Genomic DNA, 115,343 nt, shown 5'->3' with positions numbered 1-115,343 from the left:
AGTTGCAGCGCTTGCTTGCCCAGGAGCTACTGTTGTGAAAGTAAGAATGATAGCTAAAGCGAAAAATACAACAGAGCTGAGCGATTTGCTCAAAAACTTCTTCATGCTTCTTTTCTCTCCCTTTTCTGTTAAATTTTGTTGCAAGAAAAGCATACCATGAGAAACTTTGTGGAAGAATAGGAAGATTGTAACTTTCTGTTTGATTTTGGAGAACTATAAAAGTTCTTGTCGAAAAATGGAGGGGTTCAGATTACTTATTTTTGTCAATCCTTCAAGATACGTTTCGTCTGATGAATGGAGCTTTCATAGGTGAATTGTCTTGTTTTTACTCGAAATAAAAAGCCTTCTACATATAGAATGTAAAAGGCTTTTACCTAATTTTATGATTGCACGTTTAATTTTCTTTTTAATGTAAATCCTGTACCCATGAAAATCATGGCGAATACAATGCTTAGACATATACCCAGTATGTTTTTTTCTGCAAGAGTTACCCCAATAAACGCCATACTGACAACTGCAAGTAATGCACATAATAATAGAAGCCATTTGATTTGTTTCATAATGTCCCCATCCCTTTTTTTAGAGTTAATATAAGTTTACAGAAAAACGATCGGCATTTAAAGGGGATTGTGATATAATATGAAAGTTATCTAATTATTTTAGGAGATGAAAATGTGAAACTTCGAAAAGACCTTCGCAACATCGCAATTATTGCCCACGTTGACCATGGTAAAACGACGCTTGTTGACCAATTGCTCCATCAAGCTGGTACTTTCCGTGCGAATGAAAATATCGCTGAGAGAGCCATGGATTCAAATGATTTAGAGCGAGAGCGCGGTATTACGATTTTAGCTAAAAATACTGCGATAAATTATAAAGATACACGCATTAATATTTTAGATACACCAGGACACGCCGATTTCGGTGGTGAAGTTGAGCGTATCATGAAAATGGTAGATGGTGTACTCCTTGTTGTGGATGCTTATGAAGGCTGTATGCCTCAAACACGCTTTGTGCTGAAAAAAGCACTTGAGCAAAACTTAACACCAATCGTTGTCGTCAATAAAATTGACCGCGACTTTGCTCGTCCGGCTGAAGTAGTCGATGAAGTGATTGACTTGTTCATTGAATTGGATGCAACAGAAGAACAGCTTGAGTTCCCAGTTGTCTATGCATCAGCAATCAATGGTACAGCAAGTAACGATGCGAGCAAGCAAGATGAAAACATGGAATCTTTGTTTGAAGCTATTGTGAACCATATTCCTTGCCCGGTTGATAACCATGAAGAGCCGCTTCAATTCCAAGTGGCGCTACTTGATTACAATGATTATGTTGGCAGAATTGGAATTGGCCGTGTATTCAGAGGAACAATGCAAGTAGGACAGCAGGTAGCCTTGATGAAAGTCGACGGCACTGTGAAACAATTCCGTGTAACAAAGATCTTTGGTTTCCAAGGGTTAAAACGAGTGGAAATCAACGAAGCGAAAGCGGGAGATCTTGTCGCTGTATCTGGAATGGAAGACATCAACGTAGGTGAAACGGTTTGTCCGGTAGAACACCAAGAGGCACTTCCAATCCTTCGTATTGATGAGCCGACACTTCAAATGACGTTTGTTGTAAACAACAGCCCATTTGCAGGACGTGAAGGAAAATACGTGACATCACGTAAAATCGAAGAGCGTTTAGAGCAGCAGCTTCAAACAGACGTCAGTCTTCGTGTGGATCCAACTGATTCACCTGATGCTTGGGTTGTTTCTGGACGCGGAGAGCTTCACTTATCCATTCTCATTGAGAATATGAGACGTGAAGGATTTGAATTACAAGTATCGAAGCCAGAAGTTATTGTAAAAGAAGTTGATGGTGTTCGATGTGAGCCTGTTGAGCGCGTTCAAATTGATGTACCAGAAGAGCATACTGGCTCTGTTATGGAATCAATGGGTGCAAGAAAAGGTGAAATGATTGACATGATCAACAATGGTAACGGTCAAGTTCGCCTGATCTTTACAGTGCCATCACGTGGTTTAATTGGATATACAACTGAATTTCTTTCATTAACTCGTGGTTTTGGTATTTTGAACCATACGTTTGACAGCTACCAGCCAATGCAGTCTGGTCAAGTCGGCGGACGCCGTCAAGGTGTACTTGTTTCAATGGAAACAGGTAAAGCGACTGCTTACGGAATCCAAGGTGTTGAAGAGCGCGGTGTGATCTTCGTTGAGCCAGGTACTGAAGTATACCAAGGCATGATTGTTGGGGAGCATAACCGTGAGAACGACCTTGTTGTAAACGTAAGCCGTATGAAACAACAAACAAACGTACGTTCAGCGACGAAAGATCAAACGGTTAGCATGAAAAAACCTCGTATTATGTCACTTGAGGAATCTCTTGAGTACTTGAATGAAGACGAATACTGTGAGGTTACACCTGAATCCATTCGTCTTAGAAAGAAAATTTTAGACAAAAACGAACGTGAGAAAGCAGCGAAGAAGAAAAAGCTAGCAGGATTATCTTAATTCCATGAAGAATTAAAAAGATAGAACCCTGAAAGATAAGGGGAGGGAATCTTTTTGAATGATCAGGAAGTAAGTGAAAATCTATCCTTTTTCGCGATGCTGTTTCGTGTCGATGAAAATCCGCAAACAGGGATGTGGCTCCTATATGGCACCATCCTTGTTTTAGCGATTATTGTTTTTAAGCTCGGCTTTGCAAGACGTTTACCGATTTTAAAAGCGCTCGTGATTTATTTGTTTTTGATTTTTGGCTGCACGTTTCTCACATTTCTAGGAATCTTCCTGCCAGTAGCGGAAGGCCTTGTTGTGGCAGCTGCCATTTTGATTATTTATAAAATACGGCTGCATCGTGCGAAAAAAGAAGGAACAGTCAATACGTAAAAAAAGACCTGAACATGTGTCAGGTCTTTTTTTATGTCTTTTGTTCTTTCTTTCCTTTTTTCTTCTTTTTCTCTTTTGTCGCAGGATCCTGATAAAGAGAGAATCTGCCGGTTTTGATGCGAGCTTCTGTCTTTATTTTAATGCGTTCTTGGCAGTCATCGCACATATATGTATGAATTGGCCGGTTTCTTAACCGTTTCGCAACGAGTGTATCATCATCAATGGTTTCAAGCTTTTCACATAATGAGCACTTCACTCTCATCATTTTCACCTCACTTTAATGCATTTATTATAGCATGTTTTCCAGCCACTTAAAATCAGCGTAGAAAAAGGCTTATATCACAGGAGATATAAGCCGTTCTCATTATTTCTTCTGATTCATATGATGATTTGATTGGTCGTTTTGATTTTTTTCTAACTGTTTTTGATCTTGTTCTTTGAGCTGATTATTCGGATCATTTGTCGGATCCTTTTCGTTACGGTCGATCTCATTTTTCGGCATCTCTGGCATCACGCGGCCGACAATAGCAGCTAGTTCATCCATAATACCGCTTACAGGACGGCCTGCTTGAATTTCTTTGCCCATTTCTTTTAAACGGCTGACTGTATCCGGATCAGCAACCACAACAGCATTTGCACCTTCCGGGTCATTTCTCAGCGCTTTTGCAACTGAATATTTAATGGTTTCTACTTTGCTTCTATCTAAATCATCTTTTACATCAATACCAACAACAGCATAGCGGCCGATGACGATTGCTGTTGCATCATTGACATCTGCTACGTGCTCTGTCACATTGACAAGATGCTGCGCAACATCTGTGGATGGGCGGGCTTGATTTGTCTTTTTCTTCGATGAGTCTGATACCCGTACTAAGTGTTGGCGTCCATCTTGCTTGTTCAGCGCCTCTGGCTTTTCCTGCTGCTGGCAAGCGCCTAACAGAATGATCGTTTGAATCATGAATAATGTTAAAAATAGTCGCATCTAAATTCCCTCCTTCACAAACTGCATGATTTATTTTATTGTTGAATTAACCTTCTAACTTTATTCATGAAAACATATATTTTAACAATCGTTTTGGGAAAGACAAGGATGAATGAAACCCCGATCAGGAGGCGAAGGACCTGAGTAAAATTTATGTATTAGACACAAATGTGTTATTACAGGATCCGAATTCAATCTTTTCATTTGAAGACAACGAGGTCGTCATTCCGGCCGTTGTGTTAGAAGAAGTAGACTCGAAAAAGAGATACATGGACGAGGTTGGGCAAAACGCTCGGCGCGTCTCACGTTTAATCGACGGTTTGAGATCGAAAGGGAAACTGCATGAAAAAATTACGCTAGAGTCAAAAGGAACGCTGCGCATCGAGCTGAATCATCGCTCTTTCCATGAACTTCAAGAAATTTTTATTGAAAAAACGAACGATAATCGGATTTTGGCTGTCGCGAAAAATTTGAGCTTAGAGGAAGAAACAAAGCCTCACGGCCGGCCAGTTATTTTGGTCAGTAAAGATGTTTTAGTCCGGGTAAAGGCAGATGCTATAGGCCTCCAAGCTGAAGACTTCTTAAGTGACCGTGTGCTGCAAAACGAAGACATTGATAACGGCTATCATGAGCTCTATATTCCGACGGAGCAATTAAATACATTTTATAAACAAAGCCAATTACCGATAAAAGAAGTCACGAGTGTACCATTAAACCCTCATCAGTTTGTCATTATGAAAGGGAATGAAGGCGGCTCTGCTTTAGGAATGCTTGATCAAAAAGCAGAGAATGTGAAACGGCTCATTTATGATCAAGAGCATGTTTGGGGAATTCGTCCGAAAAATGTTCAGCAGACGATGGCACTAGAGCTGCTATTGCGCCGTGATATTCCCCTCGTGACATTGATCGGAAAAGCGGGAACTGGTAAAACACTCCTTGCACTGGCTGCCGGATTAATGCAGACAGAGGATCTTGGCATGTTTAAAAAACTGATCGTCGCCCGTTCAATTGTTCCTGTCGGCAAGGACTTAGGCTACTTGCCAGGTGAAAAGGAAGAGAAACTCAGACCATGGATGCAGCCGATCTATGACAATCTAGAATTTTTATTTAATACAAAAAAACCTGGTGAACTTGATGCGATTTTGGCAGGAATTGGTTCGATTCAAGTGGAAGCTTTAACGTATATCCGCGGAAGAAGTATCCCTGATCAATTTATTATCATTGATGAGGCGCAGAATTTAACGAAACACGAGGTGAAAACATTATTAACGCGAGTCGGAGAGGGAAGTAAAATTGTGCTGATGGGGGACCCAGAGCAGATCGATCATCCTTATTTAGACAGCTTAAATAATGGGCTTACGTATGTCATTGAGCGGTTCAAAGGACAGCAAATATCTGGACATGTCAAGCTTGTCAAAGGAGAAAGGTCTGGGCTTGCACAGCTTGCAGCTGATTTGCTGTAGTCCAGACCCTCTGTCTTATGTAATGATGAGCTCTTTGACACCTTTTATCGGCTGAGTGAGGTTGGACTGATCCGCGAAATAAACGTGGATTGGTCCTTCTTCAGTCATAGGCTTCCCGTTTTGGCTGAAGTGTGCAATGCTTTCCATTGCCTGAGAAAGCGGAACAGCAATTGTCCCTGTTTCTGTGACAAATTCGCATGTATCTGCATGTTCAAGCGGTTCTGCATTTTTCAGCATATCACCCAGCTTCATTCCGAAGCTGCCTGTGACGAGTCTTTCCTTTTCGTACTTCTTCTCTGTTTTTAAAGTGGGTGGAAGTGTTTGTCCTTCTCTGATCACCCGCTCTTGGTCAAGCTCCTGATCCAGCTGACTTTCTTCATTTGCTGCACTTTTTTCAAAAAATGAATCCATTAAAAATTTGCGGTCATCAAAAATCCATACACTTGGATCAATGGTGATCTTGTACTTTACGTTCCCCTTAATTTGAATGATGCTCATGTTCAAGACAACCCCTTTCCACCATAAATTATAGAAGTTTTCGCCTGCTTTGTCACTTTCATAAACATGCATCTCCTTGTACACACTAATCTTACATGAAAGATAGGGAGGATATTGGGCATGGCATGTCGCGACAATGAAGAGCTTCAGCGATTTGTAGAAGAAGCAAAAAAAGTGGCCAAAGATGGCAAAGTAGCATCCTATATTCCCGCTCTCGCCAAAGCGGATCAGACAGATTTATCTGTGGCTGTGTATCATGTGAGTAATACTTGCCACTCGGCAGGAGATGTAGATAAACGCTTTACTCTGCAAAGTATTTCAAAAGTATTAGCCCTTGCGCTCGTACTCTCAGAAGAAGGGCCAAAAAAAGTTTTTCAATTTGTTGGACAAGAGCCTACAGGTGACCCGTTTAATTCAATGATTAAGCTGGAAACAGCAAGTCCGAATAAGCCGCTGAATCCAATGATTAATGCAGGAGCGCTTGCAGTCACAAGCTTAATAAGAGGCGCGACGCCGCAAGATCAGCTAAACCGCCTGCTTGGCTTTATTAGAGAGCTTGCAAATGATAAAAGCATTACATATTGCAAAGAAACAGCCGCATCCGAATTTGAGACATCAATGATTAACCGGGCTATGTGCTATTATATGAAGCAATATCATATTATTAGAGGGAACGTAGAAGAGGTTATGGACGTGTATACGAAACAATGTGCCATCATGATGAACAGCTTAGATTTGGCGAAAATTGCTTGTGTTTTTTCATTAGATGGCAGACATCCAGAGACGGGGCAGCAAATTCTTTCAAAAGATGTCGCTAGAATTTGTAAAACCTTTATGGTGACGTGCGGCATGTACAATGCAAGCGGTGAATTCGCCATTAATATCGGCATACCCGCTAAAAGCGGTGTTTCAGGCGGGATTATGGGAGCGGCTCCATATGATTTTGGGATCGGAATTTTTGGTCCTGCACTGGATGAAAAAGGGAATAGCATTGCTGGGATTAAGCTGCTTGAGCTCATGAGTGAAAAATATGAGATGAGTATCTTTTAATGATGAATGTCTTCTTTTTATTTTTACAAAGCGAACTGTACAAATCTGCTTGCAATTTTGGGCGTTTCGCTTTATGATAAATAGAAGAATTAGGTACTCGCCTGGGGAACGGAGGGATACTTTTGGCGTCAGAAATTTTAGTCGATCATCGGCAAAAAGCACTGGCTTTATTAAAATTGGATGCAGATAAAATTTTAAAATTGATCCAAGTGCAAATGGACAACTTAACGATGCCGCAATGTCCTCTTTATGAAGAGGTTTTAGATACTCAAATGTTCGGATTATCGAGAGAAATTGATTTCGCTGTCCGGCTTGGATTAGTTGATCAACATGAAGGTAAGAAACTACTCGATAAACTTGAGAGAGAGCTTTCCGCACTTCATGATGCGTTCACAAAAAAATAATGATTGAAAACTCAAACTTCCACAACTAAGTTTGAGTTTTTTTGTCCTCTATTTTCTTTTGATGGATTAACGGCAAACGGACTTGATTCTTTCATGAATGACGAACAATATAAAAGAGGTAAAACGGGATCAAACGGAGAAAATGTAGTAGAATAAGAACAGCTAAGAAGATATCAAGCAGTAGAAACAGACGTTAGGAAGAGGATTATATGTTAAAGAGAATGCTAAAATCGTATGACTACTCATTATTGTTCGCCATTATCTTAATCAGCGCATTCGGTTTGGTTATGGTGTATAGCTCAAGTATGATTACATCTGTTATCAGATACGATGCCGCGCCAGATAACTTTTTTAAGAAACAGCTCTTATTTATGATTGTTGGAGCAGCCATCTTGATCTTTACAGCATTAGTTCCATATCAGCTGTTTTCAAATAAGAAATTCCAGATTGGTATGCTGCTGCTTTCAGTTTTTTCCCTCATCTATGTGTATTTTGGCGGTCATATTGCAGGGAACGCAAGAAGCTGGATCAAATTAGGACCTTTTAGTCTTCAGCCAGCTGAATTTGTGAAGATTGTCGTCATCATCTATCTTGCTGCGGTGTATGCCAAAAAGCAGCATTATATTGATCATATTTTAAGAGGTGTTACGCCTCCGATCGTGATTGTCTCTATCCTGTGCGGATTTATCATTTTGCAGCCAGACTATGGGACAGCCTTTATCATTGGCATGATTGCCCTTGCGATGATTTTATGCTCAGGTTTTAGCGGCAAAACGCTAGCGAAGCTGCTCGCGCTATTTAGTGCAGTAATGGTCGTCGTGACCCCATTTATTATTCTTTTTTGGGATAAAATTTTCACGCAAAATCGTCTCGGACGTTTTGAGAGTTTCCAAGATCCATTTAAAGATGCAGGGGCTACTGGGCATCAATTGATTAATTCATATTATGCCATTGGATCAGGCGGCTTTTTTGGACTCGGTCTAGGAGAAAGCGTTCAAAAGTACGGATATCTGCCAGAACCGCACACAGACTTTATCATGGCAATTATCTCAGAAGAGCTTGGTTTTTTCGGCGTGTTTTTCGTTATCGCTCTTCTTGGTTTCATCGTCGTGAAAGGTTTTTATATTGCGAGAAAGTGTGAAGATCCGTTTGGAAGTTTGCTTGCAATAGGAATTTCCTCCATGATTGCGATCCAAACTTGTATCAATTTAGGCGGTGTTTCAGGTCTTATTCCAATCACTGGGGTGACACTTCCGTTTATCAGCTACGGGGGATCGTCCATCATTTTACTTAGCATCTGTATGGGCATGCTGCTGAATATCAGCATGTTTACTGAATATAAAGAGCGTTACAAAAAGAAAAAATCAATGAGCAAACCATCGGTTGAAAAAAATGGATTGCAGAAAACTTTGAATCTTTAGAAAACAAAAGTGTACAGTTTTCATTTCTTCCTTTATTATAGAGTACATATAAAATTTTAAGGGATATGGAGGAGTGAGAATGTCACAGAGAACAATTCAAAAGGTTCTAGTTGCAAACAGAGGGGAAATCGCTATCAGAGTCTTCAGGGCCTGTACGGAGCTCAACTTACGTACAGTGGCCATTTATTCCAAAGAAGACTCTGGCTCTTATCATCGCTATAAAGCAGATGAAGCATATCTAGTTGGAGAAGGAAAGAAACCGATTGATGCCTACCTTGATATCGAGGGGATCATCGAAATTGCAAAACGAAATGACGTGGATGCGATTCATCCAGGCTACGGATTTTTATCCGAAAACATTCATTTTGCAAGACGATGCGAAGAGGAAGGCATTCAATTTATCGGTCCAACTTCTCAGCATTTAGATATGTTTGGAGATAAAGTAAAGGCGAGAGAAGAAGCGAAAAAAGCTGGTATTCCAGTCATTCCAGGAAGTGACGGACCAGTTGATTCGGTCGAAGAAGTCGAAAAATTCGGTGAAGAATACGGTTACCCGTTTATTATTAAAGCTTCACTAGGCGGCGGCGGCCGGGGTATGCGGATTGTCAGATCAAAAGAAGAGCTGAAGGAAGCCTATGACCGTGCGAAGTCAGAGGCAAAAGCTGCTTTTGGAAATGATGAAGTATACGTTGAAAAGCTGATTGAGAATCCAAAACATATTGAAGTGCAGGTGATTGGTGACAATCACGGCAATATCATTCATTTATATGAGCGTGACTGCTCTGTTCAAAGGCGGCATCAAAAGGTCATTGAAGTGGCGCCAAGTGTGTCTCTAACAGATCAATTGCGTGAAGATATTTGCGAAGCAGCTGTCAAGCTGGCCCAGAATGTATCGTACATTAATGCTGGGACTGTAGAATTCCTTGTTGCAAATGGAGAGTTTTACTTTATTGAAGTTAATCCAAGGGTGCAGGTAGAACACACGATCACAGAAATGATCACAGGTGTCGATATCGTCCAAACCCAAATTCTTGTTGCAAAGGGGCATAACCTTCACAGCAAAGAAGTTGGTATTCCAAAGCAGGAAGATATCTTTACACACGGCTTTGCCATTCAATCAAGGGTCACAACAGAAGATCCGCTCAATGACTTTATGCCAGACACAGGAAAAATTATGGCCTACCGTTCAGGTGGGGGATTTGGTGTACGTCTTGATACAGGGAACAGTTTCCAAGGTGCGGTCATTACACCTTATTACGATTCACTATTGGTCAAGCTGTCCACATGGGCGCTCACATTTGATCAAGCGGCTGCTAAAATGGTCCGAAATTTACAAGAATTCAGGATTCGCGGGATTAAAACAAACATCCCATTTCTTGAAAACGTAGCTAAGCATGAGAAATTCTTAAAAGGAGAATACGATACATCGTTTATCGACTCAACGCCAGAGCTATTTAATTTCCCTAAGCAAAAAGACCGCGGAACGAAGATGTTAACTTATATTGGTAACGTTACCATTAATGGGTTCCCTGGTATTGCGGAGAAAAAGAAGCCTCATTTTGACAAGCCAGACGTACCGAAGCTTCCTCTCAATCAAGAGATCCCGTCTGGGACAAAACAATTGTTAGATACGCATGGACCTGAAGGACTTGCCAACTGGGTGAAAGAACAAAATAACGTCCTTTTAACTGATACAACCTTTAGAGATGCGCATCAGTCTTTGCTTGCGACACGCTTTAGAACTCATGATTTAAAGAAAGTTGCCCAGCCAACAGCAGGTTTATGGCCGGAGCTGTTTAGTATGGAAATGTGGGGCGGTGCTACATTTGATGTCGCGTACCGTTTCTTAAAAGAAGATCCGTGGGAACGATTGAAAGAGCTTCGTCAAGAAGTGCCAAACACACTGTTCCAAATGCTATTAAGATCATCAAACGCTGTCGGATATACAAACTATCCGGATAATGTGATCAAAGCATTTGTAAAAGAATCTGCCGAGGCAGGCATTGACGTGTTCCGTATTTTCGATAGCTTGAACTGGGTCAAAGGCATGACGCTTGCTATTGATTCTGTTAGGGAATCAGGCAAAGTGGCAGAGGCGGCCATTTGTTATACGGGGGACATCCTTGATCCGTCTCGTCCAAAATATGATCTTGGGTACTATGTATCTCTTGCGAAGGAGCTTGAATCTGCCGGAGCACATATTTTAGGTATTAAAGATATGGCGGGGTTATTAAAACCGCAGGCAGCCTATGAGCTAGTCTCTGCTTTAAAAGATGAGCTTACAATCCCTATCCATCTTCATACGCATGACACGAGTGGAAATGGACTGTTCACCTATGCAAGAGCGATTGATGCAGGTGTTGATATTGTGGATGTTGCCGTCAGCTCTATGGCAGGACTCACATCGCAGCCAAGTGCAAGCTCACTTTATTATGCTTTAGATGGACATGAAAGAAAGCCAGACATGAACGTCCAATCTGTCGAACGCCTTTCTCAATACTGGGATTCCGTCAGAAAATACTATCATGAATTCGAAAGCGGCATGAATTCGCCTCATACAGAAATTTATGAGCATGAAATGCCTGGCGGTCAATATAGTAACTTGCAGCAGCAGGCGAAAGGTGTCGGGCTTGGCGAACGCTGGAATGAAGTAAAGGAAATGTATAGACGTGTGAATGACATGTTTGGTGATATTGTAAAGGTAACACCATCCTCTAAAGTAGTTGGAGATATGGCACTTTATATGGTGCAAAATGATCTAACAGAAGAAGATGTCTATGAAAAAGGAGCAACACTAGACTTCCCGGATTCTGTTGTGGAATTATTTAAAGGCTATTTAGGCCAGCCGCATGGCGGATTCCCAGAAAAACTGCAAAAGCTGATTTTAAAAGGGGAAGAGCCTCTTACTGTCAGACCTGGTGAGAAGCTGAAGCCAGTGGACTTTGAAGACATTAAGAAGCAGTTCAAAGAATCTCATGACCTGACATTAACAGAGAAAGACGCAATTGCGTATGCCTTATATCCGAAAGTCTTTTCTGAATTTGTCCAAACAGCAGAAAGCTATGGTGACATCTCTGTTCTTGATACACCAACGTTCTTCTACGGGATGAGACTTGGAGAAGAGATTGAGGTAGAAATTGAAAAAGGAAAAACCCTTATTGTCAAACTCGTATCAATTGGCGAACCGAATCCAGATGCCACAAGAGTTCTTTACTTTGAGTTAAATGGCCAGCCGCGTGAAGTGGTGATTAAAGATGAAAGCATCAAATCCTCCGTTCAAGAAAAAATGAAGGCGGACCGCTCGAATCCAAATCACATCGCCGCGTCGATGCCAGGCACTGTCATTAAAGTACTCGTGGAAAAAGGGCAAAAAATTTCACAAGGCGAGCATTTGATGATCAATGAAGCCATGAAAATGGAAACGACTGTACAAGCCCCATTTTCTGCGGTCGTAGATGAAATACATGTGACGAATGGAGAACCGATTCAAACAGGTGATCTGCTCATTGTATTAAAGCCTGAATAAGAAGTGAGACACATCCACCGTGATGTGTCTTTTTCTTGAGCGCATTAAAATGTGCAGCAGCAAGTGAGAGTGATTACACTATAGAGTGAGGTGAAGAAGGTTGGACAAAATTGTTGTGATATGGTTTCGCCGGGATATGCGATTAGATGATCATATCGCCTTATCAAAAGCGATCACATATGCAAAAAAACACGAGTACAAATTATTTGCTCTTTATCATCTAGATCCATTCTTTACTGAAATGGACCTCGATTTAAACAACGAACATTTTTTCCAAAACGTGGCGCATTTCGTCAAGGAAGCAAGAGAATCTCAAATGTATGTTCACCTTCTCTATGGAGATGTCTTGCGTGCCTTTCAGCAAGTGATCGATCTGTATGACATCAAAGCTGTTTTTTTTAATGAAGATCAAGTGGGAATCGGACAAAGGCGTGACCATCACGTAACCGATTTTTTAGAAAAGAAGGGCATTCATGTGTCAAAATGGCAAGATACACACCTTCACGGGGCGCAAGATATTTTAAAAGCGGATGGCACTCATTATCAAGTGTTTACTCCATACTATCAATCATGGCGAAAGCAAGAGAAGCAGCCTGTGATAAAAGTTGACAAATCATTTCTCAGCAGCGCTCATACGATTTGTGATGAGTCACTTTCGCATGAAGGGAATGACAAACTACGCAGCATGATCAAGAAATGCTCAAGGAAATTTGATCAAATCGGCTCACACAAAGCGATGAACACGCTGCATGACTTTATCCAAAAAAGATTAACACGTTACCATGAAAAACGAGATATTCCATCTGTTTTTGGAACGAGCAAGCTGTCACGTTTCTTAAAAACAGGGACAATCTCAATCCGAACGATCTTCCATGCGGTTCAGGAGGAAGCGCTGTTTGAAGACGAGGGCAGAGAAACCTTTATCAAAGAGCTAGCATGGCGAGATTTTTACCATATGATTTATGCTCATTATCCAGAGATGAAAGAAAAAGAAATTAATTCGGCGTTTCAAGGGATGAAATGGAATGAAGATGAGACGCTGTTTAACGCATGGTGTAAAGGTGAAACAGGCTTTCCCCTCGTCGATGCAGGGATGCGGCAGTTAAATGAGGAAGGCTGGATGCATAACCGTTTAAGAATGGTCACCGCCTCATTTTTAACAAAGGACTATTTGATTGATTGGAGAAAGGGAGAAGCGTATTTTGCAAAAAAGCTTGTGGATTATGATGAGGCTTCGAATATCGGAGGATTTCAGTGGGCAGCTTCTGTTGGGACAGATGCCGTTCCATACTTCCGTATTTTTAACCCAACGACTCAGTCAAAGCGATTTGATCCGAGCGGGGAATATATTAGAAGATATGTACCAGAGCTTAAGCATGTCGATGAAAAATGGATTCATGAACCAAGTAAAATGCCGATCGATGAACAACTGAAATCGAGCTGTGTACTAGGGGATACATACCCGCTGCCAACAGTTGATCACGGGGAAAGACGCAAAAAAGCCATCTCGCTATTCGAAGAAGCAAAACAACAATAAAAAAATCCCCCTTTCGGCATGAAAGGGGGATGTAAATCTTATTTAAATGGCTCTTTGCTTTCATATTTAAACCGGGCAATAAGTAAGCAGAAGTAGCATAGTACCCCAAACAAACAAGAAATAAAGAATGAATGAGCCAACGCGTAACCAAGTGCAAGCTGAGAATAAACAGACATCACACCTGAAATGGCTTGAAGTGTAATCAGAATGGCTGAGATGATCCATCCATAATACAGCTGCTTCTGTTCTTTATAATGTTTCATGGCATGGAACATAGCGACAAATATCCAGACGAATAAAAGAAGTGCTGCTGCTCGGTGAGACATTTGAACCCACTGATTAAAATAAGTTGGAAGCGCACCGTCTTTTGAACAAAACGGGAAGACAGAGCAAGCAAGGCTTGACTTTGTATGTCTCACATAAGCACCCGTATAGACAACGATATACGTATATGTGATCAACCCATAAATATGGAACTGCATCTTTTTGCCGATATGAAGCGGCTTCACAAGCTTTGTTTCAGATCTGGTTGCTTCAAAGACAAGAAGGGCAAGCAGTAATACTGAAGCAAATGAAATGAGTGAAATACCGAAGTGCAGTGCCATCACAAGTGCGTTAGAACCAAATACGACGGCAAGAGCTCCTAAAAGCGCTTGAAGCACTAAGAATATAATGGACATGATGACCAAAAATTTGGTTTCACGGAATACTGGACTAATTTTTTTCCAGCATAAGACCGCTAGTGCCAGAACAAGAATGGTGGAAACCCCTGTTGACATGCGGTGACTCCATTCGATGATGGAAGCGGGGTTCATTTCAGGAAAGAAACGACCGTGGCAAAGGGGCCACTGTCTACCGCAGCCAAGACCCGAACCGGTTTTCGTAACAAGCGCACCGCCAATCAGTACGATCAGCATCACAAACGTTGTGATCACGCTCAATAGCCTTAAAGCAAATTTCATCAAATTATTTCACCTTCTCTAAAAAACTTCTGATGTAAATGAAAACCTCACATGCTCTCAAGTTTAAGCCAAATGCGTGTTCTGTTGCAATTCATAATGACCAAAGTTCACAAAAAAATGATATGTTAGTTCACAAAGTTTACAGATTTAGAGTGCTTGATCTTTCTTTGACAGTCTGATAGAAATAGAGGAGAGAATATTTCATTTTGCACCGCCTTCTGAAACACACATATATCCTAATAAATTCACGAAAAGTTCACAAATAACTTCAAGTTTGTCGTTTATTATTTAATAGGATGTTTTTTTACAGCTGTTTATCTTGTATGATAGAGTTGTAATGATTTTACGTGTCATTCGTTCGTTTGAAGGTTTGGGCAAGGGAGGTTATACACATTGGCAAATTCCAAAACAGCCGCGGAAGCAGCTATTCATGGACAAATAGAAGAAACAACAGCGTGGAAAGATTTTCTTGCTCTGATTAAAATGGGCATCGTCAATTCCAATTTCATTACGACATTTACTGGAATGTGGCTTGCTTTTTATTTTACAGGTATGAGTTTCCTTGGAAATCTTGATATTGTGCTGTTAACAATGATTGGTTCTTCTCTTATTATTGCCGGTTCATGCGCGATTAATAATGCGTTTGACCGTGATATTGATATATTAATGGAAAGAACAAAAACAAGGCCGACGGTTACAGGTAAAATTCAGCCGGGGCAAGCGTATGCATTTGGCATTCTGCTTGTTGTATTAGGACTCATTATGCTTCTGATGACAACCATTACATCAGCAGTGATTGGATTTATTGGAGTCTTTACTTATGCGGTTCTTTACACCATGTGGTCTAAACGCCATTACACCATCAATACAGTCATCGGAAGTGTATCTGGCGCGGTTCCGCCATTAATTGGCTGGACAGCTGTCACAGGTACAATCGACACAACGGCTTGGGTTTTGTTTATGATTATGTTCATTTGGCAAATCCCGCACTTCCTATCACTTGCGATTAAGAAAACAGAAGATTACCGTAAGGCGGGCATTCCAATGCTGCCAGTTGTTTACGGCTTTGAAGTCACAAAACGCCAAATCATCATTTGGACAGCATGTCTTCTTCCACTTCCATTTTTCTTAGGTGGATTAGGATGGCCGATTGTCGCACTTGGTACACTGCTTAATATTGGATGGCTTGTTATTGGCCTTATGGGCTTTAAAATGAAAGACGTCATGAAGTGGTCAACGCTCATGTTCGTTTATTCATTAAACTACTTAACCATCTTTTTCGTAGCGATGATTATTATTACACTATTCTAGAGTGAAATACACTTTGATCACATCAAAACAATGGCTATATCTTATAACACAACATTTTCTAACAACTATGAAAGCCGCCTGATATTCAGTTCTATTTAGGCGGCTTTCTGTTTATACATAGATGGTATTTTGAGTAAAAACATCATTTTTTTATGAAAAGAGGAAATGTAAGTGCTTTTATAAGAGGCGGGGGTTATAGATGGGTGAGAAGTGATTTTATAAATAAGAGGTAAAAAGCGAAAGGCAAAGGAGATCAAGCAAAAGGGGTTGGGACAAATTATGATAAGAAAATGGCGTGTTTATTCACTGTTTCTCTTACTGACGCTCGTTTTGGCGGGCTGTGGTGAACCATACTTATCAACACTCAAGCCAGTTGGGGAAGTAGCAGATAAACAGTTTTTCCTAACGGTACTGAGTACACTTATTATGGTTCTTGTCGTCATTGTTGTATCGATCATTTTCTTTTACGTCATCATTAAATTCAAACGTTCTAAAGTGGGAGAAGATACGATTCCAAAGCAAGTGGAAGGAAACCGCAACTTGGAAATCACGTGGACAGCGATTCCGATTCTTCTACTCATTATTCTCGTTGTACCTGTTGTGGCATACACGCTTGAACTAGGGGATACAAGCGCTATGGATAAGAAAAAACGAGATCCTGAAAAGACACTTGTTGTGAATGTAAGGGCCAGCTTATATTGGTGGGAATTTGAATACCCTGATTATGGGATTGTCACAAGTCAGGAATTGATCGTACCAACAGATCAAAAGGTGTACTTTAAGCTAAAAGCATCCGATGTCAAACACTCATTCTGGGTTCCATCGGCTGGCGGTAAAATTGATACAAACACAGATAATGAGAACAAATTTTATTTAATCTTTGACTCGAAACGAACGAAAGATGCAGGGGAATATTTCTACGGGAAATGTGCGGAGCTTTGCGGACCGTCACATGCTTTAATGGACTTTAAAGTTAAAACGCTTTCTCAAGATGAGTTCTTAGGATGGACGAAAAAAATGGCTGATTACAAGAAGCCTGAATCCACAAAAGATCTCGCTTTAGAGGGTGAAAAGCTATTTAAAGAGAAAAACTGTTTAAGCTGTCACGCAGTAGAGCCTGGTGACGAACGGCCGGAAGCAGCAAGGACAGCACCAAACCTTGCGACCTTCGGAGAACGGACGAAAGTAGCTGGAATCAAAGACATGAACAAAGAAAATGTGAAAGCATGGCTGAAAGATCCAGAAAGCTTTAAACCAGGTAATAAGATGACAGGAACGTACCCTAAATTAAATGACTCAGAAGCAGATGCACTTTACGAGTATTTAAAAGGTCTTAAAGTCGAGTAACAACTAGAAGCAGATATGCAAGAGGGTATGTGATCGATGTGAAGTTTTTGTTAAGAGCTCCCGAATATGTCTCTACAACCGAGAAGTCGTCATCTGTCAGACATAGTCTGTTTAAAGGATCGTGAAGAAAGACATCTATATGAAAAGGGGCAAATGGGAGATAAGAGGGGGATTTCATGGTGAGTACAATAGCTAAAAAGCGGGGGTTTGGCGCTGTCTTATGGGATTACTTGACAACGGTTGACCACAAAAAAATTGCCATATTATATTTAGTGGCAGGGGGATTTTTCTTTTTGGTTGGCGGAATCGAAGCGATGTTTATCCGTATTCAGCTAGCCATCCCTGAAAGTGATTTTGTCAGTGCAGGGGTTTACAATGAAATCATGACGATGCATGGAACGACAATGATTTTCCTTGCAGCTATGCCGCTTTTATTTGCATTAATGAATGCGGTTGTACCAATTCAAATTGGTGCACGTGACGTAGCATTTCCGTTTGTGAATTCACTTGGTTTTTGGTTATTCTTTTTCGGAGGAATTTTCTTAAACCTTGGATGGTTTATGGGCGGAGCACCTGATGCAGGCTGGACTGCATACGCTTCGCTCACGTTGAATTCTGAAGGGCATGGAATGGATTTCTATATTTTAGGTTTGCAGATAGCGGGTATTGGTACGCTGATTGCCGGGATTAACTTTCTTGCAACGATTATTAATATGAGAGCGCCTGGTATGACGTATATGAGAATGCCGCTCTTTACTTGGACGACATTTGTCGCCTCCGCACTTATTTTATTCGCATTCCCGCCGCTGACAGCAGGGCTTGCGATGCTGATGCTTGATAGAATGTTTGACACGAGCTTTTTCAATCCAGAGCTTGGAGGAAATACAATCATCTGGGAGCATTTGTTCTGGATTTTCGGACACCCAGAAGTATATATCTTGATCCTGCCTGCATTCGGAATCTTCTCTGAGATCATTCCTGTGTTTGCAAGAAAAAGACTGTTTGGCTACTCGTCCATGGTGTTCGCTACTGTATTGATTGGTTTCCTTGGATTCATGGTGTGGGCGCATCACATGTTCACAACAGGGCTTGGACCTATCGCTAATGCGATCTTTGCCGTAGCGACCATGGCAATTGCGGTGCCAACAGGAATTAAAGTATTCAACTGGTTGCTCACGATATGGGGCGGTAATGTGAAGTTTACAACGCCGATGCTTTATTCTGTTGCCTTTATTCCGTCGTTCTTACTTGGCGGGGTAACCGGAGTCATGCTTGCGGCAGCTGCAGCGGATTATCAGTTCCATGATACGTATTTTGTTGTGGCGCATTTCCATTACGTCATTATCGGCGGGGTTGTATTCGGTATTTTAGCAGGTGTGCATTACTGGTGGCCGAAGATGTTTGGAAAGATACTGAATGAGAAACTTGGAAAAATTGGCTTTGTGCTGTTTTTCATCGGTTTCCACTTAACTTTCTTTATCCAGCATTTTCTCGGTCTATGGGGCATGCCGCGCCGAGTCTTTACGTTCCTGCCAGGTCAGGGTCTCGAGCTTGGGAACTTGATCAGTACGATTGGGGCACTGTTTATGTTTGTAGCTGTTGTGATCATGCTGATTAATATCATCTGGACAACAGCAAAAGGGGAGCGTGTATCGAGCGATCCTTGGGGAGATGGAAGAACACTTGAATGGGCAGTGTCTTCGCCTCCGCCAGAATACAACTTTAAACAGCTTCCGCTTGTGAGAGGACTAGATCCATTATGGATTGAAAAAATGGATGGTAAAAAAGGAATGACAGCATCTGAACCGCTCGATGATATTCACATGCCGAATAATTCCATTTTGCCTGTCATTATCTCATTCGGTCTATTTGTGTCAGCGTTTGGTTTCATGTATCGTCAAGAGCACGACTGGGGGCTTCCAGTGATCTTCATTGGTCTTGGTATTACGTTTGCGACCATGCTCGTTAGGTCTCTGAAAGATGATCATGGATACCATATTCACAAAGAAGATTTGACCGACGACGATGATAAAGGGGTGAAAGCATAATGGAACCACAAAAAATGACGGCGGAAACCTTTCCGGCTTCTCCTGAGAAAGCCACGTTAGAAGGGAAGAATAAGTTTGTCGGGTTCTGGCTGTTTCTTGGAGGAGAAACCGTTCTGTTTGCATCGCTTTTCGCCACGTATTTGGCGCTGAAAAACTCAAATGCAGGCGGAGCAAAAACAACTGATATGTTTGACCTCACACTTGTCTTTATTGCCACAATGCTTCTATTAACGAGCAGTTTAACGAGTGTGTATGCCATGTATCATATGAAAAACTTTGCCTTTAAAAAGATGCAGCTTTGGCTTGGTATCACGGTCCTTTTAGGTGCTGGATTTTTAGGGGTTGAGATTTATGAGTTTTATCACTACGTGCATGCGTATGAATTTACGATTACCAGCTCAGCTCTTGGTTCTTCCTTCTATACACTTGTAGGAACTCACGGAGCTCACGTCGCCTTCGGACTTTGCTGGATTACCGCTCTCATGATTCGAAATATGAGACGCGGACTCGATTTATACAATGCACCGAAATATTATGTGGCAAGTCTCTATTGGCACTTCATTGATGTTGTGTGGGTCTTCATCTTTACCGTTGTATATTTAATGGGAATGGTGGGATAAGAATGGGAAATAAAAACACAAATCAGTCCAAAGTCGACCTTGTATATCGTAAAAAGAAAAATGCCGAAGAAATGAAACATCAGCTCATTTCTTTCGGCTTGATGATTGGATTAACATTTGTTGCGTTTTTAACGATCGCCTCAGAAGACGTTGGAAATTGGTTCGCTGTACCATTTATTTTACTGCTTGCAGGCATTCAGGTGGCTTTTCAGCTTTATTATTTTATGCACATGAACCAAAAAGGGCATGAAACACCCGCCTTGTTTCTATACTCAGGTGTGTTTGTTGCGTTTATTACCGTATTAGCCTTTTTGACCATTATATGGTGGTAAACCCGCTTTGCCCTTGAAGGAGGCGCAGCAATGGAGAACTTAGAAATATTCGGATTTCGGGCATTATGGAGCCCTTATTATTTGACTTGTATTGTGATAGCAGCTGCTCTTTATCTGCTTCTTGTGACAAAGGGGAAGCACCGTGCGACGGTGAAAGAGAAAACGTTATTTCTGACGGGGCTTGTTCTGTTATATGCTGTGAAAGGGAGCCCAATTGATTTAATGGGGCATATTATGTTTAGTGCACATATGGCGCAAATGGCAGTGCTCTATTTAGTCATCCCGCCTCTCCTTATTACAGGATTGCCTGCAGCCATCTGGGAGCGGATCATTCAAACACCAGGTATTCAAGCTGTTTTCCGTTTGTTTTCCAAGCCTTTAATTGCACTGCTTGGGTTTAACGGCTTGTTTTCGCTGTATCACATTCCACTTGTGTTTGATTTTGTGAAAACAGATCCGTTTTACCATGCATTGATGACGGTTGTTATTTTTATCGCTGCCTTTTTCATGTGGTGGCCGCTTGTCCATAAAGTCCAAAGTCTGCCACAGATCACAGGCATTTTGAAGCTTGGATATATCATGGCAGACGGGATATTGATGACTCCGGCCTGTGCACTCATCATGTTTAGTGAGGCACCGATCTATGCAACCTATTCTGATGCGGGTGCATGGATACAAGCACTGCATTTATGTGTGCCAAGTGATATGCTTGCAGGCCTTGCTCTCACTGGTCCTGAAATGTTCCACACCTTGCCACTGCTAGAGGATCAGCAGCTAGGTGCCATTTTGATGAAAATTATTCAGGAGATTGTGTACGGCTCTATTCTTGCTGTTGTCTTCTTTGACTGGGCAAGAAAAGAAAGAGCAAAAGATGCCGTACCAGATGCGCTTATTCCGAAATATGAATAAAAAAGCACAGCCGACTGGCTGTGCTTTCATCTTAGAAAAAGGGCTAAAAGATCATTTTAGCCTTGTTTTATGCTTCAGCCGTCATGGCTTCTAGTTTTTCCTTCAGCTGTGCGAGTGTTTTTTTGCTTGATTGGATGAGAGACTTAGGGAATTCTTCGCCTTCGCCATATTCAACGCCATGTGGATAATAATGTTTTCCAAGTAATGGTGTTAGAAGCTGGATGTGTGCCTTTTTGGAACCGACATCTCCTTCAGTGGCGTAGCCGGAAATTCGTAAATAAAAGGTTCCCTCTACCATGCTGTACTTTCTGTCGTACGTCACACGCTCATAATCCCATTGATCGGCTCGTACAAATCCTTCACTTTCCATAATGAAATCTAATTTATTTAAGTCAGCTGATACCTCTTCAATCCCCGTACCTTCAAACTTCACCCAAAACCCCTCCTTATAAAATTTCCCTTTACTGACAATCATAGTATGAAAGCGTTAAACTTTCAACTGTGAAAGGTATGTTCTTTTATAAGCTGGTTACAGTAATAAAGAAAATAACGGATGGAGGAATCAACGTGAAAACGAAAAAAATCAAAGATATTATGACAAAAAAAGTAGTGACATGTCAGCAAGATGACAATACGTATGAAGCAGCAGTCAAAATGAGAGATGCTGACATCGGTGCCATTCCAGTAGTTGACGGAGAACAGCTCGTTGGAATAGTGACAGACCGTGACCTTGTGCTTAGAGGCATTGCAGAAAAAAAGCCAAATTCACAGGAAGTGGGCTCGCTGATGACAAAGGAAGTACTAACTGCTGAAGAAGATGCAACGCTTGAAGAAATTGTCCGGCTCATGTCAGAGCATCAGCTCCGCCGCATTCCCGTTGTGAAAAACGGTGCATTAACAGGGATTGTCGCTCTTGGAGATTTATCAGTCGAAGATTTATCAAATGATCGCGCGGGAGATGCACTGACAGAAATCTCTCAACAGGATCAAGATCATGGACAAGGATTTCTTCATTAAGAGGGGCATATTTTAAATTCGTGTTAAATAGGCTGTATTGTCGTTGATAAATGGAGCAAGTTTTGTTTAAATGACAGTAGAAGGTACTTTTTGTACCTTGCCAATTTAACGGAGGTGTTTATTTGAAAACTGTGCTCAAAACACTCCTCATCCTCCTGATTATATCTGGAACGTACGTTCTGTTTATTCAATATGGATCTTCACCAGAAAAAGAAAACAGCAATGAACCGAAGGTGTCTAATGAAGAAACATCTAGCGATAAGCCGATCAATATCCCAAAGAAGGGGCTCATGTCCTTTATGGGGAAATCTTCAAACGAAGTGCTTAAACAGCTGGGAGAACCAGATCGCATTGATCCTTCCGCATATGATTATGACTGGTGGATTTACAACCAATCGAAGAAGCACTATATTCAAGTAGGGGTAAAGGATAGTAAAGTGGTGACCTTGTTTGCAACAGGAGACGGACTGAATGTAGAACCATTTAAAATCGGTCAAGCCACAAGTGAAGTATTTAAGAAAACACAAATTGCACCTTACATTCATGTAGAGGATGAACAAAATTCATACCGCTTTGAATTCTCAGAAGATGATATGAATACAAGACCCACTGTGAAAGTGGGAGATGATGTGTATGTTCAGCTTTACATGGATAAGTTTGAAAGCACCCTTTCAAGTATCAGGGCCTTCAACGCAGATACATTTGTGAAACAAAAGCCGTATGAGGTCGTCTACCGAGGTCAATTGGTAGAACCTGAGCCAATATCGGGCGAAAAGTGGAAAGATATCGAAACATCCAGTCAAAAACAAATTTTTGATATGACCAATATTATCCGCCATAAGTACAACCTGCCGATCTTAAAGTGGGATGATGAAACCTCTGAAGTGGCCTTTATGCATAGTGAGGACATGAAAGAGAATCATTATTTCTCCCATGAATCTAAAAAATACGGTACGCTGAAAGACCGGTTAGAAAGAGGCGAGGTGGGCTTTCAGCTCGCAGGTGAAAACATTGCCTATAACTATGTCGATGGACCTGCAGCGGTAGAGGGCTGGCTCAATAGTGAAGGTCACAGGAAGGCGTTATTAAATAAAGATTACACGCATCTTGGCGTAGGAGTGAAAGAAAAATATTACACCCAGAATTTCATCAAGAAATCATCTTAAACGAAAGCAGCTGCATAAGTCGCAGCTGTTTTTTGATGTTTAAAAAGAGGCTCACCAAAATAGATGCTGGTGTATATAGTATAGTAGGCATTTGTATGGGGGGTGAGGATATGACAAACAAGCAAAAACAAACATCCATTGATGAATTTAAACAATTCGTCAGACGCCATCCGAAGTTAATTCAAGAAGTGCAAACGCAAGAAAAAAGCTGGCAAAGTGTCTACGAGAATTGGGTCATGTTTGGTGAGGAAGATGAGATGTGGTCACCTTACCGGCAATCGAAATCTGAAGACACTAAAGAAGAAAAAGCCTCTAAGCCAAGTGAAGCAGGAAAAGCAGATTTTATGTCTAAAATGGTTTCTGCTGTGAAAAAAATGGACGCTGATCAAATGAATGAACAGATTAACAAAATGAGCCAGTCTATTTCCTCTTTACAAAGCTTACTCGGCCAATTTTCATCCAATGGTTCAAAGAAAGGTTCATCTGGAGGCAGTCAGCACCCATTCTCCTTCAGGAAAGATTAAGTGAAAGGGGATGCTTCTGGTGCGAAAAGAAGTACAGGAATTTGTCATGGCCGAAGAGGATCGAATCAAATTCATAAGGCAGCGTCCTCTCTGGTACAGACAGCTGACGCGACATCCTGAAAATCTCTCGTCCTTTGAATTAGATAAAATGAACTTTTACGAAAAAACCATTCCTCATCGTGTAAGTCAGTTGAGCAATAGCGTCCAAATGGCTGAAATGATGATTCAAATGTTCCAAGCAATGCGCAATCAAAATGGAGCCGGTTGAGGCTTTTTTGAGTTGATTAAGATGTCTATTTCCTGAGCATCCTATAAAAGTAGATGAAAGGAGAATCAGATGATGAAATGGATGCTGTCAATAGGCGCATTGCTTTTTCTTGTTACCGGGTGTCAAAGTCAACATGGAGAAGAGCAAGTGATCAAGCAAGACCCAGCAGTACCAGTCATGCAGCAAACCAAAAGCGAAATGCAGCAGCAAGGCTTTTTGAAATACAAAGTGCAAGGATCGTCGGTCTATATAGAAAGTACACTTCAAGATTTTCATCTTCAGCCAGAGCGTCTAAAAAAGAACGAGAAGGCGGGATATTTCACAGTGTATGTAGACGGGAAACGTGCAGGGAATGAGTATACTGCGGCATTTGTGGTCAAGCACCTTTCAAAAGGAAAGCATAAAATGACCGTTGTGCTGAATTCTCGTCATCCAGAATATAAACAGAAAAGAGAAACATGGGATGTATTTGTCACGTAAAAGCATTTTCTGATCCATAGGTTTCGTGGTAAACTATGAATTGGAGGTGCAACATTTATGTATGCGACAATCGAATCTGTGGAGCTCCAAGAGGAAGCAAATCAATTGGCTGCCATGATTCTTCAGTCGGAGGAGGCTGAACATTACCGCAACTGCTTTAAGCGTCTCCAGCAAGACGAAGAAGCCCAACAAATTATTGCCCATTTTACAAAAGTAAAAGAGCAATATGAGGATGTGCAGCGGTTCGGCAAATACCATCCGGACTATAGAACGATCTCAAAGGAAATGCGTGAGGTCAAAAGAAAGCTAGATCTTCACGATACAGTGGTTGATTTCAAAAAAGCAGAAACAGCGATTCAATCCATCTTAGATGAGATTAGTATTGAAATCGGTCAAGCTGTATCAGCATATATTAAAGTTCCAACAGGGAACCCATATTTTGATGGTCTATCATCATGCGGCGGTGGCTGTGGATCAGGTGGCAGCTGCGGCTGTAAAGTATCTTGACGAGACTTGAATGTCTCGTCTTTTACATAATGAATGAAAAGAATTGAAAAGCGGCAGGTGAAAAGATGGAAACCAAACGTCAAGGGATGGTCGTCTGGCTGCATTCGTTAAAGCAGTCAAAAGCGCTAAGAAAATTCGGGAATGTTCACTATATTTCAAGGAAAATGAAATATGCGGTGATCTATTGTGATATGAATGATCTTGAGCGCCATATGGCTAAGCTCAGCTCGTTACCATTTGTGAAACGTGTTGAGCCTTCATATAAACCTTTTATTAAATTAGAGTACGAATCCAAATTGGACAAAGCAAAAGAGTATGATTATAAGGTGGGCTTTTAAAGACACAAAAAAATCCCCGCGGCATCACCCGCGGGGTCCTTCTATTCTTAATGATTCATTAAGGAGAAGGCAAAGGGAGAGGAGAAACCGGAGGAAGAACTTATGGGGAAACGTAAGTCTTCTCCGCGGTTGGCAACAGCACCACATCAGATGCTGTTATAAGTAGTATGACCCCGGATTTCTTGATCTATACATAGAAAATGAATGAAAATCCGCGCATTGTTCCTTGAGGAGTGATGTGGTAAGATAATGTTGAATTTTTTGTCATCAACAATGACCAATAGAAGCAAGCAGAAAAAGTGGTGGAAAAATGAGAGTCATCTCTGGAACGAGAAAAGGCCGCACACTTAAAGCGGTACCAGGTCAATCAACAAGACCGACGACAGATAAAGTAAAAGAATCGATATTTAATATGATCGGCCCGTATTTCGATGGTGGATGGGCTCTTGATTTATTTGCAGGAAGCGGTGGTTTAGGAATTGAAGCGCTTTCTAGAGGATTCGATCATTGCATATTTGTTGATCGAGATATGAAGGCGATTCAGACGATTAAAGGCAACCTGAATCAATTGTCGCTAATGGATCAAAGTGAAGTGTTTCGAAATGAAGCAAAGCGTGCACTCGCAGCTGTTGTGAAACGAGAGGAATCCTTTCAAGCCATCTTCCTTGATCCGCCCTATAAAGATCAACAGCTAAAAGCACTTCTTGAAATGATTGACGAGCACGCCTTGTTAACAGATGACGGCGTGATCGTGTGTGAGCACGATAAAGATGTGAAGCTGCCAGAAGAAGCAGGACAACTTCACATCACAAGACAGGAACTGTACGGATTGACTGGTATTACGATCTATAGAAAGCGGGGAAATTAATATGGGGAACATAGCCGTTTGTCCGGGCAGCTTCGATCCAGTCACATTGGGGCATTTGGATATCATCAAAAGAGGTGCAAAGATTTTTGATGAAGTGTATGTATGTGTATTAAATAATTCATCTAAAAAACCGTTATTTACTGTTGAAGAACGGTGTGAGCTTATTCGCCAAGCGACGAAGGAGCTGCCAAATATCAAAGTTGAATCCTTTCACGGCCTTCTCGTTGATTATGCGAAGCAAAAAGAAGCCAAAGTCATTTTACGCGGACTAAGGGCTGTGACGGACTTTGAGTATGAGATGCAAGGCACCTCAATGAACAAAGTGTTAGACGATGAAATTGAAACGTTTTTTATGATGACCAACAATCAATATTCCTTCTTAAGCTCCAGCATTGTCAAAGAAGTAGCGAAATATCATGGGGCAGTCAAAGATCTTGTACCAAAAGAGGTAGAGGCAGCGCTGAAGGAAAAATTTAATGGATGAGTGCACCCAGCACTCATCCATTTTTTAATTTCCGATAGTAGAGCGCGATATACACAATCAAGCTGCAAAGTGTGATCAAAGGACCAGCTGTCACAAGCTGATTCCAAAGCACGCTGCTGAACATGACGACCTGCTGGCCTGCATCAAAGGCACCCGCCGGGAGAGCGATGTCTGATCGAGAGACATAAAGAGGCTTGAATAATAAAAAGGCAAAAACAGCTGCATAAATCCCGTGAAGCAAACGGGCGAAGAAAAATGGTTTAAAGCGGATATCGGTTGCCGCTAGAATGCCCGCGACTTGGGCTTGAACAGAAAACCCGCTGAATCCTAAAATAAAGCTGACCACAATGGTTTTAGCGAGAAGGGTGACTTCCTGTGCCCCCGTCATCTGGCTTCCTAATGTGATTTCAAATAAACCGGCAATCATGGCAAGGTCTAATTCTGGCGGAAGATGCATCGTTTGCAGCATATATCCGAGCCCTATGGATAAAAGGTCTGTCACATGGACAACTGACAGCATTTTGCTAAACACAGAAAATAAGATAATAAAGCCGCCAATCATAAAGAGTGTTTGGACTGATGACATGACTGCATCACTTAAAATTTGGCCGAGCGGTCTTTTCTCTGCGAGTCTTGCTGTATGAAGAGCATTGAATGCCTCTTTAAACGGCGGGAATAAAAATTTCTTACGGCTTCTTAGATGCGCATCATGCCTCGCTTTATATCCCCGCATCGTCACACCAACAGCAAGGTTCCCTAAATAATGTGCGCTTGCCAATACAATGCCTAGAGCAGGGTGATGAAAAAAACCAACAGCCACCGCACCGAAAATAAACAATGGATTCGATGAATTTGTAAAGGAAACGAGACGCTCTGCTTCGATCCGCGTCAGCTGCCTTTCCTGCCTCAATCTTGTCGTTAATTTCGCACCGGAAGGAAACCCTGAAGCCATTCCCATTGCTAGGACAAATCCGCCTACACCTGGCACCCGGAAGATGGGGCGCATAAATGGCTCTAATAATACTCCGACAAATCTGACAATCCCAAAACTAATTAATAGCTCGGACAAAATAAAAAAAGGAAGCAATGATGGAAACACAACCTCCCACCACATTGCAAGTCCATTTTTCGACGCTTGCAAAGAGGCTTGTGGGTGTGTAATCACAGTGGCTGTTAAAAAAATAAAAAAAGCAGCGATGAACAGAGTGTTCCATTTTTTCATGGAGATTTCGCCCCTTGCCGTTATGATCTATTGGCGAGCTCGTGATAAGAAATTTGCCGAGCCTGTCTTCTATTACTATACGAGCAGTAGGGGCATGTTTAGACCTATAGATTCGTATATATGCATAGAAAGAGGAGGGTGGATTTTCATGAAGCGACCGATCATCGGGCTTGCACTAGGCTCCGGGGGTGCGAGGGGAATGGCGCATATCGGGGTTTTGTCTAGTCTTGAGAAGCAAGGGATACAGGTAGATATGATCGCAGGAAGCAGTATTGGCGCACTTGTTGGGAGCTTTTATGCGGCAGGACAAGACGTAGAAAAAATGAAAAAACTTGCACTTGTCTTCAGAAGAAAGTATTATGCTGACTATACACTGCCAAAAATCGGTCTTTTAAAAGGAAATCGAATTTTGCAGCTGATTCACACGTTTACATATGGGAAAACATTCGAAGAATTAAGAATGCCCCTTGCGGTGGTCGCCTGTGACCTCGAAACAGGGGAAAAGGTTGTGTTTAAAGAAGGATCTGTCTCACAAGCAGTTAGAGCAAGCATCAGCATTCCAGGCGTGTTTGTTCCTCACGAAATGGGCGGCAGACAGCTAGTGGATGGAGCGGTTGTTGATCGCATTCCTGTGTCTGTGTTAAAAGAAATGGGCGCAGACCTTATCATCGCCTCTGATGTATCAAGGGTGAAAAAAACAGAAAAGGCGACGAGATTATCGGATGTGATTATGCAAAGTTTGGACATCCTTCAAAATGAATTGGTCCGTCATCAAACCATTCATGCAGATCTCATGATTCGGCCGAGGCTTGAAACATTTAGCTCTAGTTCGTTCACACAGGTTCAGGAGATGATTGAAGCTGGGGAGCTCGCCGCAGACCAATTAACAGGTAAACTGAAAGATGTCATTGATAAATGGGAGTGTTAATCGAATGAAAAAATTGAATATTCGCTGGCTCAGCTTTTTTGTCGTTGTTCTTGTCTTATTTGGCTTAACTTTTGTCAAACTGCCGTATTACGTGACAAAGCCGGGTGATGCAACAGAGATTGCCCCTCACATTCAAGTGGACGGTGGATACGGTGAGAAGGGCAGCTTCTCTCTTATGACAATTAAAGTAGGTCCAGCCAATCCGTATACGTATTTGCTTGCGAAAATGAATAAATATGACGAAATCGTCCCAGAAGAAAATATTAAAGCGGACGGAGAGTCGGATGAAGATTATATGAAAAGACAGCTTCAGCTAATGAAAAGCTCTCAAGAAAATGCCATGATTGCAGCGTATACAAAAGCAGGTAAAAAAGTAGATTATACGTTTAATGGGGTATATGCGAGCTACGTCATGAAAGGCATGCCTGCTTACGGCAAAATTGAAGTGGGTGACCGGATTAAAAGCGTTGATGGCAAGACGTATGACTCAGCTGATAAAATGGTGTCGTATATCAGTCGTCAAAAAGCAGGTACATCTGTCCGTTTTGTCCTTGAACGAAACGGCAAGGATATCACGCAGCAAGTGAAGTTAAAACCTTTTAAAGAAGAGCCGAATCGAGTCGGGATTGGCGTATCATTATTTACAGATCGAAATGTGAAAGTCTCGCCTTCCATTAAGGTCGATATTGAAAATATCGGCGGCCCGTCGGCAGGTTTAATGATGTCACTTGAAATTTATAACCAGCTAACAAAGGAAGACGAAACTCATGGCTATGCGATTGCAGGGACCGGAACGATTGACGCAGATGGCACGGTCGGGCCAATTGGCGGCATTGATCAAAAGGTCGTTGCAGCAGATAAAGCAGGAAAAGATATCTTCTTTGCACCAAACGATAAAGGTGATCCAAACTCAGACTACAAAAATGCAGTGAAAACAGCGAAAGATATTAAAAGTGATATGAAAATCGTTCCTGTGGACACAATGCAGGACGCACTGAACTATTTAAACAAGTTAAAAGAGAAAGCATCTTAACTAAAAAAAGAGCAGCCTTCATCAAAGGCTGCTCTTTTTATCAAGATTGGAAGAGACCAGTCTCTTCATCATAGCGGATCGGTGAGGTTTTAAATTCTGCTTCTGTTAACTTTGTTTGCATTGGTTCGCTGATGGGAAGGCTGAAGACGCGGGAAGCACGAATGTCAAGATCAAGGGCAGGGTGTGAAAAGGAAGACAGCTTGCTGATGAGCGGTACGTCCAATTCTTTTTTGACAAGTGATAAGTATTGCTGTCCTTTCTTTGACATACCAAGTAAACGAATGTATGGCGTGTGTTTCTCGTTTAGCAGCTCATGCATCACAGTTTTCTTTACCCTCATTAAAAGGTGCGTATTCATCCGCTGCAGCCTTGTCCACGTATATCGTTTTGTTTTCAAAAGTGATAGATATTCCTCGTAGGAGGACGCATGCGTGATCGCCTTTTGCATGCGGTGTTCGATGCCTTCTTCAATTTCATAGATGCCTTCTAATTCTGCTGTATCCATTGTGTGAAACACATGTTTTAAGAAGCTGAAATAGTCTTCTTGTGTATGTAAAAGATCATAAGAAGAATAATAGTCATGTAATTGCTTAAGCGAAGCTTCCGGAAGATAAGAGGCGACAGTTTCAAATGACCCATTCTCTTTTAACGCTTTTCGGATGCTTGTTGCGCTTGCGATTTTCTGATGTTTAGGAAGCTCTTGATCATGATAACCTGATGCAATTCTTTGAGAGGTAAAGGGCTCTATGTGAGGAGATCTCTCTAAGATCGCTTTGACATAATGGAAGCCTAAAATGTTATTGGGCTTAGACAGATCCAGTAAGTGTTTAGGATCAATGATCTCTTGAAACGCAGCGGCAGAGGCAGCTGGATAACTAAGCCCTTCTTTGACCTTTGCTTTTGTGAAAAGATCAATTTCTTCTTTTTTCTCATGCCAAGCGTGAGCTGTTCGCTCAAATGCTTTGATATCTCCGTCCTCGCTTCCGAAAAAAAGGGAGCGGCATTTTAAAGCGTCTAAAATGGACACAGCGCCGTTTGCAAAGGTTTCTGCCTTTTGCACTGCATATATGTATGGAAGCTCACATACGATGTCTACACCGTTTTGTAATGCCATTTTAGTACGTGCCCATTTGGAGACGATGGCAGGCTCCCCGCGCTGGAGGAAGGAACCGCTCATGACGGCAATGGCTACATCTGAGGAGGTATGTGTTTTCGCCTGATGAACATGATAGGCATGTCCATAATGAAATGGATTGTACTCGACAACAACTCCTGTTGCTTTCAATAGATGTTCCGCCTTTCTTGCTATGGTTAAATGGTCTATGCTACAGTAGCATAAGGGAAAAATGAAACCCATTTTTTTCAGTGTAGGCATTCGGTGAACTGATGTCAAACAACGCTCTGACATCACAAAGGACTGTAAAGAAAAAATATTGACAAATAGCATGATGAAAGCTATAATCATGTTTGTTGCTCTTAGAGGTGATACAATTGAAATGGACAGTTTATCAGTTACATCAAAAAGCTAAAAACAGCTTCGATTTTCATGAGACGGTTGACTTAAATGAACTTACTAGCCTTCATTCAGATATACGTCGCATTTCACCAGTAGAGGTGAAAGGGACTGGAGTGATCGAATCAAAGCAAGTCGCATTTGATTTAACCATCACAGGTGAAATGACATTGCCTTGTTCAAGAACGCTTGTTGATGTAAATTATCCATTTGCGATTTCAACGAAAGAACTATTTGTACTTCATAAGACAGACGATATAGAAGATGAAGACGTATCTGTTGTAGAAGACGATATCATCGACTTAACGCCTATAGTCAAGGAAGAAATTCTTCTTGAAGTGCCGATGCAAATCTTTTGCGACCAAACAGACGTAAAAGGTGCTGCACCACAGGAAGGGAATGACTGGGCGGTCATTTCGGAAGATGCACATCAAAACCGAATTGATCCGCGTCTGGAAGGCTTGAAGAAGCTCTTAGAAGAAAATAATGAATCTTAACTCTTTAAGGAGGTGGGAATAATGGCTGTACCTTTTAGAAGAACTTCTAAAATGAAAAAAAGATTGCGTCGTACGCATTTCAAACTACAAGTACCTGGTATGGTAGCTTGCCCAGAATGCGGTGAAATGAAAATTTCTCATCGTGTCTGCAAATCTTGCGGAACATACAAAGGCAAAGACGTAAAAAGCAACTAATGCTTGATAAAAAAGCGTAAGGGAATCTTCCCTTGCGTTTTTTTATTTGTCTATTTTTTAGGTTTCTCTCCTGCAAATAGTCTATCTACTCTAGTAAGCGCATATGATGTGGTATTCAGATTCAGGGGGGATGATCAATTGACGATTACAAGGCAGGATGCATGGACACAAGATGAAGATTTACTTTTAGCAGAAGTCGTCTTAAGGCACATTCGAGATGGAGGAACGCAGCTTTCCGCATTTGAGGAAGTCGGGAAAGCATTGTCAAGAACAGCTGCAGCATGTGGATTCAGATGGAACTCATACGTCAGAAAACAATATCAGGCAGGCATTGAGCTGGCGAAAAAACAACGAAAAGAACTGCGTAAAAAGATTGGGATCCATTCCTCAGGTTTACCGCAAAATACGTTAACGATAGAAGAGAAGACATCTTCAGATCAGACTGAATTAACCTTGCGAGAAGTGATTCAGTTTTTAGAGCAGCTTGAAAAAGAACCTGCTGGCTCTGCTTATTTACGCGAAGAACTAGCGGATGCACAGCATCAACTGAAGTCGCTCACGGAAGAAAATGAACATTTGAAGCGGCAATTAAAAATGACAGAAGAAGATTACCGGGCACTCATTGGGATTGTTGAAAGAGTCAAACAGAATATCAACTTAAAAGAATATGCTAAATAAGAAAACGCCCCTCACAGAGAAAGGAGGGGCGTTTTGCCATCAGTATTAAGCGGATTCACCTGTATTCTTTTGAATATGGGCGGGCTCCCAGATGAGTGGATTTTCACCTTTGTCGCGTTCCATATCATATTTCACCGCTTCAAAGCCCATTTTATCCCAAAAACCGGCAGATTTGACGCGTGGATTGGTTCGGATAGGCAACCCGAAAGATTTGGCGAAATCAACAAGTGCCTCGCCGTACCCTTTACGCTGATACCCAGGAAGCACTTCCAGCTTCCATAGCTCTAAATAATCATGATTGTGGTCAAAATACGTTGTCGTCGAGCCGTCCACTTGATAAAGGCTCATACGTGCAACCAGCTTATCTCCAAAATAAATCCCGTAAAATGGAGAGTTGCTGTCATTTTCTATCATATTACTTTCAAGGTCTTCAAGCATGGATAGTTCTTGTATGCCATATTCCTTAAATTGTTTAAATTCCTCTAAAGTTTTGTAATTGATTAGAAGTCGCTTTACTTGTGTCATATGATCTTCCCCCTTACACACATAATGTTGACAGTGATGTCGTTGAAGGCGTTTTCATCCCATCCGCCTCAAAAAGTTTTTACACTTATTATTATAGTTTTTAAATTAAAAAAATTCAATCGCGGCGCGCCATCTGCTTTTTGCATCGCGGCATGAAACTGTTAAAATGGTTGATATGATGAAGTAAACAGAAAAAGGGAAGTGCGGCAGTTGAACATTGGAATCATTGGCGGCGGTGCGATTGGTCTGCTTTGTGCTAGTTATTTATCACAGCATCATGACATCACTGTTTTGACAAGAAGAAAAGAACAGGCAGAGGAGATTCGAACATCAGGAATTAAGCGAACGGTAAAAGGAGAGACATTCTGGTCGTCTGCTGAGGCACGGGCAGGGATTACAGGAGGATTTGATCTGCTGATTGTGACGGTGAAATATCATCATTTGCAAGAGGTGCTTGATGACCTATCGACATTACCTCGTCAGCGAATCTTATTTTTACAAAATGGCATGGCCCACTTATTAGATTTAGAAAACTGGAAAACGGCGCATACAATATATATAGGTGTCGTAGAGCACGGGGCGATGAAGGTATCAGATCATGCGGTAAACCATACAGGGATTGGTGTCATCAAGTGGGGGGCTTTTCATCCTGAGGATGCAGCTGATGTGAGAAATGCTTTTAATGAAACGCCGGCTCATTTTCAAATGATTTATACGGATGAATGGAAAAAAGTGCTGGAGGAAAAACTGCTAGTCAATGTATGCATTAACCCGCTCACGGCTTTATTGCATGTGAAAAATGGGGAATTGATCGCAAATCCTTCATATGAATACATGATGAAATGTGCATTTGAAGAAGCATTGTCCATTTTAGGTCTGGATGAAAAAGAGCAGCTCTGGTCACACGTCGTTTCAATTTGTAAGAAAACGGCCGCCAATCAATCGTCGATGCTTCAAGATATCGTCAAAGGCCGTGAAACCGAAAGAAAAGCCATCGTTGGCTATCTTTTAAAAAAGGCTCAAGCTCAAGAGATTCTGGCGCCACATCTTACTTTCTTCAATCGAAGCTTGGAAGTATTGGAAAAAAAGCAAACAAAATCTTTTGAGTGAGCTCATTTACATGCTATACTTTTTTCGGGAAACTAACTATTTATTGAAGAAAGGAAGTTCTAAACATGCAATTGACTGAACTTTCCATCCGAAGTCAGAATTTATTCATACGTGATTATATAGAAGAAAAAAAAGAGATGACTGCTTTTTTTGATTATGATATACATTCTGAGCACACATGGAAAAAGAGATACGACGATCTCATGGAAATGAGCTTCCCGCGCGAGGCTTTAGCAGATTATATGAGCGCATACCATGCAAAGTTTGAATCGGCAGCGATGCGTCAGAACATTGAAAAGATCCGTGACAAGCGGAGTGTCATGGTGGTTGGAGGGCAGCAGGCAGGCCTACTTTCAGGACCGCTTTATACCATACATAAAATCATATCCATTATTCAGTTCGCAAAAGAAAAAGAATCAGCGCTTGGCGTTCCTGTGATTCCAGTCTTTTGGGTAGCAGGTGAGGATCATGACGTAGATGAAATTAATTTTGTCTACACATCTGGCGACAAAGGTCCAGTCAAGCAAAAGCTGCCATTACATAACGTTAAAAAAACTGCTGCAAAAAGAACACCGCTACATCAAGAAAAAACAGAGAAATGGCTACGTGACGTGTTTTCAACGTATGAGGAATCTGCATATACAAATGACTTGCTTGATCAGCTTCTTCGATGTTTACGCAAATCACAAACGTTTACTGATTTCTTTGAATGGATTGTATGCGACCTTTTTGAAGAAGATGGACTTCTTCTATTTAATTCAGGAGACTTAGGCGTTAAACCACTTGAGCGTACGTTGTTCAAGCACATTGTCGAGACAAATGATGCGGTCACAGCTCGTTTGAATGAAACGCAGGCTGCCATGAAACGAGCGGGATATCAGCCGATCATTGAAGCTGGTGACAATCAGGCGAACCTGTTTTACGAATATGATGAGGAGCGTTTCCTTATTGAAAAAGAAAACGGCCAGTTTTCTATATCAGAAGTGGGGCTTACATGGACGAAAGAAGAGATTTTGCAGGAAATTGAGGAGCACCCAGAACGGTTCAGCAACAATGTGGTGACGCGCCCCTTAATGCAGGAAACCCTTCTTCCGACACTTGCTTTTATGGCAGGACACGGTGAAGTCAACTATTGGGGGGAGCTGAAAGGAATCTTTGAGCATTTTAAATTGAAGATGGCACCTGTTCTTCCAAGACTGCACGTGACCATTCTTGAAAGGCACATCGATAAGAAGCTGCCGGCTAGAGAACTTTCTGTAGAAGAAGTGCTCACAATCGGAGTAAAAGAAAAGAAAGAGGCTCACTTTGAGCAAAGCCTTCCAGACAGCTTTGTTCAAGCCGTTGATCATGCGAAACGTGAATTAGCGAAAGTTCACGGTGTATTGAGGCAAGAAGCACTGGAGGTTGAACCAAACTTCGAGCAGCTGCTAGATAAAAATGCCAAATTTATCGAAGACCAGCTTCAATTTGTTTATCAAAAGGTGGCGCAGCGTGTGGAAGAGAAGGAAGGATATATCCTTCGGGATTTTGAACGGATTGAAAACAGCTTAAAACCACTAGATGCCCCGCAAGAAAGAATTTGGAATATCATGTACTTTTTAAACAAATATGGTCCAGAATTCTTCAAAACGTTCAAAAATCTGCCATTTTCATTTCAAAACAAGCAGCAAATTGTCAAACTTTGAAATAAAGTTTTAATGAACCCTGACTAGTTCAGGGTTTTTTTTTATGTAGAAACAGTGTAAAATAAGTTTTGTGGAGAGAAGTGGTGGATAGTGGAGAGTAAGGGTGAGAAAGTGGGGCTCTGATTATCATGTTCATGGGTGAATACCAACATACGATTGATACAAAAGGGCGCATGATCATCCCTGCTAAATTTAGAGACGGTCTCGGAGAACAGTTTGTGCTGACGAGAGGGCTTGATCAATGTTTATTTGGCTACCCTATGAGTGAGTGGAAACTAATTGAAGAGAAACTCAAAGCACTGCCGCTAACGAAAAAAGATGCACGTGCGTTTACCCGGTTCTTCTTCTCCGGCGCAGTTGAATGCGATCTGGACAAGCAGGGGCGCATTAACATCGCATCAAACCTACTCCAATATGCAAAACTCGAAAAAGAATGTGTGGTCATCGGCGTTTCAAATCGAATTGAGTTGTGGAGTAAGTCGATCTGGGAACAATATACAGAAGAGCAAGAAGATTCTTTTGCTGAAATTGCTGAAAACATGATTGGGTTTGATATATAATAATCCCTTGTGCAGCAAGCTTTCTACACATTCATTTCTATTTGAAAAAGGTGGGACCATAACATCATGTTTCAACATGAGACAGTATTATTAAAAGAAACAGTTGACGGTTTAAACGTCAAAGAAGACGGTACATATGTAGACTGCACGCTGGGCGGAGCAGGTCATAGCTCATATTTACTATCTCAACTATCAGAAAAAGGTACATTGATTGGATTTGACCAAGACGATGCTGCACTGGATCATGCACGAGAGAAGCTCGCGGATTCTAAAGCGAACATTCTTTTCATAAAAAGCAACTTCCGATATTTAAAAGAACGTCTGAATGAACAAGGCATTACAAGCGTAGACGGTGTGATTTTTGATCTTGGGGTTTCATCTCCTCAGCTCGACACACCAGAGAGAGGCTTTAGTTATCACCATGATGCACCTCTTGACATGCGAATGGATCAAACAGCCGCATTGTCGGCAAAACAAGTGGTGAATGAATGGCCATTTGAAGATCTAGTTCGGATTTTCTACAAATATGGGGAAGAAAAATTCAGCAAGCAAATCGCACGCAAAATTGAAGAAGCTAGAAAAAAAGCGCCAATTGAAACAACAGGTGAGCTTGTCGACATTATCAAAGAAGGAATTCCCGCACCTGCAAGACGAACTGGCGGACATCCAGCAAAAAGAGTGTTTCAAGCGATCCGAATTGCCGTAAATGATGAATTGAAAGTTTTTGAAGAAGCACTAGAACAAGCAATAGAGTTACTCAATCCGAAGGGGAGAATTTCTGTCATTACATTCCATTCACTTGAAGACCGGATTTGTAAAAGTACATTTAAAGAAATGTCTTCTCTTCCAGAACTTCCGCACGGACTACCAGTGATTCCAGAAGGACTTGAACCAAAGCTGAAGCTGATCACGAGAAAACCAATCGTTGCATCAGAACAAGAGCTGGAACATAACAACCGTGCCCGTTCAGCGAAGCTCCGAATTGCAGAAAAAAAGTAAAACGACACCATAGATGATGATAAAAAGGAGGTTTCTTATGAGTAATTTGGCTTACCAAAGAGAAGTAAAACAATATCAAACACAGCAGCAAGGCCAATCGGTTGTTATTAAAAGAAGAGGTTCTATCACACTTGGTGAAAAAATCTTACTTGTCATGTTTGTCATGGCTCTTATGTGCAGCTCTATTCTCATCATTTCTAAAGCCTTTGCTGTCTATCACGCCAATATCGAGGTGCAGAAATTAGAGCAGCAAGTATCTTTAGAATCGAAGAAGATTACTGAGCTTCAAAAGGAAAAAGACTTGCTGAGTGAACCAGAAAGAATCATTGAAGCTGCGAAAAAAGCAGGCTTAAGCATTTCGAAAGATGTTAAGAAGGTTGATTAAGATGGCGATGCCTAAAAAGAATAAAATGATGAACAGAGGCGCGGCAATTGCGAGTATTTGCTTCGCCCTGTTTTTCTTTATCATCCTTGCACGTTTTATTTATATTCAGATTACAGGAACGGTCGATGGTCAAGTGTTAGCCGCAAAGGCAAATGAACAATATCAATCGAAGAAAACACTTGAAGCCAAAAGAGGGTCTATTTTAGACAGAAATGGGAATGTGATTGCCGAGGATACATCTGTCTATAAGCTCATTGCGATCATGAGCAAGAAAATGACGGTCGATCCAAAGCACCCAATGCATGTCGTTGACAAAGAAAAGACAGCAAAAGAGCTGTCAAAAGTAATTGATATGAGCGAAAGCGAAATTTTAAAGCGTCTGAATACAAAAGATGCGTTCCAAGTTGAGTTTGGTAAAGCTGGGAAAGACATCAGTTTTTCAACAAAGGAAAAAATTGAAAAGCTGAAGCTTCCAGGGATCGCATTTGAAAAAGACACGAAGCGATATTATCCAAACGGCATGTTTGCTTCAAATCTGATCGGTTATGCAAGATTAGATGAGGCGACAAAGGACATGTCAGGCGCGATGGGACTTGAGAAGGCGCTGAACAAATTTTTAAAAGAAAAAGACGGCTATGTGACATATAACAGTGACAGAAGTGGATGGGCTCTTCCAAATAGTAAAGAAGACATTGTCGCTCCGAAGGATGGGAAAAACGTCACGCTGACCATTGATCAAAAAATCCAAGCGTTCCTTGAAGAAAGTATGACGCAGGTTGCTAAAAAATATAAACCGAAGAAAATCATTGCTACAGTCGTTGACCCAAAAACGGGAAAGGTGCTCGCGATGGGACAGCGGCCAAGCTTTAATTTAAATGAATTAGACATTACGAATTATAACAATGATGTCATTTCATATGCGTTTGAACCAGGTTCAACGATGAAAATCTTTACACTTGCTGCGGCAATCCAAGAAGGGGTCTACCAAGGCAATGATAAATATCAATCTGGTACTTATAAAGTAGGCGGCGGCCTTGTAAGAGACCATAACAACGGAAATGGCTGGGGGAAAATTGACTTTCATGAAGGTGTTCTCCGTTCGTCAAACGTAGCCTTTGCAAAGCTGGCAAAAGAAAAGTTAGGCTTCACGCGCTACGAACAATATTTGCAGAAGTTCCATTTCTACGACAAAACAGGTATTGACTTGCCGAACGAAGCGTCTAGTAAAATCAATTACAGATACGAATATGACAAAGCATCGACAGCTTACGGTCAAGCGTCTGCCATTACACCGATTCAACAAATTGAAGCAGCGACAGCGATAGCAAACGGTGGAACGATGATGAAGCCATATGTCATTGATCATATTACAGACCCGAACACAAACAAAACGATTTTACAGCACGAACCAACAGTAGCTGGAAAGCCAATTTCCTCAGATACAGCAAAGCAAGTACGTGACATTTTAGGTGAGGTTGTTTCCTCGAAGATTGGAACAGGTCAGCCTTACCAAATCAAAGGCTTTGACGTTGCTGGAAAAACAGGAACAGGACAAATCGGCGGTGCCGGCGGTTATCTCCAAGGAAGAAACGATTACGTCTTTTCATTTATGGGAATGGCGCCAAAAGATGATCCAAAGCTGCTTGTTTATGTAGCTGTACAGCAGCCGCAGCTGTCTGACACAGAAACTGGCTCTGCCCCAGTTGCACAAATCTTTAACCCAGTGATGAAAAATAGTCTGCTATATTTAAATATTGCACCAACAAAAACAGACGATAAAAAATCAGGCGAACAAAAAGTGAAGCAAGAAACAATGCCTTCATTCTTAGATTTAGAAGTGAAACAGGCGGAAACAGAAGCTAAAAACAAAAACTTAACGCCTGTTGTCATCGGCGACGGCCTCTCCATTAAACGACAGTGGCCAAGTGCAGGCTCTGAATTCTCTGAAAGCCAGAAAGTTTTCTTGAAAACAGCAGGAAAAACCATCAAAATGCCTGATATGACAGGCTGGTCGAGAAGAGAAGTCCTTCAATATGCATCCATTTCTGGTGTGCATATCGAAACAAAGGGACAAGGATATGCTGTCAAACAAAGTGTGAAAAGTGGAGCGGAGATTTCAGATAAAGTTGTCACTGTGACATTTAGAAGCCCGAATTAATTGCAAAACCTAGCAAACGACTTGCTAGGTTTTTTCTTTTGCCGAGCGGGATAGACGAGACGTTCTATATAAGGACGGGCCTGCATATGATGGAAACAAGCCATATGTATGTAAGGAGTGAACCGGGCGTGCGAGTATCAAGTGTAACAGTGAGAAAACGATTGCTTTTCGTGCTGCTGATTGGGGTGATCATTTTTTTCATCATAGATACTAGATTAGGATATGTACAGTTTATTATGGGTGAGAAGCTCACAAGCTTAGCAAAAGATTCATGGAGCCGGAACCTCCCGTTCGAACCAGAAAGGGGAGATATTTTGGACCGAAATGGGGTAGAGCTTGCGACGAACAAAAGTGCCCCATCTATATTGGTCGTTCCGCGTCAAATTAAAGATCCCGCAGAAACAAGCAAGAAACTGGCGGCAGTACTGAATATGTCAGAGGAAAAAGCGTACAAGCACGTCACAAAGAAAACATCGATCGAACGAATTTCTCCAGAGGGAAGAAAAGTATCTCATGAAAAAGCAAAAGAAGTCAGAGAGCTTGATTTAGATGGCGTTTATGTCGCGGAAGACAGCATCAGACACTATCCCTTCGGCAGTTTTCTTTCTCATGTGCTTGGCTTCGCTGGAATTGATAATCAAGGGTTACTTGGACTTGAAGCCTATTATGATGATGACCTGAAAGGTGAAAAAGGCTCTGTAAAGTTCTATTCCGATGCAAAAGGGCAGAAAATGCCAGATGAAGCAGATGATTATACACCGCCTAAAGATGGGCTTGATATGAAGTTAACTGTCGATGCGAAAGTACAAACCATCATAGAGCGGGAATTAGACAACGCGCAGGCAAAATATAACCCAGACGGCATGATTGCAATTGCGATGAATCCGAAGAACGGTGAAGTGCTTGGAATGTCGAGCAGACCGGATTTTGATCCAGCGGATTATCAATCAGTTGACTCGAAAGTGTTTAACCGAAATCTACCGGTGTGGAGCACATATGAGCCAGGTTCGACGTTTAAAATAATTACACTTGCAGCAGCACTAGAAGAGAAAAAAGTCAATTTAAAACGCGATCATTTTTTTGACAGCGGATCTGTAACAGTAGATGGTGCAAGGCTTAGGTGCTGGAAAAAAGGCGGGCACGGATCACAGTCATTTTTAGAAGTGGTGCAAAACTCCTGTAACCCCGGCTTTGTTGAACTAGGCGACCGTCTAGGAAAGGATAAATTATTTTCCTATATTAAAAATTTCGGGTTTGGCCAAAAAACAGGAATTGATCTTCAAGGGGAAGGGCGAGGCATTTTGTTCCCGCTGGACCGGGTTGGCCCTGTAGAGCAGGCGACAACTGCCTTTGGTCAAGGTGTATCTGTTACGCCGATACAGCAAGTAGCTGCCGTAGCCGCAGCGGTAAATGGCGGAACACTTTACACGCCGTACATTGCAAAAGAATGGATAGATCCAATTACAAAAGAGGTTGTGAAAAAGCAATCGCCGATTGCCAAAAAGAAAGTGATTTCAGCAGAAACATCAAAAGAAATCAGATATGCGCTTGAAAGTGTAGTCGCTCAAGGGACTGGCCGAAATGCATTTGTTGAAGGATATCGAGTTGGCGGAAAAACAGGGACAGCACAGAAGGTAAAAGACGGCAAGTACATGGAAAATAACCACATTGTGTCGTTTATCGGGTTTGCGCCTGCTGATGATCCAAGTATCGTTGTATATGTCGCTGTAGATAACCCGAAAGGCACCATTCAATTTGGCGGGACAGTTGCTGCACCAATTGTGGGTCATATTATGCGGGACAGCCTGCCTGAGATGGGTGTGAAAAAAAGAAAAGGACAAATTGAAAAGAAGTATCAGTGGCTGGACACAAAAACGATTGAAGTACCGAATCTTGTAGGGGGATCTGTTTCAGACCTTGAATCCCTCCTGATTAATCTTAAGATCGATGCTTCTGGAACTGGCAGTAAAGTGGTGAAGCAATCACCTGCTGCTGGGACGAAGGTCAAAGAAGGCTCCACCATCAGATTATACTTAAACGATGAATAATAAAGAATGAACAGAGGGTAGCCGCACTCATTCGGCTGCCTCTTTTTGTTGAAAGAGAAGGTCTGTTTGAAAAAAAGAACCTAAAGTGTGTTTTTTCCAAGAGAAACTTAAGGAATACGCTGGATGTATCCTTTTTTTTACGATAAAATATAGACTGTGTGTTTTTTTCGCAAGACATGCACGTGAACGAATTTGAGAGGTTTGATATGAAATGAAATTACAAGAACTCCTTACATACTTTAAAAGTGAAAACAACGAATTAATAAACGAAAATCCTGATATCACTTCCATCGAAATGGATTCTAGAGAGGTGAAAAAAGGAAGCCTTTTTGTCTGTATAAAAGGCTATACAGTAGATGGACACGATTATGCTGAAAAAGCGGTGAAAAGCGGGGCTGCAGCGATTGTAGCAGAACACCCTCTTAACATAACAGATGTACCAGTCATTATTGTGAAACACTCTCAAAGAGCTCTTGCAAGAATAGCTGATGCGTTTTACGAACAGCCAACTCATAAGCTGAATCTCATCGGGATCACAGGCACAAACGGAAAAACTTCCACAACACACATGATTGAACAAATGATGAGAAAAGCCGAAAAGAAAACAGGCTTAATCGGTACGATGTATATGAAGGTGAATGATGACATTCTCGATGTGAAAAACACGACACCTGAAAGTGTCACACTTCAGAAGACCTTTAAACAGATGCTTGATCAAGATGTAGACACAGCCATTATGGAAGTATCATCACACGCACTGCATCTTGGCAGGGTACATGGATGTGATTATGATATTGCCGTTTTCACAAACCTTTCGCAGGACCATCTTGACTACCACAACACAATGGAAGAATATAAACATGCGAAAAGCTTGCTGTTTTCACAGCTGGGCAGTGCCTTTCATCACGATAAGCCAAAGCATGCGATTTTAAATGCGGATGATGATGCTTCGAGTTACTATGAAAAAGTGACAGCTGCTGAAGTCATGACATATGGCTTAGAGCAAAAAGCAGATGTCATGGCAAAGAATATTCAAATCAAGCCCAAGGGAACTCAATTTGATTTAATCACTCCAATTGGCACCAAAAATGTGACAGTTGCCCTCATCGGTAAGTTTAATGTGTACAACATCCTAGCAGCTGTATCAGTAGGGATCGTATCTGGCTTAACATTTGAAACGATTGTAAGTGCTATTGAAGAGCTGGAGGGAGTCAAAGGCCGATTTGAACTTGTGAACTGTGATCAAGATTTCCCTGTGATCGTCGATTACGCCCATACACCTGACAGCTTAGAAAATGTCCTGACAACGTGTAGAGAATTAACAGCCGGCAAAATTTTCTGTGTGATAGGCTGCGGCGGCGACCGTGATAAAACAAAGCGTCCTCAAATGGCCCAAATCGCTGTGAAGTATGCAGATGAGCCTGTATTTACATCAGACAACCCAAGAAGCGAAGATCCTTCAGCTATCTTAAAGGATATGGAAAATGGTGTGCCAGACGCATATTATCATAGCTTTGTGAATCGCAAACAAGCCATCTTTTTTGCAATTGCCAATGCGAAAAAAGGCGATACAGTCTTAATAGCGGGTAAAGGCCATGAGACATATCAAATCGTTGGCGATCAAGTGTACGATTTTGATGATGCAAAGGTTGCAATGGACGCTATTTTAGATCTAAACAAATCTTAAAATGATGAAAAGAGTGTAATGAAATGAAGCATTTTGTACAAAAACAACATACGAAGAACGCGAATGAATACCTTAATAATGAATGCAATTTTCTGATGGAAAACGGCTTTGGAAATTCGGAAGGAGTAAAGAACGATGCTTGAACAGGTGATATTGTTTACAATCATAATGGGATTTTTAATCAGTGTTCTTTTATCCCCGATTTTTATTCCGTTTTTAAGAAGACTTAAATTTGGTCAAAGTATTAGAGAAGAAGGACCACAGTCTCACCAAAAGAAATCAGGTACTCCGACAATGGGCGGAATTATGATTATCTTTTCTATCACAATTACGACGATTGTGATGATCAACAAATTTTCTGAGATTAGTCCAGAAATGTTTTTATTGTTATTTGTCACGCTTGGCTACGGTCTATTAGGATTTTTAGATGATTATATTAAAGTAGCGATGAAACGAAACCTAGGTTTAACATCGAAACAGAAATTAATCGGTCAAATTGTGATCGCAGTGATTTTTTATGCAGTCTTCCATTATTATCAGTTTGCAACGACGATTCGCATTCCAGGAACAGATGTCAGCTTCGATTTAGGATGGGCTTACTTTATCCTTGTCGTTTTCATGCTTGTCGGGGGTTCAAATGCTGTGAACTTAACGGATGGACTGGATGGTCTATTATCTGGTACCGCTGCTATTGCCTTTGGAGCCTTTGCTATACTGGCTTGGAATCAATCACAGTACGATGTAGCGATCTTTTCAGTAGCTGTTGCTGGAGCCGTTCTTGGGTTTCTTGTGTTTAACGCGCATCCTGCAAAAGTATTTATGGGCGATACAGGGTCGCTTGCTTTAGGCGGAGCGATTGTAGCGATTGCCATTTTAACAAAGCTTGAAATTTTACTTGTCATTATTGGAGGAGTATTTGTTGTCGAAACGTTATCCGTTATTCTTCAAGTGATCTCCTTTAAAACAACTGGAAAAAGAATCTTTAAGATGAGTCCGCTTCACCACCACTATGAATTAGTTGGCTGGTCTGAGTGGAGAGTAGTTGTCACCTTCTGGACAGCTGGTTTATTACTTGCTGTTTTAGGAATTTACATCGAGGTGTGGTTATAATTGAATAAGATGCAAATGTTAAAAAACGAACATGTACTAGTATTAGGTCTTGCAAAAAGCGGATATGCGGCAGCTTCAATTCTTCATGAGCATGGAGTAAATGTCATAGTAAATGACCAAAAGCCGTTTGAAGAAAATGAACCTGCTCAGCTTCTTTCTGAAAAGGGGATTGATGTCATTTGTGGCAGCCATCCTCTTCGTATGTTCGATGATAATGAAATAACGATTTTAATTAAAAATCCAGGAATTCCATATGAAAATGTGATGGTTCAAGAGGCGATTCGCCGCCAAATTCCAGTTTGGACGGAAATTGAATTAGCTTATCATTTAACCTCAGCTCCTTTTATTGGGATTACTGGATCAAATGGAAAAACCACTACCACGACTTTGATTTATGAAATGCTGAAAAGCGATAGTCAAAAAACTTTAGTGGCAGGTAATATTGGCACAGTTGCCAGCGAAGTCGCTGCAAAGGCAGCTGGCGATGAGTGGATTGTAACTGAGCTGTCTTCTTTTCAGTTAATGGGAACAGTTGATTTTAGACCTAAAATCAGCTTAATATTAAATATTTTTGATGCACATTTAGACTATCACCACACTCGTGATGAATATGAAAAAGCAAAGCAGAAAGTATACGCACATCAACTTGAAGATGACATAGCTGTCATTAACCTTGATGATCCATCAGTTGTAAAACTAGCCGAAGCTTCAAAAGCAAAAAAAGTATTTTTCTCGGTAAAAGAGCAAGTAGAACATGGTGCGTATATTAAAAATGGTGCAATTTACTACATGAATGAACATATCATCGATTTAAAGGATGTTGTTCTTCCTGGTGAGCATAACCAAGAAAATATTTTGGCAGCTATATGTGTCGTGAAAAATACAGGCTGTTCAAATGAAGCAATCGCACACGTTCTCACGACTTTTAGTGGAGTGAAGCATCGTCTCCAGTTTGTAGATACAATTCAAAGCAGAAAATTCTATAACGATAGTAAAGCCACCAATATACTGGCAACAAGTAAAGCATTGTCAGCTTTTAAGCAGCCGACCATTTTACTAGCCGGCGGGCTTGATCGCGGTAATGAATTTGATGAATTGAAGCCTTTTATGAAAAATGTAAAAGGAATCATCACATTTGGTGAGACGGCACCTAAGTTTGTGAAGCTTGGTGAAGAACTGGGAATACATCACGTAAAACATGTCGATAATGTTGAACAAGCAGTACCTGCGGCGTTTAACATTTCTGAAGAAGAAGACGTGATTTTATTATCCCCGGCTTGTGCAAGCTGGGATCAACATAAAACATTTGAAGAACGTGGAGACATGTTTGTAAACGCCGTGCATATGCTTAAATAAGGGCTTGTCTCTCATAATGACTGACAGCCCAAATGAATTATGCTTGGGGTGTCGGTCTCTTGACGAATAAGAAAACTTCTCCGGACTTTTTGCTTGTTGTCATTACGTTACTTTTATTGACGATTGGTTTAATTATGGTGTACAGCGCTAGTGCTGTGTGGGCATCGTATAAATTTGATGATTCGTTTTATTTTGCAAAAAGACAGCTTTTGTTTGCCGGAATCGGAGTTATCGCGATGTTTTTCATTATGCGAGTCGATTATTGGACGTGGCGGACTTGGTCAAAGATATTGATTGCTGTTTGTTTTCTCCTTTTACTGCTTGTACTTATTCCAGGTATCGGTATGGAGAGAAATGGATCAAGAAGCTGGATCGGTGTCGGTGCGTTTAGTATTCAGCCCTCTGAATTTATGAAGCTTGCGATGATTGCGTTTCTTGCAAAATTCTTATCTGAAAAACAAAAAAATATCACATCCTTTCGTAAAGGTTTCGCACCAGCATTAGGCATTGTCTTTTCTGCATTTGCCATCATAATGCTGCAGCCAGATTTGGGAACAGGGACGGTAATGGTTGGAACCTGTATTATTATGATATTTGTTTCAGGTGCGAGAATTGCTCACTTTATATTTCTCGGTCTTTTAGGGCTCAGCGGATTTGCTGCACTCGTCTTATCAGCGCCCTACCGCATAAAACGAATTACATCGTACTTAAATCCTTGGGAAGATCCACTAGGCAGTGGGTTTCAAATTATTCAATCCTTATACGCTGTTGGTCCAGGCGGTCTGTTCGGAATGGGTCTCGGTCAAAGTAGACAGAAATTCTTTTATTTACCTGAGCCTCAAACAGACTTCATCTTTGCGATATTGTCTGAAGAGCTTGGCTTTATAGGAGGATCACTCATTTTGCTGCTCTTTAGTGTTCTATTATGGAGAGGCATACGAATAGCACTTGGAGCCCCAGACTTATACGGAAGTTTCCTAGCAGTTGGCATTATTTCAATGGTTGCCATTCAAGTGATGATTAATATCGCAGTTGTTACTGGACTCATCCCTGTGACAGGGATCACGCTCCCATTCCTAAGTTATGGCGGCTCATCACTGACATTAATGCTGATGGCAATTGGCGTACTTCTGAATGTAAGCAGGTACGCTAGATATTAATGTGCTGCTAGTTAATGAAACCATGATGACATTTATTTTGCAAAAGTACAAAAAAATGATTTGAAGAGTGAAAAAGACAGCTTTCGTATTGAAAACATGTTTTTTTGACTCTTCTTTACAGGTTTTAACGGAGCCCTGTTGTTTAAAACAGGGTTTATACTTTGTTCAGAGCAGAAAAAAATTGAGGGGAAATGGTATAATGCGTATAGTAATCAGTGGAGGCGGAACAGGCGGACATATTTATCCGGCCTTAGCTTTTATTAAAGAAGTGAAAAGACTGCATCCTAATGTAGAATTTTTATATATTGGTACTGAAAATGGACTTGAAAAGAAAATTGTAGAAAGAGAAAATATCCCTTTCAAGTCCATAGAAATTTCAGGTTTTAAAAGAAAGCTTTCCTTTGATAACGTAAAAACGGTGATGAGATTTCTAAAGGGCGTTCAAAAAAGTAAATCTTACTTAAAAGAATTCAAGCCAGATGCGGTCATTGGAACAGGTGGTTATGTGTGCGGCCCTGTTGTTTATGCAGCTTCTAAGCTGAAAATCCCGACTATTATTCACGAACAGAACAGTCTGCCTGGAATCACAAATAAGTTTCTGGCGAGATATGTTGATAAGGTAGCCATCTGCTTTGAAGAAGCAAAGGAACATTTTCCTTCTGAAAAGGTTGTATTTACGGGAAACCCTAGAGCCTCTGAAGTCGTCTCTATAAAAGAGGGGAAATCTCTTAAAGATTTTGGGCTGGATGAAAAGAAAAAAACAGTTCTTATTTTTGGCGGGAGCCGGGGGGCTGCACCGATTAATAGAGCAGTCATTGACATGCAAAATGAATTAAAGGCTAAGAACTATCAGCTTTTATATATCACAGGTGAGGTTCATTATGAAAAAGTGCTGAACGAACTAAAGGAAAAAGATGCAGCACCTAATATGATCACAAAGCCTTTCTTGCACCAAATGCCGGAGTACTTGAAATCAATTGATGTGATTGTTGCAAGAGCGGGTGCCACAACGATTGCTGAAGTGACAGCCCTTGGAATCCCAACTATTTTTATTCCAAGCCCATACGTCACAGCAAATCACCAGGAAATTAATGCAAGATCACTAGAAAAGCATGACGCTGCAATCGTTTTAAGAGAATCAGAGCTTTCTGGAGAGAGTCTTCTTCATGCCATTGATGAAATTGCTGGTAATGAAGAAAAGTTAAACGAAATGAGCCGCTTAACAAAAGAACTTGGAGTACCAGATGCGGCTGGACGTTTATATAATGTATTAAAAGAAATTACGACTACATGATGGAATGATATTAGGTAAGGCGGAGGGTAATATGGAGAACTTGAAGAATGAATTATTAGAAGCGCAAGTCGGTAAAGTGCTTGAAAATGAGCCGCTTGCAAATCATACGACAATGAAAATAGGCGGGCCGGCAGATCTATTGATCGTTCCTAAAGATATCGATGCAGTTAAAACGATCATGGATCAGATAAAAAAACACCACGCGGACTGGACGGTTATTGGGAGAGGGTCGAATTTACTCGTACTTGATAAAGGAATACGTGGCGTTGTCCTGAAGTTAGGCGCTGGACTTGATCATTTAACTGTAAATGATGAAGAAATTACAGTTGGCGGCGGCTATTCTGTTGTAAGGCTTGCAACGTCTCTTAGTAAGCAGGGTCTTTCAGGGCTGGAGTTTGCAGCTGGTATCCCGGGATCTATTGGCGGTGCTGTTTATATGAACGCAGGTGCGCACGGATCTGATATTAGTAAGATCCTTGTGAAAGCGAGAATCTTATTTGAAGATGGAAGCATCGAGTGGCTAACAAATGAGCAGATGAACTTTAGCTATAGAACATCTGTCCTTCAAAAGGAACGACCAGGCATTGTTCTCGAGGCCGTGTTTAAGCTCAAACAGGATGATCGCGAGAAAATCACAAAGAAAATGCAGCAAAATAAAGACTATCGTAAGGAAACACAGCCTTATAATCGACCATGTGCCGGAAGTATTTTTCGAAATCCGCTGCCTGAATATGCAGGACAGCTTGTAGAAAAAGCGAATTTAAAAGGGTACCAAATTGGCGGAGCAAGAATCTCTGATATGCATGGCAACTTTATTGTGAACGCTGGTGGTGCTACTGCTCAAGACGTGCTGGACTTAATTCAGTACATCCAAAAGAAAATTAAAGATGACTACAATGTAGATATGCATACAGAAGTAGAAATTATCGGTGAAGCAAATTAAAAGCTAGTTTTTATGAATGATGGCATCACAGGAAAACAAACGGCATGAAAGAATGCCGTTTGTTTTCTCATCAAAATGATGACCCAAAGGTGTGGACAAGCAGCTTTGAATGGGGTGAAGAATATTCATGCGACCTGATCATGAAAATGAAAAGATCGTCAATATAGAAGAACGAATTCCTAAAATTAAAGAACAAAGGAAGCAGAAAGCGAACCGGAGACTAATCTCTTTTATTCTACTGTTTTTTATCATGGTTTTAATCATTATTTATTTGCAGACACCAATCAGTAAAATTTCTTCTTTAACTATTACGGGTAACGAGCATGTCCCTACAAAACAGCTTGTGAAACTTTCTCAAATCAAAGAAGGCGAAACAGAGTTTTGGAATTTAAATAAAGATTTAACAGCAGATCATATTAAACAAAACAAACTGATTAAAAGTGTCAGTATCAAAAAACATTTTCCAAATAAGGTCAGTATTGCTGTCAAAGAATATGCCAATATTGCGTATCTTCAAAAGGGAAATCTATACTATGAGCTTCTTGAAAATGGGACAGCATTACCAGAAGAAGTCACACCAAGTCATGCAGGACCTATTTTTGTGGATTGGGACAATAAAGAGAAGCTGAAGCAAACTGTAAGATCTTTAAATCAGCTGCCAGCCTCTATTCAGGAACTCATCTCGGAAATATATTATGTGCCGACAAGCTCAAACCAATGGCTCGTTAAATTTTATATGAATGATGGGAACACTGTGATTGCATCAATTAAAACATTCGCTGATAAAATGGAAACCTATCCTGCCATTGTAAAAGAACTTTCACCTTCTGAAAAAGGCACAATCCATATGGAAGTCGCGACGTATTTTGAAGCGTTTAAATCTAAGAAAAAGGAAGATGAACGTTGAGAGGCAAAACAGTTATATTCTCAATTGTAATGCTTGTTCTTGGTTTTCTGATTTCTTTTTCATACCAATATACTAAGCAGCATCAGGCAGAGGTCATTCGCACAGAGCAATGGAAAAAAGAATACTCCTTGAAAAGTCAGCTGACAAAGCAAGAAAAGGCGAATCAGAAACTTGAAAAAGAATTATACAGCCTTCAATCACAGGTTCAAGCCACTGAGTCCAATTTGAAAAATGAAAAAGAGCAGTATTTTAATGTATTGGAAGATGTTGAGAAATACAGGATGTTTACAGGAGAGATCGGCGTAAAAGGAAAAGGGGTAAAAGTATCCCTTGAAGATGCATCTTATATCCCGAGTGGACAAAATGTCAATAATTACATTGTTCATGAGAGCCACATTTTTCATGTGATAAACGAACTATTTATATCAGGAGCCTCTGCCGTATCTATTAATGGACAGAGAATTACACACCAATCATACATACATTGTAACGGCCCAGTTGTCACAGTTGACGGTGTACAGCATCCAGCGCCGTTTGTCATTTCTGCTATCGGTGATCCGGCTGTGTTAATACCTGCATTAAATATTGCAGGAGGAGTGGTCGATCAGCTGACAAGTGATCATATTTCGATGACGATTGAAAAAAAGGATATTCGTATGAATCCTCTTTTAAAACACAAAGATTAAAAGTGAAAAGGTGAGTGGTGTTGAGGAAAAAGAAGCCTTTACTTAGTTTGACAGTCTTAATGGTGATATTCGGCATCATGGTCTCCATCCAATTTAACTCATTGCAAAAGCCCAAAGTTCGTGATACTCGCGATGTGTGGGAGCTAAGAGAGGATTTATCTGCATCTAAAAGTAAAGAATTGGATTTACTGAAAGAAATTGATAAATATGATGAAATGCTGAAAAAGTATGGTCATCAAGGTGATCAATCAAAAGAAGCTCAACTAACAAAAACATTAAAAGATTTAAAAGAAAAGGCTGGTTTTACAGAAGTGACAGGAGAGGGAATTGAAGTTGATATCTCTCAGCTCTTCTCAAAGGATCTGACTGGAGAAGAAGTGAAAAATATCCCGCCTGATCTTCTGAAAAAGCTAATCAACGAAGCCAATATGTATGGGGCAAAGCATATTTCCATTAATGACCACCGTGTGATTAATACTAGTGTGATTCGAGATATTAATGGCACGACAAAAATGGATGGCTACAGCTTAGATGGTGATGAAGTGACCATCAAGATGATCAGCGACCAGGCCGACAAATTATACAGCCGTTTAAATGTATCAGATATTGCTGATTTGTTTGCTCAGGAAAATTTCGGCTTGAGTATTAGCCAGCCAAAGCAACAAATACAATTAAAAGCATATGACGGTGCAATTCAGGTAAACGAGTTGAAGCCTCTTGACGATGTAAAGGAGGGGAAATCTTAATGTGGCTTCCTGTACTTGGCTTAATCATAGGAGTTGCGATCGGTTTCTTAACAAATTTTACGATACCGAATGAGTATTCTAATTATCTTTCCCTCGCTGTACTTGCTGCACTTGATACATTGATTGGTGGAATCAGGGCACATCTGCAAGGGGCATACGATGAACTAGTGTTTGTATCAGGCTTCTTTTTTAATATTATACTTGCAATAAGTTTAGCTTTTCTGGGCGTCCATCTTGGTGTAGACTTGTATTTAGTCGGAATGTTTGCTTTCGGCGTTAGATTGTTTCAAAATATAGCAGTTATTCGAAGAATTCTACTAACTAAATGGACAATTTCTAGAGAAAAAAAGAAAAAAAGTGAGTCATAAAAAAGGATATACATATGATGTAACGAATATTTTCAGTAATCCTAATAAAAAATGTTGATTTTTTAAGTTTTGTTACACACTTGTAAAAACACATTCATTGTATTGTTGTTCAGCAAATAATAGAATAGAAAGTATTGATATGTGAGGAGGTGCCATAGAATGAACAACAATGAAATTTACGTCAGCCTTGACATCGGTACATCCAATATTAAAGTCATCGTCGGAGAAATGGCGGATGATTCGCTTAACATTATAGGTGTTGGAAATGTCCCTTCAGAAGGGTTAAAAAAAGGATCGATTGTTGATATAGATGAGACAGTTCATTCTATTAGACAAGCATTTGAACAGGCTGAAAGAATGGTAGGTTTTCCTTTACAAAAGGCGATTGTCGGAATTAACGGAAACCACATTCATATTCAGAATACGAGCGGCGTGGTCGCAGTATCTAGTGAAAACAAAGAAATACATGCTGAAGATGTGAGACGTGTCTTAGATGCTGCACAGGTAGTATCTATTCCTCAAGAACATCTCGTCGTAGACGTCATCCCGAGGCAATTTATCGTCGACGGAAGAGATGAGATCACTGATCCGAAAAAAATGCTTGGTGTTCGGCTAGAGGTGGATGGATCGTTAATTACAGGTTCTAAAACGATTCTACATAACTGGCTCCGATGTGTAGAGAGAGCTGGAATTGAAATTATGGATATTTGCTTGCAGCCGCTCGCATCGGGCTCAGCAGCATTATCGAAAGATGAAAAAAATCTAGGGGTAGCTCTCGTCGATATTGGCGGCGGATCTACAACGATTTCCGTATTTGAAAACGGGCATCTCTATTCTACTCACAGTATCCCTTTGGGCGGAGAGAACATTACAAAAGATTTGTCTATAGGACTTAGAACTTCTACTGAAGAAGCTGAACGAATCAAAAAACAATTTGGACATGCGTTTTATGATGAGGCATCGTCTGAGGAAACATTTGAAGTTTCTGTCATCGGTACCGATCAGAAACAGACGTATACACAGCTTGAAGCGGCCAATATCATCGAAGCTCGGCTGGAAGAAATCTTGCTCTTTGTGGCAGAGGAATTAAGAAATATGGGTGTCCATGATTTGCCTGGCGGATTCGTTCTAACAGGTGGACAGGCAGCTATACCAGGTATCCTTTCTCTTGCACAAACGGTCTTGCAAAACAATGTTAGAATTGCAAGTCCGAATTATATTGGGGTGAGAGAACCTCAGTATATGACAGGAGTGGGTCTGATCCACTTTGCTTATCGCAATGCAAAGATTCAGGGCAGACAGGTTGGATTCCAAATGCCGGATGAGGCGTTTCATGAAGTAGGCGCATCCATGGAGCCGGTTTCTTCTGCACCACAAGTAAAAGAAGCGCAGCCAAGACCGAAAGTAAAACAAAAAGCACAAGAAGAGACAAATAAAAAACCGGGCAAAATGAAAAAACTATTTAATATGTTCTGGGAATAGAATTAGATTTTCGACGGATTAGGAGGATTCAGCATGTTGGAGTTTGAAACAAATATAGACGGCCTAGCATCAATTAAAGTAATCGGAGTAGGTGGAGGCGGAAATAACGCTGTCAACCGAATGATCGAAAATGACGTACAAGGTGTCGATTTCATTGCAGTTAATACAGATGCACAGGCGTTAAATCTATCAAAAGCAGAAACGAAAATGCAAATCGGTGCTAAGCTGACAAGAGGGCTTGGAGCAGGTGCGAATCCTGAAGTCGGTAAAAAAGCTGCTGAGGAAAGCAAAGAACAGATTGAAGAAGTATTAAAAGGCGCAGACATGGTCTTTGTTACTGCTGGTATGGGCGGTGGAACTGGTACGGGTGCTGCACCTGTCATTGCAAAAATCGCAAAAGATTCTGGTGCATTGACAGTTGGAGTCGTGACTCGTCCTTTCACATTTGAAGGAAGAAAACGTCAGCTTCAAGCAGTAGAAGGAATTGCTTCTATGAAAGAAGCAGTTGACACATTAATTGTGATTCCAAACGATCGCTTGCTTGAAATTGTTGATAAAAACACGCCAATGCTTGAAGCATTCCGTGCAGCAGATAACGTACTACGACAAGGTGTTCAAGGGATCTCAGATCTTATTGCTACACCAGGTTTAATCAACCTTGACTTTGCTGACGTGAAAACGATCATGTCTAATAAAGGTTCTGCTCTTATGGGTATTGGTGTCGCAACAGGTGAAAATCGTGCTGCTGAAGCTGCGAAGAAAGCTATTTCTTCACCGCTTCTGGAAACGGCAATCGATGGTGCACAAGGTGTCATCATGAATATTACTGGTGGTACGAACCTAAGCCTTTATGAGGTACAAGAAGCAGCGGACATTGTTGCTTCTGCATCTGACGAAGATGTAAACATGATTTTCGGGTCTGTCATTAATGATAACTTGAAGGATGAAATTGTGGTAACCGTGATCGCAACTGGATTTATTGAGCAAGAGCCAGAGGTGACAAAACCACAAAGAAATCCATTAGGACAAGGATTAAAGCAAAATCAATCCATTCCTCAAAAGCGTGAAGTGAAACGTGAGGAGCATCAGCAGCCATCATCTCAGCCGAGACAAAATACACAATCAAGCGATGATACGCTGGATATCCCAACGTTCTTGCGCAATCGTAATAAACGCTAATCAAGTATTACTCATCCCCTTCCATTGGAAGGGGATTTTTTTCATGTCTCATATATAAAGAAACCCGTATGACTACTAATCAAAAAGTCTTAAATCTGTCTGGGTCACTTCATTCAAAATGTGTATTTTGGCTTAGAGTGATTAAGTAAAAAGAATCATTTTTAAATCCTATTACAAAAAGCGACAAAATGATGATCTTTATTTGACTACATTAAATAGAACACCATGAATCTTGTCATGAACAAAGGAAAGGGAGGAGTGAGACCCGCACTCTGTTTGACCATTTGAGGAGGAGGGATTTGATTGAAAGTGAAGTTTCACAAAACCGCCGGCTATCGTTTGATGAGTCTTTTGGTGATTGGTACTTTAACGATGACAAGCTTTGGGATGGTTCAAGCAAAATCGACTTCTACCTCATATCAAGAGGAAGCTGTTTCCTCCAAGAAAACAAAAGCCAAGATCTCATCTAGGTTAATGAAACAGTTTCAACAAGAAGACAAGGTGACCTTTTTAGTCAAAATGAAGGAACAAACAAATGTCAAAAAAGTGGCGAAGGATGCTGTGTCAAAAGCAAAAAAACAGAAGTTAACAGCTGCTAAAACGCAGTACACAAAAAGATCAGCTGTTGTATCAGAACTAAGAGCAACATCTGAAGAGACGCAGGAAGCGCTGCTTGCTTATTTACAAAAGGCACAAAAGAAAAAGCAAGTGAAGGATATTCATTCGTACTATATTGTGAATGGTCTCGCTGTGACGGGAACGAAAGAAGTCATGGAAAAGGTTGCTTCCTTCCCAGAAGTAGATCAAGTGCTCCCAAATGAAATCCGTCAAATTCATCGTCCTGTTGATTTGAAGACTTCAAAGCCGAACAAACAAATCAAAGCAGCAGATGGAATCGAGTGGAATATTTCTCAAGTTCATGCCCCAGAAGCATGGGCTTTAGGCTATGACGGTACTGGTACCGTTGTGGCAAGTATTGATACAGGTGTGGAATGGGATCATCCTGCATTAAAAGAAAAGTACCGCGGATTTGATCCTGCACGTCCGAATGAACCTTCACATGAATTCAATTGGTACGATGCAACGACAGGTTCTGAAACGCCATACGATGATTTAGAGCATGGTACACATGTGACGGGAACGATGGTTGGCTCTGAGCCAAATGGAGAGAATCAAATTGGCGTCGCACCAGGTGCAAAATGGATTGCGGTGAAAGCTTTCTCAGAAGATGGTGGATCAGATGCTGATCTGCTTGACGCAGGTGAATGGATTTTAGCCCCAAAAGATGAAAACGGAAACCCTCATCCAGAAAAGGCACCAGATGTAGTCAATAATTCTTGGGGCGGCGGGCCTGGTCTAGATGATTGGTATAAAGATGTGGTCAATGCTTGGAGAGCGGCAGATATCTTCCCAGAGTTTTCAGCTGGTAATACGGATTTATTTAACCCTGGCGGTGAGGGATCTATTGCAAATCCTGCGAACTATCCAGAAGCCTTTGCGACGGGTGCAACAGATCAAAACAACAAATTGGGTTCTTTCTCTTTGCAAGGTCCCTCTCCATATGGCGTCATGAAACCAGATATTGCGGCCCCAGGGGTAAACATTCGTTCTTCTATACCTGGAAAAGGGTATGAGGATGGCTGGAATGGAACCTCGATGGCAGGTCCGCATGTTTCAGCTGTTGTGGCTCTTCTTCGCCAAGTACAGTCAGATCTGTCTGTGGAAGAGATCGAAGAAATTCTCATTGATACTGCAAAGCCGCTGACAGATCAGCAATTCCCGGAATCCCCTAACAATGGCTATGGGGCAGGATTAGTTGATGCAAGAGAGGCGATCACAGCATTAACAGATGGAATTGGCAAGATTGAAGGACAGGTAACAAAAGAAGGAGAAGATACAGAACCACCTGTTTTTTCTCATAAAGGACCGAATGAAATTTTTGCCTCTACGCCAACTCCTCTAAGCATCACAGCAGAAGATGAAGTAGCTGTGACAAATGTCTCCTTGAGCTATCAAGTGGATCAAGGGAAAAGGGAGACGCTGCAAGCAAAACGTACGGATGGAAATCATTTAAAGGGGACATATGTTGTCCAGCTGCCAGAACTTGAGGGAGAAAACGTCACGTATCGATGGATTGTGAAAGATTTTGGAGAAAATGAAGCCGCATCAGAACCGTATACGCTTCCGATTAAAACATCCATCACGACTGGCTACTCGCAAGATTTTGAAGCATGGCCTAGTGGATGGTTCAGTGGTGGAACAAAAGATCCTTGGCAGTGGGGAAAGCCGACCACAGGTCCGAAACAAGCCTTTACTGGAGATCATGTTTACGCCACAAACCTAGACAGTCCTTATGAAAATTCAACAGATGCTCATTTATCTATGCCGATGATTGCTGTACCTGAGTCAGGCTCTTCCTTTTTACAATATCAATACTGGCATGACCTTGAAGCAAATTATGACTATGTGCATATTCATGTGCAGCCTGAGGGGGAAGATGCTGTCCAGGTGGCAGCCTATACAGGTAAAACAAGTGCATGGACAAAAGGAGAAGTTGATTTATCTGCCTACAAAGGTCAAAACGTGAGGGTTATTTTTCAGCTTAGAACGGATGGCAGTGTGACAAAAGACGGTTTTTATTTAGATGATGTGAAAATAACAGATGAAGCCTTGCCTCAAAAGGCAAAGAAACAACTTGGCATCATCAAAAAAGAAAAGCCAGCACAGGAGCAGAAGAAACCCGTTGACCCTAAAAGGTTAAAGCCTGCTAAAATAAAAGAAAAACATGTCCAGATGAAAAAGGAAAAAAGCTTAGATGCTCCGTCTATCAAAGCTCTTCCGATGAAGGCAGAAATCAGTGTTCTTGAAAGCGGCAAGTCCACGTACACAGATGAAGCGACAGGGAGATATCAGCTTTCTCATGGTGCAGGGGAGTTTACAGTGAAAGCTGAAGCATATGGATTTGAATCACGCACCCAAAAAGTCAATATTTCCTCAAATGACACGGCAGAGGCGAATTTCTCTTTGCAGCCACTTGAGAAACGAACGATCTCCGGCACAATTGTAAACGAAACAACGGGTGAAAAAGTCAAGGATGCCACGGTTTATCTTGTAGAAGATGCGAAAATTGAGCCGGTCAAAACAGATGAATCTGGCGAGTTTTCTCTAGAGGCATTGAGCGGTGTGTATACAGTCAAAGTATTTGCGAAAGGGTTTAAAGGATATTCGTTTACAGCGGATGTGACAGAAAAGCCGCTTGAAAAAGCAATTAAACTTGAACCATTCATCGGTTTTGCTGGCGAAATTGGCTACGATGACGGAACAGCTGAAAATGCGCGGGCGTTCTATGATCCTGGCAATGGCTGGGCGGTGAAATTTTCATTAGAAAAGGGGAAGAAACAAGCGCAAGTCACAGGTGGGCTTTTCCGTTTCTGGACAACAGAGTGGCCAGCCCCTGGCGGGAATGAATTTGCGGTTGAAGTGTATGATGCATCCGGGAAGGACGGCGCTCCAGGTGAGAAAGTCGCTGGACCTTTCAAAGCGAATGCGCTGCGCAATGGTGAATGGACAAAAGTAGATTTAGAAGATCAAGCCATTACGGTGGAGGGAGATTTCTACCTTGTCTATATTCAAACGAAAAAGAATACGGAATCTCCAGGCCTTGCAACAGATGAAGATGGACCAAATGCTGAAAGAAGTTGGCAGCTGACAAGCGGTGCCTTTTCTCCTTCTCCAAAAGAAGAGGGAAATTATATGATTCGTGCGCTTGTCCAATATGAAGCAGATGTACCAGAAATAACGTCTCCAAAAGCAGGAACGGTCACGAACAAAGATGAACTGGAGATTGAAGGAAAAGCCTCTCCAGGGCTTGATGTAGCGATCTATCAAAATGATGAAGAGATTGCCAAAGTAAAAGCAGACCAGTCAGGTGTTTTCAAAGAGAAGGTCACAGTGTCAAGCGGAGAGCATGTATTCACGGCTGCTACTGTTACGGATAAAGGCGCAACGAAAAAATCCAAATCAGTAAAGGTGATCATTGATCAAACAGCCCCAGCGTTAACGATAGATACACCGAAAAAAGGGGAAAAGTCTAACAAAGAATCTCTCACTGTAGAAGGAAAGGTAACGGATGATCATCTTGATCAAGTCACTGTGGATGGAAAAAAGGCAGCAATAAAAGATGGGAAATATACTGCAAGAATACTGCTTGAAAACGGGAAAAATACGATCAAAGTAACAGCGAAAGATGCAGCAGGAAACAAAACGACTAAAAAAGTCGATATCGATGTTCAATACGAAGCACCTGAAATTTCGAAGCTGACCCCAGCAGAGAATGTCAATCTATCATCAGGTGAGTCTGTTAAAATTTCATTTCACAGCAGAGAAAAGTTAGACGCAACGTTTGTCATTCATATGCCGCTGACAAATGCTAGATCAAAGCTGCAAAATACAACAGAGCTGCCGCTTCGCGAGGTAGCTAACGGAACATATGAAGGCTACTGGACAGCTACCTCTACTGCCAAAGCAAAAGGTGCAGTCATTGAAGTGATTGTGCGGGATGATTATGGAAATGTCACACGACAAAAGGCTCCAGGCACATTAAATATCAATGAAAAATAATCCTTGAAAAAAGGCACGACTCCTAGGAGTGTGTCTTTTTCATTTCGAACAATTGTTTGAAGGCTTGTCCAGGAGCACACTCCCTTGCTTTACGCTCTCATTCCTCGACAAAAACAATAACAATCCACCAAAAGTTCTCTATCATCCCCAACAAGAATTGACAGACTTCCATCTCATGGCTGTTTTATACTGGTACAAACAAGTGCAAGTACTGCTTTTGATTCTTTGTTTCAGATGAAAGGAGCAGAAGGTGGTCATTTATTTAGATGTGATTTGGCTGTTAAACTTTTGTTTTGATCTATTGCTTCTCTTACTCACTGCATTTATTCTCAAACGACAAGTAAAAAAAAGGCGATATATGTTAGGAGCTCTGATTGGATCGAGCATTGTTCTCTTGCTCTTTACACCATTTGCAATGTTTGTGTCACACCCTCTAGGCAAACTGCTTTTTTCTGTCTTGATCGTGCTTGCAACTTTTGGATTTCAAAGATTTCGTTCCTTTTTTCAAAACCTGTTTGCTTTTTACTTTGTCACATTTTTGATGGGAGGAGGCATGATCGGGGTTCATTCGTTTTTACAAACCAATACTGTTATTCAAAACGGGCTGCTGATTTCACAAAATGATGGATTTGGTGATCCCATTAGCTGGCTTTTCGTTTTAACTGGCTTTCCTGCGATTTGGCTCTTTTCAAAGAAAAGATTAGGAGAGGTCGGTGCGAAAAAAAGACAGTTTGATGAACAAGTACTTGTGGAGATACACATTCACGGAGAGACCATCCGGCTAAAGGGACTCGTCGATTCTGGCAATCAGCTGTATGATCCTATGACGAAAACACCTGTGATGATCGTTCAGGCCGATCAGCTTATGTCCATTTGTGGGGAGCCTTTTATAGAGCTTATGAAGCAGTCTCATCCTGTTGAAGTGATGCAAAAGCTCGATGATCAATTTCCGCTTCTTGATCGTTTAAGACTTGTTCCATATCGGGCGGTCGGTCATGATCACGGGTTTCTTCTATGCTTAAAACCAGATACGGTCATCATTTATTCAAAAACACATATGATCCAGCCAGCCAAGTGTTTTGTAGGCATGAGTCTAAGCGGTTTATCAGCAGATCAGGAATTTCAATCCATCATTCATCCAGATATGTTAGACGGAAAAATCATCCAAGGGGTGTCTTAAGTTTTGGTGATGTCTTTTATCTTACGAGGTCAACTTGACATTTAGAAGGGAGAAGAAGATGAAAAAATTAAAATTTAAACTTACTTACTACTGGTATAAACTCCTCATGAAGCTAGGTCTAAAGAGTGATGAGATTTATTATATTGGTGGTAGTGAGGCGCTGCCGCCGCCATTATCAAAGGATGAAGAGCAGGAACTGCTTGTCAAATTACCAAAAGGTGATCAAACAGCAAGAGCCATCCTGATCGAAAGAAATTTGCGGTTGGTGGTCTACATCGCAAGAAAATTTGAAAACACAGGGATTAATATTGAGGATTTAATTAGTATTGGAACCATTGGCCTGATTAAGGCGGTCAATACATTTAACCCAGAAAAAAAGATCAAGCTCGCGACATATGCTTCGAGATGTATTGAAAATGAGATTTTGATGTATTTGCGCCGGAATAATAAAATTCGTTCAGAAGTGTCGTTTGATGAGCCGCTCAACATTGATTGGGACGGAAATGAACTGCTTTTATCAGACGTCCTTGGAACAGATGATGATATTATCACGCGGGATATTGAAGCAAATGTAGATAAAAAACTTTTGAAAAAAGCGCTGGAGCAATTAAATGACCGCGAAAAGCAGATCATGGAGCTCAGGTTCGGTTTGGTCGGCGGTGAAGAAAAAACCCAAAAAGATGTCGCTGACATGCTAGGAATTTCTCAATCGTATATTTCGAGGCTTGAAAAAAGAATTATTAAACGATTACAAAAAGAATTTAACAAAATGGTCTAAAAAAATTTTTTTGAAAGCTCTGTCCCTTTGCTGTCAAAGGAATCAACTTCTTTTCTCATGATTCTCATCATCACTCGTGCATATTTTTCCATCCCAAGGAGATACTGAACTTTGTACAACAGCTCCTGTAGGGAGGGAAAAAAGTGTCCAGAAATAAAGTGGAAATCTGCGGAGTCGACACCTCCAAACTGCCTGTTCTGAAAAACGAAGAGATGAGAAAATTGTTCAGACAGCTGCAAGATGAAGGTGACGATACAGCAAGAGAAAAGCTAGTCAATGGCAATTTGCGGTTGGTTTTAAGTGTGATTCAGCGTTTTAACAACAGAGGCGAGTATGTGGATGATCTCTTCCAAGTAGGCTGTATCGGATTAATGAAATCAATTGATAATTTTGATTTAAGCCACAATGTCAGATTTTCAACTTATGCGGTCCCTATGATCATAGGAGAAATCCGTCGATACTTGCGTGATAACAACCCGATTCGGGTGTCTCGTTCACTAAGAGATATTGCCTATAAAGCGCTTCAGGTCCGTGAGAGGCTGATTAGTGAGACAAGCAAGGAGCCAACGGCAGAAGACATTGCCAAAGTGCTGGAAGTGCCTCATGAGGAAATTGTCTTTGCCCTAGATGCGATTCAAGATCCTGTTTCTTTGTTTGAACCGATTTATAATGACGGAGGAGATCCGATTTATGTGATGGATCAAATTAGTGATGATCGGAACAAAGACACACAATGGGTAGAGGAATTAGCCTTAAAAGAGGGAATGCGCCGATTGAATGATCGAGAAAAAATGATTCTCCGCAAACGTTTCTTCCAGGGAAAAACGCAAATGGAAGTCGCTGAAGAGATCGGGATTTCTCAAGCACAAGTCTCAAGACTTGAAAAAGCAGCCATCAAACAAATGAATAAAAATATCTTTTAAAGCCGCCGCTTCATGTGCGGCTTTTTTCATTCTTGTGAGAGAGCACGTCTCTAGTATTGACTCTGTTATTTTTTTCATTTAATCTGTTTTTAACAAATGTTATTTTAGATATCATTTGTTAGGGAACACTTAAGCGGAAAGAAGGGTTATTATGACATTCCATGATGAAAGAAGGCTGCTCATAAAGGTTGCGCATATGTATTATGAAGAAGGCGCCACTCAATCTAAAATAGCAGAAGCTGTTGGGGTTAGCCGTTCGCTCATATCGAAATATTTGGCAAAAGCACGTGAAGCAGGAATCGTGGAAATCATTATTCATGATGAAGTGAATCAACAATATGGATCATTAGAAAGAAAAATAGAGCGGAAATATGGGCTGCGAGAAGTCGTCTGTGTGGAAACGCTCAGCCAAGAAACAACCAAAAGCCGAATCGGCGCTGCAGCGGCAGGCTTTTTGTTAAAAGTAATAAAGGATGGACAAGTTATCGGTTTTTCCTCAGGAACCACTTTGCATGAAATGGCGAAAGCGCTTACGTCAGTTCAGCACTTTCCATCCGTGACATTTGTTCCGCTTGTCGGGGGTGTGGGAAACGAAGATGTTGATATCCACGCCAACTATATTATTGCAAGGTGCACAGAAGCACTCAAATCTAAATGTGAGTTTTTACATGTGCCTGTTATGCTTGATACGAAAGAAGCGAAGGACGTACTAATCCGGCAGCCATCAATCAAAAAAGTGATTAAACTAGGAGAATCATCAAATATTGCGGTTGTCGGAATTGGCGGGGTTCCGCAGCATTCAACGATGGTGAAATCTTATATGACAAGCGGTGAGGAGGATATTCTTCAAGCGAAGGATGTGGCGGGTGACATTTGCTATAACTTTATTGATCATCAAGGGGAAGTGTATCCCCACCCGTGGAACGACCGGGTAATGGGCATAAGCCCGCAAAAGCTGAAGGAAATCCCGCTAGTCATTGGTGTCGCTGGAGGAGAAGAGAAAATTGAAGCGATCAGGGCAGCATTAGAAGGTGGATTAATTCATGTATTAATTACAGATGAACGAACAGGAGATGCCTTGTTAAAGTAACTACCTAATATGATTAGGTAGTTTTTTTGAGTCTTTAGACTCAAAAAGATTGAAAATTTTATCGATTTTAGCTTGACACAAAGTTGACACATCATATAAACTAAGTTCATAACAAATGATAAATAAAATAACAAATGTTACAAGAAACAGATTTTTGTTAATTTTTATAACATTTGTTAAAAGTTTCAGATTATTTTTCTAGCAATCTACCAGAGAAGCAAGAAAACCTGAAAGGATGATTTTTATGTCAATCTATCAACAATTGTTAGCTCGAGAACGCAGTGGAGATCCAATCAAAGTAGGAATTATTGGGGCAGGCCAAATGGGCTTTGGACTCATTTCACAAATTTCTAAAATTCCAGGCATGATTGTAGCAGGTGTTTGTGATATTCACCTTAGTGCAGCAGAGAAGGCAGCGAATTTTTACAAGCAGCATGCGAAGCCACATCAAATGGTCGTCACAAATGATTATAGAGAAGTGATTCAATCAGATTTTGTGGAAGTAGTTGTAGATGCAACAGGAGTTCCAGAGGTCGGAGCAAACATTTCTTTGGAAGCGCTTAATTCAAAAAAACATCTCGTTCTTTTAAATGTAGAAGTTGATATTACCATCGGTTTGGTGATGCATAAATTATTCACAAATGCAGGACTTGTTTACTCTGGATCAGCTGGTGACGAACCGGCAGCAACACTAGAATTATATGAATTTGCGAAAACAATGGGACTTGAGGTGCTCGTTGCTGGGAAAGGCAAGAACAACCCATTCTTCCCAGAAGCAAATCCAGATACGTGTAAAGCTGAAGCAGATAGTAAACATATGAGTGCACATATGCTCGCTGCCTTCCAAGACGGGACAAAAACAATGGCAGAAATGAACTTATTAAGTAACGCGACAGGGCTTTTGCCAGATAAAGTCGGTATGCACGGAGTCGAAGCAAATTTAGAGAATGTGGCAGATAAATTGAATCAAAAACAACAAGGCGGCGTGCTCGATAACTTCGGAGTCGTTGAATATGTAAATGGGCTAGCACCAGGCGTATTCGTTATCGTTAAGAGTGATCTTGAGCCAGTAGATGAAGAGCTTCGTTACTTAAAAGTTGGAAAAGGTCCTCACTACACGCTTTACCGTCCTTTCCACTTAGCGAGTCTTGAAACACCTGTTACCATCGCAAAAGCGGTCTTACAGCATGACTCATCGATCCACCCGATTGGTGTACCAGTGTCAGAAACAGTCGCTGTTGCGAAAAGAGATATTCAAGCAGGAGAATCACTTGACGGAATTGGCGGATACTCCGTAAGAGGTGTACTTGAAACGCATCAAGACATGAAATCGAACGGTCATATTCCAATTGGCTTAATCAGCGGAAAAGTCGTAGCGAAAAAAGACATCAAATTAGGACAGTTCCTCACTCATGATGATGTAGAGCTTGATTCAAACACAACGGTTTGGAAGCTGCGTTCATTACAAGATCACTTATTTCAATCATAAGGACGTGAAGCTATGGAAAAATTAGCAATCGTACTTTGTATCATTCTCATCGTGCAGTATGGATTATCTTTTATTCAAATCAAGTATTACCGCAAAAGCATGGACTCACTAATTGATGACTACAGAGGGAAACAGGGCTATCACTTATTTTCAGGAATGGAACGGCGCAAAGTTGGCCCTGGGGCTATTGCGCTCATCATTGTGGATGAATCGTATATCATTCAAAAATGTCATGTGCTTGGCGGCGTGTCGATCTTATCTAAATTTAAAGAAGTTCCTTCATATGAAGGAAAGCATGTAGGGGCTGTGCTGGACGAGCACCACATGATGAAGAAAACATTGAAAAAACGTAAAAAGACGCCAGCTGTCATGCAAGCACTATCCATGGCGGCTGAGCAGGCACTTGTCTCGATTTCGAAAAAAAATATAACAAATGTGAACTAAAGAAAGGGGAGATGAAACATGGAATGGATTCAATGGTTTGGAGAGCACTTTATCGGAATGTTTGAAGCCGGCGGAAAGCAATTCATGGGTCTTGTTACAGGTATCGTTCCAACGCTTGTTGTGTTACTTACTTTCACTTATGCTGTCATGAAATTTATTGGAGAAGAGCGAGTGAATAGAGCCATTCAGTTTGCAGCGAAGTATACCATTTTGCGCTACACGTTAATGCCGATCTTATCCGTTCTTATTTTGACAAACCCAATGGCTTATACGTTTGGCCGCTTCTTACCTGAAAAACAAAAACCAGCATTCTATGATTCAGCTGTTTCATTTGTTCATCCGGTGACATCACTGTTCCCGTATGCCAACGCAGGAGAACTATTTGTCTACTTGGGAATTGCGAACGGGATTAAAGAAGCTGGATATTCAATGTCAGAGCTTGCTGTTCGTTACTTCTTAGTCGGGATCGTCGTCATTTTACTACGCGGAATCATTACTGAATGGATTACAAAATATTTAGCAGGAAAAATGAAAGCGAATTCACAATAGGGGAGGGTTAAACATGACAAACCACAAAGTATTTGTTGCAAAAGGTGCTGGCGGATGGGGAGAAGGCTTAGAGCTTGAACCAACTGGTAAAAGAAGAAAGGTTGTTTCCATTACAGGTGGAGGCATTCACCCAGTTGCACGTAAAATTGCAGAAATGACAGGGACAGAAGCATGTGACGGCTTTAAAAACTCCATACCAGAAGATGAAATGATGTGTGTTGTCATTGACTGCGGAGGAACAGCGCGAATCGGACTTTATCCAATGAAACGCATTCCTACTGTAGACGTTTTGGCATCCTCTCCTTCTGGACCGCTTGCTAAACATATTACAGAAGATATCTTCGTATCAGGCGTAACAGAAAAAGATATTTCCTATGCAGAAGCATCTGATGGTGAGGCAAAAGCAGAAGGTCAGGAAAACAGTGAGTCGATTGACAAAGAGAATTTCAAAGAGACGTATGCAAAGCTGAAAGAGGAAAATATCGAGCGGCAGGAAAAAGGCAATTTTCTGATGAGATTCTCGCGTGGAATTGGGAAAGTCACCGGTACGTTCTACCAGGCTGGCCGTGATTCTGTTGATATGCTTTTGAAAAACATTATTCCATTCATGGCATTTGTCAGTATGTTAATTGGAATTATCAATTATACAAAAATTGGTGACCTGATTGCCCATTTTCTATCACCTTTGGCAGGATCTCTTTGGGGGCTCTTACTGCTCGTAGTGGTCTGTACATTGCCGTTCCTATCACCAGTCTTAGGACCTGGAGCAGTCATTGCCCAAGTTATCGGCGTTCTGATTGGTAGTCAAATCGCACTAGGAAACATTCCGCCTCAATTTGCACTTCCTGCACTATTTGCCATCAACGGTCAAGTAGGGTGTGATTTTATTCCAGTGGGGCTGTCACTTGGTGAAGCGAAGCCGGAAACGGTACAATATGGGGTACCAGCTGTTTTGTATAGCCGTCTCATTACAGGGGTTCTATCTGTTGTGATCGCATACGTTGCTAGCTTCGGTATGTATTAAACGTATTAAAGGAGGAATCGAGATACATGGTAACACAATCTGTCGTAAAAGAAATTGGGATCTTAGTCCCGCAATTTAAAGAAGATAAGCTGATTGTATTATTTGGACCCGCAGCGCCGCAGGAATTAAGAGATATGTCTGTCATTCATGAGTTCGAACATCTAGAGGAAGAGCCGCTGAAGCTGGGCGGAACCATTCAAGTGGGCGATCAAACGTACACGATCACAGCCCTCGGCAATAAAGCAAATGACAACTTTAAAGAGCTCGGCCATATTTCGATCTACTTCCAAGAGCCGTTTGATGATGTATTACCAGGAGCTGTATTTGCATCCCCGCACACGTTTCCTGATATAAAAGAAGGCGTACGAATTGAAATTTCGTAACCATAAAAAAAGCTGTTCCTAAAAAGGAGCAGCTTTTTTACATGAGGTTTACCAGAAAGAGCATTTGCGATATGCTGTAAACATTCATTATTTGTATATTCAGAATTTTTACTCAGGAGGAAGTTATCGTGTCACTTGAATTGAAGAATGTTTCATTAAAACGAAATGGGAAATGGCTGCTTGAGTCTATTGACTGGCAGGTGAACAAGCAGGAACACTGGGTACTTTACGGTTTAAATGGTGCGGGGAAAACCGCATTATTAAATATGCTCTGCTCTTATTATTTCCCCACGTCAGGCGAGATGACAGTGCTGGGACATGTCTTTGGCAAGGAGGCTCTTGGTGAAAAGCTCAGGAGGAAAATTGGACTCATCTCAGCAGGACTTGAAAAGAAATTGCACAGAGACGACAATGCTTTTGAAATTGTGCTGAGCGGCGCATTTGCTTCTATCGGGCTTTATGAAACCCCGACAGATGAAATGAGAGAGAAAGCCATTGATCTATTAAAAGCATTTGGTTCATTCAAATATGCCAACAGAACTTATGAAACACTCTCACAGGGAGAGAAGCAAAAAGTCTTGATTGCGAGAGCTTTAATGAATGATCCGCAGCTCTTGATTTTAGATGAACCTGTGACGGGTCTTGATTTTCTAGCAAGAGAGCAAGTGCTGGAGACCATCTCAATGATTGCAGCAAAGCCTGATGCGCCTACTTTGCTCTATACGACCCATCATGCAGAGGAGATTCTGCCTGTTTTTCAGCATACCTTATTATTAAAAAATGGATCTGTTTTTGATCAAGGAGAAACAAAAGAGATGATGACAAGCGGCCTGCTTTCTTCTTTTTTTGAATGTCCGGTAGATATCATGTGGAGAAATGGCCGTCCGCATTTAAGTAAATTGTAGATAAAAGAAACTATTGGTCTGCGTCCCTGCTTTTCCATCATACATATTATAGTAGAAAACGAAAGGCGGGGAAGGACAGATGATCAGCATTTCTGAATTCCAAATCAAGGATGTCGTCGATGTATCCAGCGGGAAAAAACTAGGTACCATTGGGGACATTGATATTAATGTCACAAGCGGCAAAATCCAAGCGATTATTATTGGCGGCACAGGTAAAATGATGGGATTTTTCGGAAAAGAAGAGGAAATGATTGTCCCATGGCGAAATATAGTAAAAATTGGCGAAGATGTGATACTTGTCCGCTTGTCTTCTTAATTCGTATAACTCCTCAATGAATCATTCAATTTTTCCTTAAAATAAACTCTTCATTCTTAGCAAACAATGTCTTTTTCGGGTAAAAAGATTACGTTTTCATATCAATTTGAAAAAAAACCTGCAGAAAGGGCACATTTGAGTGTAATATTTAATGAATCCCACTAACTGTCTATGTATGTCTTGTGGTAAAATAGGAGCGAAATAAAGAGAGATGAATGAAAGGTGGGAGGCAGCTTTGACACACAAATATGACCCCTTTCAGCAGAAATCACCATATGCAATGACCATTCATGATTGGACGAACATGACATGTTCTGGTAAAGAGGTATTGGCCGGATTTACAACAAAAAATGGCGGCTTCAGCCTTACTCCATATCAATCATTGAACACTGGACTCCATGTAGGAGACGATGCTTCTAGTGTTCAAATGAATCGTCAAGTCATAGCAGATGCTGCTGCTGTGCCGCTCTCTGATTGGGTGTTTGCAGACCAAACACACGAGGATCGCATCCTGAAAGTCACCAAGGAGCAAAGAGGAAGAGGAAGTCTTCATTATGATGAGGCACTGCCAGGTACAGACGGTTTATATACGTCTGAGACGAACATGATGCTCGCTCTTTGTTTCGCTGATTGTGTTCCGCTTTATTTTCTAGCTCCGCAAAACGGATTAATTGGAACGGCTCATGCCGGCTGGAAAGGAACCGTCAAGCAAATTGGTGCAAAGATGGTTGATGTATGGGTCAGCCAAGAAGGTGCCAAGGTCGATCAGATTCAAGTCGTCATTGGACCATCCATTGGCAGATGCTGCTACATAGTCGATGACGTCGTCATGGATCAAGTGAAACAGCTTCCTTTTTCAACAGAGGATGTGTATTCCGAGATTTCACAAGGACAATATAAAATTGATTTGAAAACACTAAACAAAAACGTATTGCTTCATGCAGGAATAAAAGAAGAAAACATACATGTCAGTTCGATGTGCACAAGCTGCAATGATCAGCTTTTCTTCTCACACCGGCGTGATCAAGGGAAAACAGGACGTATGATGTCTTTTGTCGGGTTTAAGGAGGCATAAGTGCAATTGAATGTACGAGAGAATCTCAGACAAATAAATGAACAAATAAACGAAGCATGTAAAAGAGCCGGTAGACAACCAGCAGATGTATCAGTCGTCGCTGTGACAAAATATGTCTCGATTGAACGAGCACTAGAAGCCAAGGAAGCAGGGATTGTGCACTTTGGTGAAAATCGAGACCAAGGGTTACTTGAAAAGCAGGCGGCCATAACCGATGAAAACATTAACTGGCACTTTATCGGCAGTTTACAAACACGAAAAGTGAAATCAGTCATTCAGACAATTGACTACTTACATTCGCTCGACAGAATGTCTCTTGCGAATGAAATTGAAAAAAGAGCGGATCACACAGTTCGCTGTTTTGTACAAGTGAACACATCACTTGAGGAGTCAAAACACGGCTTGAAAAGTGAAGACGTCATTCCATTTGTGAAACAGCTCGCTGATTTCAAACAGATTGAAATTGCAGGACTGATGACGATGGCTCCATTTACAGAGGATCACACTGTGATTCGCAACTGTTTTAAAGCATTAAAAAACCTTCAAGAAGAAGTAAAACATCTTAACCAAGTAAATGCACCTTGTCAGCATTTATCGATGGGCATGTCAAATGATTTTGAAATCGCAATTGAAGAAGGTGCGACATTCGTTCGGATTGGCTCTTCACTTGTTGGAAATGAAACAGGAGGTGCGTGACATGAGCATAAAAAATAAGTTTAAAAGCTTTTTCACTCTCGACGATGAAGAGTATGAGTACGAATATATTGATGAAGAAAGAGAACCCGTTCAAGAAGAAAAAGGAACGAAGGACAAAGCAGCATTTCAAGAGCGCCCGCAGACAGGAAAACAAAATGTTGTCAGCTTGCAAAGCGTGCAGAAATCCTCTAAAGTGGTGTTAAGTGAGCCGCGTGTTTATGCAGAAGCGCAGGAGATTGCAGACCATATTAAAAACAGACGTGCAGTCGTCGTGAATTTGCAGCGCATACAGCATGATCAAGCAAAGCGAATCATTGACTTCTTAAGCGGAACCGTTTATGCAATTGGTGGAGACATCCAGCGTATTGGCTCGAATATATTCCTCTGCACACCTGATAATGTAGATGTATCTGGCACAATATCAGAGCTATTGACAGAGGAAGAACCTCAGAGGTGGTAAATCATAGTGATTCTAAATTTCATTTTTAATATTTTAGGAACGGTATTAACGATTTACTCATTCGCGATTATTATTTACATCTTTATGTCATGGGTGCCATCTGCAAGAGAAACTGTGTTTGGCCGTTTTCTGACAAATATTTGCGAACCGTATTTAGAACCATTTCGTAAAATTATTCCGCCAATCGGTATGATTGACATCTCGCCGATTGTGGCATTGCTTGTGATTCGCTTTGCTTCAGAATATGGATTGAGAGGTCTTTATCAAATGATTGCAGGAATCATGTAAACAGGCTGCCGGGCTTGGCACTGCCAGGCTCTTTTACATAAGAGGGGAACAAAATGAGCGATATCTATCAGCATTTTAGAAAAGACGAACAGCCATTTGTCGACCAAGTGTTAGGCTGGAAAAAAATCGCACTCGACCAATATCGAATGAAATTAACAGACTTCCTTGATCCGCGTGAGCAATTTATTACCGAGTCCGTCATCCAGCATGCTGAAGAACTTGGGATCATGTTTTTTGGCGGGTATGAGGGAGCGGAGCGCAAAAGAGCTCTCATTTATCCTGATTATTTAGAACCTTCTATTGAAGATGTTGAGCTGTCATATTTTCAGGTGAACTATGCGAAAAAGTTTATTTCCTTAGAACACCCGAAGCTTCTCGGCTCATTGATTGGGACAGGCTTGAAGCGTCAAAAATTCGGAGATCTATTATTTTCAGAGGAAGATGTGCAGTTTATTTGTACAAGTGATGTCGCTGATTTTGTGCGGGCGCAGCTGACACATGTCGGCAGAGCATCCGTTTCATTAGAGGAAATCACGCAGGCAGAAATAAAGCCAGTGATGACGAAGACTGATATCAAAGAAGATACCATTTCTTCACTTCGGCTTGATGCTGTATGTGCTGCTGTCAGCCGTCAGTCTCGGCAAAAAGCACAGCTTTTAGTCAAAAATGGACTTGTCAAAGTCAATTGGAAAGTCACTGAGGACCCTTCCTTTACAATCGGTGAAGGCGATCAGCTCTCTGTAAGGGGATTTGGCCGCTTTAGCCTCAAAACGATTGATGGGAAGACCAAAAAAGATAAATTCAAAGTAACATTTGAGCTTATGACATAACGAACTCGAATCTGGAGGTGGCGAGGTTGCCATTAACACCTAATGATATTCATAATAAAACGTTCACAAAAAGCTTTCGCGGCTATGACGAAGACGAAGTAAACGAGTTTTTAAGCCAAGTACGTAAAGACTACGAGATCGTACTCCGTAAAAAGAACGAGCTTGAAGACAAAGTAAACGAGCTTGACGAAAGACTAGGTCATTTTGCAACAATTGAAGAAACATTAAACAAATCGATTCTTGTGGCGCAGGAAGCAGCAGAAGACGTTAAGCGTCATTCTGATAAAGAAGCAAAATTGATTATTCGTGAAGCAGAGAAAAATGCAGACCGTATTATCAACGAAGCGCTGTCAAAATCAAGAAAGATTGCAATGGAAATCGAAGAACTGAAGAAACAATCGAAGGTCTTTAGAACTCGTTTCCAAATGCTCATCGAAGCTCAGCTTGATCTTCTGAAAAATGACGATTGGGATCATTTACTGGAATATGAAGTGGACGCTGTCTTTGACGAAAAAGAATAAGCGCATCATCTTGACATGACGTGCTCATGTTGCATATAATACCATCATAAATTAACAAGAGATAAACGTTTGAAAGGGACACTCGCAGCTGTTACATGCGTAATTAAGCGAATCAGGGATGGTGGAAGCCTGACATTACGAGACGCTGCAATGAGATCACCCCTATAGTTCCTTTTCTGAAAAAAACAGTAAGAAAAGGCGTCTGATCACGTTACGATTTTAGAGTGGATAAGCGGCTGCTTAAATAGCGCTTGTCTAAAAGGGTGGTACCGCGAGACAAGCCTTCTCGTCCCTTATGGGATGAGAGGGCTTTTTTTATTGTTTTTTAATCAGAATTTGCATGTGGAGGAATGGGTATGAACTACAAAGACACCTTATTAATGCCGAAAACAGAATTCCCAATGAGAGGGAACTTGCCAAACAAAGAGCCTGAAATCCAAGAGGAGTGGGCAGAGAAAGACATCTATCAAATGGTTTTAGAGCGGACAAAAGGACGCCCAACGTTTATTTTGCATGATGGGCCTCCATATGCGAATGGTGACATTCATATGGGGCATGCACTCAATAAAATCCTAAAAGATTTTATCGTCCGTTTTAAATCAATGAACGGGTACCATGCTCCGTACGTACCAGGCTGGGATACACACGGGCTGCCAATTGAAACAGCTCTTACTAAAAATAAAAAAGTAAAACGCAAAGAAATGTCTACAGCAGAATTCCGCAAACTATGCGAGGAGTATGCTTGGAAGCAAATTGAAGGTCAGCGCAGCCAGTTTAAACGCTTAGGCGTCAGAGCAGACTGGGACAATCCATATGTCACATTAAAGCCTGAATATGAAGCGCAGCAAATTCTTGTCTTTGGTGAAATGGCGAAGAGAGGCTATATCTATAAAGGATTAAAGCCAGTTAACTGGTCTCCTTCAAGTGAATCAGCTCTTGCTGAAGCGGAAATTGAATATAAAGACAAACGTTCACCATCGATTTACGTTTCGTTTAAAGTAAAAGATGGCAAAGGCGTTCTTGAAAACGGCGAACAATTCATTATCTGGACAACAACACCTTGGACGCTTCCGGCAAACCTTGGCATTTGTGTTCATCCAAACTTAGAGTACAGTGTTCTTCAAGTGGGTGCTGAGCGATATGTCGTAGCATCTGAACTGGTTGAACAAGTGGCAAAAACACTCGGCTTTGAAGAGTATGAAGTCGTGAAAACGCTAAAAGGAAAAGAATTAGACAACATCGTTGCAGAGCATCCAATCTATGGTAGAGATTCTCTTGTGATGCTTGGTGATCACGTGACAACGGATGCGGGAACAGGCTGTGTTCACACTGCACCAGGCCACGGGGAAGATGACTTTATTGTCGGTACGAAATACGGTCTTGATGTGCTCTGTCCAGTAGATGAAAAAGGTGTGATGACAGATGAGGCACCTGGTTTTGAAGGACTATTCTACGAGGATGCCAATAAAGCCATCACAGAACAGCTTGAAGCAAAAGGCGCGCTGAAGAAGCTCGACTTTATCACGCACTCCTATCCGCATGACTGGAGAACGAAAAAACCAACGATTTATCGTGCGACAGCTCAGTGGTTTGCATCCATTAAAGATTTTAGAGAAGCGTTATTAGACAATATTAAAGAAACGAAATGGGTTCCAGCATGGGGTGAAACACGCCTGTTCAATATGGTGCGTGACAGAGGTGACTGGTGCATTTCAAGACAGCGTGTATGGGGCGTTCCAATTCCGGTGTTTTATGCAGAAAATGGTGAGCCGATCATCACAGACGAAACCATCCAGCATGTATCTCAATTATTTAGAGAGCATGGCTCGAATATTTGGTTTGAAAAAGAAGCGAATGAGCTATTGCCAGAAGGCTTTACACATCCAGGCAGCCCGAATGGTGAATTCACTAAAGAGCAGGACATCATGGATGTATGGTTTGATTCCGGTTCTTCTCACCAAGCCGTTTTAGAAGAAAGAGATGACCTAGTCCGTCCGGCAGATCTTTACCTTGAAGGCTCTGACCAATATCGCGGCTGGTTTAACTCCTCTTTATCAACAGCTGTTGCTGTCACTGGAAAAGCACCGTATAAAGGTGTCCTAAGCCACGGCTTTACGCTTGATAAAGAAGGACGTAAGATGAGTAAATCATTAGGCAACACGATTGACCCAACGAAGGTTGCGAAGCAGCTCGGTGCAGAAATTCTTAGACTTTGGGTATCTTCTGTCAACTATCAAGCCGATCATCCAGTGTCTGATGATATTTTGAAACAAGTAGCAGAAGTCTATCGTAAAATCCGTAACACCTTCCGCTTCCTGCATGGAAACCTATTTGACTTTGATCCAGCAGTAAATGCCGTGCCGGTAGAAGAGCTTCGCGAAGTGGATCAATACATCTTGATCAAATTAAACAAATTGATTGATAAAGTGAAAAAAGCTTATGATGATTACGAATTTGCGGTCGTCTATCATGCGATTCACAATTTCTGTACAATTGAGCTCAGCTCTTTCTATCTCGATTTTGCAAAGGATGTCGTCTACATTGAGCATGCAGATCATCCAGACCGCCGCAGCATGCAGACTGTCTTCTACGAAACATTAATGGCATTAGTGAAGCTGACTGCACCAATTCTTCCGCATACAGCAGATGAATTATGGAGCCACTTAAGCTTTGTTGAAGAGCCAAGTGTTCAGTTAACAGATATGCCAGAAGGTGTGGCAGTTCCTCAAGCTGAAGCGACAGAAGCGAAGTTTGACCGCTTTATGGAGGTACGTGACGATGTGCTAAAAGCGCTGGAGATTGCGCGTAATGAGAAAGTCATCGGTCGTTCACTTGAAGCAAGTGTGACGCTTTATGCGACAGACGAAGTGAAAAACCTTCTTGCATCCATTAAAGAAGATGTGAAGCAGCTCTTTATCATCTCTGAATTAACGGTCGAGGATAAGCAGCATGCAGATACATCGGCGCCTGAATATACATCAGGAAGAATTGTGGTTCAAAAAGCAGAAGGAGAACTGTGCGAACGTTCCCGCATTATTTCAAAAGATGTTGGTGCAAATCCGAAATACCCAACATTGTCGCTGAAAAATGCTGAAATCGTGGAGAAATATTACCAAAATTAACAGTGCGATATCACAAGCTGGCGCCCCGTCATATGCGGGGCGTTTTCTTTTTTGAGAAAATGACAGCGTTTAGAACGAAAGGAAAAATCTTATGGCTTTAAAGTAACCAGGCAGGGCAACAATATGATTATCACGACAGGGCAGGAGTTGAAATAGCGACATGAATGGCGATCTAGAGACGATTTACACGGAACTCCTTCAAATCAAAGAAGAGCTGCAATCTAAACTGTTTGAATACGCATCATTTCGTTCACCCGCTGAGCATGTCTCGTTGAATGACGTTAAAACGACCACACTTCTTTATCACATCAAAGAAGAGCTGCAAGATGTGTCTCTCGCTATTGCAAAGATCGAACAAGGGACCTATGGCATATGTGAGGCGACAGGTAATATGATTCCGCTTGAACAAATGAGCATTCTTCCTACCGCCCGCACGGCTGACGACTTTTTATATCATAAGCAATACGAGAAAAAAGCATTCACTCCTTATCCTTCCGAATCAAATGATTCTCATTTTGAAGCCTTCCACATGTAGGGAGGTTTTTGTCTGTCAACTAAAGTTTCTTTACTCCTTCCTGTTTTCTTGATAAAATGCTTAAAGATCAAAGTATGAAGATGGAGGAACGTGTGTGTTCTATTACATAATCGCATTCGTTATCATTTGTTTAGACCAATTAACAAAATGGCTCATTGTCAAAAATATGATGCTCGGTGATTCTGTTCCAGTAATTGATGGATTCTTTTATATCACGTCTCACCGAAATTCAGGAGCCGCATGGGGAATTCTCCAAGGGCAAATGTGGTTTTTCTATGTGATCACACTCGTTGTTATTGCGGGAATTGTTTATTACTTACAAAAACATGGACAAAAGGACAAGCTGCTTGGAGTAGCGCTGGCCTTAATGCTTGGCGGAGCGATCGGAAACTTTATCGACCGTATTTTCCGTCAGGAAGTGGTTGATTTTGCTCATTTCGTATTTGGGGATTATCACTACCCAATCTTTAATATTGCAGATTCTTCTCTCTGTGTAGGGGTTATTCTGCTCTTCATTCAAATGCTGTTAGATGGAAAGAAAAATAAGGAGTCAACTACATGAATCAAGTAAAAATTGCCGTTTCAGAAGAACAAACGAGTGAACGGCTAGATAAATTTCTAAGCACAACAGAACCAGAATGGTCAAGAACCCAAGTCCAGCAATGGGTAAAAGATGGGCTGATCGAAGTAAACGGGAAACAAGTAAAGGCCAATTACAAAGTACAAGCTGGGGATCAAATCAAAGTGGAGATTCCAGATCCAGAAGCGCTAGATGTAGAAGCAGAACCAATGGATCTTGATATTTATTATGAGGATGCAGATGTGTTAGTCGTAAATAAGCCTCGAGGAATGGTCGTTCATCCAGCTCCAGGTCATGTGTCAGGTACACTTGTAAATGGTCTGATGGCACATTGTACGGATTTATCAGGGATTAACGGTGTGATGCGTCCTGGAATTGTCCACCGAATCGATAAAGATACGTCTGGGCTGTTAATGGTTGCAAAAAACGATATCGCACATGAGTCACTCGTCAATCAGCTGGTGGCTAAAACTGTCACAAGAAAGTATACGGCTGTTGTCCACGGTATTATCCAGCATGATACAGGCACAATTGATGCACCAATTGGCAGAGACAAAAAAGACCGCCAAAGCATGACGGTCACAAAAGAAAATGCAAAACAGGCTGTCACTCACTTTGATGTGATTGAACGCTTTAAAGACTTCACAGTTGTCGAGTGCCGTCTTGAAACAGGAAGAACACACCAAATTCGTGTTCATATGAAATATATCGGTTACCCTCTTGCAGGAGATCCGAAATATGGACCGAGAAAAACAGTAGATTTTAATGGACAGCTTCTGCATGCAGGTGTTTTAGGATTTGATCATCCTAGAACAGGAGAATATATCGAGTTCACAGCACCAATTCCAGCTGATATGCGGGGCTTTATCGATTCATTAAGAAATAACGATTGACAGGCCGTTCTTTTTCTGAAATAATAAACGAAGAAATTGAGATTCTTTAAAACAGTCCAGAGAGGCTGAGAAGGATAACGGATCAATTTGTGCACGAGTATGCACAAATGAACGCCCCTCTCTGCTCTTTGCAGAAGGGGCTTTTTATTTGTCAAAAAGAGGTGTAAAAGATGGAACAAAAAGCAGTCATTCTTGATGAACAAGCGATCAGACGAGCGCTTACCCGAATTGCACATGAAATGATTGAGCGCAACAAAGGGATGAAGGATGTCATCCTTGCTGGGATCAAGACAAGAGGCATACATCTTGCAAAGCGCCTTGCAGAGCGCATCGAGCAAATTGAAGGAAATCCAGTCACTGTGGGTGAACTTGATATTACGCTATACCGTGATGACCTGACAAAAAAGACAGACAACCAAGACCCGCTTGTAAAGGGTGCAGACATTCCAGCTGACATTAATGACAAAACACTCATTGTCGTTGACGATGTTCTGTTTACAGGCAGAACCGTCAGAGCAGCTATGGATGCCCTTGTGGATGTAGGAAGACCATCTTCCATTCAGCTGGCTGTGCTCGTCGACCGGGGACACCGGGAGCTGCCAATTCGAGCGGATTATATCGGGAAAAACATTCCGACATCAAAAGCAGAGACCGTTATGGTTCAACTGAATGAAGTAGATCAAAACGACCTTGTCGCTATATACGAAAAATAACCTTTTTAAATGCATTCCAGAGAGTTTGCAAAGAGGGCAATAACAGAGACACCGAGCACACGGCTAACATGACGTGTCTGGTTTTTCTAGGCCTCTTTGCGCATACTCGCAAAGAGGCTTTTTTAATGAAAAAGGACACATCTAGGAGGAAAATCATGAGTCAGCAAAAAGCCAATTTAGGCATTCGAGATATCCCAAAACCATTCACATGGCTATCACTTAGCCTGCAGCATTTGTTTGCGATGTTTGGTGCAACCATTCTTGTACCAAAAATCATTGATATGAGTCCAGCCGTCGCGCTCATCTCAAGCGGTGTGGGAACGATTGTTTACTTAATCATCACAAGAGGACAAATTCCGGCGTATCTTGGATCGTCCTTTGCCTTCATCGCCCCCATACTGAATGTGAAAGCAACGGGCGGCCCCGGAGCCGCAATGGTTGGCGCCTTCATGGCGGGTGTCGCTTATGCGCTCATTGCCCTGTTCATTAAATGGCTCGGCACAGGCTGGCTGATGAAGCTTCTGCCGCCGGTCGTCGTAGGACCAGTCATTATGGTCATTGGACTTGGACTCGCTGGAACAGCAGTCAACATGGCGATGTATGTTGATCCGAATGCAACCGAGCTTGTTTACAGCCTCAAGCACTTAATGGTCGCTGGCTTCACACTGGCTGTCACGATTATCAGTATGATTTTCCTAAGAGGATTCCTTAGCTTAATCCCAGTTTTAATCGGCATTATCAGCGGCTATCTCTTTGCCTTAACACAAGGCATTGTGAACTTCCAGCCGGTCATTGACGCAAAATGGTTTGCTGTCCCAGACTTCGTCGTGCCATTTGTCGACTATACACCTGCTGTGACTTTAAGCATTCTCACAGTGATGGTGCCGGTTGCCTTTGTCACAATGTCTGAGCATATTGGCCACCAGGTGGTGTTAAGTAAGGTCGTAGGACAAGATTTTATTAAAAAACCTGGTCTTCACCGCTCCATTTTAGGAGACAGTGCGGCGACCATCTTCGCTTCACTTATTGGTGGACCACCAACAACAACTTATGGAGAGAACATTGGCGTACTTGCCATCACAAGAGTGTTCAGTATCTTCGTCATCGGCGGAGCAGCCGTGTTTGCGATCTGCTTCGGTTTTGTAGGGAAAATTTCAGCATTAATCAGTACAGTGCCGTCCGCGGTGATGGGAGGCGTTTCGTTCCTGCTCTTTGGAATCATTGCCTCAAGCGGCCTGAGAATCCTGATTGATCATAAAGTGAATTTTGAAGAAAAGCGTAATCTCATTATCGCATCAGTCATCCTAGTCATCGGAATTGGCGGGGCATTTATTGAGGTGAAACAAATCAATCTCACGCTATCTGGAATGGCACTTGCTGCGATTACGGGTGTCCTGTTAAACCTGATCCTGCCGCATCAAAAAGCGGAAGATGACGAGTCAAATGAATCAAATACAGAAAACCTTTTAAAAGAAGTCCAGTGAGGCTGACAAGGGTTCTAAATGGAGCAGAATGCACGAAAGTGCCGCTGCTTCTTTTGGAGAACCCTAAGCTGCCGAGGCTTAGGGTTTTTTTGAACCTGAAAGTGATGAAAAACTAGAGGGGGAAGAAAAAATGAATGATTTATCGACAATGAGCAGCTTGTCTAAAGAAGAGATTTTACAGCTGATTGAAGAAGCAGCTGCACTCAAAAAGGGGAAACAAGAACATGGATTAGCCGGAGAATTTGTGGCAAACCTCTTCTTTGAACCAAGCACAAGAACACGTTTTAGCTTCGAAGTAGCAGAGAAGAAATTAGGGATGAATGTCCTGAGCTTAGATGCAGCAAGCACCTCCGTTCAAAAGGGCGAAACACTTTACGATACGGTAAAAACACTGGAATCGATCGGAGTAAAGGCATGTGTGATCAGAGACAGCACCGATGAATATTATAACGAGCTGATCGGGAAGGTGGGGATTCCCATCATCAATGCTGGGGATGGCTGCGGGCAGCATCCAACCCAATCACTGCTTGACCTCATGACCATCTTTGAAGAGTTTGGCGGCTTTGAAGGCTTAACGATTTCGATTCATGGAGACATCAAACATAGCAGGGTAGCAAGGTCAAATGCTGAGGTTCTCTCAAGGCTGGGAGCGACAGTCCTCTTTTCAGGACCTGCTTCCTTCCAGGATGAACAAAACCCTCATGGAACGTACGTCCAAGTAGATGAAGCCATCGCACAATCTGATGTAGTGATGCTGCTCAGAATCCAGCATGAACGGCACGCTGAAAAAATGGGCAGTGAAGATTACTTATCAACTTATGGATTAACAGTAGATAGAGCAAACAAAATGAAAGAACGCGCGATTATTATGCATCCAGCACCAGTAAACAGAGGTGTTGAAATAGATGATTCATTAGTAGAGTCCAAGCAGTCAAGGATTTTCAAGCAAATGGAAAATGGTGTTTATATCCGAATGGCCGTATTAAAAAGAGCTTTTCAAAATAGCACACTACATCAAAAAGGGAGAGATTCTGTCTATGTCATATCTCATTAAAAACGGTTTTATCTTAACAAGCACAGGTGAAAGAGTGCAGCAGGATATTAGGGTAAAAGGAAAAGTGATTCAAGCGATTGGTCACCTAGAAAGAGAAGACGGAGAAGAGGTTATTGATGCAGCAGGGCTATTTGTATCACCAGGCTTGATCGATCTGCATGTGCATTTAAGAGAGCCAGGCGGAGAGAAAAAGGAAACGATTGAAACAGGCTCTAAAGCAGCCGCAAGAGGTGGATATACGACGATTGCAGCGATGCCAAATACAAGACCAGTTCCAGATACAAAAGAGCAAATGGAATGGCTCATGAATCGAATCGAAGAGACCTCATCTGTGAGAGTGCTGCCATACGCCTCCATCACAACGAGACAAATTGGGGAAGAGATGACGGATTTTGCAGCACTAAAAGAAGCAGGCGCCTTTGCTTTTACAGATGACGGTGTTGGCATCCAAACAGCAGGCATGATGTACGAAGCGATGAAACAGGCAGCAAGTCTTGATCAAGCGATTGTGGCGCACTGTGAAGATAACTCGCTCATTTACGGCGGGTGCGTTCATGAAGGAGAATTTTCAAAAGCAAATGGGTTAAACGGTATACCGTCCATTTGTGAATCGGTGCATATTGCAAGAGATGTTCTTTTAGCAGAAGCAGCGAACTGTCATTATCATGTATGTCATATCAGTACGAAAGAATCTGTACGGGTCGTACGCGATGCAAAAAAAGCAGGCATCCGTGTGACGGCTGAGGTGTCACCGCATCACCTGCTGTTGTGTGATACGGACATTCCAGGTCTTGATACAAACTATAAAATGAACCCGCCGCTCAGAGGGAAAGAGGATCGCGAGGCATTGATCGAGGGACTGTTAGATGGAACGATTGATTTCATCGCCACAGACCATGCGCCGCATACAGAAGAAGAAAAGAACGAAACCATGCAGCGTGCCCCGTTTGGAATTGTGGGACTTGAAACAGCGTTCCCGCTTCTGTATACACGATTTGTCAAAACAGGCGAATGGACATTAAAAGAACTCGTTGATTATATGACAATCAAACCAGCAGAAGCCTTTTCCCTTCCATACGGAAAGCTTGAAGAAGGACACATAGCTGATATTACACTCATTGATTTAAACAAAGAAATGGCAATCGATAAAACAAGCTTCTTATCAAAAGGACAAAATACACCGTTTGACAAATTGACTGTATCAGGATGGCCGGTCATGACACTTGCATCTGGGAAAGTCGTTTATGAAGAGGGGAGACTAGTAAAATGAAGAGACGCTTAGTGCTAGAAAACGGAACAGTATTCGAAGGAACAGGCTTTGGCAGCTTAGAACCATCAGTCGGAGAAGTCGTCTTTAATACAGGGATGACGGGCTATCAAGAAATTTTATCTGATCCATCATACTGCGGACAAATTGTCACACTCACTTACCCGCTTATCGGCAACTACGGCATTAACCGTGATGATTTTGAATCGATCACACCGTTTGTGAAAGGGCTGATTGTGAAAGAGCTTTGTGAAAAGCCCTCAAACTGGCGCTCTTCATACTCACTCGATGAATATTTAAAAATGAAAAACATTCCGGGGCTGAGCGGAATCGATACACGGAAGCTGACTAGAATGATTCGAAGTGCAGGGACTTTAAGAGGGGCGTTTGCAGGACCTGAAGAACAAGTGGAAGACGTTGTCCGCCGCCTTCAAACATTGCAGCTGCCAACTGATCAGGTGAGTCAAGTATCTGTGAAAAATGCGTACCCAAGCCCAGGCAGAGGGAAAAGAATTGTTCTTGTCGATTTCGGCATGAAGCACGGCATTTTGCGCGAGCTCAATAAACGTGATTGCGACGTTATTGTGGTGCCATACAACATCACTGCAGATGAAGTGCTGCAGCTAAAGCCTGATGGCATAATGCTTTCAAACGGACCTGGAGATCCTGTGGATGTACCAGAAGCCGTTGAGATGATTCAACAATTGATTGGAAAGGTGCCGCTCTTTGGCATTTGCCTCGGACATCAGTTATTTGCTCTAGCGTGCGGTGCAAGCACAGAAAAAATGAAATTTGGTCACAGAGGGTCGAACCATCCAGTAAAAGAACTAGCAACTGGCAAGGTGACACTCACGTCTCAAAACCATGGCTACACGGTTAGCAAGATTAACGAAGACGTGCTCGAAGTCACACATATTGCCTTAAACGACAATACGATTGAAGGATTAAAACATAAAGAAGCACCAGCATTCACTGTTCAGTACCACCCAGAAGCATCACCGGGTCCAGAAGATGCAAACTACTTATTTGACCAGTTCATGGAAATGATTCATACGACTGAGAAAGAAGGGGAAGAAGTATGCCAAAACGCGTAGACATCAAAAAGATTTTAGTAATCGGATCAGGTCCTATCATCATCGGTCAGGCAGCGGAGTTTGACTATGCAGGCACACAGGCTTGCTTAGCACTAAAAGAAGAGGGCTATGAAGTCGTTCTTGTGAACTCTAACCCTGCTACCATCATGACAGATACAGAAATGGCCGACAAGGTATACATCGAACCACTGACACCAGAATTTTTAACACGAATCATTCGAAAAGAACGCCCTGATGCGATCTTGCCAACACTTGGCGGGCAAACTGGATTAAACCTTGCTGTTGAATTGTCAGACCTTGGTGTATTAGCTGAATGCGGCGTTGAAGTACTCGGTACAAAGCTGTCAGCCATCCAAAAAGCAGAGGATAGAGATTTATTCCGTAATTTGATGAATGAACTAAATGAGCCTGTACCAGAAAGTGAAATCATTCATAACCTGGAAGAAGCAATGGCGTTTACGGATCAAATCGGTTTCCCTGTCATCGTCAGACCAGCCTATACATTAGGTGGAACGGGCGGCGGAATTTGTACAAACGAGCAAGAACTGAAGGAAATCGTTGAAAACGGCCTGAAGCTAAGCCCAGTTACACAATGCTTACTTGAAAAAAGCATTGCAGGCTTTAAAGAAATTGAATATGAAGTCATGCGAGACAGCGGTGACCATGCAATCGTTGTTTGTAACATGGAAAACTTTGACCCTGTCGGTATCCATACAGGTGACAGTATTGTTGTAGCGCCAAGCCAAACGTTAAGTGATCGTGAATATCAGCTGCTTCGCAATGTGTCGCTTAAGCTGATCCGCGCACTTGGCATAGAAGGCGGCTGTAACGTTCAGCTGGCACTTGATCCAAACAGTTTTCAATACTATATCATCGAAGTAAACCCGCGTGTGAGCCGTTCCTCTGCACTTGCGTCAAAAGCGACAGGCTATCCAATTGCCAAATTGGCAGCGAAAATTGCAGTCGGCTTAACGCTTGATGAAATGATGAACCCAGTCACAGGTAAAACCTATGCAGCCTTCGAGCCTGCACTTGACTATATCGTTTCAAAAATACCGCGCTGGCCGTTCGATAAATTTGAATCTGCCAACAGACGTCTTGGTACGCAAATGAAGGCAACTGGTGAAGTCATGGCGATCGGCCGCACATTAGAAGAGTCTCTTCTAAAGGCTGTACGTTCACTTGAAGCCGATGTGCATCACATTGAATTAAAAGATGAAGCAGACATCACAAATGAAGTGCTTGAAAAACGGATTATTAAAGCGGGAGACGAACGATTATTTTATATCGCTGAGGCGCTTAGAAGAGGCTATACAGTCGAACAAATACACGAATTCTCAAAAATTGATTACTTCTTCCTTCATAAACTGGAAGGCATCATCGCCTTTGAGAAGACATTAAAAGAAAACAAAGGCAATACAGACGTATTAAAAGAAGCGAAAGAAAAAGGCTTCTCAGATATCTACATTAGCCGCGAGTGGAATATGAACGAATCGGATGTCTACAAGCTAAGACAAGAAGCAGGCATTGTACCTGTATACAAAATGGTAGATACATGTGCGGCAGAATTTGAATCAGAGACACCTTATTTCTACAGCACGTATGAAGATGAAAATGAATCAGAACGTACAGACAAGAAAAGCGTTATCGTATTAGGTTCAGGTCCTATCCGAATTGGACAAGGGGTTGAATTTGATTATGCGACCGTTCACTCTGTGTGGGCAATTAAACAAGCAGGCTATGAAGCGATCATTATTAACAACAACCCTGAAACGGTCTCAACAGACTTTAGTATTTCAGATAAGCTCTACTTTGAACCACTCACTGTAGAAGACGTGATGCATATCATCGACCTTGAACAGCCTGAAGGAGTTGTCGTTCAGTTCGGCGGGCAAACAGCGATCAACTTAGCAGATGAATTATCAAATAGAGGGGTTAAAATTCTTGGAACTTCTCTAGAAGACCTAGACCGCGCAGAAAACCGGGACAAGTTTGAACAAACGTTAGAAACACTCGGCGTGCCCCAGCCTAAAGGGAAAACAGCAACGTCTGTGCCTGAAGCAGTAGCGATTGCCAATCAAATTGGCTACCCAGTCCTTGTCCGTCCTTCCTATGTATTAGGCGGCCGCGCGATGGAAATTGTGTATCAAGAAGCTGAGCTTCTTCACTACATGGAGAATGCGGTGAAGGTCAATCCGCAGCATCCAGTGTTAATTGACAAGTATTTGACAGGAAAAGAAATTGAAGTAGATGCCGTGTCTGATGGCGAAACTGTCGTGATCCCAGGTATTATGGAACACATTGAAAGAGCCGGAGTTCACTCTGGTGACTCGATTGCGGTCTATCCGCCGCAAACATTGTCTGAGGACATCAAAGCGAAGATCGCAGAATACACGATCAAGCTTGCAAAAGGACTCAACATTATTGGACTTTTGAACATCCAGTTTGTCCTATCAAAAGGTGAAGTGTATGTACTTGAAGTGAACCCGCGATCAAGCCGGACGGTTCCTTTCTTAAGTAAAATCACAGGCATCCCGATGGCCAACCTTGCGACAAAAGTCATCTTAGGAGACAAGCTCAAAAATTATGGCTACGAAGAAGGGCTTCACACAGAGCAAGAAGGAGTGTACGTTAAAGTCCCAGTCTTCTCTTTTGCTAAATTAAGAAGAGTCGATATTACACTCGGACCTGAAATGAAATCAACAGGTGAAGTCATGGGGAAAGATGTCACGATCGAAAAAGCCCTATATAAAGGATTGATTGCCTCAGGTATTCAAATTCCTAATGACGGAACAGTACTTCTGACAGTGGCTGATAAGGATAAAGAAGAAGGACTTGAGATCGCAAGAAGATTCCATTCAATCGGCTATCATATTTTAGCGACAGAAGGAACGGCGAATTATTTAAAACAAGCCTACATTCCATCAAGTGTCGTCGGCAAAATCGGAGAGGAAGGCAAAAATCTTCTCGATGTCATTCGAAACGGGGAAGCGCAATTTGTCATCAACACCTTAACAAAAGGAAAACAGCCGGCAAGAGACGGCTTTAGAATTAGACGTGAATCTGTTGAAAACGGAGTGGCCTGCTTAACGTCCTTAGATACAGCAGAAGCCATTTTAAGAGTGCTTGAGAGCATGACATTTAGAGCAGATGAAATGCCAGAAGTGAAAACGAATGCTGAGGTGACAGTAACGATATGAAAAAAGCATACTTGACGGTCGTCTCGAACCGAGAGATCGCTGATCATATTTACGAAATGACATTAAAAGGTGACCTTGTGGACTCCTTTCAAACGGCTGGACAATTTCTTCATCTAAAGGTCAGTGAATCCATGACACCGCTGCTGAGAAGACCGATCAGTATTGCCAACATTCATGCCGAGCAAAAAGAAGCAACCATCATTTACCGCGCAGAGGGAGAGGGCACAAAGCTCCTCTCCCAAAAGCGGGAGGGAGAATCAGTCGATGTATTAGGGCCGCTTGGAAACGGGTATGATCCTTCAGTCGTCCAGCCCGGAGAGACGGCATTACTAGTCGGCGGCGGAATTGGCGTACCGCCTCTATATGAACTGTCCAAGCGTTTAACGAAAAAAGGCGTCATCGTGAAGCATGTCCTCGGCTTTCAATCGAAAAAGGATGTATTTTACGAGGAGAAATTTCAAGCACTCGGTGATACGTTTATTGCAACGGTTGATGGCACATACGGTACTAAAGGCTTTGTAACAGGTGTGATAAAAGAGCAAAACCTGAGCTTTGATGTGCTGCTTTCCTGCGGTCCAACACCTATGCTAAAAGCGCTGAAAGACACGTATCCTGATAAGCCCGTTTATATTTCGATGGAAGAACGAATGGGCTGCGGAATTGGTGCGTGCTTTGCATGTGTCTGTCATACCGATCAGCTCGACAAACCTTACGTCAAAGTCTGTCTTGATGGACCTGTTTTTAAAGCAGAGGAGGTGGCGTTGTCATGCTAAACGTTGAGTTACCGGGATTATCTTTAAAAAATCCAATCATCCCTGCATCAGGCTGCTTCGGGTTCGGGAGAGAATTTGCATCCTTATATGACCTATCATTGCTAGGCGGTATCATGATCAAAGCCACAACCCTTGAACCGAGATTTGGCAATCCCACGCCAAGGGTAGCCGAGACAGGAGCTGGTATGCTTAATGCAATCGGCCTTCAAAATCCGGGTCTAAAAGGCGTGTTTGAAAATGAGCTGCCTTGGCTTGAACAATTTGATACACCTATTATTGCGAATGTTGCTGGCTCACAGGTTGATGATTATGTGGAAGTAGCCAAGCAAATCAGCCAAGCAAAAAATGTTCATGCCCTTGAACTGAATATTTCTTGCCCAAATGTGAAAACAGGCGGGATTGCCTTTGGTACAGATCCAAATATGGCGGCGACATTGACAAAAGCGGTCAAGGAAGTCTCTTCTGTACCTGTCTATGTCAAGCTGTCACCTAACGTAGCCAATATTGTGGAGATTGCTCAAGCGATTGAAGCTGCTGGAGCAGATGGACTCACCATGATTAACACATTAATCGGTATGCGTTTAGATTTAAAAACAGGGAAACCTATCCTTGCCAATAAAACAGGCGGATTATCAGGACCAGCTGTCAAACCGGTCGCTGTGCGCATGGTACACGAGGTGAGTCAAGCGGTTTCTATTCCGATTATCGGGATGGGCGGGGTGCAAAGTGCTGAAGATGTACTTGAATTTTTACTAGCAGGTGCAAGTGCAGTAGCTGTCGGCACAGCCAATTTTGTGAATCCATTTATTTGCCCGGAAATTATTGAAGAGCTGCCAAAAGTGTTAGCAGCATATGGTTATTCATCTGTAGAGGAATGTATCGGAAGGAGCTGGAAACATGAAGCACTTGCCCATCATCGCGCTTGATTTTCCATCAGGCAAGGACGCGCTTGCCTTTTTAGACCCTTTTGAAGGGACACCATTATTTGTGAAGGTAGGCATGGAGCTGTTTTACCAAGAAGGTCCTGCCATCATTGACGCACTAAAAGAAAAAAATTGCCGTATTTTCCTTGATCTGAAGCTTCATGATATTCCAACAACGGTGCAAAAAGCGATGAACCGGCTTGCTGCACTTGGTGTTGATTTGGTCAATGTGCATGCTGCTGGCGGGAAACGAATGATGCAGGCTGCGTTAGAGGGACTTGAAAGCGGAACCCCTGCTGGGCAAAATCGCCCGGGCATCATTGCAGTGACCCAGCTGACTAGTACGTCAGAAGACATGATGAGAAATGAATTACTCATTGACCGTCCGCTGCAAGAGACTGTTATCCGGTACGGACAATTAGCATATGAAAGTGGGCTGGACGGGGTTGTTTGCTCTGTTCATGAATCTAAAGCACTTCATGAACATATTTCACCATCCTTTCTCACTGTAACGCCAGGAATTCGCTTACCGAATGATCAAACCGATGACCAACAGCGCGTGGCGACACCGGCCTATGCAAAAGAGCAAGGTGTTTCACAAATCGTTGTTGGAAGATCAATCACAAAAGCTGATAAACCAATAGAAGCCTATCATCAAATTTTGAAAGAGTGGGAGTGACTGCCAGATGAAATCAAAAATCGCGAAACATCTATTACAAATCAAAGCGGTCTCATTAAAACCAGACGAACCGTTTACATGGGCGAGCGGTATAAAATCACCGATCTATTGTGATAACCGCCTGACATTGTCATATCCAGAAGTGAGACACGACATTGCTGAAGGTCTAAAAGATTTGATTCTCACTCATTTCAAGGGAGCAGAGGTTGTCGCGGGTACTGCAACAGCAGGCATTCCTCATGCGGCATTAGCAGCAGACCGCTTGAACATCCCGATGTGTTATGTCAGAAGTAAGCCGAAAGCACATGGAAAAGGAAATCAAATTGAAGGGGCCGTATCAAAAGGCCAAAAGGTTGTCGTTGTAGAAGACCTTATTTCCACAGGAGGCAGTGTACTTGAAGTGGTCGCTGCTCTTCAAGATGAGGGCTGCGAGGTACTAGGAGTTGCCGCGATCTTCACATACGGACTGCCAAAAGCAGCGGCAGCCTTTCAAGAAAAAAATATTCCATATGTCACTCTAACAGACTATGACACATTGACAGACGTGGCACTTGAACTGAAAGCGATTGAGCCTGCTGCGATGAACAAACTAAAACGCTGGAGACAAGATCCTTCCTCTGAATCTTGGATGGAAGAAACGGTCTGAAAAGTGAAAGCCCATCGTTAACAAAAACTGTGCCTGCCCGCACAGTTTTTTGTTTAGGTAAAAATAGTAAAATAGACTCAAATTTTAATAAAAACTAATCCTATCAATAAAGTCGGGTTGACTTTTGTTTGAATTGTGTTAATATTTAAGACAAATTGAAACTCTTATCCAGAGAGGTGGAGGGACTGGCCCGATGAAACCCGGCAACCTGCGATTCGCAAGGTGCTACTTCCTGCAAAATGATTCTATTTTGAAAGATAAGGAAATCGTGAGCTTCCTCATCTTTCTTTCGGACTGAAAGAAAGTTTTTTTATTTTAACGGTGAGGAGGAAGAGGAGATGGAAGTGAAACAAAATCAGGATGAGGACTTAGTAAAGCATATGCAAGAACTGATTGGGGATATGAAATTCGGTTCAATTACGTTAATTGTTCAGGACGGTCAAGTGATTCAAGTGGAAAAGAACGAAAAAATTAGATTGAAGTAGTGCGGAAAAAAGCAATATGAGCTGTACTCCGGAAGGGGAGAAATCATGTTAACTTATGAAAATTGGCAAGAGCCGTCCATTACATTTCAAGAAGATGATTTGTATAAAGGAGCCCTGTCTGTACTGAAATGGGCGTACGGTCATTATGGTGACCAGCTCGTATATGCGTGCAGCTTTGGGATTGAGGGCATCGTTCTGATTGATCTGATTGCAAAAGTAAAAAAAGATGCGAAAATTGTCTTTTTAGATACAGGTCTGCATTTTAAAGAAACATACGACACAATTGATGCAGTAAAGGAAAGATACCCGGGTTTAGACATTGAATTGAAAACGCCTGAGCTGACGGTTGAACAGCAAAATGAGCAGCACGGTGAACAATTATGGAAAACAAATCCTCAAAGCTGCTGCCATATGCGTAAGGTCATTCCTTTGCAAGAAGCCCTATCTGGTTATCCAGCTTGGCTTTCCGGTTTAAGAAGAGAGCAGTCACCAAAACGAGCAGGGACGAATTTCTTAAATAAGGATGAAAAATTCAAATCAGTGAAAGTATGTCCGCTTATCCATTGGACGTGGAAGGACATATGGAGATATGCATCTAGAGAAGAACTTACTTATAATCCGCTGCATGACCAGGGATATCCAAGTATCGGCTGTGCACCGTGTACACAGCCAGCATTTACTGCAGATGATCTGCGTTCTGGCAGATGGTCAGGCACAGCAAAGACAGAGTGCGGATTACATGAGTAAGGGAGCATAATGTATGGAAATCGCCGCAATTTTATTTAGTCTATTCTTTGCTTTAAACATAGGCGCAAGCGGAGCAGCTGCTTCTATGGGCATTGCGTACGGGTCAGGCGCGATTCAAAAGCCCATTTATGCGCTCAGCGTTTGTGCAATTGGGATTTTAGCAGGTTCAGTGATTGGCGGCGGTGAGGTCGTCAAAACGATCAGCTCTGGTATTATGCCAGAATCAGTCATTACACTTGAGATCGTTTGTATTATCATTGGTTCTGCTGCACTATCACTTTTCATAGCGAATCTGATGGCGATTCCTTTATCAACAAGTGAGGTCACAGTAGGGGCTGTGGTTGGTGTTGCCGTCGCGTATAAAGTATTGTTTGTGAAATCCATTTTAGTGATTGTGGCATTTTGGGTGATCATCCCGATTTTCGCCTTTCTTTTTACCTTTGCTGTCGTCAAAATCATCAGAATGTTCCCTAAACGGAAGCTGTCTAAAAAAGGCACAGCTATTTTATCTGTCGTGTTAATCCTCAGCGGATTTCTAGAGGCGTTTTCAGCTGGTATGAACAATGTCGCAAATGCGGTCGGTCCGCTTGTCGCGTCAGGCGTTTTGTCAGTCGGGCAAGGAACTCTTTACGGCGGGATCTTTGTTGCACTTGGTGCGCTTTTGCTTGGGAGAAGGGTACTAGAAACAAACGGAAAGAAAATCACCCGTTATCAAACGGGCGAAGGGATTTTACTTTCGAGTACCGGTGCCGGGCTTGTCATCGTCAGCTCTATTTTTGGGCTGCCTGTTCCGCTTACACAAATCACCTCCTCGTCTATTATCGGGCTTGGAATGGCAAAAGGCGGGCCAAACATTTTTCACAAACATGTTGTGAAAAAAATGCTGAAAGTGTGGGTGGTGTCACCCTTCTTATCACTCAGCCTATCGTATTTGCTGGTGAGCCTTTTCTTAAAAGGAGACTATTACTCTATCTTTATCATGATGAGTGTACTGCTTGCCTCACTTGGTGCGCTGAGTCTGATGAAGGCAGTCAAAAATGAGAGCAGCTCTATTCATGAACAGGGCGGCGGGATTTAATCACAAATCCGACTATTAACATCTAATAAATATGAACATTGAGAGGAAGATGAACAAATGAGTTTAACACCACATGGTGGCGTATTAATTAATCGAGTAAATGAAGAATATGATCTCAGCACAGCTGCAAAGGAAATTGAACTAGATGCGATCTCCTTTGCAGACCTTGAACTCATTGCAATTGGCGGATATAGTCCAATTGAAGGGTTTTTAACAAAAGCTGATTATGAAGCAGTTGTGAGCAGTATGCGGCTAGCAAGTGGTGTCGTTTGGTCTCTTCCTATTACACTGCCAGTGACAAAAGAAAAGGCGGCGGAAATCCATCAAGGCGATATCGTGCGCTTATCTTATAATGGAACTGTATATGGGGTCATTGAAGTAGAGGATCAATACACACCAGATAAGGAAAAAGAAGCGGTAAATATCTATAAAACTGATGACCGCAATCATCCAGGCGTGAAAAAATTATTTGAACGCGGTGATACTTACATTGGCGGGAAAATTACACTGACGAAACGCAGTGAAAAACCATTCCCTCAATTTACGTATGAGCCAGAAGAAACAAGACGTCATTTTAAAGAAAATGGCTGGAAAACCATTGTTGGTTTCCAAACAAGAAACCCGGTTCATCGTGCGCATGAATATATTCAAAAAACAGCATTAGAAACGGTCGATGGTTTATTCTTAAATCCTCTTGTCGGTGAAACAAAATCTGACGATATCCCGGCAGATGTGAGAATGAAAAGCTATCAAGTGTTATTGAATGGTTATTATCCAAAAGACCGCGTCTTTTTAGGTGTTTTTCCTGCTGCAATGCGTTATGCTGGACCAAAGGAAGCGATATTTCACGCGCTTGTTCGTAAAAATTATGGCTGCACCCATTTTATTGTCGGAAGAGATCATGCAGGTGTTGGTGACTATTACGGCACATACGAGGCGCAGGAACTATTTGATCAATTTACAAGCGAAGAAATCGGCATTACTCCATTAAAATTTGAACACAGCTTCTACTGTAATACATGTGAAGCGATGGCCACACCAAAAACGTGTCCTCACGACAAAAGCGAGCATGTCATTCTTTCAGGTACAAAGGTTCGAACGATGCTGAGAAACGGTGAATTACCACCAAGCACGTTCAGCCGAAAAGAAGTCATTGAAACATTAATCGAAGGATTAAAAACGACGGTATCTTAAAGGGAGGGTATGACATGAGCAACGAACATATCGTGTGGCATGATGCATCTATTACAAAAAAAGAATATCAACAGAAAAACAATCATACGAGCGGCATTATCTGGCTTACAGGTTTAAGCGGATCAGGTAAATCAACGATCGCAAATGCAGCTGCAAGAGAGCTGTTTGAACAAGGCTATCAAGTCACCGTTCTTGACGGCGATAACGTGCGGCACGGACTCAATAAAGATCTAGGGTTTTCAGATGACGACAGAAAAGAAAACATCCGCCGAATCGGAGAAGTGGCGAAATTATTTGTGGAGCAAGGTACGATTGTCATCACTGCTTTTATTTCTCCATTTCAAGAAGACCGCCACATTGTCAGACAGTTAGTCGAAGATGGGGAATTTCACGAAGTGTTTGTCAAATGTGATCTGAACGTGTGTGAAGAGCGTGATCCAAAAGGGTTATATAAAAAAGCGAGAAACGGCGAAATTCCATTTTTCACTGGAATCGATTCACCATATGAAGAGCCAGCTGCGCCTGAGCTCGTCTTAGATACAGGGGAATTATCCCGTGAGGAATCCAAACAGCGTCTTGTTGATTATGTAAAAGCAACAACGAAATAATCGCCTGATGGCAGGGGGAGAAAAGCAAGATGGGGAAAGTATACATTGTGGGTGCTGGACCCGGAGACCCAGATTTAATTACATTAAAGGCCCATAAGGCGATACAGCAGGCAGATGTCATCTTATATGATCGTCTTGTCAATCAAGACATTCTCGCCCACGCCAAACCAGAGGCGGAATTGATTTATTGCGGAAAGCTGCCAAATCATCATACAATGAGACAGGAAGCCATCAATGAAGCGCTTGTGGCTCATGCAAAGGAAGGGAACGTTGTCGTTCGGCTGAAAGGCGGCGATCCCTTTGTCTTTGGACGCGGCGGTGAAGAAATCGAATGCTTAGCTGAACACGGAATTCCGTATGAGGTCGTCCCAGGAATTACTTCTGGTATTGCAGCGGCAGCTTATGCGGGCATCCCTGTGACACACCGTGAATTCAGCTCAAATGTTGCTTTTGTCACGGGTCACTATCAAAAGGATGAACATTTTGAAGAAAAATGGGAGGCGCTGGCTACAGGGATTGATACTCTTGTCATTTACATGGGTGTCAAAAACGTGGAAAGAGTGCAGCGCCTGCTTTTAAAAAATGGACGGGACCCAGAAACACCCGCTGCATTTATACACTGGGGAACCACGACGAGGCAAAAGACAACTTGCTGCACTGTGGCGACACTGTCTGAAACCGTTGAAAAAGAAGGGATCGAGCATCCAAGTTTAATTGTTGTTGGAGATGTCGTTCATTTTCATCAAAAGCTGAACTGGTTTGAACCCGCATTAATCGAGAAATGAGAATGATAGAGAAAAGACACGTACATACATCGTGTCTTTTCGTCTGATGAAAACAAGTGAGAGGGAGGAGCCGCATGAAACAAGCTGTCCTTTATGTTGGGCATGGAAGCCGAGTAAAAGAGGCGCAAGATAAGGCCATTTCTTTTATGAAAAGCTGTATGCCGTTAGTGAAAGCAGATATACAAGAAATTTGTTTTTTAGAGCTGACGGACCCTTCTATAGAAGAAGGATTTGAGGCCTGTGTGAAAAAAGGAGCGACACACATTGCCATCGTCCCGCTCCTCCTTTTAACTGCCATGCATGCCAAATCGGATATACCGGTCGAAATTGAGAAAGTGCGTGCGCGATTTCCGCAAGTGAAGGTCACATATGGAAAGCCAATCGGGGTGAATCAAGAAGTAACAAAAGCGGTTGCCGCGAGAATTGAAGAAGCAGGATATCAAGGCGAGCGGGCGCGGATTCTTTTAATTGGCCGCGGGAGCTCTGATCCGGATGTGAAGCGAGATGTGTTTGGCATTGCAGACGATGTCAGAAGTCTGCTTCCACATGCAGAGGTTTTTCCGTGTTTTATCACAGCATGTGAGCCCAATTATCGAGATGTTCTCGCGCAGTTATCAGCAGATGATGATGGGCCTGTCTATATCGTTCCTTACTTGCTGTTTACCGGAATTTTAATGAAAGAAATTGAAAGTGAAGCCGCTCAGGCGAGAAAGCGGCTGAAAGATGTCCGGGTATGCCGGTATATTGGCTTTCATCCGCATGTTAAAGCAGCTTATATTGAACGCGTGCAAGAAACCATGTTAAACAAAGACGATGCGTTTCGTTTCCGAGGAGAAAGCCATGCTTCCAGTCCATCTTGATTTAACCAATAAACAAGTGGTCATTGCCGGCGGCGGATCTGTGGCGTTAAGAAGAGCAAAGGCGCTGTGCACGGAGCCTTGCCATATAACCGTTGTCAGTCCTAATCTTTCTGAAGAGATGGCACACTTCATTGATACATACCAATTGAATTGGAAGGAAAAGAAGGTAGACGCTGAAGATTTGAAGGATGCATTTTTCATTGTAGCTGCGACAAATGACCCTTCGGTAAATGAATGGATTGCACAAACAGCACAGCCTCACCAGCTTGTGAATTGTGTGAGCCAATCAGAGCTAGGCAATGTGATGGTGCCGAAGGTTGTCAAAGCAGGAAAAGTGACGATTTCAGTCTCTACAAGCGGTGCAAGCCCCGCCCGGACAAAACAGCTGGCGGCGGCAATTGAATCCTTGCTTGAACAAGAGGATATTGACGCACTTGATGCCCTTTACATCGAAAGAAAAAAACGACAAAGAAAAAGCCGATAAATCCTCATGTCAGGATTTTATCGGCTTTTCTTATTTATTTTCTCAGCTTGAGCACAAGATCTTGGTCAGGCGTGACAAATAATGTTTGCTGCTGATCATACGTAACAAAGCCAGGCTTTGCTCCGTTCGGTTTTTTCACATGCCGGATTTTTGTATAGTCGACAGGAACGGAGCTGGACTCTTTTGCTTTCGAAAAGTAGGCGGCAATTTGAGCCGCTTCAAGCAGCGTTTGTTCATCAGGTGCTTGGTGACGAATGACGACGTGTGATCCAGGAATATCCTTTGTATGCAGCCAAATATCATCACGAGCAGCTGCCTTTGTAGTCAAATGCTCGTTTTGTTTGTTATTTTTTCCAACTAAAATCGGAATACCTTGGGACGATTCATACGTTTCGAGCTGAATGGCCGCCGTTTTTTTCTTTTTGGCGTGACGCTTTTGTTTGGCGCGCAAATATTTTCCTTCAACAAGCTCTTCTCTCATTTCCTCTAAATCCTTCGGAGAAGCAGAGGACAGCTGCTGAATCAGCTCTTCAAAATAAGCAATTTCTTCATGAGTTCGCTCAATTTGTTCATTTACAGCTTCTACAGCATTTTTTGCCTTTTGATATTTTGTAAAATATGCTTGTGCATTTTCAGAAGGGGTTTTGTTTGTTTTAAGCGGGATTGTAATTTCTCCGCCGTCTTCATCGTAATAATTGATGACAGTCGCTTCTTTATCCCCTTTTTTGATCGCATATAAATTGGCTGTTAACAATTCGCCATAGAGCTGATACTTGTGTGCATCCTGAGATTCTTCAAGGGTTCTTTTTAGCTTTTTTAGCTTGTTTTCATTTTTCTTTTTTTCATTGACGACAAACCGTTCAAGGTCAGCCGCCTGCTGTTTGACTCTGTCTCTCTCAGCTTTTCCAAAATAAAAGCGGTCAAGCAGCTGGCTGAGTGAGTTGAATGTCTTCATCTCGCCTTGGACATGCTGAAGCTCTAATAAATAGAAATACTCTTTCCCGTCTTTTCTTGTAAGCTGCGGCGTAAAAGAATGCATGCGAATGAGCTGGAACATGTCGAGCAGTGTATTTGGGATCGTTTCTTGATTGGCAAGACCGGCCCGGTGTACTGCTTCCTTTGCAAAAAGCGGGGAAACCCCAGAGAAGGTATCGACAATTTGATTGGCGATCTTTCCTTCTTGAAAGCGTAAATGCTTCAAAATATCATCCTTTGTCACGTCAAAAGGATTCAATTTTTGCTGAGCAGGTGGCAGTAGGTATTCATAACCAGGGAGCACCGTTCGATAGCTGTTTACAGATGGAGAAAGGTGTTTCAGACCATCAATGATCTGCTGCGTTCCATCCTCTACAAGAATGAAGTTGCTATGACGTCCCATGATTTCAATGTAAAGCTTACGCGTCTGCTCATCGCCGATTTCGTTTCGGCTTCGCACGTGAAGCACAATGACCCTGTCAAATCCAATCTGTTCAAAACGTTCAATGAAGCCGCCCTCAAGATGCTTTCTGAGTAGCATACAAAACATTGGCGGCTCACTTGGATTATCGTATTGATGCTCGGTGAGCTGCACTCTTGCATAGCTCGGATGAGCCGATAAAAGGAGCTTATGATTTTTCCCGTTTGCTCGAATATGAAAAATCAGCTCGTGCTTATATGGCTGATGGATTTTTGAAATCCTTCCGCCAGTTAATGCCTTTTGCAATTCATTAGTCATACCATATGTAAAAATGCCGTCAAATGACATGTTGGATACACCCTCTTCTTTCACACAAATCTACTGAAAGAACCTTCCGTTTTCTCGTTCTTTAGGCAGTCTTATTATTATAGCATGATTTAGGACGAGTCTGAATAAACTGGCTTATAGAACACTGCATATGAGAGAGAACAAAAGAGGAGTGGACGAGGTCAAATGAATTGGCATGAACTGAACCAAACCGATTTATTAAAAACAATGAATACATCGATAGGTGACGGACTGTCAGAAAAAGATGTACAAAAGCGGCTTGAAAAACACGGGCCAAATGAATTGCAGGAAGGAAAAAAGGCGTCGGCTCTGATCATTTTTTTAGCACAGTTTAAAGATTTCATGGTGTTAATCTTGCTTGCTGCAACAATCATTTCTGCCTTTTTAGGAGAATACATTGATGCTGTTGCGATTGTGGCCATTGTTTTGATTAATGGTGTACTCGGCTTTTATCAAGAACGCCGGGCGGAAAAATCCCTTCAAGCGTTAAAGGAATTATCAACTCCGCACGTGTATGCAAGGAGAAATAATGAATGGGTCAAGATCCCGTCTAAACATCTCGTGCCAGGGGATATTGTGAAATTTTCAAGCGGAGACCGGATTGGGGCAGATATTAGATTACTAGATACAAAGAGCTTAGAAATTGAGGAGTCCGCCCTCACTGGTGAGTCTATCCCAGCAGTCAAACACGCAAGTCCACTTTCAAGCGGCCATGTTTCGCTCGGGGATTTGACGAACATGGCCTTTATGGGGACGCTTGTTACTAGAGGCAGCGGCGTAGGGGTTGTCATTGGTACAGGAATGAATACAGCGATGGGACAAATTGCTGGCATGCTGGATGCAGCAGGTAATATGGAAACGCCGCTGCAAAGGCGTCTCGAGCAGCTTGGAAAAATTCTGATTGTGGCTGCTTTATTTTTAACGGTGCTCGTTGTTGTTCTTGGTGTAGTGCAAGGACATGAATTGTATCATATGTTCCTAGCGGGTGTATCTCTTGCTGTGGCGGCGATTCCAGAAGGACTGCCGGCGATCGTCACTGTCGCCCTTTCCCTAGGGGTACAGCGGATGATCAAACAAAAATCGATTGTCAGAAAGCTCCCGGCAGTGGAAACACTCGGCTGCGCGTCAATCATTTGCTCTGATAAAACAGGAACCATGACGCAAAATAAAATGACTGTGACCCATGTGTGGGCAGAGGGAAAAACGTGGAATATTTCTGGCACAGGCTACGAGCCATCCGGTGACTTTACCTTAAACGGGGAAATCGTCCATGCCGACAAGCATCCAAGCCTGCAAAAGGTGTTATTATACGGGGCGCTTTGTAATACATCGACTATCGTTGAAAAAGACGGGGAGATGAGGCTGGATGGGGATCCGACAGAGGGAGCGCTCCTTACCGCAGCACGTAAAGCGGGTTTTACAGAGCAATTCATTGAAGCTGGATTTCATGTTATTGAGGAGTTTCCTTTTGACTCAGAAAGAAAGATGATGTCAGTCGTCGTTGAAACAAATCAAAAAGAGCGGTATGTCATTGCAAAAGGTGCGCCGGATGTACTAATGAACCGTTCAAGTCATATCATGCAAGGCGGACGCACAGCTTCTTTTTCAGCCACTCACAGGCAAGAAACAGAAGCTGCGATTCAAGGTTTAGCAAGACAGGCGCTTAGAACCATTGCCATTGCGTATAAAAAAGTCGGTCTGACAGAAAAAATCACCTCTGTACAGCAGGCTGAAGCTGATTTAACATTTATCGGATTAGAGGGCATGATCGATCCACCGCGTCCTGAAGTCAGACGAGCGATTAAAGAGTGCCGGGATGCTGGCATTAAAACGGTCATGATTACAGGGGATCACGTGGAAACGGCCAAAGCGATCGCAAAAGATTTAAGCCTTTTACCGAAGCAAGGACAGGTGCTCGACGGAAAAGCACTTGATCAAATGAGCGACAAAGAGCTTGAGCAAACGGCTGAAAATGTATATGTCTTTGCCCGGGTTTCTCCTGAGCATAAGCTGAGAATTGTCAAAGCCTATCAAAAAAATGGTCATGTTGTAGCGATGACAGGTGACGGGGTCAATGATGCGCCTGCCATTAAACAAGCAGATATCGGCATCTCCATGGGCATCACTGGTACAGACGTAGCCAAGGAAGCGTCTTCTCTTATTTTACTTGACGACAACTTTGCGACCATTAAATCCGCCATTAAAGAAGGCCGAAATATTTATGAAAACATTCGTAAGTTTGTCCGCTATTTGCTGGCATCAAATGTCGGAGAAATTTTGGTCATGCTGTTTGCGATGCTCCTCGCGCTTCCGCTTCCGCTCGTTCCTATACAAATCTTATGGGTAAACCTTGTCACAGATGGTCTACCGGCTATGGCACTTGGCATGGATAAGCCAGAAGGCGATGTCATGAAGAGAAAACCGCGGAATGTGAAAGAGGGCATTTTTGCAAGGGGGCTTGGCTGGAAGGTCATCTCAAGAGGATTCCTCATCGGGCTTGCGACCCTTTTGGCATTTATATTTGTGTATCACCGCGATACAAACAACCTGCAATATGCACAGACTGTCGCATTTAGTACGCTTGTTTTGGCGCAGCTCATTCATGTATTTGACTGCCGCAGTGAACGTTCCATTTTTGAACGTAATCCATTTGGGAACCTTTATTTGATCGGTGCGGTTTTGTCATCACTTTTACTCATGCTTGTGGTCATTTATTACCCGCCGCTTCAGCCAATTTTCAAAACGGTCGCGATTGCACCAATTGATTGGCTGCTGATCATCGGGATGTCTGCACTGCCAACTTTTTTACTGGCAGGATCACTTTTGACAAGAAAAAAATAATTCATTATGGTATAATTTTGAGGTAATAGTGTCTGCTATTACCTTTTTCATTTTATTAATATGAAAGAATTGGGTGTTTTAACATGATACGCAGTATGACGGGATTCGGCCAAGCGAGTAAAACGGATGGAGAACTGACAGTGTCAGTTGAGCTAAAATCGGTCAATCACCGTTTTAAAGAGGTTCATGCCCGTTTGCCGAGGCCGCTTTTATATTTCGAAGATACATTAAAAAAGATCATTCTTCGTCACGTGCAGCGCGGTAGAATTGAGCTGTTTGTCACGATTGAAGGCGGTAAACTAGCAAGCCGGTCCTTACAGATCGACTGGCCGCTGCTTGATGAATACATGAAAGCCGCAAAAGACCTCGAGGAACGCTATCACATTTCAGGCATTCAGCATGCACATGACTTATTGGGGCTTGAGCTTGCCGTTCAGGTGGAAGAGTCAGCCAGCCGAAATGAACAGCTAGAGCAGCTGCTGATGGAAGCTTGCGAGGATGCTGTCAAGGAGCTTTGCTTCATGAGAGAGCAAGAGGGAGCATCACTTCAAAAAGACTGTGAACTAAGGCTTTCTGAACTAGAGGCCTATACAGAAGAAATCAAAGTCTTTGCACCAGAGGTTGTGAGTCAGTACAAAGAACGATTGAATCAGCGATTGCAAGAATGGATCGGTGAGGCGCTTGACGAGAGCAGACTGACAACAGAGGCTGCCATCTTTGCTGACCGCTGCGACATTACAGAAGAGATTACGAGATTAAAAAGTCACTTTCAGCAATTTCAGCAAATCTTGCTGCAAGGCGGTGCTGCCGGCCGAAAACTTGACTTCCTTGTACAGGAGCTCAACCGTGAAGTGAACACCATTGGATCAAAAGCGAACCATCACCATTTAACAAAGCTGGTGGTTGAAATGAAAAGTGCTATTGAAAAAATAAAAGAACAAGTGCAAAATATAGAATAGTCATTGTGTATGCTGTTTACAGTGCGTCTCTTTCGGCGAGACTAGAGACGTTTATATTACAGGGGGACGAAAGAAGATGACCATAAAGTTGATCAATATCGGATTTGGAAACATCATTTCAGCGAATCGGATGATTTCGATCGTCAGTCCGGAATCAGCACCGATTAAACGAATGATACAAGACGCAAGAGATCGAGGCATGCTCATAGATGCTACATACGGAAGAAGAACCCGTGCTGTTGTCATTATGGACAGTGACCATGTCATCTTATCTGCCGTTCAGCCTGAGACTGTCGCGCAAAGACTTTCTGTAAAAGAAGAAATCATAGATGAAGGGCAGGGGTAATACGCCATTATGAAAGAAAGAGGACTATTAATCGTTCTCTCTGGACCTTCGGGAGTTGGAAAAGGAACGGTCAGACAAGCCATTTTCTCCCAGGAAGATACGAAATTTGAATACTCTATTTCTGTGACGACACGCAAACCGCGTGAAGGTGAAAGAAATGGTGTCGATTATTTCTTTAAAACCAGGGAAGAATTTGAACATATGATTGAAAACAAAAAGCTGTTAGAATGGGCAGAGTACGTCGGGAATTACTACGGCACGCCTGTTGACTATGTTGAACAGACATTAAGCGAAGGAAAAGATGTTTTCCTTGAAATTGAAGTGCAAGGTGCACTTCAAGTAAGAGAAGCATTCCCGGAAGGTCTATTTATTTTCCTTGCACCGCCTAGTCTTTCAGAACTTCAAAACCGCATCATTACACGCGGTACAGAATCTGAAGAGCTCATTCGAAACCGAATGGCCGCTGCGAAAGAAGAAATTGAAATGATGGATGCTTACGACTATGTCGTTGAAAACGATGATGTCGAGCTTGCTTGTGAAAGAATCAAAGCGATCGTCCTTGCAGAACACCTGCGCAGAGACAGAGTCGCACCAAGATATAAAAAAATGCTGGGGGTAGAATAAACCATGTTAGATCCTTCAATTGACTCATTGATGAACAAACTTGACTCAAAATATACACTTGTAACAGTGTCTGCACGCCGTGCACGTGAAATGCAGATCCACCAAGATCAGCAGATTGAAAACACAAAGTCTTACAAATTCGTAGGCAAAGCACTAGAAGAAATCGACGCTGGTCTTTTGACATTTGAAAAAGAGGATCAAGAATAACACATCGCTTCTGCTATGCAGATACGATACGTTCAAAAAAGTCAAAACTATGATTGGTTTTGACTTTTTTGAATTGTAGACGAATTTGTGAAAAAGGCCGTTAAGGGGGACAATCAAATGTTACAGTCAAAAAATATTTTGCTCGGTGTCAGCGGAGGAATCGCCGTATATAAAGCAGCAGCACTTACTAGTAAACTCGTACAAGCAGGCGCAAATGTCAGAGTGATTATGACGGAATCTGCTCGTGAGTTTGTGTCTCCGCTAACCTTCCAAGCTCTGTCTAGGCATGAGGTATATGTGGATACATTCAAAGAAAACAATCCAAGAGTCATTGCGCATATTGACGTAGCTGACTGGGCCGATCTCATTCTTGTTGCCCCTGCAACAGCACATACAATCGGTAAAATGGCCGCTGGACTTGCAGATGATATGCTGACGACGACTTTGCTTGCTTCAACAGCGCCTGTATGGATCGCTCCAGCGATGAATGTGCATATGTACGATCACCCGGCTGTGAAACGGAACATTCGCATATTATATGAAGACGGGTACCGGTTTATTGAGCCAAGTGAAGGTTATTTAGCCTGCGGATACATTGGAAAAGGGCGATTAGAAGAGCCTGAAAAAATTGTTGAACACATCCGTGCTTTTTTTGATGAGCCAAAAAGCTTACCGCTCTCAGGAAAAAAAGTCGTGGTGACAGCAGGTCCTACACGTGAAGTCATCGATCCTGTCCGATTCTTTACAAATCGTTCTAGTGGAAAAATGGGCTATGCGATCGCAGAGGCTGCTCAGCAAATGGGGGCAGATGTTACGCTGATTTCTGGACCTGTTTCTTTAACTGAACCTGACCATGTGCATGTAGTGCACGTTGAATCAGCTGAGGAGATGTATCAAGCTGCGCTAGATGTATACGGAGAAGCTGATCTTGTCATTAAATCAGCAGCTGTCGCCGATTACACCCCTGTCACGACATATGCTCATAAAATGAAAAAACAGGACGGCGCTCTGGACATTGAATTCACCCGGACAAAAGATATTTTAAAAGAGCTGGGGAAAAGAAAAGAGCATCAAGTGCTGGTCGGTTTTGCAGCTGAAACGCAGGATGTAGAATATTATGCGAAAAAGAAAATTGAATCCAAGCATCTAGATATGATTATCGCCAATAACGTTACAAAAGAGGGTGCAGGCTTTGGCACAGATACCAATGTGGCAGCGATGATCAAAGCAGATGGAACGAAAAAAGAGCTGCCGATGATGAGCAAAAAAGACCTTGCTTTTGAAATTTTAAAGGAGGCAATACAGCTGCTTCCAGAAGAGCGTGATCGAGCATGATTGCTGAAGTCATCGTAGATGTCACAACGAAAGCCATTGACCGGCCATTTGATTACCGTGTACCAGATCGATTCAAAGATCTCGTCAAAGCGGGAATGAGGGTGGTCGTTCCCTTTGGCCCGAGGAAGATTCAAGGGTTTGTGACAAAAGTCAAAGATGAAACAGACATCAAGACAGGAAACATCAAAGAGATTGTCGATTTATTTGATTTATCACCTGTTCTGACAGATGAGCTATTGGAGCTTTCCCACTGGCTGACGGAAAAAACATTGTCCTATCATATCACGGCACTTCAATCGATGCTGCCCGCAGCCATGAAGGCAAAGTATGAAAAAGAAATTCAAGTGCTTTCAGAGGAAGAACTTCCGCAGTCATTGAAAGAGCTTTTCGGTCAGCGAGAAAGCATTCTTTATGCTGACATCCCGGCTGAACAATTAAAACAAATTCAAAAGCATGTCCAAAAAGGTCATCTAGAGGTGAGATACCATGTCTCGCAAAAATCTGGAAAGAAAAAGGTCCGCATGCTCCAGGTGGCTGTATCGAAAGAAAAACTTGCAGAAAAACAGCAACAGCTAAAGAAAAATGCGGTAAAACAAAAAGCACTGATCTCCTATCTGCTTGAAGCGGGAGAGACAACCTTTTTAGCGAAAGACTTGCAGCAGCAAACAGGCGCAAGTTCTCAAACGCTTAAAACCTTTATTCAAGAAGGGCTGTTAACAGAAAGCTATGAAGAGATCTATCGAGATCCTTATCGTGACCGGGAGTTTACACCATCTGCTCCACTAGATCTCACGCCAGAGCAAAGAGAGGCGGCCAAGCATATTCATCAAGCAGTGAGTGATGATCAGCACGAAACTTTTCTTTTGCACGGAGTGACAGGAAGCGGCAAAACGGAGATTTACTTGCAGACAATCGATCATGTTCTTCAAAAAGGAAAAGAAGCGATCGTTTTAGTTCCTGAAATCTCGTTAACCCCTCAAATGGTGCAGCGATTTAAAGAACGATTTGGCTCAAATGTGGCCGTTCTTCACAGCGGCTTATCGACAGGAGAAAAATATGATGAATGGCGGAAAATCCATCGCAAGGAAGTCAAGCTTGTCGTTGGCGCAAGATCTGCTGTTTTCGCTCCATTTGAAAATCTAGGCATGATTATTATAGATGAAGAGCACGAATCCTCTTATAAACAAGAAGAAATGCCTCGTTACCATGCCAAGGATGTCGCCATTGAACGAGCAGGGCGGCATCAATGTCCAGTCGTATTAGGCAGTGCAACACCTTCACTTGAAACCTATGCACGTGCGAAAAAAGGCGTCTATACATTGCTGTCGCTCAAACATCGCGTCAACCAGCAGCAGCTGCCGCACGTTTCGTTAATTGATATGAGAGAAGAACTAAGAAATGGCAACCGCTCCATGTTTTCAGAGGAATTAATGCTCAGGTTAAAGGAAGTGCTTGAAAGAAAAGAGCAAGCCGTTTTATTTCTGAACAAAAGAGGCTATTCATCCTTTGTCATGTGCCGTGATTGTGGATATGTAGAGCAATGTCCTCATTGCGAAATTTCTCTCACCTATCACCGCTATCAAAAACGGCTGAAGTGCCATTATTGTGGTCACGAAGCACCAGTACCTGCTGAATGTCCAGAATGCCACAGTGAGCATATTCGCTATTTTGGTACGGGGACGCAGCGTGTAGAAGAAGAGCTGACAAAAGTACTGCCAGAGGCAAGAGTCATCCGAATGGATGTGGATACAACGTCTCGTAAAGGTGCTCATGAAAAGCTTCTTACCTCTTTTGGCAATAAAGAAGCGGACATTTTGCTCGGGACGCAAATGATTGCAAAGGGACTGGATTTCCCAGATGTCACACTTGTTGGTGTTCTCAGTGCGGATACATCCCTTCACATCCCTGATTTCCGTTCAAGTGAAAAAACATTTCAGCTTCTCACGCAGGTCAGCGGCAGGGCAGGGCGACATGAAAAAGCGGGCTCGGTCATTATTCAATCGTATACGCCTTCTCACTATAGTATTGAATTAACGAAGCAGCATGACTACGAAGCCTTTTATGAACAGGAGATGCTGCATCGCCGCCACCAGTCCTATCCGCCGTATTACTTTTTGGCGATGGTGACAGTGTCACACGAAGAAGTGACGAAGGCAGCACATGTGACTGATCAAATTGTCCAGTTCCTAAAAATGTATTGTGCACCGAATACTCGAATCCTTGGTCCGGCTGCATCACCAATCGCTAAGATCAAAGATAGATATCGCTATCAATGCGTGATAAAATACAAAAGGGAAAATGAACTGGCAAGTTTACTACGGAAAATACAAGACCATTATCAAAAGGAAATGGAACAAAAACAATTGATGATTTCAATAGATATGAATCCATATATGATGATGTAAAACGGAGGGCTATAAGTGGCAGTAAAACCAATAGTCATACATCCGGCAGAAGTGCTTGAACAAAAGACAGAGCGTGTCGATACGTTCGATAAAAAGCTTAAAAAACTGCTGGATGATATGTATGATACAATGCTTGAGCTGGATGGAGTTGGACTAGCAGCACCACAAATCGGTGTTTCAAAAAGAATCGCTGTTGTAGATATTGGAGAAGAATCTGGCAGAATTGATTTAGTGAACCCCGAGGTGCTTGAAGTTGAAGGAAGCCAAACAGATATTGAAGGCTGCCTGAGCTTTCCATCCTTATACGGTACTGTAGAGAGACCGAACTATGTGAAGGTAAAAGCCTTTGATAAGAAAGGCAAACCATTTACAATAGAAGCAGATGGATTTTTAGCAAGAGCTTTATTGCACGAAATTGATCATTTAGACGGCATTTTATTTACGTCAAAAATCATTGAAACCTATACAGAAAAAGAACTTGCGGAAATGGAAGGGTGAAGAAAATGGCACGTATCGTATTTATGGGAACCCCTGATTTCTCAGTACCTGTGCTGCAAACACTGATAACAGAAGGATACGAAGTGGTAGGGGTCGTCACGCAGCCAGACCGCCCGAAAGGAAGAAAGCGAGTGCTCACACCGCCTCCTGTGAAAGTGGAAGCCTTAAAACACGGCATTCCTGTGTTGCAGCCTGAAAAGGTACGCCTAGATGAAGAAATTGATAAAGTGCTTGCATTAGAGCCGGATTTAATCGTCACAGCGGCATTTGGACAAATTCTACCTAAACGGTTACTCGATGAACCTAAGTTTGGCTGTATCAATGTTCATGCCTCGCTCCTGCCAGAACTAAGAGGCGGCGCGCCGATTCATTATGCGATCCTTCAAGGCAAAAAGAAAACAGGCGTTACGATCATGTACATGGTGGAAAGGCTCGATGCAGGTGACATGATCAGTAAAGTAGAAGTGGAAATCGATGAATTAGACAATGTTGGAACACTGCATGACAAATTAAGTACAGCTGGTGCCGCACTTCTAAAAGATACGGTGCCAAATGTTCTGAGCGGGTCTATTTCTCCGATTCCGCAAAATGAAGAAGCGGCCACATACGCGCCAAATATTAAGCGGGAGCAAGAAAGATTAGACTGGACAAAAACCGGTGAAGAGCTTTACAACCAAGTTCGCGGGCTAAATCCATGGCCAGTTGCCTATACTGAATGGAACGGTGCTCATCTAAAAGTATGGGAAGCGAAAAAGGTTCCGCTGCAAGCGCAAGAAGAACCTGGGAAAGTGATTGAGCTTCAAAAAGAAGGTCCGGTCATTGGAACGGGGAATAAGCAAGGCCTCTTATTAACAGGTGTGCAGCCAGCGGGTAAGAAAAAAATGAGCGGCGAAGACTTCTTAAGAGGCGCAAATATCGAAATTGGGCAGAAATTAGGGTTAATGAATGAAGAAAAGTAATGTGAGAGAAGTAGCGCTGGACGCTTTAATCAAACTCGAACAAAACCAAGCTTACAGTAATTTGCTTTTGCAGTCAGTCATGAAAGATAAAGACTTAGCTGACCAGGACAAACCGCTGTTAACAGAGCTTGTGTATGGTACACTGCAAAATAAGCTGGCATTAGATTATATGCTTGCGCCCTTTGTGAAAAAACCGCAAAAGGTGGCTCCGTGGGTGATGCAGCTTTTACGGATGTCACTTTATCAAATGGTGTACCTTGAAAAAATCCCAGATCGTGCAGCCATTCATGAAGCTGTCGAGCTAACGAAAAAGCGCGGGCACAAAGGCATTTCTTCACTTGTGAACGGTGTTCTTCGTTCCGTACAAAGAGAAGGCGTTCCGTCATTTGATGCGATCAAAGATCCAGTAAAGCGGCTGTCCATTGAGACAAGCCACCCATTATGGCTTGTGCAGGAATGGGTTCAGGCGTACGGATTTGAAGCGGCAGAAAACATGTGCCGCATTCATTTAGTCCCGCCAAAGCAAACCCTTCGCGTCAATCGAATGAAAACTGACCGGACGGCACTGCAGCAAAAACTAATGGATGCAGGCATCGAAACGGAGCTTGGCGACTTATCTGAAGATGCACTTAAGCTCATGAAAGGGTCCATCGTCTCAACCCCTTCTTTTCAAGAAGGCTATGTTACGATACAAGATGAAAGCTCGATGCTTGTTGCAAGAGCGCTTGACCCTCAGCCGGGAGAAACGGTGCTTGACGCCTGTGCGGCTCCTGGCGGAAAATCAACACATATTGCAGAACGTATGAATGATGAGGGGAAAATTGTTTCACTCGACTTACATGAACATAAAGTGAAACTCATCAAACAAGCAGCGAAACGTCTGAACCTTACTCACATTGAGGCAAAAGCACTTGATGCAAGGAAAGCGGCAGACTATTACAGCGAAGCTTCGTTTGACCGCATTCTCATTGATGCGCCGTGTTCCGGTTTTGGCGTCATTAGACGAAAACCAGATATGAAATATACAAAGTCACAAGAAGACTCAGCAAGGCTTGCAGCTATCCAGCAGGCCATTTTAAAGGAAGCGGCCCCGCTTTTAAAACCGGGCGGAACCCTTGTATACAGTACATGTACAATGGATCCAACAGAAAATCAACAAGTGATTCATGCGTTTTTACAAGAACACCAAGACTTCGAACCCGATCTATCTCTTAATGAACGGCTGCCTGAGCAGGTTGCTCCGTTTGTTCAAAACGGAAGTGTACAAATTCTTCCTCATTATTTCGGAACAGATGGTTTCTTTATTTGCAGCATGAGAAAGAAGGGATAAAAAATGACAGAACAAAAAGTAAGAAAAGAACTGAAGACAGAAATGCCGTCGATCTACTCATTTGAGCTTCACGAAATGAAAGAATGGTTAAAAGAACAAGGCGAAAAGCCTTTCCGCGCAGCTCAAATTTTCGAGTGGCTTTATGAGAAACGTGTGACATCTTTTGATGATATGTCTAACCTTTCAAAGGATTTAAGAGAAAAATTAAAAAATCAATTTGCGATCACCACATTAAAAACCGTGATCAAACAAACGTCTCAAGACGGAACGATCAAGTTTTTATTTGAATTACATGATGGCTATACCATTGAAACAGTGTTGATGCGCCACGAATACGGAAACTCTGTCTGTGTCACAACTCAGGTTGGCTGCCGAATTGGCTGTACATTCTGTGCATCTACACTTGGCGGGTTAAAACGAAACCTTGAAGCAGGAGAAATCGTTGCTCAAGTATTGAAAGTGCAGCAGGCACTTGACGAAACAGATGAGAGAGTCAGCTCGGTTGTCATCATGGGAATTGGTGAACCGTTTGATAACTTTGACGAAATGCTCGCTTTCCTTAAAATCATCAACCATGACAACGGCTTAAATATTGGCGCGCGTCATATTACAGTGTCGACAAGCGGAATCATTCCAAAGATCTATCAATTCGCTGATGAGCAAATGCAAATCAATTTTGCTGTCTCCCTGCATGCACCAAACACAGAGATCAGAAGCCGTCTTATGCCGATCAATAAGGCATATAAGCTGCCGAAATTAATGGAAGCCATTGAATATTACATTCAAAAAACAGGCAGACGTGTCAGCTTTGAATACGGCCTGTTTGGAGGAGTAAATGATCAAGTTCATCATGCAGAAGAGCTTGCAGACTTATTAAAAGGAATCAAGTGCCACGTGAACCTCATTCCGGTGAACTATGTACCGGAAAGGGATTATGTTAGAACACCGAGAGAACAAATCTTCCTATTTGAAAAAACGCTGAAAGAACGCGGCGTAAACGTAACGATTAGACGAGAGCAAGGCCATGATATTGATGCTGCTTGCGGTCAGCTTAGAGCGAAGGAGCGTCAGGAAGAGACGAGGTGACGAATGTTGATAAGGGCAGCCTTTCAAACCGATACAGGAAAAGTCCGTCAGCATAATGAAGATGATGCAGGTATTTTTGAAGCAAAAGAAGACACTCTTCTAGCTGTTGTAGCAGATGGAATGGGAGGTCATCTTGCTGGTGATGTCGCCAGCAGGATGGCCGTCTCTTCTTTAAAAGAATACTGGGAAGAAACATCTTCAATCCCAGCAAAACCAGCAGAGCAAGAAAGCTGGTTAATCTCAAAAATTAGTGACATTAATGATCAAGTATATGAACATGCGAAAAACAATGAGGAGTGCCAAGGAATGGGGACGACCATTGTTTGTGCGCTCGTTCATTTGCAAACGGTCACAATTGCCCATATTGGAGACAGCCGCTGCTACTTGCTAAGAGAAGGAGCACTGACCCAGCTAACGGATGACCATTCACTTGTAAATGAGCTTGTGAAAACAGGTGAAATTTCTAAAGAGGATGCAGAATATCATCCAAGAAAAAATGTGCTTACAAAAGCATTAGGAACAGATAAACACGTTCAAATCGATGCACATACTTTTGAAGTGGACCCAGGAGATCAAATCCTGCTTTGCTCAGATGGTTTATCAAATAAAGTAGAAGAAGAGAATTTGATTCATATTTTAAACCAAACGACCGCACCAGATGAAAAAGTAACAGCATTAATCCAAACAGCGAATGACAACGGCGGTGAAGATAACATTACAGCAGTATTGTTAGAAATCTCCTCCCAGCCAGAGGAGGGTGACAGCAAGTGTTGATCGGAAAACGGATCAGCGGCCGTTATCAGATTCTTCGCGTCATAGGCGGAGGCGGAATGGCAAACGTTTATTTGGCGGAGGATATGATTTTAGATCGCGAAGTCGCGATTAAAATTTTGCGCTTTGATTTTGCAAGCGATGATGATTTTATTAGACGTTTCCGGCGCGAGGCGCAATCAGCCGCAAGCTTAGATCATTCAAATATTGTCAGCATCTACGATGTAGGGGAAGAAGATGACATTTATTATATTGTCATGGAATATGTCGAGGGGATGACGCTAAAAGAATACATACACGCCAATGGCCCGCTTCATCCGAAAGAAGCCGTTCGCATTATGGAGCAAGTCGTTGCCGCAATGGAAGAAGCCCATGCGAAACAGCTCGTCCACCGGGACATTAAGCCTCACAATATATTAATAGACAACATGGGGAATATTAAAGTCACTGATTTCGGGATTGCCATAGCACTGAGCTCAGCGACCATCACCCACACAAATTCGGTCCTAGGATCCGTGCACTATTTGTCTCCAGAACAAGCACGCGGAGGTCTTGCGACGAAAAAATCAGACATCTATTCACTTGGCATTGTGCTCTATGAACTCATTTCTGGACGCATGCCATTTGAAGGGGAATCAGCTGTCAGTGTTGCGCTGAAGCATTTGCAATCAGAGCCGCCATCTGTGAGAAGGTGGAATCCTTCTGTTCCACAAAGCGTGGAAAACATCATTTTAAAGGCGATGGCCAAAGATCCTTTTTATCGATATGAAGATGCATCTGAAATGCAAAAAGATTTACAAACTGCTTTCGACCCTTCAAGACTAAAAGAAAAACGCTTTGTGATCGAAGAAGATCATGAAGCAACGAAAGCGATCCCAATCATTCAAGATCATCAAGTTGATCAAGACAATGAAAAAACAGCTGTCCATCCAGTGCAAAAACTGAAGAAAAAAGAGAAACAAAAGCCGAAAAAGAAACGGAAAAAATGGCCTTGGATTGTGGCATCCATCCTATTTATTCTGACTGCTGCGACCATTTTAGCCATCACTGTGTTTCCGGGACTGCTTTTTCCAAAAGATGTGGAAGTCACTGATGTATCTGGCATGACGATTGATAAAGCCGAGGATACCTTGAAAAACGCTGGCTTTACCGTCGCCTCTGATCCAATTGAGATCGCTGATGAAAAAATTGAAAAAGGGCTTATCGTCAAAACAGACCCGAAAATCGGCACAAAGGTTAAAGAAGGAACCGAAATTCAGCTTTATCAAAGTACGGGCAAGGAAAAGACCGAATTACCTGATGTAACAGGTGAAAAGGTCGATAAAGCAAAAGAATTATTAGAGAAAAAAGGGTTTAAGCAAGTTGTTGTGGAGGAAGTAAATGATAATGACACCGAATCTGGGATTGTCATGGAACAGAAACCTTCAGCAAGTACTGAGCTTGTGGCAGCAGATGAAGAAGTGACGTTGACGGTCAGCATAGGTCCTGCCGATATTACTTTGCGGGATTTAACGACATATAGTAAACAGGCTGCATCGAATTATTTAGAGGATAATGGATTAAAGCTTGATGAAAAAGAAGCGTATTCTGATGATGTGCCAAAAGGTGAAGTGATGAAACAGGAGCCAGGAGCTGGTACTGCTGTGAAACCAGGTGATACGGTTAAGATCACCTTCTCACTCGGGCCGAAGAAAAAACCGGCTAAAACGGTGACTGAGAAGATTGCCATCCCGTATGAACCAGTAACAGAAGGGCAAGAGATGACCGTTCAGATTTCCATTGACGATGCTGAGCATAGCATTTCTGATTCATATGAAACCTTTAACATCACTGCACCAACTGAACGGACCATTAAATTTAAGATTGAACCAGGTCAAAAAGGATACTATCAAGTGACGGTTGATGATAAAGTCGTAAGCTCTAAAACGATCGAATACCCTGAAGATGAATAAAGGAGGGACTTTATGCCTGAGGGCAAAATTATTAAAGCATTAAGCGGATTTTATTATGTGCTCGATGAGTCTTTAGAAACTGGAAAAGTGATTCAGTGCAGAGCGAGAGGTATTTTTCGAAAAAACAAAATCACACCTCTTGTTGGAGATTATGTTGTGTATCAAGCAGACAACGATAAAGAAGGCTACTTATTAGAAGTAAAAGAGCGGACAAATGAACTTGTTCGTCCGCCTATTAGTAACGTCGATCAAGCGGTGCTCGTTTTCTCTGCGACAGAACCAACCTTCAGCACATCGCTTTTAGACAGATTTCTAGTGCTTGTAGAAGCAAATGATATTGAGCCGATTATCTGTATCACAAAAGTGGATTTATTGAAAACAGATGAAGAGCGTGAAAGTATTCAAGGCTATGCAGAGGACTATCGGCAAATTGGATATGATGTTCATTTAACATCCACGATCGAGGGAGACGGAATTGAAAAGCTGACCCCGCATTTTCACAATAAGATCACTGTATTTGCTGGTCAGTCTGGTGTAGGCAAGTCCTCCCTTTTAAATGCGATGAGTCCTGATCTGGCGCTGAAAACCAATGATATTTCCTCCCATCTTGGAAGAGGGAAGCATACGACTAGACATGTCGAACTCATTCGTACAGCAGAAGGGCTTATTGCAGATACACCTGGCTTTAGCTCACTTGAATTTACCGGCATCGAAGCGGAAGATTTAGGTCTTTACTTTTTAGAAATCAAAGAGCGGAGTGCAGATTGTAAGTTTAGAGGCTGCCTGCACGTGAAAGAGCCAGGCTGTGCGGTAAAAGATGCGGTCGAACAAGAGCAAATCAAAGAGTATCGCTATCAGCATTATTTAGAGTTTTTAACTGAAATCAAAGACAGAAAGCCGAGGTACTAAATCATGGTTTATATTGCCCCTTCCATTTTATCAGCAGATTTCGCCAATTTGGAGAAAGATATCCGTGATGTGGAACAAGGCGGAGCGGATTACATTCATATCGATGTGATGGACGGCCATTTTGTACCGAATATCACATTTGGGCCGAATGTTGTGGAAGCAATCAGACCGCATACAAAGCTGCCGCTTGATGTTCACTTAATGATTGAGCAGCCAGACCGGTATATTCCTGCATTCGCCAAAGCAGGTGCTGACATTATTTCTGTCCATGTTGAGGCTTGTCCGCACTTGCACCGAACGATACAGCACATAAAAGAACAAGGTGTAAAAGCAGGTGTCGTCTTGAACCCGCACACACCTGTTTCTCAGATTGAGCATGTATTAGAGGATGTAGACCTTGTCTTATTCATGACGGTGAATCCTGGTTTTGGCGGACAGGCGTTTATTCCTTCTGTCCTCACGAAGGTAAAAGAAGTGAAGTCCCTTAGTAAACAAAAGGGCTTATCAGACTTACTCATAGAAATAGACGGCGGTGTCAATGTAGAGACTGCAAAGAGCTGTAAAGAGGCGGGCGCTAATTTACTTGTGGCCGGCTCAGCGGTATACGGTAAAGACAACCGTGCAGCTGCTATTCAGGCCATTCGAGAAGCGTAAAAAAAGGAACCAAAGTCACTCTGATCTTTGGTTCTTTTTACATGGAGAGGAGCGTATATCATGCACATACATATCGTAGCCGGCGGTCCTTTTGAATACATTCCGCCCCTTGAACATGAAGCATCACAGGATGATATTCTCTGGGTTGGTGTAGACCGGGGAACGCTCTTTTTACTAGAGCATGGCATCATGCCTACCAAGGCTTTTGGTGATTTTGACAGTGTGACAGAAGAAGAGCTTTGTGAGCTGAAAAAGAAATTGCCTGCCTTGAATGTATTTCAGGCTGAAAAGGATGAAACCGATTTAGAGCTTGCGCTGAACTGGGCCATGCGCCAGCATCCAGCGCATATTTACATCTACGGTATTACAGGAGGAAGGGCTGATCATTTTCTAGGAAATATTCACCTTCTATATCAAGGCATTCAGCACAAGCAGAACATGACTCTTGTAGATAAACAAAATATCATTCAAATGTTTGGGCCTGGTACATACGAAATCAAAGAAGACCCTGATAAAAAATATGTGTCGTTTCTGCCCTTTG

At 42.1% G+C, this 115,343-nt stretch carries 114 protein-coding genes, 1 riboswitch and 1 other annotated feature (2 of these 116 only partly in view); of the genes, 103 read left to right on the top strand and 11 right to left on the bottom strand.

Annotation, left to right across the window (positions count from 1 at the left end; translation table 11 throughout):
• Both OIT90_RS12390 and OIT90_RS12385 read right to left on the bottom strand, forming a co-directional pair.
• On the bottom strand, positions 1 to 105 hold the 5' portion of the coding sequence (locus tag OIT90_RS12390) for a hypothetical protein (RefSeq protein ID WP_059377024.1). The gene continues 531 nt to the left of window position 1, outside the view; 105 of the gene's 636 nt are visible here — the first part of the coding sequence; its start codon is at positions 103 to 105; its stop codon lies beyond the left edge, outside the window.
• 275 nt (positions 106 to 380) lie between these two features.
• Complete coding sequence (locus OIT90_RS12385; protein ID WP_024426900.1) at positions 381 to 560, bottom strand: DUF5325 family protein; 180 nt, start codon at positions 558 to 560, stop codon at positions 381 to 383.
• A 114-nt stretch (positions 561 to 674) separates the two neighbouring features.
• On the opposite strand from OIT90_RS12385, the gene typA reads away from it, so the two are divergent.
• Entirely contained in the window at positions 675 to 2,513 is a 1,839-nt protein-coding gene (gene typA, locus OIT90_RS12380; protein WP_024424768.1) for a translational GTPase TypA, read from the top strand.
• Between the two features lie 96 nt (positions 2,514 to 2,609).
• On the top strand, positions 2,610 to 2,891 hold the full coding sequence (locus OIT90_RS12375) for a YlaH-like family protein (protein ID WP_044334035.1): 282 nt from the start codon (positions 2,610 to 2,612) through the stop codon (positions 2,889 to 2,891).
• A 31-nt stretch (positions 2,892 to 2,922) separates the two neighbouring features.
• Here the strand turns inward: OIT90_RS12375 and OIT90_RS12370 are convergent, their stop codons facing one another.
• Complete coding sequence (locus OIT90_RS12370) at positions 2,923 to 3,153, bottom strand: YlaI family protein (protein WP_024424769.1); 231 nt, start codon at positions 3,151 to 3,153, stop codon at positions 2,923 to 2,925.
• Between the two features lie 102 nt (positions 3,154 to 3,255).
• The gene (locus OIT90_RS12365; protein WP_058837752.1) at positions 3,256 to 3,873 is read right to left on the bottom strand and encodes a YhcN/YlaJ family sporulation lipoprotein; all 618 of its coding nucleotides are present in this window, start codon (positions 3,871 to 3,873) and stop codon (positions 3,256 to 3,258) included.
• 140 nt (positions 3,874 to 4,013) lie between these two features.
• Between OIT90_RS12365 and OIT90_RS12360 the strand changes: the two genes are divergently transcribed.
• Positions 4,014 to 5,336, top strand: a complete 1,323-nt coding sequence (locus tag OIT90_RS12360) for a PhoH family protein (protein WP_039178271.1) — start codon at positions 4,014 to 4,016, stop codon at positions 5,334 to 5,336.
• Between the two features lie 15 nt (positions 5,337 to 5,351).
• On the opposite strand, the gene OIT90_RS12355 is transcribed toward OIT90_RS12360, so the two are convergent.
• On the bottom strand, positions 5,352 to 5,834 hold the full coding sequence (locus OIT90_RS12355) for a peptidyl-prolyl cis-trans isomerase (protein ID WP_144494999.1): 483 nt from the start codon (positions 5,832 to 5,834) through the stop codon (positions 5,352 to 5,354).
• Between the two features lie 120 nt (positions 5,835 to 5,954).
• On the opposite strand from OIT90_RS12355, the gene glsA reads away from it, so the two are divergent.
• The 5 genes from glsA (at position 5,955) to OIT90_RS12330 (ending at position 13,772) form a co-directional block, all read left to right on the top strand.
• Positions 5,955 to 6,884, top strand: coding sequence for a glutaminase A (gene glsA, locus OIT90_RS12350; protein ID WP_034281651.1), 930 nt, complete (start codon positions 5,955 to 5,957; stop codon positions 6,882 to 6,884).
• A 122-nt stretch (positions 6,885 to 7,006) separates the two neighbouring features.
• Positions 7,007 to 7,288, top strand: a complete 282-nt coding sequence (locus tag OIT90_RS12345) for an Fpa/YlaN family protein (protein WP_003212509.1) — start codon at positions 7,007 to 7,009, stop codon at positions 7,286 to 7,288.
• Positions 7,289 to 7,497: 209 nt separating this feature from the next.
• On the top strand, positions 7,498 to 8,709 hold the full coding sequence (gene ftsW / locus OIT90_RS12340) for a putative lipid II flippase FtsW (RefSeq protein ID WP_039178273.1): 1,212 nt from the start codon (positions 7,498 to 7,500) through the stop codon (positions 8,707 to 8,709).
• Between the two features lie 79 nt (positions 8,710 to 8,788).
• Complete coding sequence (gene pyc, locus OIT90_RS12335) at positions 8,789 to 12,235, top strand: pyruvate carboxylase (protein ID WP_247544227.1); 3,447 nt, start codon at positions 8,789 to 8,791, stop codon at positions 12,233 to 12,235.
• A gap of 100 nt (positions 12,236 to 12,335) precedes the next feature.
• Positions 12,336 to 13,772, top strand: coding sequence for a cryptochrome/photolyase family protein (locus tag OIT90_RS12330; protein ID WP_474892595.1), 1,437 nt, complete (start codon positions 12,336 to 12,338; stop codon positions 13,770 to 13,772).
• Between the two features lie 38 nt (positions 13,773 to 13,810).
• Here OIT90_RS12330 and OIT90_RS12325 read toward each other — a convergent pair whose 3' ends face one another.
• Complete coding sequence (locus OIT90_RS12325; protein ID WP_039178279.1) at positions 13,811 to 14,734, bottom strand: COX15/CtaA family protein; 924 nt, start codon at positions 14,732 to 14,734, stop codon at positions 13,811 to 13,813.
• 393 nt (positions 14,735 to 15,127) lie between these two features.
• Here OIT90_RS12325 and cyoE point away from each other — a divergent pair, with 393 nt between their 5' ends.
• The 6 genes from cyoE (at position 15,128) to ctaG (ending at position 21,301) form a co-directional block, all read left to right on the top strand.
• The gene (gene cyoE, locus OIT90_RS12320; protein ID WP_003211774.1) at positions 15,128 to 16,045 is read left to right on the top strand and encodes a heme o synthase; all 918 of its coding nucleotides are present in this window, start codon (positions 15,128 to 15,130) and stop codon (positions 16,043 to 16,045) included.
• Positions 16,046 to 16,324: 279 nt separating this feature from the next.
• Positions 16,325 to 17,392, top strand: a complete 1,068-nt coding sequence (gene coxB / locus OIT90_RS12315) for a cytochrome c oxidase subunit II (RefSeq protein ID WP_039178282.1) — start codon at positions 16,325 to 16,327, stop codon at positions 17,390 to 17,392.
• A 176-nt stretch (positions 17,393 to 17,568) separates the two neighbouring features.
• The gene (gene ctaD / locus OIT90_RS12310; RefSeq protein ID WP_039178285.1) at positions 17,569 to 19,440 is read left to right on the top strand and encodes a cytochrome c oxidase subunit I; all 1,872 of its coding nucleotides are present in this window, start codon (positions 17,569 to 17,571) and stop codon (positions 19,438 to 19,440) included.
• Positions 19,440 to 20,060, top strand: a complete 621-nt coding sequence (gene ctaE, locus OIT90_RS12305; RefSeq protein ID WP_024424780.1) for a cytochrome c oxidase subunit III — start codon at positions 19,440 to 19,442, stop codon at positions 20,058 to 20,060. The genes ctaD and ctaE overlap by 1 nt, the downstream gene beginning before the upstream one ends.
• Before the next feature lie 2 nt (positions 20,061 to 20,062).
• Positions 20,063 to 20,392 (top strand): cytochrome c oxidase subunit IVB, encoded by a 330-nt coding sequence (ctaF, locus tag OIT90_RS12300; protein ID WP_024426910.1) that lies wholly within the window; start codon positions 20,063 to 20,065, stop codon positions 20,390 to 20,392.
• A gap of 30 nt (positions 20,393 to 20,422) precedes the next feature.
• Positions 20,423 to 21,301 (top strand): cytochrome c oxidase assembly factor CtaG, encoded by an 879-nt coding sequence (gene ctaG / locus OIT90_RS12295; protein WP_041084946.1) that lies wholly within the window; start codon positions 20,423 to 20,425, stop codon positions 21,299 to 21,301.
• A 67-nt stretch (positions 21,302 to 21,368) separates the two neighbouring features.
• On the opposite strand, the gene OIT90_RS12290 is transcribed toward ctaG, so the two are convergent.
• Positions 21,369 to 21,734: a YugN family protein gene (locus tag OIT90_RS12290; protein WP_039178290.1), complete on the bottom strand. Its 366-nt coding sequence runs from the start codon at positions 21,732 to 21,734 to the stop codon at positions 21,369 to 21,371.
• Positions 21,735 to 21,895: 161 nt separating this feature from the next.
• On the opposite strand from OIT90_RS12290, the gene OIT90_RS12285 reads away from it, so the two are divergent.
• The 9 genes from OIT90_RS12285 (at position 21,896) to coaD (ending at position 26,953) form a co-directional block, all read left to right on the top strand.
• Positions 21,896 to 22,318 (top strand): CBS domain-containing protein, encoded by a 423-nt coding sequence (locus OIT90_RS12285; protein ID WP_039183094.1) that lies wholly within the window; start codon positions 21,896 to 21,898, stop codon positions 22,316 to 22,318.
• A 122-nt stretch (positions 22,319 to 22,440) separates the two neighbouring features.
• Positions 22,441 to 23,484, top strand: coding sequence for a CAP domain-containing protein (locus OIT90_RS12280; RefSeq protein WP_058837749.1), 1,044 nt, complete (start codon positions 22,441 to 22,443; stop codon positions 23,482 to 23,484).
• A 110-nt stretch (positions 23,485 to 23,594) separates the two neighbouring features.
• The gene (locus OIT90_RS12275) at positions 23,595 to 24,008 is read left to right on the top strand and encodes a YlbD family protein (protein ID WP_064498407.1); all 414 of its coding nucleotides are present in this window, start codon (positions 23,595 to 23,597) and stop codon (positions 24,006 to 24,008) included.
• A 19-nt stretch (positions 24,009 to 24,027) separates the two neighbouring features.
• Positions 24,028 to 24,276 (top strand): YlbE-like family protein, encoded by a 249-nt coding sequence (locus OIT90_RS12270; protein WP_039178297.1) that lies wholly within the window; start codon positions 24,028 to 24,030, stop codon positions 24,274 to 24,276.
• A gap of 72 nt (positions 24,277 to 24,348) precedes the next feature.
• Entirely contained in the window at positions 24,349 to 24,756 is a 408-nt protein-coding gene (locus OIT90_RS12265) for a hypothetical protein (RefSeq protein ID WP_039178300.1), read from the top strand.
• Positions 24,757 to 24,813: 57 nt separating this feature from the next.
• A complete protein-coding gene (ricF, locus tag OIT90_RS12260; RefSeq protein WP_007499807.1) occupies positions 24,814 to 25,263 on the top strand; it encodes a regulatory iron-sulfur-containing complex subunit RicF in 450 nt (149 codons plus the stop codon).
• A 65-nt stretch (positions 25,264 to 25,328) separates the two neighbouring features.
• Entirely contained in the window at positions 25,329 to 25,601 is a 273-nt protein-coding gene (locus OIT90_RS12255; protein ID WP_003212137.1) for a YlbG family protein, read from the top strand.
• A 310-nt stretch (positions 25,602 to 25,911) separates the two neighbouring features.
• Positions 25,912 to 26,469, top strand: coding sequence for a 16S rRNA (guanine(966)-N(2))-methyltransferase RsmD (gene rsmD, locus OIT90_RS12250; protein WP_039178303.1), 558 nt, complete (start codon positions 25,912 to 25,914; stop codon positions 26,467 to 26,469).
• 1 nt (position 26,470) lies between these two features.
• Complete coding sequence (gene coaD / locus OIT90_RS12245; RefSeq protein ID WP_024426917.1) at positions 26,471 to 26,953, top strand: pantetheine-phosphate adenylyltransferase; 483 nt, start codon at positions 26,471 to 26,473, stop codon at positions 26,951 to 26,953.
• A 13-nt stretch (positions 26,954 to 26,966) separates the two neighbouring features.
• Here coaD and ylbJ read toward each other — a convergent pair whose 3' ends face one another.
• Complete coding sequence (gene ylbJ, locus OIT90_RS12240; RefSeq protein ID WP_106025212.1) at positions 26,967 to 28,175, bottom strand: sporulation integral membrane protein YlbJ; 1,209 nt, start codon at positions 28,173 to 28,175, stop codon at positions 26,967 to 26,969.
• A 148-nt stretch (positions 28,176 to 28,323) separates the two neighbouring features.
• Here ylbJ and OIT90_RS12235 point away from each other — a divergent pair, with 148 nt between their 5' ends.
• Both OIT90_RS12235 and OIT90_RS12230 read left to right on the top strand, forming a co-directional pair.
• Positions 28,324 to 29,103, top strand: a complete 780-nt coding sequence (locus tag OIT90_RS12235; protein WP_041084940.1) for a patatin-like phospholipase family protein — start codon at positions 28,324 to 28,326, stop codon at positions 29,101 to 29,103.
• Between the two features lie 4 nt (positions 29,104 to 29,107).
• Positions 29,108 to 30,136: a SepM family pheromone-processing serine protease gene (locus OIT90_RS12230; RefSeq protein ID WP_039178313.1), complete on the top strand. Its 1,029-nt coding sequence runs from the start codon at positions 29,108 to 29,110 to the stop codon at positions 30,134 to 30,136.
• 40 nt (positions 30,137 to 30,176) lie between these two features.
• Here OIT90_RS12230 and OIT90_RS12225 read toward each other — a convergent pair whose 3' ends face one another.
• Positions 30,177 to 31,421, bottom strand: a complete 1,245-nt coding sequence (locus OIT90_RS12225) for a nucleotidyltransferase (protein ID WP_474892594.1) — start codon at positions 31,419 to 31,421, stop codon at positions 30,177 to 30,179.
• A gap of 206 nt (positions 31,422 to 31,627) precedes the next feature.
• Between OIT90_RS12225 and OIT90_RS12220 the strand changes: the two genes are divergently transcribed.
• From OIT90_RS12220 to gerR, 3 genes are all read left to right on the top strand, one after another.
• The gene (locus OIT90_RS12220; protein ID WP_019743276.1) at positions 31,628 to 32,146 is read left to right on the top strand and encodes a YceD family protein; all 519 of its coding nucleotides are present in this window, start codon (positions 31,628 to 31,630) and stop codon (positions 32,144 to 32,146) included.
• 21 nt (positions 32,147 to 32,167) lie between these two features.
• On the top strand, positions 32,168 to 32,341 hold the full coding sequence (rpmF, locus tag OIT90_RS12215; RefSeq protein ID WP_008354700.1) for a 50S ribosomal protein L32: 174 nt from the start codon (positions 32,168 to 32,170) through the stop codon (positions 32,339 to 32,341).
• A 138-nt stretch (positions 32,342 to 32,479) separates the two neighbouring features.
• A complete protein-coding gene (gene gerR, locus OIT90_RS12210) occupies positions 32,480 to 33,019 on the top strand; it encodes a sporulation-specific transcriptional regulator GerR (RefSeq protein WP_039178316.1) in 540 nt (179 codons plus the stop codon).
• A gap of 45 nt (positions 33,020 to 33,064) precedes the next feature.
• Here gerR and OIT90_RS12205 read toward each other — a convergent pair whose 3' ends face one another.
• Complete coding sequence (locus tag OIT90_RS12205) at positions 33,065 to 33,544, bottom strand: N-acetyltransferase (protein ID WP_007499784.1); 480 nt, start codon at positions 33,542 to 33,544, stop codon at positions 33,065 to 33,067.
• Between the two features lie 210 nt (positions 33,545 to 33,754).
• Between OIT90_RS12205 and OIT90_RS12200 the strand changes: the two genes are divergently transcribed.
• The 59 genes from OIT90_RS12200 (at position 33,755) to OIT90_RS11910 (ending at position 96,182) form a co-directional block, all read left to right on the top strand.
• Positions 33,755 to 34,654 (top strand): 2-dehydropantoate 2-reductase, encoded by a 900-nt coding sequence (locus tag OIT90_RS12200; RefSeq protein ID WP_474892593.1) that lies wholly within the window; start codon positions 33,755 to 33,757, stop codon positions 34,652 to 34,654.
• A gap of 65 nt (positions 34,655 to 34,719) precedes the next feature.
• Positions 34,720 to 36,339 (top strand): bacillithiol biosynthesis cysteine-adding enzyme BshC, encoded by a 1,620-nt coding sequence (bshC, locus tag OIT90_RS12195; RefSeq protein WP_327841975.1) that lies wholly within the window; start codon positions 34,720 to 34,722, stop codon positions 36,337 to 36,339.
• Positions 36,340 to 36,467: 128 nt separating this feature from the next.
• Positions 36,468 to 36,899, top strand: coding sequence for a division/cell wall cluster transcriptional repressor MraZ (gene mraZ / locus OIT90_RS12190; RefSeq protein ID WP_003211163.1), 432 nt, complete (start codon positions 36,468 to 36,470; stop codon positions 36,897 to 36,899).
• A gap of 66 nt (positions 36,900 to 36,965) precedes the next feature.
• Positions 36,966 to 37,898 carry a 16S rRNA (cytosine(1402)-N(4))-methyltransferase RsmH gene (rsmH, locus tag OIT90_RS12185; protein ID WP_024426925.1) on the top strand — a complete coding sequence of 311 codons (933 nt, stop codon included), beginning with the start codon at positions 36,966 to 36,968 and terminating at the stop codon, positions 37,896 to 37,898.
• A gap of 37 nt (positions 37,899 to 37,935) precedes the next feature.
• Positions 37,936 to 38,283 (top strand): cell division protein FtsL, encoded by a 348-nt coding sequence (ftsL, locus tag OIT90_RS12180; RefSeq protein ID WP_151284264.1) that lies wholly within the window; start codon positions 37,936 to 37,938, stop codon positions 38,281 to 38,283.
• Positions 38,284 to 38,290: 7 nt separating this feature from the next.
• Positions 38,291 to 40,441 carry a penicillin-binding protein gene (locus OIT90_RS12175; RefSeq protein ID WP_474892620.1) on the top strand — a complete coding sequence of 717 codons (2,151 nt, stop codon included), beginning with the start codon at positions 38,291 to 38,293 and terminating at the stop codon, positions 40,439 to 40,441.
• 128 nt (positions 40,442 to 40,569) lie between these two features.
• On the top strand, positions 40,570 to 42,489 hold the full coding sequence (locus OIT90_RS12170; protein ID WP_039178327.1) for a stage V sporulation protein D: 1,920 nt from the start codon (positions 40,570 to 40,572) through the stop codon (positions 42,487 to 42,489).
• Between the two features lie 211 nt (positions 42,490 to 42,700).
• Positions 42,701 to 44,176: a UDP-N-acetylmuramoyl-L-alanyl-D-glutamate--2,6-diaminopimelate ligase gene (locus tag OIT90_RS12165; protein ID WP_039178333.1), complete on the top strand. Its 1,476-nt coding sequence runs from the start codon at positions 42,701 to 42,703 to the stop codon at positions 44,174 to 44,176.
• Between the two features lie 135 nt (positions 44,177 to 44,311).
• Positions 44,312 to 45,286 carry a phospho-N-acetylmuramoyl-pentapeptide-transferase gene (mraY, locus tag OIT90_RS12160; RefSeq protein WP_003211854.1) on the top strand — a complete coding sequence of 325 codons (975 nt, stop codon included), beginning with the start codon at positions 44,312 to 44,314 and terminating at the stop codon, positions 45,284 to 45,286.
• 9 nt (positions 45,287 to 45,295) lie between these two features.
• A complete protein-coding gene (gene murD / locus OIT90_RS12155; RefSeq protein WP_052196550.1) occupies positions 45,296 to 46,642 on the top strand; it encodes a UDP-N-acetylmuramoyl-L-alanine--D-glutamate ligase in 1,347 nt (448 codons plus the stop codon).
• Positions 46,643 to 46,701: 59 nt separating this feature from the next.
• Positions 46,702 to 47,802 (top strand): stage V sporulation protein E, encoded by a 1,101-nt coding sequence (gene spoVE / locus OIT90_RS12150; RefSeq protein WP_024424259.1) that lies wholly within the window; start codon positions 46,702 to 46,704, stop codon positions 47,800 to 47,802.
• Positions 47,803 to 48,001: 199 nt separating this feature from the next.
• Positions 48,002 to 49,096, top strand: a complete 1,095-nt coding sequence (gene murG, locus OIT90_RS12145; protein WP_144494984.1) for an undecaprenyldiphospho-muramoylpentapeptide beta-N-acetylglucosaminyltransferase — start codon at positions 48,002 to 48,004, stop codon at positions 49,094 to 49,096.
• A 31-nt stretch (positions 49,097 to 49,127) separates the two neighbouring features.
• Positions 49,128 to 50,039: a UDP-N-acetylmuramate dehydrogenase gene (murB, locus tag OIT90_RS12140; protein ID WP_041084933.1), complete on the top strand. Its 912-nt coding sequence runs from the start codon at positions 49,128 to 49,130 to the stop codon at positions 50,037 to 50,039.
• Between the two features lie 127 nt (positions 50,040 to 50,166).
• Positions 50,167 to 50,946 (top strand): cell division protein FtsQ/DivIB, encoded by a 780-nt coding sequence (locus OIT90_RS12135; protein ID WP_039178345.1) that lies wholly within the window; start codon positions 50,167 to 50,169, stop codon positions 50,944 to 50,946.
• Positions 50,943 to 51,632, top strand: coding sequence for a DUF881 domain-containing protein (locus OIT90_RS12130; RefSeq protein WP_039178348.1), 690 nt, complete (start codon positions 50,943 to 50,945; stop codon positions 51,630 to 51,632). Before OIT90_RS12135 ends, OIT90_RS12130 begins: the two co-directional genes overlap by 4 nt.
• 20 nt (positions 51,633 to 51,652) lie before the next feature.
• Entirely contained in the window at positions 51,653 to 52,378 is a 726-nt protein-coding gene (locus OIT90_RS12125) for a DUF881 domain-containing protein (RefSeq protein ID WP_058837740.1), read from the top strand.
• Positions 52,378 to 52,746, top strand: a complete 369-nt coding sequence (locus OIT90_RS12120) for a small basic family protein (protein ID WP_003210988.1) — start codon at positions 52,378 to 52,380, stop codon at positions 52,744 to 52,746. Before OIT90_RS12125 ends, OIT90_RS12120 begins: the two co-directional genes overlap by 1 nt.
• Before the next feature lie 159 nt (positions 52,747 to 52,905).
• A complete protein-coding gene (gene ftsA / locus OIT90_RS12115) occupies positions 52,906 to 54,228 on the top strand; it encodes a cell division protein FtsA (protein ID WP_024424253.1) in 1,323 nt (440 codons plus the stop codon).
• A 33-nt stretch (positions 54,229 to 54,261) separates the two neighbouring features.
• Positions 54,262 to 55,407 carry a cell division protein FtsZ gene (ftsZ, locus tag OIT90_RS12110; RefSeq protein WP_024424252.1) on the top strand — a complete coding sequence of 382 codons (1,146 nt, stop codon included), beginning with the start codon at positions 54,262 to 54,264 and terminating at the stop codon, positions 55,405 to 55,407.
• Between the two features lie 303 nt (positions 55,408 to 55,710).
• Positions 55,711 to 60,027, top strand: a complete 4,317-nt coding sequence (locus OIT90_RS12105) for a S8 family serine peptidase (protein WP_474892592.1) — start codon at positions 55,711 to 55,713, stop codon at positions 60,025 to 60,027.
• Positions 60,028 to 60,277: 250 nt separating this feature from the next.
• Positions 60,278 to 61,207: a sigma-E processing peptidase SpoIIGA gene (gene spoIIGA / locus OIT90_RS12100; RefSeq protein ID WP_064498414.1), complete on the top strand. Its 930-nt coding sequence runs from the start codon at positions 60,278 to 60,280 to the stop codon at positions 61,205 to 61,207.
• 58 nt (positions 61,208 to 61,265) lie between these two features.
• Positions 61,266 to 61,985, top strand: coding sequence for an RNA polymerase sporulation sigma factor SigE (gene sigE / locus OIT90_RS12095; protein WP_007499746.1), 720 nt, complete (start codon positions 61,266 to 61,268; stop codon positions 61,983 to 61,985).
• Between the two features lie 143 nt (positions 61,986 to 62,128).
• Positions 62,129 to 62,908 (top strand): RNA polymerase sporulation sigma factor SigG, encoded by a 780-nt coding sequence (gene sigG / locus OIT90_RS12090; protein ID WP_024424250.1) that lies wholly within the window; start codon positions 62,129 to 62,131, stop codon positions 62,906 to 62,908.
• 151 nt (positions 62,909 to 63,059) lie between these two features.
• Entirely contained in the window at positions 63,060 to 63,998 is a 939-nt protein-coding gene (locus OIT90_RS12085; RefSeq protein ID WP_039178363.1) for a sugar-binding transcriptional regulator, read from the top strand.
• Positions 63,999 to 64,242: 244 nt separating this feature from the next.
• Positions 64,243 to 65,487 (top strand): NAD(P)H-dependent oxidoreductase, encoded by a 1,245-nt coding sequence (locus OIT90_RS12080; RefSeq protein WP_039178366.1) that lies wholly within the window; start codon positions 64,243 to 64,245, stop codon positions 65,485 to 65,487.
• 12 nt (positions 65,488 to 65,499) lie between these two features.
• Complete coding sequence (locus OIT90_RS12075; RefSeq protein WP_039178369.1) at positions 65,500 to 65,931, top strand: transcriptional regulator GutM; 432 nt, start codon at positions 65,500 to 65,502, stop codon at positions 65,929 to 65,931.
• 18 nt (positions 65,932 to 65,949) lie between these two features.
• Positions 65,950 to 66,480: a PTS glucitol/sorbitol transporter subunit IIC gene (gene srlA / locus OIT90_RS12070; RefSeq protein WP_003210918.1), complete on the top strand. Its 531-nt coding sequence runs from the start codon at positions 65,950 to 65,952 to the stop codon at positions 66,478 to 66,480.
• A 13-nt stretch (positions 66,481 to 66,493) separates the two neighbouring features.
• Positions 66,494 to 67,504, top strand: a complete 1,011-nt coding sequence (gene srlE, locus OIT90_RS12065; RefSeq protein ID WP_024426936.1) for a PTS glucitol/sorbitol transporter subunit IIB — start codon at positions 66,494 to 66,496, stop codon at positions 67,502 to 67,504.
• 26 nt (positions 67,505 to 67,530) lie between these two features.
• Positions 67,531 to 67,887: a PTS glucitol/sorbitol transporter subunit IIA gene (locus OIT90_RS12060; RefSeq protein WP_007499733.1), complete on the top strand. Its 357-nt coding sequence runs from the start codon at positions 67,531 to 67,533 to the stop codon at positions 67,885 to 67,887.
• A 128-nt stretch (positions 67,888 to 68,015) separates the two neighbouring features.
• Positions 68,016 to 68,792, top strand: a complete 777-nt coding sequence (locus OIT90_RS12055) for an ABC transporter ATP-binding protein (protein ID WP_126681781.1) — start codon at positions 68,016 to 68,018, stop codon at positions 68,790 to 68,792.
• A gap of 79 nt (positions 68,793 to 68,871) precedes the next feature.
• Positions 68,872 to 69,108: a YlmC/YmxH family sporulation protein gene (locus OIT90_RS12050; RefSeq protein ID WP_008344958.1), complete on the top strand. Its 237-nt coding sequence runs from the start codon at positions 68,872 to 68,874 to the stop codon at positions 69,106 to 69,108.
• A 211-nt stretch (positions 69,109 to 69,319) separates the two neighbouring features.
• Positions 69,320 to 70,183, top strand: a complete 864-nt coding sequence (gene pgeF, locus OIT90_RS12045; RefSeq protein WP_126681782.1) for a peptidoglycan editing factor PgeF — start codon at positions 69,320 to 69,322, stop codon at positions 70,181 to 70,183.
• 6 nt (positions 70,184 to 70,189) lie between these two features.
• Positions 70,190 to 70,879 (top strand): YggS family pyridoxal phosphate-dependent enzyme, encoded by a 690-nt coding sequence (locus tag OIT90_RS12040; RefSeq protein WP_039183105.1) that lies wholly within the window; start codon positions 70,190 to 70,192, stop codon positions 70,877 to 70,879.
• A gap of 1 nt (position 70,880) precedes the next feature.
• Positions 70,881 to 71,339, top strand: a complete 459-nt coding sequence (gene sepF / locus OIT90_RS12035) for a cell division protein SepF (protein WP_003212271.1) — start codon at positions 70,881 to 70,883, stop codon at positions 71,337 to 71,339.
• 6 nt (positions 71,340 to 71,345) lie between these two features.
• Complete coding sequence (locus OIT90_RS12030; protein WP_041084921.1) at positions 71,346 to 71,627, top strand: YggT family protein; 282 nt, start codon at positions 71,346 to 71,348, stop codon at positions 71,625 to 71,627.
• Between the two features lie 53 nt (positions 71,628 to 71,680).
• Positions 71,681 to 72,457 (top strand): YlmH family RNA-binding protein, encoded by a 777-nt coding sequence (locus OIT90_RS12025; protein ID WP_039178378.1) that lies wholly within the window; start codon positions 71,681 to 71,683, stop codon positions 72,455 to 72,457.
• 26 nt (positions 72,458 to 72,483) lie between these two features.
• Positions 72,484 to 72,978, top strand: coding sequence for a DivIVA domain-containing protein (locus OIT90_RS12020; protein ID WP_008344947.1), 495 nt, complete (start codon positions 72,484 to 72,486; stop codon positions 72,976 to 72,978).
• Positions 72,979 to 73,037: 59 nt separating this feature from the next.
• Positions 73,038 to 73,275: a binding site (T-box leader), on the top strand.
• Positions 73,276 to 73,334: 59 nt separating this feature from the next.
• Positions 73,335 to 76,100, top strand: coding sequence for an isoleucine--tRNA ligase (ileS, locus tag OIT90_RS12015; protein WP_058837738.1), 2,766 nt, complete (start codon positions 73,335 to 73,337; stop codon positions 76,098 to 76,100).
• A gap of 160 nt (positions 76,101 to 76,260) precedes the next feature.
• Positions 76,261 to 76,635, top strand: coding sequence for a TraR/DksA family transcriptional regulator (locus OIT90_RS12010; protein WP_039178384.1), 375 nt, complete (start codon positions 76,261 to 76,263; stop codon positions 76,633 to 76,635).
• Positions 76,636 to 76,729: 94 nt separating this feature from the next.
• The gene (gene lspA / locus OIT90_RS12005; RefSeq protein ID WP_024424236.1) at positions 76,730 to 77,197 is read left to right on the top strand and encodes a signal peptidase II; all 468 of its coding nucleotides are present in this window, start codon (positions 76,730 to 76,732) and stop codon (positions 77,195 to 77,197) included.
• Positions 77,194 to 78,108 carry an RluA family pseudouridine synthase gene (locus tag OIT90_RS12000; protein ID WP_058837737.1) on the top strand — a complete coding sequence of 305 codons (915 nt, stop codon included), beginning with the start codon at positions 77,194 to 77,196 and terminating at the stop codon, positions 78,106 to 78,108. The genes lspA and OIT90_RS12000 overlap by 4 nt, the downstream gene beginning before the upstream one ends.
• Positions 78,109 to 78,278: 170 nt before the next feature.
• Positions 78,279 to 78,821 (top strand): bifunctional pyr operon transcriptional regulator/uracil phosphoribosyltransferase PyrR, encoded by a 543-nt coding sequence (gene pyrR / locus OIT90_RS11995; protein WP_024424234.1) that lies wholly within the window; start codon positions 78,279 to 78,281, stop codon positions 78,819 to 78,821.
• 155 nt (positions 78,822 to 78,976) lie between these two features.
• Positions 78,977 to 80,305, top strand: coding sequence for a solute carrier family 23 protein (locus tag OIT90_RS11990; RefSeq protein ID WP_039178389.1), 1,329 nt, complete (start codon positions 78,977 to 78,979; stop codon positions 80,303 to 80,305).
• A gap of 130 nt (positions 80,306 to 80,435) precedes the next feature.
• A complete protein-coding gene (locus tag OIT90_RS11985; RefSeq protein WP_024424232.1) occupies positions 80,436 to 81,359 on the top strand; it encodes an aspartate carbamoyltransferase catalytic subunit in 924 nt (307 codons plus the stop codon).
• A complete protein-coding gene (locus OIT90_RS11980) occupies positions 81,343 to 82,629 on the top strand; it encodes a dihydroorotase (protein ID WP_024424231.1) in 1,287 nt (428 codons plus the stop codon). The genes OIT90_RS11985 and OIT90_RS11980 overlap by 17 nt, the downstream gene beginning before the upstream one ends.
• Positions 82,626 to 83,720: a carbamoyl phosphate synthase small subunit gene (locus OIT90_RS11975; RefSeq protein ID WP_058837736.1), complete on the top strand. Its 1,095-nt coding sequence runs from the start codon at positions 82,626 to 82,628 to the stop codon at positions 83,718 to 83,720. The genes OIT90_RS11980 and OIT90_RS11975 overlap by 4 nt, the downstream gene beginning before the upstream one ends.
• The gene (gene carB / locus OIT90_RS11970; RefSeq protein ID WP_461199557.1) at positions 83,705 to 86,920 is read left to right on the top strand and encodes a carbamoyl-phosphate synthase (glutamine-hydrolyzing) large subunit; all 3,216 of its coding nucleotides are present in this window, start codon (positions 83,705 to 83,707) and stop codon (positions 86,918 to 86,920) included. Before OIT90_RS11975 ends, carB begins: the two co-directional genes overlap by 16 nt.
• Entirely contained in the window at positions 86,917 to 87,693 is a 777-nt protein-coding gene (locus tag OIT90_RS11965; protein WP_058837734.1) for a dihydroorotate dehydrogenase electron transfer subunit, read from the top strand. Before carB ends, OIT90_RS11965 begins: the two co-directional genes overlap by 4 nt.
• A complete protein-coding gene (locus OIT90_RS11960; RefSeq protein WP_058837733.1) occupies positions 87,687 to 88,619 on the top strand; it encodes a dihydroorotate dehydrogenase in 933 nt (310 codons plus the stop codon). Before OIT90_RS11965 ends, OIT90_RS11960 begins: the two co-directional genes overlap by 7 nt.
• Positions 88,591 to 89,295 carry an orotidine-5'-phosphate decarboxylase gene (pyrF, locus tag OIT90_RS11955; RefSeq protein ID WP_144494969.1) on the top strand — a complete coding sequence of 235 codons (705 nt, stop codon included), beginning with the start codon at positions 88,591 to 88,593 and terminating at the stop codon, positions 89,293 to 89,295. The genes OIT90_RS11960 and pyrF overlap by 29 nt, the downstream gene beginning before the upstream one ends.
• 7 nt (positions 89,296 to 89,302) lie before the next feature.
• A complete protein-coding gene (pyrE, locus tag OIT90_RS11950) occupies positions 89,303 to 89,941 on the top strand; it encodes an orotate phosphoribosyltransferase (protein ID WP_039178408.1) in 639 nt (212 codons plus the stop codon).
• Positions 89,942 to 90,102: 161 nt separating this feature from the next.
• Positions 90,103 to 90,205, top strand: a riboswitch (SAM riboswitch).
• 116 nt (positions 90,206 to 90,321) lie between these two features.
• Positions 90,322 to 90,426, top strand: a complete 105-nt coding sequence (locus OIT90_RS11945; protein WP_369810469.1) for a DUF2292 domain-containing protein — start codon at positions 90,322 to 90,324, stop codon at positions 90,424 to 90,426.
• 45 nt (positions 90,427 to 90,471) lie between these two features.
• Positions 90,472 to 91,173, top strand: coding sequence for a phosphoadenylyl-sulfate reductase (locus tag OIT90_RS11940; RefSeq protein ID WP_047202129.1), 702 nt, complete (start codon positions 90,472 to 90,474; stop codon positions 91,171 to 91,173).
• Between the two features lie 13 nt (positions 91,174 to 91,186).
• The gene (locus OIT90_RS11935) at positions 91,187 to 92,251 is read left to right on the top strand and encodes an inorganic phosphate transporter (RefSeq protein WP_039178413.1); all 1,065 of its coding nucleotides are present in this window, start codon (positions 91,187 to 91,189) and stop codon (positions 92,249 to 92,251) included.
• 57 nt (positions 92,252 to 92,308) lie between these two features.
• The gene (sat, locus tag OIT90_RS11930) at positions 92,309 to 93,445 is read left to right on the top strand and encodes a sulfate adenylyltransferase (protein ID WP_039178416.1); all 1,137 of its coding nucleotides are present in this window, start codon (positions 92,309 to 92,311) and stop codon (positions 93,443 to 93,445) included.
• Between the two features lie 14 nt (positions 93,446 to 93,459).
• Positions 93,460 to 94,053, top strand: coding sequence for an adenylyl-sulfate kinase (gene cysC, locus OIT90_RS11925; RefSeq protein WP_039178419.1), 594 nt, complete (start codon positions 93,460 to 93,462; stop codon positions 94,051 to 94,053).
• Positions 94,054 to 94,082: 29 nt separating this feature from the next.
• Entirely contained in the window at positions 94,083 to 94,838 is a 756-nt protein-coding gene (gene cobA, locus OIT90_RS11920; RefSeq protein ID WP_047202132.1) for a uroporphyrinogen-III C-methyltransferase, read from the top strand.
• Positions 94,839 to 94,912: 74 nt separating this feature from the next.
• The gene (locus OIT90_RS11915) at positions 94,913 to 95,698 is read left to right on the top strand and encodes a sirohydrochlorin chelatase (RefSeq protein WP_474892591.1); all 786 of its coding nucleotides are present in this window, start codon (positions 94,913 to 94,915) and stop codon (positions 95,696 to 95,698) included.
• A complete protein-coding gene (locus OIT90_RS11910) occupies positions 95,679 to 96,182 on the top strand; it encodes a precorrin-2 dehydrogenase/sirohydrochlorin ferrochelatase family protein (RefSeq protein WP_047202134.1) in 504 nt (167 codons plus the stop codon). Before OIT90_RS11915 ends, OIT90_RS11910 begins: the two co-directional genes overlap by 20 nt.
• A gap of 34 nt (positions 96,183 to 96,216) precedes the next feature.
• On the opposite strand, the gene OIT90_RS11905 is transcribed toward OIT90_RS11910, so the two are convergent.
• Positions 96,217 to 97,926 carry an Rqc2 family fibronectin-binding protein gene (locus OIT90_RS11905; protein ID WP_341083712.1) on the bottom strand — a complete coding sequence of 570 codons (1,710 nt, stop codon included), beginning with the start codon at positions 97,924 to 97,926 and terminating at the stop codon, positions 96,217 to 96,219.
• 165 nt (positions 97,927 to 98,091) lie between these two features.
• Between OIT90_RS11905 and OIT90_RS11900 the strand changes: the two genes are divergently transcribed.
• The 16 genes from OIT90_RS11900 to OIT90_RS11825 form a co-directional block, all read left to right on the top strand.
• The gene (locus tag OIT90_RS11900) at positions 98,092 to 100,767 is read left to right on the top strand and encodes a calcium-translocating P-type ATPase, SERCA-type (RefSeq protein ID WP_474892590.1); all 2,676 of its coding nucleotides are present in this window, start codon (positions 98,092 to 98,094) and stop codon (positions 100,765 to 100,767) included.
• Positions 100,768 to 100,850: 83 nt separating this feature from the next.
• A complete protein-coding gene (locus OIT90_RS11895) occupies positions 100,851 to 101,726 on the top strand; it encodes a YicC/YloC family endoribonuclease (RefSeq protein ID WP_058837724.1) in 876 nt (291 codons plus the stop codon).
• A 76-nt stretch (positions 101,727 to 101,802) separates the two neighbouring features.
• Complete coding sequence (remA, locus tag OIT90_RS11890; RefSeq protein WP_008344898.1) at positions 101,803 to 102,072, top strand: extracellular matrix/biofilm regulator RemA; 270 nt, start codon at positions 101,803 to 101,805, stop codon at positions 102,070 to 102,072.
• A 9-nt stretch (positions 102,073 to 102,081) separates the two neighbouring features.
• Positions 102,082 to 102,696, top strand: coding sequence for a guanylate kinase (gene gmk, locus OIT90_RS11885; RefSeq protein ID WP_024424214.1), 615 nt, complete (start codon positions 102,082 to 102,084; stop codon positions 102,694 to 102,696).
• Positions 102,697 to 102,699: 3 nt separating this feature from the next.
• A complete protein-coding gene (gene rpoZ, locus OIT90_RS11880) occupies positions 102,700 to 102,903 on the top strand; it encodes a DNA-directed RNA polymerase subunit omega (protein WP_003211647.1) in 204 nt (67 codons plus the stop codon).
• A 117-nt stretch (positions 102,904 to 103,020) separates the two neighbouring features.
• Positions 103,021 to 104,238 carry a bifunctional phosphopantothenoylcysteine decarboxylase/phosphopantothenate--cysteine ligase CoaBC gene (gene coaBC, locus OIT90_RS11875; RefSeq protein ID WP_474892589.1) on the top strand — a complete coding sequence of 406 codons (1,218 nt, stop codon included), beginning with the start codon at positions 103,021 to 103,023 and terminating at the stop codon, positions 104,236 to 104,238.
• The gene (gene priA / locus OIT90_RS11870) at positions 104,235 to 106,643 is read left to right on the top strand and encodes a primosomal protein N' (RefSeq protein WP_474892588.1); all 2,409 of its coding nucleotides are present in this window, start codon (positions 104,235 to 104,237) and stop codon (positions 106,641 to 106,643) included. Before coaBC ends, priA begins: the two co-directional genes overlap by 4 nt.
• Positions 106,644 to 106,658: 15 nt before the next feature.
• Positions 106,659 to 107,141 (top strand): peptide deformylase, encoded by a 483-nt coding sequence (gene def, locus OIT90_RS11865; RefSeq protein WP_039178446.1) that lies wholly within the window; start codon positions 106,659 to 106,661, stop codon positions 107,139 to 107,141.
• Positions 107,142 to 107,146: 5 nt separating this feature from the next.
• Complete coding sequence (gene fmt, locus OIT90_RS11860) at positions 107,147 to 108,100, top strand: methionyl-tRNA formyltransferase (RefSeq protein WP_059375060.1); 954 nt, start codon at positions 107,147 to 107,149, stop codon at positions 108,098 to 108,100.
• Positions 108,087 to 109,430, top strand: coding sequence for a 16S rRNA (cytosine(967)-C(5))-methyltransferase RsmB (gene rsmB, locus OIT90_RS11855; protein WP_039178451.1), 1,344 nt, complete (start codon positions 108,087 to 108,089; stop codon positions 109,428 to 109,430). The genes fmt and rsmB overlap by 14 nt, the downstream gene beginning before the upstream one ends.
• Before the next feature lie 3 nt (positions 109,431 to 109,433).
• Positions 109,434 to 110,516: a dual-specificity RNA methyltransferase RlmN gene (rlmN, locus tag OIT90_RS11850; protein ID WP_024424208.1), complete on the top strand. Its 1,083-nt coding sequence runs from the start codon at positions 109,434 to 109,436 to the stop codon at positions 110,514 to 110,516.
• A 3-nt stretch (positions 110,517 to 110,519) separates the two neighbouring features.
• A complete protein-coding gene (locus tag OIT90_RS11845; RefSeq protein WP_029706534.1) occupies positions 110,520 to 111,290 on the top strand; it encodes a Stp1/IreP family PP2C-type Ser/Thr phosphatase in 771 nt (256 codons plus the stop codon).
• Positions 111,284 to 113,239: a Stk1 family PASTA domain-containing Ser/Thr kinase gene (gene pknB, locus OIT90_RS11840; RefSeq protein WP_474892587.1), complete on the top strand. Its 1,956-nt coding sequence runs from the start codon at positions 111,284 to 111,286 to the stop codon at positions 113,237 to 113,239. Before OIT90_RS11845 ends, pknB begins: the two co-directional genes overlap by 7 nt.
• Before the next feature lie 12 nt (positions 113,240 to 113,251).
• Positions 113,252 to 114,148 carry a ribosome small subunit-dependent GTPase A gene (gene rsgA, locus OIT90_RS11835; protein ID WP_338594875.1) on the top strand — a complete coding sequence of 299 codons (897 nt, stop codon included), beginning with the start codon at positions 113,252 to 113,254 and terminating at the stop codon, positions 114,146 to 114,148.
• A gap of 3 nt (positions 114,149 to 114,151) precedes the next feature.
• Positions 114,152 to 114,802 (top strand): ribulose-phosphate 3-epimerase, encoded by a 651-nt coding sequence (gene rpe, locus OIT90_RS11830; RefSeq protein ID WP_058837718.1) that lies wholly within the window; start codon positions 114,152 to 114,154, stop codon positions 114,800 to 114,802.
• A 60-nt stretch (positions 114,803 to 114,862) separates the two neighbouring features.
• Positions 114,863 to 115,343: the 5' portion of a thiamine diphosphokinase gene (locus OIT90_RS11825; protein ID WP_474892586.1), read on the top strand. It continues 164 nt past the right edge of the window; 481 of the gene's 645 nt are visible here — the first part of the coding sequence; its start codon is at positions 114,863 to 114,865; its stop codon lies off the right edge, out of view.

It is taken from the genome of Bacillus sp. ABR (assembly GCF_056172715.1).
Note: the sequence above shows the minus strand (reverse complement) of the source record. Positions and strands in the feature narration are given on the sequence as shown.

Excerpts from the sequence above, each read along its gene's own strand:
- OIT90_RS12385 (WP_024426900.1), bottom strand. The coding sequence starts at position 560 with ATGAAACAAATCAAATGGCTTCTATTATTATGTGCATTACTTGCAGTT.
- OIT90_RS12375 (WP_044334035.1), top strand. The coding sequence starts at position 2,610 with ATGCTGTTTCGTGTCGATGAAAATCCGCAAACAGGGATGTGGCTCCTA.
- OIT90_RS12370 (WP_024424769.1), bottom strand. The coding sequence starts at position 3,153 with ATGAGAGTGAAGTGCTCATTATGTGAAAAGCTTGAAACCATTGATGAT.
- OIT90_RS12365 (WP_058837752.1), bottom strand. The coding sequence starts at position 3,873 with ATGCGACTATTTTTAACATTATTCATGATTCAAACGATCATTCTGTTA.
- OIT90_RS12355 (WP_144494999.1), bottom strand. The coding sequence starts at position 5,834 with ATGAGCATCATTCAAATTAAGGGGAACGTAAAGTACAAGATCACCATT.
- glsA (WP_034281651.1), top strand. The coding sequence starts at position 5,955 with ATGGCATGTCGCGACAATGAAGAGCTTCAGCGATTTGTAGAAGAAGCA.
- ftsW (WP_039178273.1), top strand. The coding sequence starts at position 7,498 with ATGTTAAAGAGAATGCTAAAATCGTATGACTACTCATTATTGTTCGCC.
- pyc (WP_247544227.1), top strand. The coding sequence starts at position 8,789 with ATGTCACAGAGAACAATTCAAAAGGTTCTAGTTGCAAACAGAGGGGAA.
- OIT90_RS12325 (WP_039178279.1), bottom strand. The coding sequence starts at position 14,734 with ATGAAATTTGCTTTAAGGCTATTGAGCGTGATCACAACGTTTGTGATG.
- coxB (WP_039178282.1), top strand. The coding sequence starts at position 16,325 with ATGATAAGAAAATGGCGTGTTTATTCACTGTTTCTCTTACTGACGCTC.
- ctaD (WP_039178285.1), top strand. The coding sequence starts at position 17,569 with ATGGTGAGTACAATAGCTAAAAAGCGGGGGTTTGGCGCTGTCTTATGG.
- ctaE (WP_024424780.1), top strand. The coding sequence starts at position 19,440 with ATGGAACCACAAAAAATGACGGCGGAAACCTTTCCGGCTTCTCCTGAG.
- ctaF (WP_024426910.1), top strand. The coding sequence starts at position 20,063 with ATGGGAAATAAAAACACAAATCAGTCCAAAGTCGACCTTGTATATCGT.
- ctaG (WP_041084946.1), top strand. The coding sequence starts at position 20,423 with ATGGAGAACTTAGAAATATTCGGATTTCGGGCATTATGGAGCCCTTAT.
- OIT90_RS12285 (WP_039183094.1), top strand. The coding sequence starts at position 21,896 with ATGACAAAAAAAGTAGTGACATGTCAGCAAGATGACAATACGTATGAA.
- OIT90_RS12275 (WP_064498407.1), top strand. The coding sequence starts at position 23,595 with ATGACAAACAAGCAAAAACAAACATCCATTGATGAATTTAAACAATTC.
- OIT90_RS12265 (WP_039178300.1), top strand. The coding sequence starts at position 24,349 with ATGAAATGGATGCTGTCAATAGGCGCATTGCTTTTTCTTGTTACCGGG.
- ricF (WP_007499807.1), top strand. The coding sequence starts at position 24,814 with ATGTATGCGACAATCGAATCTGTGGAGCTCCAAGAGGAAGCAAATCAA.
- OIT90_RS12255 (WP_003212137.1), top strand. The coding sequence starts at position 25,329 with ATGGAAACCAAACGTCAAGGGATGGTCGTCTGGCTGCATTCGTTAAAG.
- rsmD (WP_039178303.1), top strand. The coding sequence starts at position 25,912 with ATGAGAGTCATCTCTGGAACGAGAAAAGGCCGCACACTTAAAGCGGTA.
- coaD (WP_024426917.1), top strand. The coding sequence starts at position 26,471 with ATGGGGAACATAGCCGTTTGTCCGGGCAGCTTCGATCCAGTCACATTG.
- ylbJ (WP_106025212.1), bottom strand. The coding sequence starts at position 28,175 with ATGAAAAAATGGAACACTCTGTTCATCGCTGCTTTTTTTATTTTTTTA.
- OIT90_RS12235 (WP_041084940.1), top strand. The coding sequence starts at position 28,324 with ATGAAGCGACCGATCATCGGGCTTGCACTAGGCTCCGGGGGTGCGAGG.
- OIT90_RS12230 (WP_039178313.1), top strand. The coding sequence starts at position 29,108 with ATGAAAAAATTGAATATTCGCTGGCTCAGCTTTTTTGTCGTTGTTCTT.
- rpmF (WP_008354700.1), top strand. The coding sequence starts at position 32,168 with ATGGCTGTACCTTTTAGAAGAACTTCTAAAATGAAAAAAAGATTGCGT.
- OIT90_RS12205 (WP_007499784.1), bottom strand. The coding sequence starts at position 33,544 with ATGACACAAGTAAAGCGACTTCTAATCAATTACAAAACTTTAGAGGAA.
- bshC (WP_327841975.1), top strand. The coding sequence starts at position 34,720 with ATGCAATTGACTGAACTTTCCATCCGAAGTCAGAATTTATTCATACGT.
- mraZ (WP_003211163.1), top strand. The coding sequence starts at position 36,468 with ATGTTCATGGGTGAATACCAACATACGATTGATACAAAAGGGCGCATG.
- rsmH (WP_024426925.1), top strand. The coding sequence starts at position 36,966 with ATGTTTCAACATGAGACAGTATTATTAAAAGAAACAGTTGACGGTTTA.
- ftsL (WP_151284264.1), top strand. The coding sequence starts at position 37,936 with ATGAGTAATTTGGCTTACCAAAGAGAAGTAAAACAATATCAAACACAG.
- OIT90_RS12175 (WP_474892620.1), top strand. The coding sequence starts at position 38,291 with ATGCCTAAAAAGAATAAAATGATGAACAGAGGCGCGGCAATTGCGAGT.
- OIT90_RS12165 (WP_039178333.1), top strand. The coding sequence starts at position 42,701 with ATGAAATTACAAGAACTCCTTACATACTTTAAAAGTGAAAACAACGAA.
- mraY (WP_003211854.1), top strand. The coding sequence starts at position 44,312 with ATGCTTGAACAGGTGATATTGTTTACAATCATAATGGGATTTTTAATC.
- murD (WP_052196550.1), top strand. The coding sequence starts at position 45,296 with ATGCAAATGTTAAAAAACGAACATGTACTAGTATTAGGTCTTGCAAAA.
- murG (WP_144494984.1), top strand. The coding sequence starts at position 48,002 with ATGCGTATAGTAATCAGTGGAGGCGGAACAGGCGGACATATTTATCCG.
- murB (WP_041084933.1), top strand. The coding sequence starts at position 49,128 with ATGGAGAACTTGAAGAATGAATTATTAGAAGCGCAAGTCGGTAAAGTG.
- OIT90_RS12135 (WP_039178345.1), top strand. The coding sequence starts at position 50,167 with ATGCGACCTGATCATGAAAATGAAAAGATCGTCAATATAGAAGAACGA.
- OIT90_RS12120 (WP_003210988.1), top strand. The coding sequence starts at position 52,378 with ATGTGGCTTCCTGTACTTGGCTTAATCATAGGAGTTGCGATCGGTTTC.
- ftsA (WP_024424253.1), top strand. The coding sequence starts at position 52,906 with ATGAACAACAATGAAATTTACGTCAGCCTTGACATCGGTACATCCAAT.
- ftsZ (WP_024424252.1), top strand. The coding sequence starts at position 54,262 with ATGTTGGAGTTTGAAACAAATATAGACGGCCTAGCATCAATTAAAGTA.
- sigE (WP_007499746.1), top strand. The coding sequence starts at position 61,266 with ATGAAAAAATTAAAATTTAAACTTACTTACTACTGGTATAAACTCCTC.
- OIT90_RS12085 (WP_039178363.1), top strand. The coding sequence starts at position 63,060 with ATGACATTCCATGATGAAAGAAGGCTGCTCATAAAGGTTGCGCATATG.
- OIT90_RS12080 (WP_039178366.1), top strand. The coding sequence starts at position 64,243 with ATGTCAATCTATCAACAATTGTTAGCTCGAGAACGCAGTGGAGATCCA.
- OIT90_RS12075 (WP_039178369.1), top strand. The coding sequence starts at position 65,500 with ATGGAAAAATTAGCAATCGTACTTTGTATCATTCTCATCGTGCAGTAT.
- srlA (WP_003210918.1), top strand. The coding sequence starts at position 65,950 with ATGGAATGGATTCAATGGTTTGGAGAGCACTTTATCGGAATGTTTGAA.
- srlE (WP_024426936.1), top strand. The coding sequence starts at position 66,494 with ATGACAAACCACAAAGTATTTGTTGCAAAAGGTGCTGGCGGATGGGGA.
- OIT90_RS12060 (WP_007499733.1), top strand. The coding sequence starts at position 67,531 with ATGGTAACACAATCTGTCGTAAAAGAAATTGGGATCTTAGTCCCGCAA.
- OIT90_RS12050 (WP_008344958.1), top strand. The coding sequence starts at position 68,872 with ATGATCAGCATTTCTGAATTCCAAATCAAGGATGTCGTCGATGTATCC.
- pgeF (WP_126681782.1), top strand. The coding sequence starts at position 69,320 with ATGAATGAAAGGTGGGAGGCAGCTTTGACACACAAATATGACCCCTTT.
- sepF (WP_003212271.1), top strand. The coding sequence starts at position 70,881 with ATGAGCATAAAAAATAAGTTTAAAAGCTTTTTCACTCTCGACGATGAA.
- OIT90_RS12025 (WP_039178378.1), top strand. The coding sequence starts at position 71,681 with ATGAGCGATATCTATCAGCATTTTAGAAAAGACGAACAGCCATTTGTC.
- ileS (WP_058837738.1), top strand. The coding sequence starts at position 73,335 with ATGAACTACAAAGACACCTTATTAATGCCGAAAACAGAATTCCCAATG.
- OIT90_RS12010 (WP_039178384.1), top strand. The coding sequence starts at position 76,261 with ATGAATGGCGATCTAGAGACGATTTACACGGAACTCCTTCAAATCAAA.
- OIT90_RS12000 (WP_058837737.1), top strand. The coding sequence starts at position 77,194 with ATGAATCAAGTAAAAATTGCCGTTTCAGAAGAACAAACGAGTGAACGG.
- pyrR (WP_024424234.1), top strand. The coding sequence starts at position 78,279 with ATGGAACAAAAAGCAGTCATTCTTGATGAACAAGCGATCAGACGAGCG.
- OIT90_RS11990 (WP_039178389.1), top strand. The coding sequence starts at position 78,977 with ATGAGTCAGCAAAAAGCCAATTTAGGCATTCGAGATATCCCAAAACCA.
- OIT90_RS11985 (WP_024424232.1), top strand. The coding sequence starts at position 80,436 with ATGAATGATTTATCGACAATGAGCAGCTTGTCTAAAGAAGAGATTTTA.
- OIT90_RS11980 (WP_024424231.1), top strand. The coding sequence starts at position 81,343 with ATGTCATATCTCATTAAAAACGGTTTTATCTTAACAAGCACAGGTGAA.
- OIT90_RS11975 (WP_058837736.1), top strand. The coding sequence starts at position 82,626 with ATGAAGAGACGCTTAGTGCTAGAAAACGGAACAGTATTCGAAGGAACA.
- carB (WP_461199557.1), top strand. The coding sequence starts at position 83,705 with ATGCCAAAACGCGTAGACATCAAAAAGATTTTAGTAATCGGATCAGGT.
- OIT90_RS11965 (WP_058837734.1), top strand. The coding sequence starts at position 86,917 with ATGAAAAAAGCATACTTGACGGTCGTCTCGAACCGAGAGATCGCTGAT.
- OIT90_RS11960 (WP_058837733.1), top strand. The coding sequence starts at position 87,687 with ATGCTAAACGTTGAGTTACCGGGATTATCTTTAAAAAATCCAATCATC.
- pyrF (WP_144494969.1), top strand. The coding sequence starts at position 88,591 with ATGAAGCACTTGCCCATCATCGCGCTTGATTTTCCATCAGGCAAGGAC.
- pyrE (WP_039178408.1), top strand. The coding sequence starts at position 89,303 with ATGAAATCAAAAATCGCGAAACATCTATTACAAATCAAAGCGGTCTCA.
- OIT90_RS11945 (WP_369810469.1), top strand. The coding sequence starts at position 90,322 with ATGCAAGAACTGATTGGGGATATGAAATTCGGTTCAATTACGTTAATT.
- OIT90_RS11940 (WP_047202129.1), top strand. The coding sequence starts at position 90,472 with ATGTTAACTTATGAAAATTGGCAAGAGCCGTCCATTACATTTCAAGAA.
- OIT90_RS11935 (WP_039178413.1), top strand. The coding sequence starts at position 91,187 with ATGGAAATCGCCGCAATTTTATTTAGTCTATTCTTTGCTTTAAACATA.
- sat (WP_039178416.1), top strand. The coding sequence starts at position 92,309 with ATGAGTTTAACACCACATGGTGGCGTATTAATTAATCGAGTAAATGAA.
- cysC (WP_039178419.1), top strand. The coding sequence starts at position 93,460 with ATGAGCAACGAACATATCGTGTGGCATGATGCATCTATTACAAAAAAA.
- cobA (WP_047202132.1), top strand. The coding sequence starts at position 94,083 with ATGGGGAAAGTATACATTGTGGGTGCTGGACCCGGAGACCCAGATTTA.
- OIT90_RS11915 (WP_474892591.1), top strand. The coding sequence starts at position 94,913 with ATGAAACAAGCTGTCCTTTATGTTGGGCATGGAAGCCGAGTAAAAGAG.
- OIT90_RS11910 (WP_047202134.1), top strand. The coding sequence starts at position 95,679 with ATGCTTCCAGTCCATCTTGATTTAACCAATAAACAAGTGGTCATTGCC.
- OIT90_RS11905 (WP_341083712.1), bottom strand. The coding sequence starts at position 97,926 with ATGTCATTTGACGGCATTTTTACATATGGTATGACTAATGAATTGCAA.
- OIT90_RS11900 (WP_474892590.1), top strand. The coding sequence starts at position 98,092 with ATGAATTGGCATGAACTGAACCAAACCGATTTATTAAAAACAATGAAT.
- OIT90_RS11895 (WP_058837724.1), top strand. The coding sequence starts at position 100,851 with ATGATACGCAGTATGACGGGATTCGGCCAAGCGAGTAAAACGGATGGA.
- remA (WP_008344898.1), top strand. The coding sequence starts at position 101,803 with ATGACCATAAAGTTGATCAATATCGGATTTGGAAACATCATTTCAGCG.
- gmk (WP_024424214.1), top strand. The coding sequence starts at position 102,082 with ATGAAAGAAAGAGGACTATTAATCGTTCTCTCTGGACCTTCGGGAGTT.
- rpoZ (WP_003211647.1), top strand. The coding sequence starts at position 102,700 with ATGTTAGATCCTTCAATTGACTCATTGATGAACAAACTTGACTCAAAA.
- coaBC (WP_474892589.1), top strand. The coding sequence starts at position 103,021 with ATGTTACAGTCAAAAAATATTTTGCTCGGTGTCAGCGGAGGAATCGCC.
- priA (WP_474892588.1), top strand. The coding sequence starts at position 104,235 with ATGATTGCTGAAGTCATCGTAGATGTCACAACGAAAGCCATTGACCGG.
- fmt (WP_059375060.1), top strand. The coding sequence starts at position 107,147 with ATGGCACGTATCGTATTTATGGGAACCCCTGATTTCTCAGTACCTGTG.
- rsmB (WP_039178451.1), top strand. The coding sequence starts at position 108,087 with ATGAAGAAAAGTAATGTGAGAGAAGTAGCGCTGGACGCTTTAATCAAA.
- rlmN (WP_024424208.1), top strand. The coding sequence starts at position 109,434 with ATGACAGAACAAAAAGTAAGAAAAGAACTGAAGACAGAAATGCCGTCG.
- OIT90_RS11845 (WP_029706534.1), top strand. The coding sequence starts at position 110,520 with ATGTTGATAAGGGCAGCCTTTCAAACCGATACAGGAAAAGTCCGTCAG.
- rsgA (WP_338594875.1), top strand. The coding sequence starts at position 113,252 with ATGCCTGAGGGCAAAATTATTAAAGCATTAAGCGGATTTTATTATGTG.
- rpe (WP_058837718.1), top strand. The coding sequence starts at position 114,152 with ATGGTTTATATTGCCCCTTCCATTTTATCAGCAGATTTCGCCAATTTG.